The 92329-nt window shown below is 40.9% G+C and carries 57 protein-coding genes and 1 tRNA gene; 28 read left to right on the top strand and 30 right to left on the bottom strand.

From position 1 onward, the window contains the following. The first annotated feature begins 179 nt into the window (after positions 1 to 179). Positions 180 to 953 carry a hypothetical protein gene (locus tag RM553_RS13175; protein WP_311535407.1) on the top strand — a complete coding sequence of 258 codons (774 nt, stop codon included), beginning with the start codon at positions 180 to 182 and terminating at the stop codon, positions 951 to 953. 144 nt (positions 954 to 1097) lie between these two features. Here the strand turns inward: RM553_RS13175 and RM553_RS13170 are convergent, their stop codons facing one another. The 4 genes from RM553_RS13170 to RM553_RS13155 all read right to left on the bottom strand — a co-directional run bounded on the left by RM553_RS13170 (position 1098) and on the right by RM553_RS13155 (position 8652). Continuing rightward, the gene (locus RM553_RS13170; protein ID WP_311535406.1) at positions 1098 to 4172 is read right to left on the bottom strand and encodes a LamG-like jellyroll fold domain-containing protein; all 3075 of its coding nucleotides are present in this window, start codon (positions 4170 to 4172) and stop codon (positions 1098 to 1100) included. Next, entirely contained in the window at positions 4172 to 6916 is a 2745-nt protein-coding gene (locus tag RM553_RS13165) for a DUF8740 domain-containing protein (protein ID WP_311535405.1), read from the bottom strand. The genes RM553_RS13170 and RM553_RS13165 overlap by 1 nt, the downstream gene beginning before the upstream one ends. Position 6917: 1 nt before the next feature. Then, complete coding sequence (locus RM553_RS13160; RefSeq protein ID WP_311535404.1) at positions 6918 to 7454, bottom strand: T9SS type A sorting domain-containing protein; 537 nt, start codon at positions 7452 to 7454, stop codon at positions 6918 to 6920. A gap of 688 nt (positions 7455 to 8142) precedes the next feature. Then, a complete protein-coding gene (locus tag RM553_RS13155) occupies positions 8143 to 8652 on the bottom strand; it encodes a hypothetical protein (protein ID WP_311535403.1) in 510 nt (169 codons plus the stop codon). 361 nt (positions 8653 to 9013) lie between these two features. Between RM553_RS13155 and RM553_RS13150 the strand changes: the two genes are divergently transcribed. From RM553_RS13150 to RM553_RS13140, 3 genes are all read left to right on the top strand, one after another. Next, positions 9014 to 10033 (top strand): LLM class flavin-dependent oxidoreductase, encoded by a 1020-nt coding sequence (locus RM553_RS13150; RefSeq protein ID WP_311535402.1) that lies wholly within the window; start codon positions 9014 to 9016, stop codon positions 10031 to 10033. Positions 10034 to 10042: 9 nt separating this feature from the next. Continuing rightward, complete coding sequence (locus RM553_RS13145; protein ID WP_311535401.1) at positions 10043 to 11425, top strand: MATE family efflux transporter; 1383 nt, start codon at positions 10043 to 10045, stop codon at positions 11423 to 11425. 124 nt (positions 11426 to 11549) lie between these two features. Continuing rightward, positions 11550 to 12443, top strand: coding sequence for a YihY/virulence factor BrkB family protein (locus RM553_RS13140; RefSeq protein ID WP_311535400.1), 894 nt, complete (start codon positions 11550 to 11552; stop codon positions 12441 to 12443). 8 nt (positions 12444 to 12451) lie between these two features. On the opposite strand, the gene RM553_RS13135 is transcribed toward RM553_RS13140, so the two are convergent. From RM553_RS13135 to RM553_RS13110, 6 genes are all read right to left on the bottom strand, one after another. Then, positions 12452 to 13636, bottom strand: a complete 1185-nt coding sequence (locus RM553_RS13135; protein WP_311535399.1) for a DUF4126 domain-containing protein — start codon at positions 13634 to 13636, stop codon at positions 12452 to 12454. Between the two features lie 156 nt (positions 13637 to 13792). Beyond that, positions 13793 to 14581 carry a PhzF family phenazine biosynthesis protein gene (locus RM553_RS13130; protein ID WP_311535398.1) on the bottom strand — a complete coding sequence of 263 codons (789 nt, stop codon included), beginning with the start codon at positions 14579 to 14581 and terminating at the stop codon, positions 13793 to 13795. A gap of 70 nt (positions 14582 to 14651) precedes the next feature. Beyond that, entirely contained in the window at positions 14652 to 15542 is an 891-nt protein-coding gene (locus RM553_RS13125) for a sterol desaturase family protein (protein ID WP_311535397.1), read from the bottom strand. Positions 15543 to 15552: 10 nt separating this feature from the next. Further along, complete coding sequence (locus tag RM553_RS13120) at positions 15553 to 18681, bottom strand: efflux RND transporter permease subunit (protein WP_311535396.1); 3129 nt, start codon at positions 18679 to 18681, stop codon at positions 15553 to 15555. 5 nt (positions 18682 to 18686) lie between these two features. Then, positions 18687 to 19895: an efflux RND transporter periplasmic adaptor subunit gene (locus RM553_RS13115; RefSeq protein WP_311535395.1), complete on the bottom strand. Its 1209-nt coding sequence runs from the start codon at positions 19893 to 19895 to the stop codon at positions 18687 to 18689. A gap of 17 nt (positions 19896 to 19912) precedes the next feature. Beyond that, a complete protein-coding gene (locus tag RM553_RS13110) occupies positions 19913 to 21211 on the bottom strand; it encodes an efflux transporter outer membrane subunit (protein WP_311535394.1) in 1299 nt (432 codons plus the stop codon). A 481-nt stretch (positions 21212 to 21692) separates the two neighbouring features. On the opposite strand from RM553_RS13110, the gene RM553_RS13105 reads away from it, so the two are divergent. After that, positions 21693 to 23228 carry a GH3 auxin-responsive promoter family protein gene (locus RM553_RS13105; protein WP_311535393.1) on the top strand — a complete coding sequence of 512 codons (1536 nt, stop codon included), beginning with the start codon at positions 21693 to 21695 and terminating at the stop codon, positions 23226 to 23228. Here the strand turns inward: RM553_RS13105 and RM553_RS13100 are convergent. From RM553_RS13100 to RM553_RS13085, 4 genes are all read right to left on the bottom strand, one after another. Next, the gene (locus RM553_RS13100) at positions 23215 to 23964 is read right to left on the bottom strand and encodes a DsbA family protein (RefSeq protein WP_311535392.1); all 750 of its coding nucleotides are present in this window, start codon (positions 23962 to 23964) and stop codon (positions 23215 to 23217) included. The two genes, RM553_RS13105 and RM553_RS13100, sit on opposite strands and share 14 nt — an antisense overlap. Positions 23965 to 24062: 98 nt before the next feature. Next, a complete protein-coding gene (locus RM553_RS13095) occupies positions 24063 to 24992 on the bottom strand; it encodes a manganese catalase family protein (RefSeq protein ID WP_311535391.1) in 930 nt (309 codons plus the stop codon). Positions 24993 to 25435: 443 nt separating this feature from the next. Next, complete coding sequence (locus tag RM553_RS13090) at positions 25436 to 25666, bottom strand: hypothetical protein (RefSeq protein ID WP_311535390.1); 231 nt, start codon at positions 25664 to 25666, stop codon at positions 25436 to 25438. Between the two features lie 316 nt (positions 25667 to 25982). Then, positions 25983 to 28853 carry a M16 family metallopeptidase gene (locus tag RM553_RS13085; RefSeq protein WP_311535389.1) on the bottom strand — a complete coding sequence of 957 codons (2871 nt, stop codon included), beginning with the start codon at positions 28851 to 28853 and terminating at the stop codon, positions 25983 to 25985. Between the two features lie 285 nt (positions 28854 to 29138). Here RM553_RS13085 and RM553_RS13080 point away from each other — a divergent pair, with 285 nt between their 5' ends. From RM553_RS13080 to RM553_RS13065, 4 genes are all read left to right on the top strand, one after another. Next, complete coding sequence (locus RM553_RS13080) at positions 29139 to 31625, top strand: glycogen/starch/alpha-glucan phosphorylase (protein WP_311535388.1); 2487 nt, start codon at positions 29139 to 29141, stop codon at positions 31623 to 31625. Between the two features lie 165 nt (positions 31626 to 31790). Then, a complete protein-coding gene (locus RM553_RS13075) occupies positions 31791 to 33071 on the top strand; it encodes an NAD(P)/FAD-dependent oxidoreductase (protein WP_311535387.1) in 1281 nt (426 codons plus the stop codon). Positions 33072 to 33188: 117 nt separating this feature from the next. Further along, a complete protein-coding gene (locus tag RM553_RS13070) occupies positions 33189 to 35819 on the top strand; it encodes a PAS domain S-box protein (RefSeq protein ID WP_311535386.1) in 2631 nt (876 codons plus the stop codon). Between the two features lie 413 nt (positions 35820 to 36232). Further along, complete coding sequence (locus RM553_RS13065) at positions 36233 to 37399, top strand: sensor histidine kinase (RefSeq protein ID WP_311535385.1); 1167 nt, start codon at positions 36233 to 36235, stop codon at positions 37397 to 37399. A 271-nt stretch (positions 37400 to 37670) separates the two neighbouring features. On the opposite strand, the gene RM553_RS13060 is transcribed toward RM553_RS13065, so the two are convergent. Further along, the gene (locus tag RM553_RS13060; RefSeq protein WP_311535384.1) at positions 37671 to 38282 is read right to left on the bottom strand and encodes a hypothetical protein; all 612 of its coding nucleotides are present in this window, start codon (positions 38280 to 38282) and stop codon (positions 37671 to 37673) included. A gap of 78 nt (positions 38283 to 38360) precedes the next feature. Continuing rightward, positions 38361 to 39122 (bottom strand): LytR/AlgR family response regulator transcription factor, encoded by a 762-nt coding sequence (locus tag RM553_RS13055; RefSeq protein WP_311535383.1) that lies wholly within the window; start codon positions 39120 to 39122, stop codon positions 38361 to 38363. A gap of 441 nt (positions 39123 to 39563) precedes the next feature. Between RM553_RS13055 and RM553_RS13050 the strand changes: the two genes are divergently transcribed. From RM553_RS13050 to RM553_RS13035, 4 genes are read left to right on the top strand one after another with little or no spacing between them, the layout of a single operon-like run. Next, the gene (locus RM553_RS13050; RefSeq protein WP_311535382.1) at positions 39564 to 42770 is read left to right on the top strand and encodes a SusC/RagA family TonB-linked outer membrane protein; all 3207 of its coding nucleotides are present in this window, start codon (positions 39564 to 39566) and stop codon (positions 42768 to 42770) included. 15 nt (positions 42771 to 42785) lie between these two features. Beyond that, the gene (locus tag RM553_RS13045; RefSeq protein ID WP_311535381.1) at positions 42786 to 44237 is read left to right on the top strand and encodes a SusD/RagB family nutrient-binding outer membrane lipoprotein; all 1452 of its coding nucleotides are present in this window, start codon (positions 42786 to 42788) and stop codon (positions 44235 to 44237) included. A 25-nt stretch (positions 44238 to 44262) separates the two neighbouring features. Next, a complete protein-coding gene (locus tag RM553_RS13040; RefSeq protein ID WP_311535380.1) occupies positions 44263 to 44985 on the top strand; it encodes a BT_2262 family domain-containing protein in 723 nt (240 codons plus the stop codon). 19 nt (positions 44986 to 45004) lie between these two features. Next, entirely contained in the window at positions 45005 to 45520 is a 516-nt protein-coding gene (locus RM553_RS13035; protein ID WP_311535379.1) for a lipid-binding protein, read from the top strand. A gap of 363 nt (positions 45521 to 45883) precedes the next feature. Here the strand turns inward: RM553_RS13035 and RM553_RS13030 are convergent, their stop codons facing one another. The 4 genes from RM553_RS13030 to RM553_RS13015 all read right to left on the bottom strand — a co-directional run bounded on the left by RM553_RS13030 (position 45884) and on the right by RM553_RS13015 (position 53394). Next, a complete protein-coding gene (locus RM553_RS13030; RefSeq protein ID WP_311535378.1) occupies positions 45884 to 47674 on the bottom strand; it encodes a vWA domain-containing protein in 1791 nt (596 codons plus the stop codon). 281 nt (positions 47675 to 47955) lie between these two features. Then, entirely contained in the window at positions 47956 to 49914 is a 1959-nt protein-coding gene (locus tag RM553_RS13025) for a glycoside hydrolase (RefSeq protein WP_311535377.1), read from the bottom strand. After that, positions 49907 to 50896, bottom strand: coding sequence for a glycosyl hydrolase (locus tag RM553_RS13020; RefSeq protein ID WP_311535376.1), 990 nt, complete (start codon positions 50894 to 50896; stop codon positions 49907 to 49909). The genes RM553_RS13025 and RM553_RS13020 overlap by 8 nt, the downstream gene beginning before the upstream one ends. 5 nt (positions 50897 to 50901) lie before the next feature. Further along, positions 50902 to 53394, bottom strand: coding sequence for a glycoside hydrolase family 9 protein (locus RM553_RS13015; RefSeq protein ID WP_311535375.1), 2493 nt, complete (start codon positions 53392 to 53394; stop codon positions 50902 to 50904). Between the two features lie 489 nt (positions 53395 to 53883). Here RM553_RS13015 and RM553_RS13010 point away from each other — a divergent pair, with 489 nt between their 5' ends. The 3 genes from RM553_RS13010 to RM553_RS13000 all read left to right on the top strand — a co-directional run bounded on the left by RM553_RS13010 (position 53884) and on the right by RM553_RS13000 (position 60029). Then, positions 53884 to 57021: a SusC/RagA family TonB-linked outer membrane protein gene (locus RM553_RS13010; RefSeq protein WP_311535374.1), complete on the top strand. Its 3138-nt coding sequence runs from the start codon at positions 53884 to 53886 to the stop codon at positions 57019 to 57021. A 12-nt stretch (positions 57022 to 57033) separates the two neighbouring features. After that, on the top strand, positions 57034 to 58578 hold the full coding sequence (locus RM553_RS13005) for a RagB/SusD family nutrient uptake outer membrane protein (protein WP_311535373.1): 1545 nt from the start codon (positions 57034 to 57036) through the stop codon (positions 58576 to 58578). A gap of 89 nt (positions 58579 to 58667) precedes the next feature. Continuing rightward, positions 58668 to 60029, top strand: a complete 1362-nt coding sequence (locus RM553_RS13000) for an AGE family epimerase/isomerase (RefSeq protein WP_311535372.1) — start codon at positions 58668 to 58670, stop codon at positions 60027 to 60029. A gap of 70 nt (positions 60030 to 60099) precedes the next feature. On the opposite strand, the gene RM553_RS12995 is transcribed toward RM553_RS13000, so the two are convergent. From RM553_RS12995 to RM553_RS12965, 7 genes are all read right to left on the bottom strand, one after another. Further along, on the bottom strand, positions 60100 to 61308 hold the full coding sequence (locus RM553_RS12995; RefSeq protein WP_311535371.1) for a glycoside hydrolase family 27 protein: 1209 nt from the start codon (positions 61306 to 61308) through the stop codon (positions 60100 to 60102). 97 nt (positions 61309 to 61405) lie between these two features. Beyond that, on the bottom strand, positions 61406 to 63760 hold the full coding sequence (locus RM553_RS12990) for a fasciclin domain-containing protein (protein ID WP_311535370.1): 2355 nt from the start codon (positions 63758 to 63760) through the stop codon (positions 61406 to 61408). A 112-nt stretch (positions 63761 to 63872) separates the two neighbouring features. Then, on the bottom strand, positions 63873 to 64952 hold the full coding sequence (locus tag RM553_RS12985; RefSeq protein WP_311535369.1) for an IPT/TIG domain-containing protein: 1080 nt from the start codon (positions 64950 to 64952) through the stop codon (positions 63873 to 63875). Positions 64953 to 64972: 20 nt separating this feature from the next. Continuing rightward, positions 64973 to 66511, bottom strand: a complete 1539-nt coding sequence (locus tag RM553_RS12980) for a RagB/SusD family nutrient uptake outer membrane protein (RefSeq protein ID WP_311535368.1) — start codon at positions 66509 to 66511, stop codon at positions 64973 to 64975. 11 nt (positions 66512 to 66522) lie between these two features. Beyond that, complete coding sequence (locus RM553_RS12975; RefSeq protein ID WP_311535367.1) at positions 66523 to 69642, bottom strand: SusC/RagA family TonB-linked outer membrane protein; 3120 nt, start codon at positions 69640 to 69642, stop codon at positions 66523 to 66525. A gap of 348 nt (positions 69643 to 69990) precedes the next feature. After that, complete coding sequence (locus RM553_RS12970) at positions 69991 to 71073, bottom strand: glycoside hydrolase family 5 protein (RefSeq protein ID WP_311535366.1); 1083 nt, start codon at positions 71071 to 71073, stop codon at positions 69991 to 69993. Between the two features lie 27 nt (positions 71074 to 71100). Further along, on the bottom strand, positions 71101 to 71973 hold the full coding sequence (locus RM553_RS12965; RefSeq protein ID WP_311535365.1) for an AraC family transcriptional regulator: 873 nt from the start codon (positions 71971 to 71973) through the stop codon (positions 71101 to 71103). Positions 71974 to 72173: 200 nt separating this feature from the next. On the opposite strand from RM553_RS12965, the gene RM553_RS12960 reads away from it, so the two are divergent. The 6 genes from RM553_RS12960 to bglX all read left to right on the top strand — a co-directional run bounded on the left by RM553_RS12960 (position 72174) and on the right by bglX (position 81363). After that, on the top strand, positions 72174 to 73301 hold the full coding sequence (locus tag RM553_RS12960) for a glycoside hydrolase family 26 protein (RefSeq protein WP_311535364.1): 1128 nt from the start codon (positions 72174 to 72176) through the stop codon (positions 73299 to 73301). A 30-nt stretch (positions 73302 to 73331) separates the two neighbouring features. Next, a complete protein-coding gene (locus RM553_RS12955; protein WP_311535363.1) occupies positions 73332 to 75173 on the top strand; it encodes a sodium:solute symporter family protein in 1842 nt (613 codons plus the stop codon). Between the two features lie 5 nt (positions 75174 to 75178). Then, positions 75179 to 76369, top strand: a complete 1191-nt coding sequence (locus RM553_RS12950; RefSeq protein ID WP_311535362.1) for a glycoside hydrolase family 130 protein — start codon at positions 75179 to 75181, stop codon at positions 76367 to 76369. Continuing rightward, entirely contained in the window at positions 76369 to 77556 is a 1188-nt protein-coding gene (locus RM553_RS12945) for an AGE family epimerase/isomerase (RefSeq protein ID WP_311535361.1), read from the top strand. The genes RM553_RS12950 and RM553_RS12945 overlap by 1 nt, the downstream gene beginning before the upstream one ends. A 5-nt stretch (positions 77557 to 77561) precedes the next feature. Next, positions 77562 to 78854: a glycoside hydrolase family 26 protein gene (locus tag RM553_RS12940; RefSeq protein ID WP_311535360.1), complete on the top strand. Its 1293-nt coding sequence runs from the start codon at positions 77562 to 77564 to the stop codon at positions 78852 to 78854. Between the two features lie 196 nt (positions 78855 to 79050). Further along, positions 79051 to 81363 carry a beta-glucosidase BglX gene (gene bglX / locus RM553_RS12935; RefSeq protein ID WP_311535359.1) on the top strand — a complete coding sequence of 771 codons (2313 nt, stop codon included), beginning with the start codon at positions 79051 to 79053 and terminating at the stop codon, positions 81361 to 81363. Positions 81364 to 81549: 186 nt separating this feature from the next. Here the strand turns inward: bglX and RM553_RS12930 are convergent, their stop codons facing one another. Further along, entirely contained in the window at positions 81550 to 82929 is a 1380-nt protein-coding gene (locus RM553_RS12930; RefSeq protein ID WP_311535358.1) for a sialate O-acetylesterase, read from the bottom strand. Next, the gene (locus tag RM553_RS12925) at positions 82929 to 84005 is read right to left on the bottom strand and encodes an SGNH/GDSL hydrolase family protein (protein WP_311535357.1); all 1077 of its coding nucleotides are present in this window, start codon (positions 84003 to 84005) and stop codon (positions 82929 to 82931) included. The genes RM553_RS12930 and RM553_RS12925 overlap by 1 nt, the downstream gene beginning before the upstream one ends. Before the next feature lie 402 nt (positions 84006 to 84407). Here RM553_RS12925 and RM553_RS12920 point away from each other — a divergent pair, with 402 nt between their 5' ends. From RM553_RS12920 to RM553_RS12905, 4 genes are all read left to right on the top strand, one after another. Further along, positions 84408 to 86387: a retaining alpha-galactosidase gene (locus RM553_RS12920; RefSeq protein ID WP_311535356.1), complete on the top strand. Its 1980-nt coding sequence runs from the start codon at positions 84408 to 84410 to the stop codon at positions 86385 to 86387. 285 nt (positions 86388 to 86672) lie between these two features. Further along, positions 86673 to 87032 (top strand): response regulator, encoded by a 360-nt coding sequence (locus RM553_RS12915; protein ID WP_311535355.1) that lies wholly within the window; start codon positions 86673 to 86675, stop codon positions 87030 to 87032. Continuing rightward, positions 87032 to 88087, top strand: a complete 1056-nt coding sequence (locus tag RM553_RS12910) for a HEAT repeat domain-containing protein (RefSeq protein ID WP_311535408.1) — start codon at positions 87032 to 87034, stop codon at positions 88085 to 88087. Before RM553_RS12915 ends, RM553_RS12910 begins: the two co-directional genes overlap by 1 nt. Before the next feature lie 148 nt (positions 88088 to 88235). Further along, positions 88236 to 89522 (top strand): glycosyltransferase family 2 protein, encoded by a 1287-nt coding sequence (locus tag RM553_RS12905; RefSeq protein ID WP_311535354.1) that lies wholly within the window; start codon positions 88236 to 88238, stop codon positions 89520 to 89522. Here the strand turns inward: RM553_RS12905 and RM553_RS12900 are convergent. Next, on the bottom strand, positions 89519 to 90766 hold the full coding sequence (locus RM553_RS12900; protein ID WP_311535353.1) for a YaiO family outer membrane beta-barrel protein: 1248 nt from the start codon (positions 90764 to 90766) through the stop codon (positions 89519 to 89521). The genes RM553_RS12905 and RM553_RS12900 overlap by 4 nt on opposite strands. Before the next feature lie 138 nt (positions 90767 to 90904). Between RM553_RS12900 and RM553_RS12895 the strand changes: the two genes are divergently transcribed. Both RM553_RS12895 and RM553_RS12890 read left to right on the top strand, forming a co-directional pair. Then, the gene (locus RM553_RS12895; RefSeq protein ID WP_311535352.1) at positions 90905 to 91744 is read left to right on the top strand and encodes an aldo/keto reductase; all 840 of its coding nucleotides are present in this window, start codon (positions 90905 to 90907) and stop codon (positions 91742 to 91744) included. A 180-nt stretch (positions 91745 to 91924) separates the two neighbouring features. Then, positions 91925 to 91998, top strand: a tRNA-Pro gene (locus RM553_RS12890). Positions 91999 to 92329: the final 331 nt, after the last annotated feature.

The raw sequence follows: 92329 nt of genomic DNA, 5'->3' as shown, positions 1-92329 counted from the left end.
ACATAAAACTCACCCAGAACATGTCCCGCTAATTGAAGTGTCTAATCTACTAGACTAACACTTTAATTATTATAATTATGCAATTAGAACTAAAAATCCCATTATTATACACTTTAGTACGATACAGAAAAAGACATGAGAGTAATTGGCGGACAAGTGTAGTAGCTTATTTCTCCTCAATGTTAAGAGATTATGTATGGATCCCTATTTATGCACTTGTTGTGTTGGAAGGACTCGATTTATTCCATATTTCAGGATTTATATTTCATTTGCTTATTTTCTCAATAGCTTATGAGGTGGGATATATATACACGGATAATATTTCCATTAAGAAAGAAGACAAGAAAATATGTAAAGTAATATATAAGAATCCTGTACCTGAGAACCACGTTTATTTTGCAATATTTCTTAGGGTCGCGGTTGTTTATGTATTGCTCGCATTTATGAAACCCTGGTTGAATATGGAAATTGTATGGATGTACACATCGGTTTTCCTTATTTACTTCATTTATGGAAATCTTCAGGAAAAATACAGGGTACCTTTATTCCTGATACTTCGTTTTCTAAAGGGCTTTATTCCTTCTGCCTTTTTGATACTTGCTATGGATAGGGTGCCTTTTATGCTGGTGACACTATTACTATTTTCTACGGCATGTTTCTTTAGTATAGAATATGCCAGTAGAAAACTAGACCTTACTTACATTAATATACAGTTAATGAAGTATGTGTGGCTTCGTTACCTCATAATCTTCTTTTTTCTGGCTCCTTATATTCTTCTGGATCACATTCCCCTAAGAGATTTTAGTCTGGTTTTCACGATATATGTAGGTATACATTTAACAATGATCATTTTATCTTTGTTGCGAAAGTTTGTGGGGGAGCAAATATCTCTTCAAGGTATTTTACAAATATTTTCAGCAAATTCCTCCATTATTAATGAAAATGACGAATAAGGTTTAAAGGAATTGAATTACAACTAATTTTTACAAGTTCTTTTGAAATACCTGGTAAGTTAGTTATCAAAAACCTTAACCAGCCTAATAAAAAGCCGTCTGAAAATTACATTTTCGGACGGCTTTTTTAGAATTAAAAATGCTTTACATTTCTTTTACTTCCACTTTTACCTGCTGCTCCTGGATACTTTCAACATTTGAAATTCTCCAGCGGTTCACCCCCCCGTGGGCATTCTCATCTGCATGGTATAAATAATAGACTTCACCAATTTTTACAACATTGGCAGAAAGAGCATTTCCTGCAGAACCATAGGGAGTACTTTCGTTAGCAACATCGGTACCTTTAACTCCAAAAAGCTTAAGCATCAGCCCATCGTCCCTGTATATATACCACATGTTAACGGTGGAATTTTTCCATAATTCCCCATGGTAACCGGCAAATATTAAATCATCTATCACTATAGCAGGACCGCCCGGGTAATGTACTCCATTACCTATATCGTACCTTCCATCTGTTGGGAAAGGTCCTGTGTAATCCTCGGGAGTACTTGGCATGGCTCTCCATAGCCATTTATCTGTTCCAGGTTTAAGGCCTCCAAGGTGATAACCGGTGGTTCCCAGTCCTGGATGGTGATTTTCATAAGACACTAAAATATTATTTTCAGAAAGGTCCGGGATTGGAGGAGTGTTCTGAAAAATTCCATAACGGTGATAAGGTTGAAGTTTATCCTGGTTTTTTAGCTGTGCTATTGTCTTTAGACTTCCCCACTGAGGATTGTTATTAGCATCAAAGCCAGTAAGCGGAGCTTCTGCCCAGGTGACGGTACGGGCATTTTCCTCTCCAGACAGGGTATATTTTCTCATGGAACCATCGGCTTTTAAAAACCAATCTAAAACCCATGGGTTGCCTCCTTTTGGAAATTTAATTCCGGTGTTTCTTAAGCCGTAATTTGGGTCCAGCTCAAAGATCACAAAAGGATCATCGGCCTTAGATGGATTAATTTGTGCATAGGTTCTGCCGTTGGGAAGCGTATAAACGAATCTAAGTTTATAGTACCAGTTATCAAACCCATCAGTATGGTATCTCCAGTTTCTTACTGTTTTCCAGGAGCCATTATCTCCTCCAAGCTTTTTACTGTAATCCACCTCAAATTCCATGTAATCTGCAAAAACCCTTGTTGGGTCATTTGGATCTACAGTAGCTGAACGTACCTCGCCCTGGTATTCGATCTTATCAAGTAATTTATCTGCAGCACTGAAATGCAGTACCCGCCTGTTATAGGTGTCACCCACCCAATAACTGCCATCAGCTTCGTAGGTGATGAAGGTTTTAGCGCCTCTCAGGAATTTTCCATCATCCCGGTGATCAGAAAAATAAAATTTGTTATCAAGAACGGTGGGGTTGGTGGCATAACCTCCTTTTTGTCCAAAAGAATTTAGAAAAGAACCATCTGTGACGGAAAATCTTTTTATTGTTTGTGTCATTCCATCTACTATGGCAATAACTTTTCCGGAATGATCTGCACCCAGAGCATGAACTTTATTGTTGCCTTCAAGCTTTACGCCAGTTGAGGTTATACTACCATCACCGTTAATCCTGAATTTTTCAACTTTATTGCCATCGTATTTTAACCAAAGGTCTCCATTTCCGTGAGAATCAATAGCAGTTAAAGATGGCTTTTCGATGGTTATGGTTCTAAGAAGACTTCCGGTAGTTTTATGGTATACCCTTAGTTCATTCAGATTAATGTAAGAAACAAAAAGAAAATCCCCGTCACGCTGTACGGCCATTCCCGAGATAAATTTATCATATTTTACTTCATCAGTCATAACAGCAATGGCAGAAGTATAAGTGTCGCCTCCTGCAGCCGTGGTGTAAGGCCTTCCATTGCTGAAATTATGGAAAGAATCATCTGCCGGATTTATACCAATTATAAAGCTCACCTTATCCCTTCCCCAGTCGTCGTATCCGCCGTAGTAAACAGTCTTACCATCGGTAGTGGAATATTCTGTTTCCTGGCCATTTCCAAAAACTCCTTCTTTCAGTATTTTAATAGGGATTCTAACGTTAGGATTGTTTAAATCTACTTTCCACTGTGCCGCTTTTCCTTCATTAAAACCGGCGGCTAAATAAGCATAACCGTTTACTATGGACATGCTTCGCAGCTGCTCATAAGAGGTTTGTACTCCTTCTCCTGTAAGATATGGAGAGTTATTTCCTATTGGTCCTTCCCACTCGGCAATCAGATTGTTAGAGAGTAATTTAATATAATAACTGCCGGAGTTTACAGTGTTTCCTGCATCATCTTTATTGTCCCAGTTTAGTGGATAGGTACCTGCCTGTTGGAATTTATTATTCCATAATGTTCGAACTAATGTTCCATCTTCGGCATAGACTCCGGCCGAAGTGGTGGTAGCCCTGCTCAGTACATAAGAGTTCTTTTCAAGAGTACTTAAGGACTGTGGCAGGTAATTACAAATTTCGGGAACATCATTGTTTCTTACAGGATCATCATTCCCTGAGGCCAATGCTGCGCCTAACATGCCATTACCAGTTTTGCCAGATAAGTCTATAACTTCTTTACCCGTGGCATTAAAATCATAATAGGCAATAAGCCCCTGAGAGTTTGTGCTTATTTCCTGCTTATAATTATCGGCTATTTCCTCAAAGCTCCTTGCTTTATTCCAAATCCTTAATTCATCCAGGCATCCTCCAAAGAAACCGGCATTTCCACGACCTAAAGCCTGGATGGAATAGTTTCCGGTCCAGTAAGAAGTAGTGATTTTATCTTCTATACCGTTTATGTATAATCTTATTGACCTGCCTTTTCTAACAAAAGCAAAATGATTCCACTCTCCGGGATTTACGGTTGTATTTGCATAAATTACTCTTCCTGCAGAGCCTTCATTCGGTACATATATTCTAACCTTTTTCCAGTCAAAATTTATATCAGGGCCTTTCCCAATTTGCCCTAATACTGCATCATCATTGGTTATTTCTCCTTCCAGTTTTGCCCAAAATTCGATAGTAAAATCTGCGGTAAGGGTAATATCCGGAATATCAATCCAGTCGTTTACACCATCAAACTGCACCCCTCCCAGGTTTACATCACAATTATTAACAGCACCTTGCGGTGGATCTAATGTGTAATGAAAATTTTGAGCAAAAAATGAGCTACAGAAACAGATCGAGATTAATAAACAAATAGCTTTTCTCATTACAATACAATATAAGAATTTGTTCCTGTTTTTCTTAAAATTCCTCCTGTATATGCCTGGTTATTTCCAATACTGGCATTTCCTGCCGAGGTGCCATTTAAAGTGACGCCGGAATTTGCCTTAATTTTGAGAATAGTACCATGAACTTCCAGGTTAATGGTCTCTCCTACATTCATTTCATTAAAATTTGAAGTAATAGTCAATGTAGAAGAACCGGTACAGGCAATAGTATTGTTGATATCGGCAGAGGCAATATTCCTTGAAGAAGAAAATGTTATTATAGCAGGTTTTTTGATGTAAGTCTCAGCAATCTCTTCTAAAATTCCTTCTTTTATACTATCAACCTGGGTTTGAGTATACAATTTTGGAACATCTTTGAGGCTTGAATATTTCCCGTCAAAATCATCTGTTACATCGCGGTCCCAATTAGTAAAAGGAATGGTGTTCCCGTTGGAGATGGTTAGTTGATCCTCATTTAGTTGTAAAGTCTGGTTGGTTCCACCTGATTCTCCGTTATCTGCCAGTAATTTGTCTATTTCAGTTTTCGTATAAACCGATGGAGCGTCTATAAGGCTGGAGTAATATCCATCAAAATCATCAGTAGCATCGGTATCCCAGTTTTCAAAAGCAATTTTGTTTCCTCCTGAAATGGAAAGTTCATTATCAGTCAGGTTCAATGACTGCACCGTGCCACTTCCCCCGGCATTCACCATAAGACTGTCGACTTCTTCTGAAGTATAAAGATTTGGCAAATTCAGCAGGTCATTAAAATCACCGGAAAAATCATCACTGGCGTCAGTGTCCCAATTTTCAAAGGCAATTTTGTTTCCTCCTGAAATGGAAAGTTCATTATCAGTCAGGTTCAATGACTGCACCGTACCGCTTCCCCCGGCATTCACCATCAGGCTGTCGACTTCTTCTGAAGTATAAAGATTTGGCAGGTTTATAAGATCATTAAAATCTCCGCTGAAAAGGTCGGGTTTATTCTGAAGGTCGGCATAATTTCCCGAAAAATCATCGGTAGCATCGGTATCCCAGTTTTCAAAGGTAATTTTGTTTCCTCCTGAAATGGAAAGTTCATTATCGGTTAAATTCAATGATTGCACCGTGCCGCTTCCCCCGGCATTTACCATCAGGCTGTCGACTTCTTCGGAAGTATAAAGATTTGGCAAATTCAGAAGGTCATTGAAATCTCCGCTGAAAAGGTCTGGCTTATTTTGAAGATCATCGTAACTACCAGAAAATAAATCTGGTTTATTCTGAAGGTCGTTATAATTACCTGAAAAGTCATCACTGGCGTCAGTGTCCCATTTTTCAAAGGCAATTTTATTTGCTCCTGAAATGGAAAGTTCATTATCAGTCAGGTTCAATGACTGCACCGTACCGCTTCCCCCGGCATTCACCATAAGACTGTCAACTTCTTCAGAAGTATAAAGATTTGGCAAATTCAGAAGGTCATTAAAATCACCGGAAAAATCATCACTGGCGTCAGTGTCCCAATTTTCGAAGGCAATGCTGTTTCCTCCCGAAATGGAAAGTTCATTATCGGTTAAGTTCAGTGACTGCACCGTACGGCTTCCCCCGGCATTCACCATAAGACTGTCAACTTCTTCTGAAGTATAAAGATTTGGCAAATTCAGGAGGTCATTAAAATCTCCGCTGAAAAGGTCTGGCTTATTATGAAGGTCGGCATAATTTCCAGAAAAATCATCAGTAGCATCGGTATCCCAATTTTCAAAGGCAATTTTATTTCCTCCTGAAATGGAAAGTTCATTATCGGTTAAGTTCAATGACTGCACCGTACCGCTTCCCCCGGCATTCACCATCAGGCTGTCGACTTCTTCTGAAGTATAAAGATTTGGCAGATTTATAAGATCATTGAAATCACCGGAAAAATCATCACTGGCGTCAGTGTCCCAATTTTCAAAGGCAATTTTGTTTCCTCCTGAAATGGAAAGTTCATTATCAGTCAGGTTCAATGACTGCACCGTACCGCTTCCCCCGGCATTCACCATCAGGCTGTCGACTTCTTCTGAAGTATAAAGATTTGGCAGATTCAGAAGGTCATTAAAATCACCGGAAAAATCATCGGTAGCATCGGTATCCCAGTTTTCAAAAATCACCTGATTCCCTTCGGAAATCGACAGCAGGTTTTCCTTAAGACTAAGGGATTGTGATACTCCTCCCGTGCCAAGGTTTAGTACAAGGCTGTCAATTTGGTCTGCGGTATAGACCATAGGGGCATCTTTTAAGCTATAATAATTTCCATCAAAATCATCAGAAGCATCTGTATCCCATCCCTCAAAAACCTCTGACTCGAGAATGTTTTCACTAATCCTGTCTGCGGTTTTGGCATGCAGTGCATAGGGCACGCTTAACATTTCACTTACTCCAATGGCAGAAAAATTACTTCCTCCCCGTAGATCTACCTGGCTTTCCACGAAATAGGGACCGTGGCTCCAGTCAATTTCATCAAAGCTTCCAGATAAACTGCTTCCGGTTCCTACCTGCAGGGAAACCAATCCATTCATATTAGTATGCGGATTATGTGTTTCTGCATAAACAATGGCTCCGGAGGGGGATTTCTTGTGGATTATGAGCTTAAGGCTTATATTGCTATTTGCAATCAGGGCATTGTTGTTATCGCGAACAACTGCCTGGTAGCTCATTTTTTCAGGAGTTTGGGCAATGGCGTCTATGCCTGCAGCCAGCAGGATGGCAAAGAAAAGAATCCTTTTCATCATATTACTTTTTAATAATTTTGAATGATTTAACAGGTAAATTGTGATTGTAAATTTTAAGAATGTAGACGCTGGATTGTAGATTTTTCGGATGGATTTTAGTAGATAGATTACTTAATGAACCTTGCAGTAGAAGTCTTCCCTGCAGGTCGAATAACTGATAGCTATAAACAGATTCTTCTAAAGATGAGAGGTCAACAGTAAAGAATTCTGTAACAGGATTAGGATAGACCGTTATTTTAAGTTTGGATAGAGAGGGATTTTCTTTTTCATTCTCATTTTCTTCTTCAACCACGGAAGGTATTGGTTTAGAATTTTCTGAAAAAGCCTGTTGGACTCCTTCTTGTAAAGAAATATTCGAATTTTCCTGGGATAAATAAAATACCTGGCCTACGCTGAAGGATATAGAACCTTCATTTTCGGTGCTGTCTCCTCCGGCAGTGGTGAAAGCATTTAGAGAAATTTTATCGTGTGGAATGGAATTTTGCGAATAACCTTTAAATGAAATAAGGAACAACAAAAGTATGAGAATATTTTTCATAAGTATTGGGGACTACTTATATAATTTGGTTTTTTATTTTTTGTTAATGAAATGCAAACATGCAGATAAAAATCCGACCAACAAAGCGAAAAATCCGATTAACGGTAAACAAATGAGGATTTTAACTTTTAAGTAGGAATAGTATTACTCTTATAGAATGGCTTAAAAAGCCTCCGTTTTTTGGCATGGGGAGAATGGCTGGCCCTGAAAATTAGAAGTACAAAAGCATAATACCGGAGCTCGAAAATCAATATTGAACATCTTTGTTTATTGCTCAGGAATAATTAGAGAAATAGCGTCTTAAGAATATTGGGGAAAAAGAAGGGTGCAATGCTGTAGATTGAATCAATTAAGCTTTTTTGCTTTAAAAGTGCTGGTTAAAATAGTATAGGTATTTATGCCTGTTTAAAGGTGGGAAATTTCTTCTGGTGGGAGATTAAACCGCAAATTTTCTCTGTAACTTGTATTTTTTAAATAATCATATTTGAATTAAACTGGTATTCAACTTTTGTAGTCTTAAGCCTACAAAAGGCTTGCTTTCAAAGTTTTAATAAGTTTTTATAAAGATTTTTCGAATTAAATGTGATCATTTTAATCAGATATTGTAGCGACCGTCCCACTAAATACAAATATTAAAAAAGCCCCGAAGTAACCGGGGCTTAGATTTTGTATTTCTCCTAATTTGTAATTATCTCCACTTAAAGCTTTTCAGGCCAGGTTTAAAAAAATAATTTAGTTCCTCCTGTTTCTCCCGTATATCATTTAAAATAAACATTCCTAACCTTTCACCCTTAAACTCCAGGATGAAGTCTCCTGGAAAATCTTCATGAAAAATTTTATTTGATTCCAAAATTGCCTCCTCTAATTCCTGAGAGGAATCCTGTAAGTTCGTTTTTTGTGCCAAGACTACTTTAACCATTTCATGTATTGGCATATCTTCCTGAACCATATCATAAATGCTGTCCTCCTCATTATGCTTGTCATTTAAAGGATTAGAAATGAGGCGCTTCCATTTACCCAGGAATTCACTTATTTCACTATACCCAACTTTCCTAAAGGAGAACATCTTTGGTTTATCCGAAGCATTTTCGCTTTCTTTAGTAACCTTGGTTAAACCGTTGCCGTTTTCATTCTTTTTAGAATGAACTACATATAAATCCTGATAGGAATTACTTACATCCTGGGTACTTGCTGCCATAATAGGTTAAGTTTGGTAAACCAAATATAGCAAAATAATCGATATAGTGCATTATTTATAGGTAAAAGGCATGTTAAAGTAGAAGGTTTTGAGTGACTTACGTATATTGAAAACTTTGATTTTTACCAATGTGATAATTTTAAGCTGCCCAAACCGCAACTTTTCATAAATGAAGGAATAAAAGTCGAATAATTTTATTTTTAGAATTATGATGTTTTCCCCGCCTGGCTGGTTAAGTGGAATTTTGTAAGAATTGTAGGAGAGTCTGTCGTTCGGGTTCTTTCTTTAGGATCTACTAATTTGAAATTTTTTAACTTGGTTTACGACATACTTTACTCATTGTCTAAAAATCCAGAACAAAATGTCTTTAAAAAATAAAATCCCATTTTCCATATTAGAACTTGCAGGAGTTGTGGAAGGTGCAACTCCTGCTGATACCTTTAGAAATTCACTGGACCTTGCTCAAAAAGCTGAAAGCTTTGGGTATAATCGGTTTTGGCTGGCCGAGCATCATAATATGAAAAGTATTGCCAGTTCTGCCACCTCTGTTCTTATTGGGCATATTGCCGGGGGAACAAATAGAATTCGTGTGGGTTCCGGTGGTATCATGTTGCCCAATCATTCGCCGCTTATTGTGGCGGAGCAATTTGGTACTTTAGGTTCTCTTTATCCCGGGCGTATAGATCTTGGCCTCGGGAGGGCACCGGGAACAGACCAGGTAACGGCTCATGCTATCCGCTCAGACAGGATGCAGGCGGTACATAAATTTCCTGAAGAGATTGCAAGGATTCAACAGTTTTTCTCCAAAGATAATTCCTCTGCTCAGGTAAGGGCTACTGTGGCTGAGGGAGTGGAAATGCCCGTTTATATCCTGGGTTCAAGCACAGATAGTGCTTACCTGGCAGCAAAAAAAGGCCTGCCCTATTCTTTTGCAAGTCATTTTGCACCAACACATCTTTTTGAAGCTCTTGAGATTTATTATAATAATTTCGAACCTTCCACATACCTTGAGAAACCTTATACTATTGCTTGCATAAATGTAATTGCCGCAGATACAGATGAGGAGGCAGAAATACTTTCAACTTCTCTCATCAGGATGATCTTTGGGGTGATGACCGGCAATATAGATTATATCCAGAAACCCACACTAATGACTCCACAACTTAAAGAATTATCTGAAAATCCTGCTTTTGAACGAATGCTGAAGTACGCTTTTGTGGGAAGCAAAGAAACTGTGCGAAATAAAACTATCGATTTTCTTGAAAAAACTGGAGCAAATGAATTGATGGTCGCTTCCCATATTTATGATCATGAGGACAGGGTGAAATCCTACAGGATTTTTTCTGAAATTATGCGGGAGCTAAAACGGGAAACTGCTTAAATTAGTAGTATGAATAAAAATAAAAGGAAAGGCAGTTTTACAGAAGGTAAAATATTCCAGTCACTGCTTCGCCTTGCCCTTCCAATTATTTTTGCAAATATACTTCAAACGGCTTATCAGCTAATTGATACTTTTTGGTTGGGGAGGCTGGGAGCGAATGCTGTGGCAGCAGTAAGCCTTAGCTTTCCCATCTTATTCCTGGTGCTTTCTTTGGGAGGAGGTTTAACTCTTGCCGGTACTGTAATTGTTTCCCAGTACAAAGGTGCTGAAAATCAACGTCAGGTAAATTACAGCTCTTCCCAAACCGTATTTGTTATTTTCTTTATTTCGTTATTTCTTGCCGCATTGGGGTATTTCGCCGCACCGCCACTTATGCGACTTGTGGGGGCAGGTCCGGAAATCCTTCCGGAATCCATCAGTTATTTCCAGGTAACTTCATGGGGATTTATCTTTTTGTTCATGTTTTTTGTATTCCAGTCTTTAATGCGGGGCATTGGCAATGTCTTGCTTCCTATGTACATTGTTCTGGCTACCGTACTTTTAAACCTGGTTTTGGATCCTCTCTTTATCTTCGGCTATGGCACAATTCCCGGTTACGGAGTGGCAGGTGCCGCAGTGGCCAGTGTGATTACACAAGGGCTTTCTTCAGCAGCAGGGCTTTTTGTTTTATTTCGCGGAAATAAAGGCATCCAGATTAACTGGGCAGATATGAAACCCGATCTTGCCTGGACCAAAAGGATGTTCAGGCTTGGTATTCCTGCCAGTCTGGACCAATCTACTCGTGCTGCGGGAATGACTATTATGGTGATGTTGGTAACGAGTTTTGGAAGCGATGTAGTTGCTGCTTATGGGATTGGCTCCAGGATTTTAAGCCTGGTAATCGTACCCGCCCTTGGTTTCGCCATGGCAACCACAACTTTGGTGGGGCAAAATATTGGGGCTTCTAAAATAAAGCGGGCAGAGAAAATTGGAAATCTTAGTAATAAAATTGCCTTTTTTGGACTTACGGCCATAGGGCTGTTACTATTTGTTTTTGCTGAACCCTTAACAGCTTTCTTTGTTCCCGATGATCCCAGGGTAATCCGGGATGGGGCGTTGTTCATTAAAATAATGGCACCAAGCTTTGGGCTTCTGGGGGTACAGCAGGTATTAAACGGCGTCTTTAACGGGGCGGGGTTTACCAAAGCTTCTTTGCTTATTTCAGTATTTAATCTCTGGATTGTAAGATTTCCGGCAGCTTATATTTTTTCCCATAATACCGATTTAGGATTTAGAGGGATATGGTGGTCTTTTCCAGTCTCCAATCTAATGGCAGCGGCAGTGGCTTTTATTTATTATAAAATGGGCTACTGGAAAGTAAGGACCATAAGAAGAAGGCACTTTAATTCCTGAAAATTAATTTTCTCTTTTGCCCTGGATCTAAAACCGGCAGTTTAACAATGATTTAGCAGAAGCTCCTGCGGCTTTTTTCTATTTTATAATTAAGCTTTTGGTAAATTCAAAAGAACCGGGAAATATGAAGAAAAGAATACATAACCCTTTTAAGATTCCATTGTCAGGCTGGAAAACCATTCTGCTTCATGTAAAGGATGAAATTAGTAATGATAGTGTGGATATTGTCTCTGCGGGAGTTACTTTTTATGCCTTTCTGGCTATTTTCCCAGCGCTTACAGCCCTTATCAGTATTTACGGACTTACCACAGATCCTCAACAGATTGAAGCCCAATTGTCCCAAATATCTGCAATGATGCCACAGGAAGCATTTCATCTTCTTCAAAAACGGATAGAAAATTTTATAGCCAAATCACCAAACAGTCTTGGCTGGGGCACTGCTATAGGTATTCTTTTCAGCATCTGGAGTGCAAATAAGGGTACTAAATCTTTGTTTAAGGGAATAGATATAGCCTACGATACTGTAGATGACCATGGTTTTTTTAAGCAACTACTGTTGGCTACCACATTTACGCTGGGAGGCACCATACTCATTATACTATGCATGACCTTAATTATAGGTTTTCCTGCCTACATTCAAAATATTGGTTTGCCGGAAAGGATAGAACATCTAATTAGCTGGTTGCGCTGGCCGGTTCTTGCTCTTATTGTGGCGTTTTTCCTTTGCCTTATTTATCAGTTTGCGCCGGCAAGAAAACGGCCAAGGATGAAATGGGTGGCAATAGGCGCCGTGCTTGCAACAATATTGTGGTTAATTGCATCCTGGGGCTTTTCATTCTACGTTCGCAATTATGGTAGTTATGGCGAAGTTTATGGCTCAGTCTCGGCTGTGGTTATCCTGTTGCTCTGGCTTTTTATAACTAATTTTATTGTACTACTGGGGGCTGAATTAAATTCTGAAATTATGGACTATGTACAAAAAGATCCAAATGCGGAAGCTCCTTATAAAAGAAGATAATGGCAATTTCAATTTTTCACCTGCGCCAGGAACTTCTTTTTCCAGAGGTAGTAACGCATTAAGATGTATGCCGGTGCTGCCAGGAAACCCAAAGCTATTCCAAATAAAAAGAAGAGGAATGTGATGAATTTTATAAATAGTTTGGTGAAAAAAGAACTGCTACGCGAAATATATCTTCGATATGGGGAAAACAGGTAAATGTTGGCCAGCACAGCACTTATAACAAAACCAAGAACAGGAATAAATCCGAGTAAAAATGAAAGTCCGGTAATTTTATAAAATTTCTTATTCTGCATTTTTAGATATTCCTGCACGCCGGGAGAATTAAAGGCTGCCGCACCGCATATTTCACATTGCTGCTGAATTTTATTGCTTTTCAGTTTATTGCCACAATCGGGACATCTTTTATGAGAGAGCAAATCAAGGCGATGCTCATACCTATCTTTAACCAGCGCTTCTTTTCTTTGTCCCAGCACCCCTATTTTATGAATTTCTGAAAGCTCCTGTTTACAGTTGGAACACTGCGTTGCAAAAGGTAAATTCCTTTCGCCACAAGTGGTACATTCCACCTTTTGCTTTTCCAGTTTTTTATGATATCGTTTCTTAAGGATCAGGATAATTCCTATAGCAGCTGCGTATAAAACTACCATTACAATCCCCGTCCAGATGAGCAGAAAGAAACCAAAAAGTACCAGGCTGTCTTCCACCCAACTGCTTATTTTTCCTATAAAGAGATTATCATCTTCATCTATATCTTCAAGAAAATCAATAAAATTTTTCCGCAGGCGCGCCAGCCAGTGTACTGCAAGTGCTCCTATAGCTAATAAAATCCAAAGCGGGTCTATAGCGGCCCATTGTACTTCTTTTAAAATCTCGGCAGAAGCTTCATCTATCATGCTTAGGTTTATAAGAAGAAAGGAAAGAGGCTTCAGGTATGTTTCGGCTCCTTTTATCAGGTTTCTTATTTCAGTACTTTTATCGCCAATAATCTCCAGTATACTTAAGCCTCCAAGCACAATCAAAACCCAGTCTTTAGACAAAAATGCATCCTCAGGAAGTGGAGCTACATCACCCATCCCGGGGAAATATTCGGGATAGGAGAGAAGAAGGGCGGTAAGAAAAGCCGGTAAAAAGGTTCTAAGGGAAAATAATGGGATAGAACCCAGGATGGCTATTATTTGTGCTACAGACATTTCAGGAAATCTTTAGACCAAGATAAGAATAGTTTGTGAGCGAATAAATTTCTCTCGGGGATGCTTTCCGGAATTTGTGGCTAATGAGCAATCCGTGCGAAATTTTTAGCTGAAAAAACTTCAGGCAGGATTGGAGGAAATATCTTTCCTCATGAATTAATCAATAAAAAAGCTGCCTTTTAAATACGTTCTGGCCTTTCCCGAAATTAAAACATGTTCACCCATATCTTCACAAAAAAGTTCACCGCCACGAGGTGAAATTTGCTTTGCAATCAATTCGGTTTTTTCCAGTTTCCTGCTCCAGTAGGGTATAAGCGAGCAGTGTGCCGAGCCGGTTACCGGATCTTCAAAAACCGAAGCTCCCGGGGTAAAGAACCTGGAAACAAAATCGCAATCCCTGCCTTTGGAAGTAAAAATCACGCCGCCGGTTCCCAATTCCAGCTGATCAAAAAAGAACCTGTTAATTTCAATATTCTTAATGTCTTCTTCGGAAGGATAAACAAGAACAAAGTCCCTTGCTTTTAAGATTTCCATTGGCTGAAGATCCAGGGATTTTTTTAGCAGATCAGGGATTTCTACGGCTACAGGCCTGCGGCTGGGAAAATTGAGGCTGTATTTCCCGTTATTGGTTTTTACCTTCAATTCTCCACTTTGGGTATGGAAAATTATTTCCTCTTCAGGGTAATCCAGAATTGTTTTAAGGGCATGTGCGGTAGCAAGGGTGGCATGCCCGCAGAGGTCAATTTCATATTCCGGAGTGAACCATCGCAGCTGTACCCCTTCAGCAGTAATAATAAAAAAGGCAGTTTCAGCAACAGCGTTTTCTTTGGCAATTTCCAGGAGCAGGTCGTTTGGCAGCCATTCTTTAAGCGGTACCACACAGGCCGGATTTCCGCAGAAAATTTTATCTGTAAATGCATCGATCTGGTAAACCGGTAATTCCATAATTACTTTAATTTTTGTAAAGATAAAGAACTGAAAAATCAAAAATCCACAAGAATAAATGAAGGTTATCTCAGGGTTCTAAATTGCCTTTTGCACCTTTATATTGCCTGTCCGGAACCTTGCCATCAGGTAACAGCCATGGGCGGGGTTTTTTAAACGGCATCAGTAAAAGATTTTTAATGTTTTGTTCCCCGGGATCCCTGTAAGAGGGTACTCCAATGTTAATTTCGTCCTGCGGAATATTGAGCCGCAAACTTTGATGAATCCGATCCCAAATGTTGAAAATGATAGAATAGTTGCTGTTGGTTTCCCGGTGAACTATGGAATGGTGTACGCCGTGCATTCTGGGGGTTACAATAATCCTACTGATCAATTTTTCTATTTTATAAGGAATTCTCCAGTTGGAATGGTGAAATAGTGTAGCCGTTTCAAAGATGACTTCATACGTAAGCACCAGCCAGTAAGGTGGCCCTATAAGCAGGATCATAAATCCACGAAAGAAAATGGAAAGTAAGATTTCTCCAAAATGAAACCTCAGGGCAGTGGTAACATCAAGATCCAGATCTATATGATGTACATTGTGGAACCTCCACAGGAAATTGATCTTGTGGTTTAACAGGTGCCAGAGATAATTGCCATAATCTAGCAACACGAAGCCAAGGACAAAAACCAGCCAGCTGGGAAGTTGCACCCATTGAAAAACCCCAAAATTATTATCTTCAGCAAAAAGTGCCAGGTACACGAGTGCAGGAATAAGGCTTAGGCGCAATGCCATAACAGCAGTAAAAGCAATACTAAGGTTTCTTTTAATCCGTTTCCAACGGCTACTCTTAAGTTTTCTTAGGCGACGGTAAGATTCAGCTAAAAACAAAAGGACAGCAGAAACCGCTAAAACCGGCCCGCCATATTTATCCAGAATTTCAAAATAGAAATACTCCTTTACAAATTCCACTGTTTCCATTTGCTTCAAATTATCCTTCTGCCGGCCGTGGGTTTCGCTCCACTGTTCTGCCTTTCGTAATTAGCAGGCTAATATCTTCTAAAATCAGGTAAAGGCAGGGGACAAGTACCAGGATAATAGAGGTGGCGAAAATAATCCCAAAGCCAAGGGAAATAGCCATTGGGATTAAATAAAAAGCCTGGCTGGAGGTTTCCATGATTATAGGGGTAAGTCCGCCAAAGGTAGTAAGTGTTGTAAGCATAATTGGACGGAAACGCCTCAGGCCGGCTTCATGAATGGCTTCATAAATACTTAATTTGTCCCTTTGCCGGTTCGCATAATCTATCATAATTAATGAATCGTTTACCACCACGCCAGATAATGCTATAACGCCCATCAGGCTAACCAGGGATAGATCGTAACCTAGAATTATATGTCCAATCACGGCGCCAACCACTCCAAAAGGAATAGCGGTCATCACAATTATAGGCTGGGTATAGCTGCTAAAAGCAATGGCAAGCAGGGCATAAATTAGCAACATGGCCATGGAGAATCCGCTCCAGAGAGAGTCTGTAGATTCCCGCATATCTGCCTGGCTTCCTTCAAAGCTCCAGGTAAGTCCTGGAAAATCTGCACGCAGCTGTGGCAGTTCTTCTTGTTGCATGGAGGCCAAAACACGGCTCACGGCATTGGCAGGCTCCACATCCATTCCTACATTAACAACCCTGCTGCCATCCCGCCTGTTAATAGAGGTGAATGCTTCCCGTTGTTCAATCCTTACCACATCCAGTAAAGGAACTTCAACACCATCTGGTGTTCTCACAATAAAATCCTCGAGATTTTGAATATCCCGCCGCTCTTCCAGGGGCAGTTTTACCCTTACCTCAATCTCATTGGTTCCTCTTAACTGCCGCATAGCCAGGGCACCAAAAAAGACATTTCTTACCTGGCGGCCCACTTCGTTAGAAGTCAGGCCAAGGTTTCGGCCAGAGGGAAGCAGCTTAAAGTCATACTGGAGTTTTCCTTTGTTGAAATTGTCACTTATATCCCTTGTGTTCTCAAAAGCTTCCATTCTTTCCATAAAAGCGGTACTTGCCTTTTCCAGAACATCGATGTTTGTATGGCTTAAGTCTACGCTTATATCCTGCCTTGCGCCGCCAGGACCCCTTTCAGCTTCAAAAGTAATCTGGTCTACCCCTTCTATATCCCCAATATTGTCACGCCATAAGGCAATAAGTTCCCGGGCGCTCATATCCCTTTCGTCCGGAGGGAGCATAACAATTTCCACATCAATAAAATTCTGCCCCCGCACATTGGTTTTTATACCTTCGGCAACTTCATAGAGATTATGTTCATCAAACATCTTTTGGGTGGAACGGGTAATATCCTCCGCAACCTTGGCGGCCTGGAATGGAGTGGTGCCTACCGGAAGCCGTACCCCTGCTTCAATTTCATCTGCAGCCACCTCTGGCATCATTATCATGCCCATATGGTCACTGTAGCCGTAGCCGCCAACTATAAGGAGCAAGGTTACCGCAGCACTTAATGTGATATAGCGGTATTTTAAACAAAGGTCCAGCAGCGGCCGGTAGTATTTATTAATAATACGGTCAAAGCCTTTGGCAAATGATTGCTGCCAGTTTTCAAGTTTCACGATCCAGCCTTTTCGCTTTTTTTCTGAAAGGTGTGCCAGGTGGGAAGGCAGGATAAAAAGTGCTTCCAAAAGTGAAACTGCCAGGATTACAATTACCACAGCAGGTAAAGGCCACCAAAACTTTCCGGTTTCCCCAGGCATAAACAATAGGGGTACAAAAGCGATAATGGTGGTAATAACGCTAAAGGCAACCGGTTTGGAAACATCCCTGGTCCCTTTTATGGCGGCGTCAATAAAGCCCATTCCCTGCTGCCGGTATTCGTGGATGTTCTCTCCCACAACAATGGCATCATCTACCACAATTCCCAGCACAACCAAAAACCCGAACATAGAGATCATATTGATGCTTAATCCAAAAAGCGGTAGAAAGATAATGCCTCCAATAAAAGAAATGGCCATTCCCATCATCACCCAAAACGCCAGCCGGTATTCCAGGAAAAGCGTAAGGATTATCAAAACAATGACTATAGCCATGATCCCATTTTCGGTAAGAAGGGAAAGTCGCTCCCGGTAATCTTCTGCCCGGTTGCTGTCAATGCGATATTGTACGCCGGGCGGCAATTGAAAATCTTCGAGAACCTCCTGGACTGTTTCTGCAATTTCCAGGGGAGACTGGTCCCCAATTCTAAAGATTTCCATATCTACGGAAGGGGTTTGGTTGAATTGCCCGTGGAAACCGGTTTCTTCAAAACCATCGTTAATACTGGCAATATCGGCGAGGCTTACTTTTGCCCCGGAAGAGGAGGAAACTATAGTGATATTTCCAAATTCTTCAGCCCATTGTTTTCTCTCCTGCATTCTAAGCAAAATTTCCCCCGACTGTGTTTCTACCGCCCCCGCGGGAACATCTTCGCTGGACTGGGCAATAATATCTGCCACCTGCCCCAGGGTTAAATTGTACTTTCTCAGATTATTCCGTGGGATTTCCACATGGGTTACATATTCCGGTACATTTCCTATTTCTACCTGGGTGATATTTGGGTTGCTCAGCAGGCGGTTCCGCAGCCGTTCAGCCAGTTGGCGGAGGGTCCAGATATCCACATCACCGTAAAGGCCAATTTCCATCACATCCCTTTGCCTGGATTGTAAGCTTACCTCCGGTTGTTCAATATCATCGGGGAAAGTCCTGATGCGGGTCACCGCCTGGTCTATGTCCTGGAAAGCCTTCATACGGTCTGTTCCCGCCACTAGTTCTATAGAAACATTTCCCGACCCTTCATTGGCAGTAGAAACAATTTCCTTGATTCCCTGGATGCCGCGCACCGCTTCTTCCACCGGCAGTAAAATTCCCTGTTCCACTTCAGCCGGGGCGGCTCCCGGATAAACCACATTCACATTTACAAAATCCAGCTGAAATTGAGGAAATACCTCTTTCTGAATTTTGAACATGGTCCATATCCCACCGCCTATCAAAATGATCATTAGTAAATTTGCGGCAATGGAATTCCTGGCCATATAGCCTATGGCGCCCTCTTTTCGTACTTTTTTGTCTTTTGATTTTTCCATGGCATTTATTCTTCCGTTCCTTCCATCTCTTCATTCCCTGCCGCAGTAGAATCTGCCGCCCTTCTGAGGTCCAAGCCTTCAGCTACTGTGCTTAAATTGGTGGTCACCACCAGCTCACCTTCCTCTAGTCCCTTACTGATATAGGCGTAATCAGCATCAGAAAGTAAAATTTCCACCTTCCGTATTACAAGCTTTCCTTTTTTCATAACCCAAACCGTCTGATTGCTGCGCACCAAATCACGATTAATACGCGCCACATCTTCTATTTCCTCCCCAATCATCTGCGCTTCCACAAAAGAGCCTATCATAAGTTCCGGCTTATCCTGCAGGCTGTCTGCCTGTGCCAAAGGATCTGGCACTTTAACCAGAATTCGTGCTAATCTTGTTTCGGCATCAAGCGCTCCCACCTGCTTATCTAAATATCCTGTGCGGAAAGCCTCTGCAGGCCAGGCAGTGGAGTTTATAATTTTTACCATAGAGCCTTTATCTTCTTCAGACCCTGGAAAATTAAGCCACTGGAGTTTTCCCACCGGCACGGTGAGATTGACCCAGTAGGAATTCGTGCCTACCAGCCGGCCAAGATTGTCCCCGGGAGCCACCTGTGAGCCTAAAGTCACATTCTGGCTAAGCACATGTGCATTAAAAGGGGCTTTTATAGTAGTACGCGCAAGGTTTAACCTGGCTTGTTCCACAGCTGCCTCGGCAGCCTTTATATTTCCTTTTACAGCATTAAGCTGAGGTTGCCGCAGCACAAGTGAACGTTCTTCCCGGGATAGCGTGTCGCCTCCAATTAACTGTAGGTCCTGCCGGGCTACTTGTTGGCGGCCCATTTCCATATCCAGGTTGGTCTGGGTCTGGAGCAGGTCACTTTTTCGCATTTCCAGGGTGTTCCGGTAATCTGAAGGATCTATTTGTAAAAGTATTTCTCCTTTTTTAACAAAACCACCTGGAGTAAAAGACTCATCCCGCCTTACAATTTGTCCTCCCACCAGCGGGCTCAGCATTACATCTTCCACCGGGCTTACAGTTCCCGTGGCAACAATCATTGGGCGGTAATCTCCTTTTTCTACCTTTACCACATCTACAAGCATGGCAGATTGCCTGGTGGCTCCTTCAGATTTTGCAGTAGGTTCTGTACTGAAAATTATAAAAGTCACTGCTGCACCCGCCAGGAGGATGGCCGCACAAATGATCACAATTTTTTTGGTACTCATAAATTTTTCTTTTTCAGTTATGGTGCTGCAGGTGATTCGGTTTCAAAACCTCCGGCCAGGGAACGATAAAGTGAAATTCTTATCTCCAGCAGGATTTGCCTTGCCTCAAGAATATCCCTCTGTAATTGCTGCTCCTGGTCCAGGGCAAGCAATACGTCCAGGTATTCTGTTATTCCATTAAGGAATTCCAGCCTTAATTGCCTGTTGGTTTTTTCAGCCAGCTCCAATCGGCTTTGCAGCACTTCCAGCTGCTCCTTTTGCTTTATTTCCCTTACGAGCGCATCTTCCACCTCTCTAAAAGCGGTGAGGACGGTTTGCCCATACAGGTATAACTGGCGCTGTTTTAAGGCTTCGGTACGGCTTACTTCAGCTCTTAAACGCCCTGCGTAGAGGAGCGGGGCCACAATATTTCCAGCCAGGGTATATGCCCAGTCCTGGAAGAGGTTGTTGTAATTATTGGAACGCATCTGCCCCTGGAGGTTTAGTGACAGCCGCGGAAATTTACTCCTTATGGCTTGTGCCATATCCCTGTCTGCGGCCAGGACCAGGTTGTAAGCCTGCAACACATCCGGGCGACGGCGAATTAATTCCAGAGGTAGGCCTGTTTCGGGAAGTGGAGGTAATTCCGGAAGGCTGTCCTGCGGAAATGCCGGTTCATTTTGCGGGGGTGTGCCTAATAATACAGAAAGTTCATTTTCAAAAAGCGCCACCTGGGTTTCATACTGTATTTTCTGATTCCGGGTACTCTCCAAAAGTTGTTGCTGCCTGAGGATATCAACCGCCCGTATCTGCCCGCCTACAAACCTTGCCCTTATAAGCCGCATAATATCTTCGTTGGTTTCAATTTGCTGGTTAGCCAGTTCCAGTTGAGCCCTTGCCGTAAGAAGCTGATACCAGGTGGTGCTGATTTCTGCTGAAAGGGTCATGGCAGCGGTCTGGTAGTCGTAAAAGGTAGCCTGGGCACGAAATTCTTCAGCCTCTATTCCAGACTGGATCCTGCCCCATAAATCTACCTCGTAGGAAGCCGAAAGCCCCAGTTGCAGATTTTCTCCCCCGGCAAAATCGGGTTGCGGGCGGCTAATCGCGCTACGGGCAGTAGCATCAATAGCTGGCCAAAGATAAGAAGATTCCCTTCGCACTACCGCCAGCGCTGCCTGAAAGGCTTCCCAGTTTCCTGCCAAAGCCAGGTTTTCGTCCAGCCCTTGCTTTACTAAGGCATTCAATCCGGGGTCTTCAAAAGAAAGCCACCATTTATCCGGAATAATTTCTGCCCCGCTATAGGAAAACTCTTCAGGCTCTTCTATGGGGGCTTCCACATTTTGAAGTTTTGGCGCACAGGAAAATATTCCGCAAAATGTAAGGCAGAATAGCGGCAGCCATAAGGATGGCCGGACTCTTTTTGAAATTTCTATACTTGTAATAATCGTTTTCTTAGTTTTTGGAAATCCTGATTTTCCCCTTCAGGAATTTTGGAATGTTTTCCTGTAAATTATTGTTATCGAGTTGCTTTTAGGAGCGATTTTTCTAAAGTTACATTTTTTTTGGATGTGGGCAACCGCTTTAAGATTTGTTAAAGGAGTGAAAGGAGAATGCTTGTTCAGAAGTGATTAATTTTTGTTGGTGGTGAGGAGTTGGTGGCTTTACGTACCTTTGCACAAAAATTCAAAAGTAAACCGCCGGGAATTGCCAATAAAGAAGTTAAACTCCATAATAAAATTGAGCAGATTGGTTATCTTCATTTTAAAGATGGGGACTTCGGGATTTTTTAGATGATAATTCTGAATAATAAAATAATACATGGAGCTATTTAACAGGCTGGGCAATCAATACCTGAAGAGGAGGTTATCTGATGTAGATAAAATGAAAGAAAATCCTTTAAGGACACAGGCGAAAGTTCTTGAGGATTTATTGGAAAAGGGCAAAAGAACTGCATATGGCCAGAAATATGGTTTTTCCGGTATTTCCAATCCATCCGATTTTAAGGAAAAGGTCCCGGTGGTAAACTATAACGATCTTACTTCTTATATTGAACGTGCGATGCAGGGTGAAAAAAATGTGCTCTGGCCCGGCCGAATGGAAAATTTTGCCAAATCTTCGGGTACTACAGATAGCAGGAGTAAACTTATTCCTGTTTCTGAGGAAGGGTTAAAAAATTGCCATTATCTGGGTGGCAGGGATATGCTGGCAATTTACCTGAGAAATAACCCTCATTCCAAATTAATCAGCGGGAAAAACATTTCTATAGGAGGAAGCCAGGAAGGCAGCCCGGGAATAGGGGAAAAACATTATTATACGGGAAATATTTCAGCTATTGTTATGAAGAACCTGCCATTTTGGGCGCAGCTTGGAAGGACTCCTGGCCTTAAAGTTGCGCTAATGAATGACTGGGAGAAAAAACTGCAGGCAATCACCGAGATTACATCCAGGCAAAAAATTACCAGCCTTGCCGGTTCGCCTATGTGGATATTGCTGTTGCTTCAGCATATACAAAAGGAGCAAAAATTTAAAGATGTAAGGGAAGTATGGCCGCACCTGGAAGTGTTTTTTCATGGTTCGGTTTCCTTTGCGCCCTATAAGCCGCTTTTTGAAGAACTGGATGGTTCTGGCTCGCTACGTTATCAGGAAATATATAATGCCACGGAAGGATTTTTTGGAATCCAGGATTTGACCGATGATACTTCTATGTTGCTTATGTTAAACTATGGAGTGTTTTATGAATTTATCCCTGAAGAGAACTTTTCTGACGAATTTCCTGAGACAGTAGCTCTAAGTGAGGTGAAAACCGGAAGGAAATACTCTTTGGTAATTTCCACAAATTCCGGTTTATGGAGGTATAAAATTGGGGACAGCATAAAATTTACTTCCCTGGACCCGTTTCGGTTTAAGATAATGGGAAGAACAAAGCACTGCCTGAATGTGTTTGGAGAAGATCTTTTTTCGGAACAGGGAGAAGCAGCCATCGCCAAAACCTGCAAAAGAACAGGAGCATTGATGAACAATTTTACAGTGGCGCCCTTTTTCTATAGCCAGGGAGAGAAAGGTTATCACGAATGGGTGGTGGAATTCAGGAAATCTCCTGACCGCCTTGAGGAATTTGCAGGAATCCTTGATGAAGAGTTGTGTGCGCTTAATGACGATTACCGCCAGAAAAGAAAAGCAGATACCGCTATAGATAAGCCCGTGGTGCGGGAAGTTCCTGAAGGAACATTTTATCAATGGCTTAAGAGCAAGGAGAAACTAGGGGGGCAGCACAAAATTCCTACAATGTCCAATAACAGGCAATTTGTGGAAGAAATCCTTAATTCTTTAAAGCCGTGTCTTAAGAAGAGCTAACAGCTAAATTCTGGACCTCCTTCAATTCCCGCCTGGTTAAATTTTCCCAGCTTTGGATATAATCTTCTTTATTTATGTTTTCATTAATTTCCAGATCGGGGTCCAGGGCTTTAAAAGCATCCAGCAATACATCAAACGGGCGGAAACCAGTAATTTGTACCGTGCGCTTACCATAGCTAATAAGAAGGGTAGGGAAACGGGTTATTCCCTTTATTTTTAAAGTCTCCAGGTCTTTTCGGAAAAGATCGGCAGCTTCATTGGAATGCATGGCTTTATTGAATAATTGGAGGTCCAGTATGTTTTTTTCCTGAAGCTTTCCTGCCGTATCAAAAATCACCTCTTTTTCACCAATATTCTGTTTGTTGATCATCACAGCTTCCCTGAGTTCCCTGAGCATTGCTTCTCCCGCCACAGCACTCTGCATTCCGGCTGCCTTTACAGCCATACAGGCGAGATAAGAAGTGTCTACAGGATTATGAAGCCACACCGTTTCATCTATATGCTGTCCGGTAGTGTGTTTGGCTTCCATCCAGAGCGGGCCCATCTGGGCTGGCCTGGAAATATTGTTCATAGGATCTTCAAAATGCTGCCAGTCATGCAATAACCCTCCCATTACGTAGCGGTAATGGAGACGGCCTTTAAGCAAATATCTTAATTTTCTTAGTTGAGGTTCCATTCCCCAGCTCCAGCAGCACAAGGGATCTGTATAATATTCAATGTAAAATTTGTCCGCCATAGAATTCTTAAAAAGGCCGCTTAGAGAATTTTATTCCAGAAGCAGAATTTACTATTTCTGGAATAAATAGATATTTCCCTTAAAGCGGCCAAACTAAATTAATATTTGCTCCATTGGGTAACGCCGTCTGGCATTGCAGCTTTTACCTCCTGGCTTTTTTTCTTGCTGAGCTCTTTGTTCTTTTTATCTACTTCTTCAAGGCTTCTGGAAGAAGTAGATTCGTGATTTTCTGTCATTCCTTTTGATTCCCTCACATGTGCAATAGGATCAGAAATATATTCCCAGGTTTCTCCCAGTTTTGGGCTTTTACCTTCATTCCATGGCCCGCGGATATCTTCACCGTTGGACAGGTTAAAATATTTGTTACTGTACCGTGGGTCGCTTTGCAGCACTCCCGGAGGGAAATTTGGCTCTATAGTTTCCAGCGCCGCCTGGAACATTTGGAAATGGGCAACCTCTCTGGTCATTAAAAACCTAAGAGTGTCTTTTACATGAGGGTCTGTAGTATGCTGCAGCAAATATTCGTAAACTATTTTTGCCCTTGATTCCGCGGCTATGTTGGAACGAAGATCTACCGTAAGGTCGCCATTGGCATTAATATAATTCCCGCTGAAGGGGTTTCCCTGGCTATCTACCGGTGCTACTCCGCCGCCGGTAAGGTTAAAGAACTGCGGGTTCATCATCGCCTGGTGAATATATTCTTCTTTGGAAGCCTGGCCTTTCATTAAGGACATGATCTCAGATTCCTCGGCGGCATTTTTAAGATCGCCGTTCACGCCTTTCAGCAACATCTGTATAGTTGCTCCCACGATTTCAAGATGGCTAAATTCTTCCGTGGCGATGTCCATAAGCATATCATACTTATCTGGGTGTACTTTCTTGGCAGAAAATGCCTGGGTAAAATATTGCAGGGCTGCGGCAAGTTCTCCATTTGCATCCCCAAATTGTTCCAGGAGCATACTGGCAAATCCGGGATCGGGCTTTGATACTCTGGCATTGTACTGTAATTCCTTTACATGATAAAACATAATTCTTCTGGTTTTAGTTTGAGAATTCCTTAAAGTTGAAGAAGAAAGGACAGTAGCCCCTGGGGAGAATCTACCTCTGTGTCTTTAAAATTAGAACATAAAGTGGGGCCAAAAAGTTAAATAACTTCTAAAGAAATGTTATTTAATTCCTTAGCCGTTTAAAAAAAAGGGAGAAAAATCATTGTACCGGGCTTAATCCTTTTGCGACAACCCCGTAGAAATAAAGAGAGAAAAAAGCAGATTGTTACTCTAAAAGTAGTGTGTAAATTGAAGAATATGAAGGTATGGAGACAAAGGCTAAACCTGCTGCTGCAGTGGCAAAAGCATCTTTTCAGTGAAAGCAAAGAGAAGTATTTCCTGATTTAATTTTCTAAAAGCGGATAAAAATCACCCCAAAGCACAGTTGTACTTTGGGGTGATTCGGAAAGTACAAAATTAGATACTTAAATTTCCTTTTTTTGCAGTAGCTCCTGCACAATCATACGATTGGCATAAGTCGTTTTCGTAATCTTCTCCCATGCTTCCAGACCAACAGCAGTGGCCAAACTTATTTCCTCCTGAATTTTCAGGATATTATGCATCTTCAGAGTCATTTGCTGCATTGGGGTAGAAAGGGAACGGAACATTTTTGTTGCGGCAATATGTTCCCTACGTAAATTTTCAGTTATTACCATATTGTGGGGCATTTTGTTGAAATCAGGAAGGCAAATGTAAAATCTTTCTCTATACCTTCACTATTCAATTTTCACTTTTTATTAACAGATTGTTAATACTCCAAAAGCATGCCGAAAAATGCATAATCTGAAGGGGTAGAAATAAAATCTCATAAAAACACGGATAATACATTCAAACAGTGGTTTAAAAGTTTAAGTAGATAGCGTGATTGCGTAGAAGCGGGGAAGCATTGAGATTTTTCCTGAAATGTGCCGATAAAAAAAGAGGCTGCCGGAATGTCCCTGCAGCCTCTTTAAGACAAATAATGAAAAGAACTTATGGTTTAACGGCAGAAAGCTTTACTTCTTCTCCTTCTTTGTTTAGAAGTTTCACTTCATCAAATCCCATTTCTTTAAATTGCTGAAACTGAGTGGCAGCATCTCCTACAACGAGATAAGCCATTTTTGACTCATCTAAATACTTGTTGGCAAGTTCTTTATGCTGTTCCAGGGTCATATCTCCAATTATTTTTTCTTCATTTTCAATGTATTTTGGATCCAGGTCATAAGCGCTCATTTCCTGAAGCATTCCAAGTAAAGATCCCTGGGTTTCAAAACGGCGGGCGTTAGATTTTATCAGCGCGTTCTTTGTAAATTCAAGATCGTCTTTGCTGATGCCGTCTTTATATTTGGCAATTTCGTCCCTGAAAATTTCTACAGATTCTCCGGTAGTATTTGTTCTAACACTTGAAGAGGCTGTAAAAGTCCCGGGAATTTTTGTTCCGCTAAAGCCAGATCTTGCTCCGTAAGTGTATCCTTTCTCTTCCCTTAAAATCAAATTCACGTTTCCTGAAAAAGAACCTCCTAATTTATAGTTCATCACCTCGGCAGGGAAGAAATCCTCATCTGTACGTGGAATGGCAATATACCCAATATTGATAACCGATTGTTTGGCATTGGGAACATCTACAAAATATAAAGAAGCTTTATCGCGCTCATTTTTAATTTCAAATTCAGGAATGTTTACCTCTTTAGCTTCCCAGTTTTCTTCCAAACCTTCTACGGCAGCTAAGGCTTCAGATTTGCTAACATCTCCCACCACATGAAAACGGCTAACGCTGGGAGAAAAGTTTTCATTATAGAAGTTCTTAAGATCTTCCATGGTAATGGATTCAACAGATTCCACTGTTCCTAAAGTTGGATAGGCAAGAGGGTGATCTTCTCCATAAAGAATTTTATTATACACGCGGTCTGCAATGACGTTTGGATTAGCGTCAGATCTTTTGATGTTGTTGATGGTGCTGGTTTTGATTCTGGCCAGTTCCTCTTCATCCCACCTTGGCTCCAGTAAAATTTCCTGGATAAGGTTCATGGTTTCCTGGAAATTACGTTTTAACGTATTACCACGAATCACTATAGACTCATCTGTAGTGTACATATAGATGTTTGCGCCCAGCAGGTCTATTTCCTCTTCCAGTTCTTCCGGCGTTTTACTGGCAGTACCTTCCATCATGATATCAGTCATTAAATTGGCAACGCCGTTTTTATCAAGATCATCCAGAAGATGCCCGCCGTCTATAACCAGGCTAAAATTTACCAAAGGCAGTTCATGCTGCTCAATTCCATAGACTTCCATCTGGTTGTCCAGATCCACTGTCCAGGATTCCGGAACATTTAGTGTTGGGGTTTCTCCCATTTCAGGCGGTACTGAACGATCAAATTCTGAAGGTGTTTTCTGGATTTCCTGTTCTGTTTCAGCTATTTCGGTTTCCACGTTTTCAGTGATTTCTTCTTCAACAACCTGTGCTTTTTCAGAATTTTCAGCAATAAGATCCATTTCTCCTTTAGGTACAAAACTGGTAAGTACAAAAGGCTTGTCTTTAATGTACTTATTGTAAACCCTCATCACATCTTCTTTAGTGACAGATTTGATGTTTTCGATATCTTCTTCAATAAAACCGGGATCACCGGCAAAAACATCATATTGGGCCAATTGAAAAGATTTGCCAAGCACGCTGCTTATTCCGTTGTAAAAATCGGTTTCCAGCCCGGCTTTAATGCGTTCAATATCACGTTCAGTAGCTCCTTCTTTTTCAAATAGGTCAAAAGCTTCTTCAATACCCGCTTCCACACTATCTAAATCTACCCCGGCATTAGCAGTAACCGAAATTCGGAATTTACCGGCAATCTGGTCTGCACTGTTATACGCATAAGGTTGGGAAGCCAGTTCTCTCTTCTTCACAAGAATTTTATAGAGCGGCGCTTTTTTACCGTCAGATAAAACCTGACCTAAAAAATCGAGAGCGTAGGCATCTTTGTTATACTGCTCTACCGCCGGCCACACCATATTTAACTGCGGCGCTGTGGCAAAATTATCTTCATGATAAAGGCGTTTGGTTTCATCAAGGGAAACTGTTTGTGTTTCCAATGGCTCCACTTCCTGGCGTTTTTTAATTTCCCCGAAGTATTTTTTCACCATTTCCTTTGTTTTGGACCTGTCGAAATCTCCCGCAATAACCAGAGTGGCGTTGTTTGGGCCGTAGAACTTATCATAAAATTCTTTAACATCTTCTACGGTGGCATTCTGAAGGTCTTCCAGCTCACCAATAACCTGCCAGCTGTATGGGTGCCCGTCAGGATAAAGGTTTTTGTCAATCACCCAGTTGGTATGGCCGTAAGGATTATTGTCCACACGCTGCCGCTTTTCGTTTTGCACCACTTCCTGCTGATTGGCAAAAGCAGACTCTGTAACGGTGTTGATTAAATATCCCATACGGTCAGATTCCAGCCACATCACGGTTTCGAGGGCATTTTTTGGAACAACTTCATAATAAACCGTTCCGTCCTGCCAGGTACCCCCGTTTAAAGTACCGCCGGCATCCTGAATTTTCTTAAAGAACTGGTCTTGCGGAACATTTTCAGATTCCTGGAACAGCATATGCTCAAAAAGGTGCGCGAATCCGGTGCGGCCTTTTTTCTCACGGTTAGATCCCACGCCATACTGAATAGCCACAGAAACAATAGGATCTGATTTGTCCTGATGGAGAACAACATTAAGCCCGTTATCGAGCTCATACTTTTCGTAATCGATTGATAAACCTGCATCTGCGTTATCATTTTTGTCTTCCTCTTTATCATTACAGGAAACAAAACCAACTAGAAGCAATGACAGCATGAATACCATCGGTTTAAATTTGATGTTTGTCATTGAAAATTTTTTAAGTTAAAAGATTGCTAAATATAAAGAATTGAATATTAAAAATATGTCGTCCCGCTGCTGAAATTGTTACAAACCTTCTTTATTTAGTCCAAAAAATTTGAAAATCATCTTTTAAATAATTCCTGAAAAACGAACAATAATTTGCAGATATTCTAATTTTAGAAGGGAAAAGAGAGGCGTGATATTAGGAAAACTACCGTCTAAAGACTTTTAATTCAGTATTATATAAAAAATGACTATTTTTTAATTTAAATTGACATAAAAACAACCGCCATGCAGCAGAATGAAACCATCAGGAATTACCTTTCTTCAAAAGAAGCTCAAGAGCACCTGGGCTTAACCAAAGAGGAAATAAAATCTTCTTTTCTGGAGAATCTTTTTTACCGGATTGGCCGAATTCCTCCTCTTGCCAGCAATCTGGACCTTTATTCTGCGCTTGCGCTGGCCATTCGGGACAGGGCATTTAAACAATTTGTAAAATCTACTACCGAGATTGCCCGGAAAAATGCCAAATCTGTCGCTTATTTTTCCGCAGAATATCTGCCCGGCCCACACCTGGGAATGAACCTTCTTAACCTGGGTATTACTACTGAAACGCGGCAGGCTTTGGAAGAACTGGATATAAAACTGGAAGACCTGCTGGAGGAAGAAGTGGAACCGGGCCTGGGAAATGGTGGCCTTGGAAGGCTTGCTTCCTGTTATCTGGATGCTATGGCTACCCAGGGAATTCCATCTGTAGGCTACGGGATAAGATATGAATACGGGATTTTTAAACAGGAAATAAAAGACGGCTGGCAATCTGAAGCGACAGATAAATGGCTTCATTTTGGAAATCCCTGGGAAGTGGTAAGACCGGAGATTGCTTACGAGGTAAAATTTGGTGGGAAAACAGAACATGGGCAGGATTTTAATAAAGAGCTTCACGTAGAATGGATCCCGGATATGAAACTTAAAGGTACTGCTTACGATACGCCTGTTCTTGGCTATAAAGGCAATGGCATTATCATGCGCTTATGGAGAAGTGAAGCCATAGAATCCTTTGATTTTTCAGCTTATAACGGGGGCGATTATTACCGGGCTGTGGAGAAGAAAATAAGGTCTGAAAATCTTACAAAAGTACTTTATCCCAATGATGAAAATCTCTCCGGAAAAGAACTCAGGTTAAAGCAGCAATATTTTTTTGTATCCTGTTCGCTACAGGATATTCTTCACCTGCACATGCTGCAGAACCGAAGTTTGGAAACGCTGCATGAAAAATTCACCATTCAGCTTAATGACACCCACCCTTCCATTTCAGTAGCAGAACTTATGCGTTTGCTGGTAGACCGCCACGATATGGAATGGGAGAGGGCCTGGGATGTTACGCGGAAAACCTTTGCTTACACTAATCACACACTTTTACCCGAGGCTTTGGAAACCTGGCCGGTAAGCCTGTTAGGGCATATTTTGCCACGCCACCTGGAAATAATCTATGAAATTAACAGCAGGTTTTTACATGAGTTAAGAGATTCCAATTTTAGTGGGGAGCAAATAGCCAGTATGTCCCTTATAGACGAGCGCGGAGAACCTTCGGTGCGTATGGCGCATCTTGCCACTGTGGGTAGTTATAAAGTCAACGGCGTTTCGGCACTGCATTCCATGTTGTTAAAAAACCAGGTGCTAAGTGATTTTGCCAGTTTGTGGCCTGAAAAATTCAGCAATGTTACTAATGGCATTTCTTACCGGCGTTTCCTGGCGGTAAGCAATCCCGGGCTTTCTAATCTTATTACCGAAAAAATTGGCGATGGCTGGTACACCCGTCTGGATGACTTAAAGAAACTGGAAAATTTCGTGGAAGATGAAGAATTTCAGCAGAAATGGACAGAAGTAAAACTGGAAAATAAGAAGGTGCTGGCGTGTTATATTCAGGAGCAAACAGGTATTTCTGTAGCTCCGGAAATGCTTTTTGACGTGCATGTAAAAAGAATACATGAATATAAACGACAACATCTAAAAGTGCTGCATATTCTTAGCCTCTACCTCAGGATCAAAAGCGGAAACGGGAACGAAATTGCACCTTGCGCATTTATTTTCGGCGGCAAAGCAGCGCCAGGTTATTTTATGGCCAAGCGTATTATTCGCTTAATCACTGCGGTGGGCGAGCGGGTGAACAATGACCCAGAAGTAAATTCTAAAATTAAGGTGGTATTCCTGCCAAACTTCAGTGTAAAACAGGCTCAAAAAGTTTATCCCGCGGCCGATCTTTCCGAACAGGTTTCCCTTGCCGGCAAGGAAGCCTCGGGTACGGGGAACATGAAATTTGCCTTAAACGGTGCATTAACGGTGGGAACCCTGGATGGGGCCAATGTGGAAATTTGCGAGGAAGTAGGGGAGGAGAATTTCTTCCTTTTTGGACTTACCACGGCAGAAGTGGAGGCAGTTAAGGCAGAGGGCTACAGGCCTTATAAGCTATATGAAGAAAATGCACGGTTACGGGAAGTACTGGATTTTTTGGTTTCCGAAGAACTTTCCGGGGGAGATACCGAACTTTTCCGGCCTATTTATGAAAATCTGCTGCAACAGGATCCTTATTTGCTGCTTAAAGATTATGAATCTTACATTAACTGCCAGGATCATATACATGAGGTTTGGCGCAATAAAAAGGAATGGACCAAAAAGTCTATTCTTAATGTGGCCAATATGGGAAAATTTTCTGCAGACAGGTCTATACGGGATTATTGTGAGGAAATATGGAAAGTAGAGCCGGTGCGGGTTTCGTGATTTTTCTGCTGAATTTTCTGGAAGAAACAATTTAATGTTCTAAAAATCTCTTCTGTGGAATATAAAAACGAAGTAGGTGAGCTGAAAAATTTAAACTCTCTTAACTTTTGTAGAAGAGGGAAAAAGGGCAGAGAAACTTAATTTAGGCCAGCTGAAGCAAAAGTTATGGAAAAGAAGGATTACAAGATAAATATTGTTGGTGACGGGCTAAGCGGCCTCACCGCTGCCAGGGTGTTGGAATCCCATGGTTACCGGCCGAAGGTTTATGAAGCCCTGGACTGCGTGGGTGGAAGGCTTAAAACCGATATTATTGAAGGTTACCAGCTGGACCGGGGTTTTCAGGTATTATTAAGTGCATATCCAAAACTTAAGGAATATGCCAGGATGGAAGACCTGGATTTGCAGCAGTTAAAACCCGGGGCAGTGATTTTTTCAGAAGGGAAAAGTCAGCGTATTGGAGATCCTTTCCGGGATCCTTCAGCCTTGTTACCTACTGTTTTCTCCAGTATTGGGAATCTTGCCGATAAATGGAAAATTATTAAACTTAATCTGGAGCTCAGGAAAAAATCCCCGGAAGAAATATTTAGTGGCAGGGAAACTACCACACTACAATACTTAAATGAAAAGGGCTTTTCAGAAAAAATGATCAACAGTTTTTTCAGGCCTTTCTTTGGTGGGATTTTCCTGGAAAATGAACTGCGTACATCCAGCTATATGTTTGAATTTATCTATAAAATGTTCGGAGAAGGCAGGGCGGTGATCCCGAAAAGCGGTATAGAGGCTTTGCCCGCACAAATGGCCAAGGGATTGGTTAATACCACTTTTTATTTTAATACCCCGGTAAAGCAGGTAAGCAATGAGGGTTTAATTTTAAGTAATAATAAAAGGCTAGCCTCACATTTTACAATTATCGCTACTGAAGCTGAGGAATTAATAAAAAACCTGCGTGGGCAGCAGGTAAAGTGGAAATCCTGTTATAACTTCTATTTTACCACGAAACAGAAGAAAATAGAAGATGCGGTTATTGGATTGATTGCAGATGAAGAGGCGCTTATCAACAATATTTTTTACCCCACTTCCATAGCTACGGCAAGTTCCGGAAGCCAGCAACTTTTATCTGTAACGGTTATAAAAGAAACCGCTTTGCCTGTTGAAGAATTAAAGCAGAAGATTATTGATGAACTCCGAAAGCATTGCGGGATTGAGGTAGAAAAATTCTTAAAATACTATCATATAAAAAAAGCCCTCCCCGATCTTTCCCAGGCGCATTATGAAATAGACCCTACAGAAACCAAACTGAGTACACAGATTTTCCTGGCGGGAGATCAGCTGCTTAATGCTTCTCAAAATGCAGCCATACTTTCAGGAGAACGTGCAGCCCTGGGAGTAATCCAGACCCTGGAAAGCGGCGCGATTACTTCTGAAATAACCAGTGAATACAGCTAATCCTTAAAAATTAGGAACGCTTTTTCTAATGCCGGGAGAGTAGCTTCTGTTTTAGAGAAAAAAAAATGTATTTTTAGCACCTGATTCAAATTTGAAAAACCTTCCAGGAATAACTTCATGAAAGAAAATTTTAACCGCGCCGGCAATCCTGTAACAACTGCTGAAAAAAATCTTGCCCAGGCTATTGCCAATACCATTAAAGAACCGGTGATGGTGGTAGATGAAGCCGGAAATATTGTTAGTGCCAATGCAGGTTTTTATTCCATATTTCAGATTGATGTTAAGAAAAATAAGTTCTTATATTTAAGTGATTTCAAAGTTTTTGAAGAACTGGAAGAGCGACTTCAGAATTTATCTTCAGAAGAAAAAATAACCGATACTGAATTTTCTTTCGACCTGGAGGGCTGGGGCTCTAAAACTTTTCTTATTAACGCAGCTGCTTTAAGTAATGGAGGGCAGGCTGCAAATTTAATTTTAATATCCTTTAACCCCGTTCTGTCCCTGGAGGAAAAAAACATTGAGACAAAAGACGGGCTGGATAATTTTCAGAAGATATTTTCACAGGCTCCTGCGATAATTTGTGTGTTACGTGGCCCGGAACATAGATTTTACCTGGCCAATGAATACTATTTAAAATTAGTGGGAAACCGGAATATAATTGGAAAAACAATCAAAGAAGCCCTGCCCGAAATTGAAAGTCAGGGGTTTTTTGAGATGCTGGACAATGTCTATACTTCCGGAAAAACATTTATCGGGAATGAATTACCGGTAAAATTAGATGTTGGGGGAAAGAAATTCAAACATTCTTTCCTGGATTTTGTATATCAGCCATTGCTAAATGATGAAGATGAGGTGACCGGTATTTTTGTACATGCCGTAGATGTTACCGAGAAAGTGCTGGCCAGGAGAAAACTGGAACAAACCGAAAGTGAGTTAAGAAGGGTAATAGATACGGTGCCGGCCATTATCTGGATTACCCAGCCGAATGGTGAAAATAGTTATCTAAACAAAAAATGGTATGAATATACCGGACAGACAGAAGCTGAAAGCAGTGATTTTGGATGGCTAAAGGCTGTACATCCCGAAGAGCGTTTAAAAGTTAAGGAGGCATTTGAAAAAGCCAATGCCAGGCAGGAAGATTATACCCAGGGTTTCCGGCTGCGTGACCGGGAAGGGGAATATCGCTGGGTGCTGGACAGTGGCAGCCCCAAATACACTCCCGAAGGGGAATATGAAGGGATGATTGGAACGCTTGTAGATGTAGATGACGAAAAAGTGAAAGAACAGCTGTTACGGGAAAAGGAACATCGCATCAGGTCTATTATCGAGGAGGCCACCGTGGCCACCGCACTTTATACCGGCAGGGAGATGAAAATAGATATAGCTAATGATGCCATGATCGAGTTGTGGGGCAAAGATCATTCTGTAATCGGGACTACTCTGCGGGAAGCTTTGCCGGAGCTGGAAGGCCAGCCTTTTCATGACTTGCTGCAGGTGGTGTACACTACCGGGGATACATACTGGGGTAAGGAGGATCCTGTGGACCTGGTGATTGATAATAAATTGCAGACCGGCTACTTCAATTTTACTTATAAGGCCTTGCGGGACGAGAAAGGTGAGATTTATGGCATTTTGAACATGGCTGTAGATGTTACTGAAATGGTGAAATCCAAAGAGCTCCTAAAGGAAAGTGAATCCCGTTTCCGGCAACTGGCAGATTTAATGCCGGAAAAAGTCGCGAATACCGATGCTGAGGGCAATTTTACCTACTTTAATCAGGGGTGGCTGGAATATATAGGCCTTAGCAGTAAAGAACTCATAGCTAAAGGCTGGGCTAATTTTATACATCCGGAGGAGAAGGAAACATACAACAAGAACTGGCAGCTTTCCCTGCGTACAGGGACAGATTTTGAAATGGAATTCCGCTACCTGAACAAAAAGAACAAATATAAATGGCACCTTAGCCGGGCAGAGGCTATTACTGATGAAAATGGTAATATTAAGATGTGGATCTGTACGGCAACCGAAATTCAGAAAATTAAAGCAGAAGAAAAACGTAAGGAAGATTTCCTGAAAATGGTAAGCCATGAACTAAAAACTCCGCTTACCTCCATGAAAGGTTACGTGCAGTTGTTGCTTAACCTTTTAAAAAGTGAAGAACAGGTAGACCTGGCAGCCGTGCCTTTTCAAACTTACCTGGAACGGGTAGATCATCAAATGGGCAGGTTAACCAGGCTGATTTCTGAAATGCTGGACCTCTCCAGAATCGAAAAAAATAAACTGGAGCTTAGGAAAGAAAAATTCTTGCTTAATAAGCTGGTGGCCGAAACTGTACAGGATCTGGAATACACCAATTCCGGACATAGTATCAAGGTTACAGAGGAATATGAATGTGAGGTTTATGGGGATAAAGACAGGATAGGGCAGGTGATTATTAATTTGGTGACCAATGCCATAAAATATTCCCCGGTAAGCCAAAATGTAGAGCTGAAAATAAAAAAGGCAAAGGGTGAAAAAGTTTCGGTAAGTGTAAGAGATTTCGGAATTGGAATAGGAAAAGAGAATCAGAAGAAAATTTTTAAACGTTTTTACAGGGTAGATGGCAATAACGAAGAAACCTACTCTGGTTTTGGAATTGGCTTATACCTTGCCAACGAGATCATCAGGAGGCATAAGGGTACTCTCGTTGTAAAAAGCGAAATGGGAAAGGGCTCAGAATTCACTTTTACATTATCTGTGGCCGGCTAATTCTAATCTCAGCATTTTCTTCTTAATAAAATTGCTGAAAATGCTTTCAACTTCTTCAGAAGATTACTCCATTATTGCCTGGGCAGGAGCAATAAATACGCTTTTTTGGAAGAATTAACCGGCGGAAGAATTTCCGAAGAAATCACTTCAGATATAAAAAACAGCAATTAAAATCATTTAACAGGTGGTTTAAATCATTTCGCCCGGCATCGCCTGTGTTTCATTTTATATTTGAAAGGAATAATGATAAAAAACATACACAGGATATAAAATCTTTGTTTTCATGTTAGACATTATTTGAATTAGCCAAAGAAAAACCAGCAAACGGCTGGTTTTTCATTTTTGTGATAACAGCTTTCTAACTTTTATACGGGGGTGCAGGCAAACTATTTGATATTCTAAAATGTTTCTGTATGGCTTCAAAAAAACAGGATTTTTCAGGAACCCATGGAATATTTAAATACCTCCGAAGAAATTTAGATGTGAAACTAACCGGCTATCTCGCCACCTTTTATTTTATTATTTACCTGGTAGGAATTTCCAAAACCCTTTATATAAGGTTTTTTGTTTATCAGCGAAAAGAAGATTTTAGCCTGCCCCAGCTTTTTACTTTCTGGTTTCTTGACTGGCTCTTCGTGGTCGCTTTTATGACCGTGATAGCTGTAATAACCAAACGAATGAAGGAACGCGGGATGAGGTGGAAGAAGCTGTTGTTTTTAAACCTCATTTTTGCCCTGCTCATGGCAGTTTTCGCGCAGTTACTGTTCGATTTTGCAAAATCTTTTGTCTCTGCAGGCAGCCTTTCAAGGTTTGATCCACATCGAAGCCTGGTCAACTTTATCGCCTTGCTGGATGTTAACCTGCTTGTTTACTGTAGCCTCGTTTTTACCATTTACATCTATTATTACATCAAAGAAATTAAGAAGAAGGAAGCGGAAAAGCTAAAACTGCAATCGCAGTTATCTGATGCCAGGATAAGAATGTTGACCGGCCAGTTGCAACCGCATTTCTTATTCAATTCCATAAATGCCGTTGTGGGATTGATAGACATAGATAAACGAAAGGCACAGGATTGCCTGGTGGATCTGAGCGATTTTTTTAGGGATGTGCTTTCCAATAGTCAGCAGAATTTGACTACCGTAGAGAAAGAACTAATAATCCTGGAAAAGTACCTGAGTGTGATGCAGGTGAGGTACGGCGGGCATTTATTAGTAAAAAAGGAGATTTCCCGAGAGGTCCTTGGCCTCCAGATGCCGGTGATGTTGCTGCAGCCATTGGTGGAAAATGCCATTAAACATGGATATTCAGGAAATACAAAATGCCTCCGGGTCTTGATAAAAATTGCAAAAGCCGGTAAGTATTTAATTATTGACCTGGAAAATGACGGACATCCAATTGCCAACGTAAACCAGGTATTTACCAGTGGCGTGGGGTTATCTAATCTGTTTAGCAGGCTTTCAAAATTGTATGGAAAGGATTTTAAGCTGAATATCACTAATCTTGAAAAAGAAAGTGGCGTGGGTATACATATAGAAATCCCGGTCAAATTTCTGAAGAAGAATAAGTCCGCTCAAATATGAGTCAGTCCTGATTAACGAATTCCGGCAAAGCTTCCTGATCGCTTCGCTGCGAGAAAAGAGACAAGGCTAATTTTATGTTTAACTGAAAGACATGATTTTCAAAAAAAAAGCCTTGGCAGAAGAAATATTTGACCGGTCCCGTATAAAGACAAGTGGCGCGGAATTATGGATGCGGATTTGTCGGCTTAACGAATTTGTTTGCTTTCAAAATTAATTTAGCTCTTTTCTATATAACCCGCCATTTGCGTTGTACGTATATTAGCAGAGGTTTTTACTCGGGGACCTTTATATATTGGGAACTAAGATTCGTCTCAATCCACTCATCTTCTGTGAAATCATAAACTTTATAATCGAAGGAGATTTCGAATTCAACTTTATTTATTCTGCTTATTTTGAAATTTCTGATATCATAATACTCAAACTGATTGAGAGGATCAGATTCAATTTCAACGTCATTATTTGTTAGTTTATAAATAAATGCAGTTTGAATATTATCATATCCCATATTCGATATAGCGAAGTTATCGTTTCCTTGAAAAATTGAATCTATCTGTTGAGTTGGAAACCGAATGTCTAAAAATTGAGTGAAATTTTGCTGATTTTTAGTAGGCCTTGCCACCGCAAAATTATATATCAATTCATTATCATATTTAAAATTATGTTCATTTCCATTAAATGATATATAGGTTGATTTGATCTCTTGTAAATAATCAGTTGTTTTTGAACCATCATTATTTAAATCGATAGGAAGACTGCTTGAAATTGATTTTATTCTATAATATCCTTTAAAATCATTTATTTCAACTTTGTCATCATCACTATTACAGGAAATACCAGTAATTAATAAGATAATAAGACTTAGTTTTGATAATATTTTTTTCATATTTTAATTTTCTGTTAGTCTTTTTTTAAAAATTGCTGCTAACTCTTTTTACCACGCAAAATCCGGAAGATATTAGATCTAAATTCCCAGTCTGTCCAGAAATTCTTTTTTGTGGGATTTGCTCACTCGTATAAGTTTATTGTCTTTCATCCTTACGTCAATTTCAGAATAATCTGAATGTACAATTTCATGAATAAATTCAATATTGATAATAGTAGAGCGATGGATGCGGCAGAATTTTGCCGGGTCCAGGACTTCAATTAAATTGCTGAGGGACTGGCGCATCACATATTTATTTTCTTCAGTAAAAATCTCTGCATAATAGCCTGCAGCGCATACGTATTTAATGTCCTCTACTTTTATAAGAATAGTTTTATTGCCCAGTTTGATCGGAAGCTTTTTCAGGCGGCTGGGTTCACTTTTAATGTTTTTCAGTTCAAGGAAATTCTCCAGGTCTTGCCCAAATTGTTTTTCGAGTTGCCGGGGTTTTAGCCTTTTAATCCTATCCAGGCTTTGGTGAAACCGGTCTTCTTTAAATGGCTTCAGTAGAAAATCTGCGGCATTGTTGTCAAAAGCTTTTACGGCATAAGCTTCATAGGCGGTAACAAAGATTATAAGGGGCAGTTTCTGGCCTTTTAATTCAGAAATAACATCAAAGCCGCTCATGTCTTTAAGGTCCACATCAAGAAAAAGGAGGTCTGGCTGATATTTTTCAATTTTCACTATGGTTTCTTCTCCGTTGCGGCATTCCTGGATTTCAGCTATCTCTTCCCGTTCTTTGAGCAATTTGGAAATCCTTTTACGGGCATAGGTCTCGTCGTCTACAATTAGCGCTTTCATAATGATTGTTTTTGATTGATGAATGATGATGATTTAACAAGGGATGATATATAATTGACGATGGAAAATTATAAATGTTACTATTATTCCTTGTTTTTTAATTAAAAAATGAACGATTAGTAGAAACAGAACGCTAAAATTGTTGTTTTAGTGTAACACAAAGAAAATCAAAAAATTCAGACTTTCTTCAGGGTTTCCTAAAGCGCAGGCTTTTATGCATCAATATTGCTGACTTTTCTTATACGGAAAAAATGGGAATTTCAGTACCTCTCCCGGGCCATTCATACTTCAATTTTGGCCATTCAACATTTTCCAAAATATTTTGGAAGCAGGAAAAGAACATTCTAATGCAAATAACGGGCAGCTTAATTCATTAGCCGATGTTGCTAGAGCTCTCCAACTTACTTTTAACCGCGTTAACTCAAATTTTAATCATTTAATATGAAAAGCAAATTACACTTTCTTTATCTCGTGGTGTTCCTGCTGCCGGCTTTTTCTCTTTTTGCCCAGGAGAAAACGGTTACAGGAACTGTTACAGATGAGCAGGATTTACCACTTCCGGGGGTAAATGTTCTGCTGAAGAACACTTCTACCGGAGTGCAGACAGATTTTGATGGGATTTACTCCATTTCAGCCGCGCCAGGCGACATCCTGGTATTTTCATTCCTGGGCCTGGAAACCAAAGAAGTTACTGTTGGAACCCAGGATGTTATTGATGTTTCGCTCGCTTCAGATGCTTCTGAACTGGATGAGGTAATTGTGACCGCTTTTGGAGGCACAAAACAGAGAAGGGCAACAACCTACGCAACAGCCACAATAGATGACGAGGAGCTGAATGAAACAGCCCCAACAAGCATTTTTGAATCCCTTTCAGGAAAAATTGCCGGCGCCAACATTACCACTCCGGCACAGCCAGGAGCTTCTTCAAAAGTAATCATAAGGGGATTTACCTCTATAACAGGATCCAACTCCCCATTGTATATTATTGACGGGACTCCTATTAATGCCGATCCTACAGGCTCTACCGGGGAGACCACAGCCATCGGCTCTTCTATAGACCGTACTTTTGATGCCGGGAACGGGATTAGTGATATTGATCCTAATATTATTGAAAAAATCACGGTGTTAAAGGGTGCCGCAGCAACAGCCCTTTACGGAAACCGGGCGGCCAACGGTGCAATATTGATCACCACTAAAAAAGGTAAGCAGAATGATAAAATCAGCATCGATTTTTCTTCAGCTGTAGATTACCTCGAGGTATCACGCGTTCCGCATTTTCAGAACGGCTGGGGCCAGGGCTGGGCAGGAGCCAGTTATTCCAGCCTTCCAGATGGCAGCCAGGGGGCAAGTAACGAAAATGGTTCCTGGGGAGCAGCTTTTAACGGCGCAGTTCGCCCCTGGGGCCAGATTGTAGATAATTCGCAGTTGATTAAACCCTACAGTCCCTTAGAAGACAATGTGAGGGAATTTTATGATATTGGCCAGTCTTTTTCAAATTCCATTCGCTTAAGTGGTGGAAATGAATTCTCCACCTTCGCCCTTACTGTTTCAGATTTAACCGTGGACGGGGTAATTCCAACTGAAGCCGATAAACTTAACCGAAGGGCCATCAACTTTAACGGGGGCATGACCGGGAAAGGGCTTTCTGTAAAACTTAGTGCCAATTATGTGAAAAAAGATCAAAATGTGGTCAATACCGGGCAGGGAGACAATGCCGGCCAGGGGAGTACGTTTATGCAGGAAATTATCCAGGTGCCAAGGGATATTAGCCTTCTGGACCTGGAGGACTATGTAAACAATCCATTTAATAGTCCGGGCAACTTTTATACCCCCTATGCCCAAAACCCTTATTTTGTCCTAAATGAAAATGCCACCACGGTAAATGAGGACCGGCTTTTTGGGAATATTAACCTGAAGTATGATTTTGATGATTTTCTATATGCGGTATGGCAAATTGGCGGGGACATCCGTAATGAACGGGTCTCAAGTTATGGGGCTATTGTAGATTACCCTGAAGGTTCTCCGCAGGATTTACTTAATGCTACGGAAGTTGTGGGAGGAGTAAGTGAACTTAAAAGAACCCGCAAAGAGTACGATACTTACTTCAACGCCGTTTATGACCGTTATCTTACAGAAGATCTTAACCTGGGCGTTGTTGCCGGGATAAATTATAACGAACGGCAGAGCAACTATCTTAATGTGGCAGTTACCGGGCTGGATATTCCAAATTACTACGAACTGGGGAACAGTGCGAACAGGCCAGAAGTTTCCCAGGCAGATCTAAAAAGAAGGTCTTATGGTTTGTACGGGCAGGTGGAACTGGCTTTTCTGGACAGGTATTTCTTAAACCTTACTGCCAGGAATGACTGGTCTTCTACCTTGCCGGTAGAAAATAATTCCTTTTTCTATCCTTCGGCTTCCTTAAGTGCGGTACTTCTGGATAATAACCTGCATTACTTTAAACTAAGAGGTGCATGGTCCCGGGTGGGTAATGATACCGATCCTTATTTAACTGAATCTACTCTTATCCAGGGAGTGTCAGATGCCTATTTTGGGGAGATACAATTTCCTATAGGAGGGGTGAACAGCTACGAACTTGCCTCGCAATTGGGAAATTCTGAACTAAAACCTGAAATAACCGAAGAGGTGGAAGTGGGTTTTGAATCCAGCTTTTTTGACAACAGGATTAATCTTGATGTGGCGCTTTATGATAAGCAGACCTCAGACCTCATTGTAAACCTGCCTATAGATCCTTCTACCGGGTTCTCCTTCTTTGCCGGTAATTTTGCCGATGTGCAAAACCGCGGAATTGAAGCCGTTCTTGGGTTTACTCCTGTAAGAACCAGCGACCTTACCTGGGATTTCACATATACCTTTACCAAGAATGAGAATGAAGTAACCAGGTTACTGGGAGGTTTGGATAAACTTACTTTGACTAATGCCTATGGTGTGAATTTTTACGCGGTTGAAGGACAGCCTTTGGGGGTGTTCTATGCCGCCGTGCCGGCAAGGACGGAAGAGGGGGAGTATATCGTAAATCCCGATACCGGCTTTTATGAGATGACAGATGATGAACAACCCGTGGGTACTTCCCAGAGAGATTTTATTATGGGGCTGTCCAGCAGGATCACCTATAAAAACTTCAGCCTTTCCGGAAGCCTGGATTGGAAAGAAGGAGGTAAAATGTATTCCTACACCGCGAGGTTGTTAGGGTTTACAGGAAATTCCCTGGCCACGACCTTCAATGAAAGAAAGCCTTTTATCATCCCCAATTCCGTAGTAGAAACAGAAGGAGGGGAGTATGTGGAAAATACAACTCCTGTGGCTTACGACCAGATCACCAATTTTTACAATGCGAGCCAGAACGGTGCAATTGAGAGCACCCATGTAATCGATAAAACTTTTATAAGGATAAGGGATGTTTCCTTAACCTATACCGTAGACAGCGGCCTTGTGCAGAAGCTGGGATTGCGTAATGCATCCGTAAGCGCATACGGGAAGAATATATTTATGTGGACCCCCGCAGAAAATCCTTATGTAGATCCTGAAGTGAGCACTTATGGTTCAGGTTTGCTAAGTGAATTTGGGGAGTTTTCTGCAAACCCTGCACAAAGGTCTTACGGGGTAAAATTAAATATCGGACTATAATTAATAATGAAAGAAATGAAAAGTAGATTAATAATTTTTGCGGCCGTGTTAAGTTTAATATGCGGCGCAACAAGCTGTGAAGATCAGCTGGATATAAACAGGGACCCCGATAGTTTATCCCAGGGAGGAGTTGCTATGGCTACAGAATTTCCGGCGGCTATTGTCGGGATCGTTGGAGCTCAGGGTTCTTATGGAGCACTTGTAGGCGGCTTTTGGTCTCAGTACTGGACGCAGAGCAACGCTTCTAATCAATATAAATCCCTTGATGATTATTCTGTACTGGGGACTTCAGACTATTCTAACAATTTCTGGTTTGCCATGTTTGATGCCCTGGGAGATGCCAGAAATGTGAAAAGAATAGCTTTGGAACAGGAAAACTGGAACTATTATTTGGCTGCAACTACTTTAGAAGTGTATGCTTCCCAGTTAATGGTAGATTTCTTTGGTGCTATTCCTTATGAGGAAGCCAATAATGCTACTATTCTACAGCCCCATTTTAACTCAGGCGAAGAAGTTTACGATCTTTTAATTGAAGATCTAAATACAGCCCTTAGCTACGATCTTGAGGAATCCCGGGGTAGCGCGCCTGCTGCAGATGACCTTCTTTTTGGTGGAGATATGGACAATTGGGTGGCATTTGCAAATACGCTGAAGCTGAAGATTTTCTTAAGGCAACAAAATGCCCGTCCACAGGTGGCGCAAAGCGGGATAAATGAATTGCTGAATTCCGGAGTGGAGTTTCTTGATACAGATGCCGCGATGACTCAGTTTGAAGATGCGCCAAACAAAGGTAATCCTTTGTATGAAACCAATGAACGCCAGTTAAACAGTACAACAAACCTAAGGGCAAGTACAACAATGTTTTCTTTTCTTGATTCCAATGGAGACCCAAGGTTAAGCGAGTATTATGAGCCGGGAAATCCTTTAAACCAGGGTGACTTCAATAGTACTGTTGCACCTAATTCTATCGCGATTGTAGACCTGAGCCCTACCACGCCCGTTTATCTTATGAGCAGGGAGGAAAGCCTTTTTTTACAGGCAGAAGCTCAGCTTAAATATGGTTCAGAAGAAATTGCGGAAGAGAAATATGATGCGGGAGTTATTGAAGCTTTCAGCAAATATGGCATAGACGGATCTCCATTTGTAGAAGACGGCGGGGCGTATGCTTATCCAAACGGCAGCGAGCAGGAAAATCTTGAAGCAATTATTACCCAGCGATGGGTGGCGGGCTTCCCCGGCAATGGATTTGAAGCGTTTTTTGCTATAAATCGTACCGGGATTCCTGAAGTTTCAGACGTTTCTCAGGATGATGAAAATTATATTCCCGGCCAGCTCGCTTATCCTGTAAATGGTACTACAGGAGGAGATTTCCCTAAACGTTTGCCATTTCCAAGCAACGTGAGGGCTAGAAACAGCAATGCTCCGGATATTGTGGATATTACTGTTCCCGTATGGTGGGCAGAATAATTTAAAGATTTTAAAAATGGATAATATGAAAAAAATATTTTTGATACTAAATATTCTGGCCCTTGGCATGTGTGCATCTTGTGATACCGAAGATACTGCAGGAGTTTCCAGGATAACTAATTTTGCAGTTTTTAACCTGGAGGGCGACCAGGAAATACTGCTTGAAAAAGGAGAAGAATATGTGGAACCTGGTGCTACCGCAGAAGAGGCGGGAGAACCGGTGGAAGTAAGCGCTTCCTCTTCAGGGGTTTTTCGCGGGGGAGAACTGGATACCGATGTCGCCGATATCTATAACGTGTTTTATACTGCTGTAAACCAGGACGGCTACGAAGCCTCTGCCACCAGGACGGTGGTGGTGGCTGATAATGGTGATCTTGTAGAAGATATTAGCGGACTTTACCGCTCTACGGTGGTGCGGGACGGCACGGCAGATCCGCAGTATGCCAATATGGAGTATGTGCTTATCTGGGAAAAATCAGACGGGACTTTTGAAATTTCCGATGGAATAGGAGGCTATTATATGTTCGGAAGAAATTATGGAGTGACCTATGCTGCCAGGGGTGCCACAGTGACTGTAAACGGGCTCAACGATTACAGTTTTGGCCCTGCCTTTAGTGTGGGCGCGTTTGGCGGAAGCGCTGAAATTACTGAAATGACCGTAGATCCCGATGCCGGCACTATAGATTTTACCACCGTATGGGATGCCGGATACAGTTTCGCGGTGCATTTGGAGCAGGTTGAATTATAATTTTAATATTCAGAAAAAGATGAAAAGAACAAATAACATAAAATTCCTTTTATTACTATTTATTGGAATAGCTTTAGTATCCTGTGATGCAGGAGGAGATCCCGATCCCGGGGAGACAGAAGTAGTGGAACTTGCAGGAGACTGGTATGTGCAACTCCTTATTGACGGGGAAGATGTTCACAACCTTGGGTATAACCTGATCTCCACCTATAATACGGCTGAAGATAATGGGGAAGAAATGTGGGTAGATGATCATGAGTTATGGCCCATGAAGGTAAGTACTCCCGTAAATGTGCAGGAACTTACTTTTTCCGGCAGCAGTTTAAACAATCTCTATTCTTATGAAGATGATGGAGAAGTGATTTCTCCTGAAGTGGATATTACCAACGGAAAGGTTTTAATAGGTGCTGCCACTACCACAGGTGGAAATATTACCGACAGTATTCATATGAACCTGCAATTTGCAGATAATCCCGGCACTATCTACACCCTTGCTGGATATCGCAGAACAGGTTTTCTTGAAGATGAACATTAATCATTTTTTACTTGTTTTGATTAATTTTATTAATGCTGAAGAAGGCTGTCTGCAAAGGCAGCCTTTTCTAATAAAGGCAAGAAAACCTTATTCCCATGAACAATTTAGTTCTTCTTGAAATTTATTATTTTTTACATTGTTGTCCGGTAAAGCATTTACAAAACCTGTAAAAGTCCCATGAAGATAACAGTTTGAAGCTGTTGTTGCCTTTAGGGCTTGCTTTGATATTCTTTCAATTTACATTATTTCCAGAACAGGATAACTATAAAATTATGATGATCATCAGTTAGTTACGATCAAATATTTATTCTTGTTTCTTGCAGCGAAGCGGTCTTTGATCTTTAACCGGCCACTACTGATTTTTTATCCCTCACTTAATTTCACCTGACTGGAGGAATTTTCCTGAGTCTTTACAAGCCTTATAAACTCTGCCCGGTAGCCGTCTTTATCTTTTCCACGCCCTTCTTCTGCCAGTTCTTTTACCAAAGCTGTACTCTTGCCGTTCGTATATTCAGATTCCCTGAGGTTCATTCCGAAGAGTGCCAGCGCAGAAATAAAATTTAGATCTTCAGAAGGATCGCCTTCATCTTTGGTATAAACCACCTTTTCAAGCAATTTACTCTTGCTGCCATCGGGATCCTTATACCTGAATTTTATGGTAAGCAGTTCATCACTATTATTTCCGGTAGGAACTTGTCTGGTGTATTTATATCCGTCAATTTCCTTTAAAAATTCACTATTCACGCCAGGCGCAATAACTTCATATAAAGCAGTAACCGAATGGCCGCTTCCCAGCTCCCCGGCATCTTTTTTATCGTCGTTAAAATCTTCGTCGTTCAGGAGCCGGTTTTCATAACCAATCAACCTGTACGCCTGTACATTATCGGGATTAAATTCTACCTGGATTTTTACATCCTTGGCAATGGTATAAATCGTTCCTCCAAATTCGGTTCCCAGAACCCGCTGCGCTTCCTGCATGGAATCTATATAGGCATGGTTTCCGTTTCCCGTCTGGGCGAGGGTTTCCAGTTTAGAATCTTTATAATTCCCCATTCCAAAACCAAGGGCTGTTAAAAACACACCTGATTCCCGTTGTTCTTCAATAAGGTCTTTCATGGCGCTGTCACTGCTCTGGCCTACATTAAAGTCCCCGTCCGTAGCCAGGATCACCCGGTTATTTCCACCTTTAATAAAGTTTTCTGTGGCGGTTTTATAGGCCAGTTTTATGCCTTCACCACCCGCGGTAGATCCACCGGCATTAAGATTGTTAAGAGCTTCTTCTATTTTAATTTTTTGATCCCCCGGGGTAGGTTCTAATACAAGGCCTGCAGCCCCGGCGTAAACTACAATGGAAATTTTATCTTCTTTCCGCAACTGGTTGGTTAGTAATTTAAAAGCAGGTTTCAAAAGTGGCAATTTGTTAGGAGCTCCCATAGACCCTGAAACGTCTATAAGAAAAACCAAATTGGAAGGCGGTACATCGTCCAATGGAATCACCTTCCCCTGAAGGCCAATTTTCACCAGTTTCGTATCCTTGTTCCATGGAGTCTGGACCAATTCTGTGTTAATAGCAAAAGGATGTTTTCCTGTAGGCCGGGAATAATCATAGTCGAAATAATTGATCATTTCCTCAATTTTTACAGCATCCTTGGGAATTTCAATCCCGTTATTGATCATTCTTCTAATGTTACTATAGCCGGCTTTATCCACATCTATGGAGAAGGTTGAAAGGGGAGAGGCTTTTACAAGTTTAAAGTTGTTTTCTTCTATTTCCTTATAAGATTCATTCGCGGTTACAGGTGTGGCATTAAAATTACCTACACCTCTAATTCGAATACCAGGGCTGTATCCGGTTACAACCACTTCGGCAAGCCCGGCATTGTCCGCTTTTAAGCTAACATTTATCGTCTTTTGATCTTTTACGCGGACTTCTTCAGTCTTCATGCCAACAAAACTAAATACGAGAATATCCCCTTCTTCCGCTTCAATAGTATAATTCCCGTCAAAATCGGTCTGGGTTCCTGTTTTGGTATTTTTAATCATCACATTTACCCCGGGCAAACCCTGCTGATCCTTATCGGTCACCTTTCCGGTAATGGTTCGGGCGTTAATGTTCAGGCTAAGCAATAGCGCTAAAAAGCAAAATAATCTCATAAGTATTGTTTTAGAATGAAAAATCAGTAGTAGGGAAACCGATAAGTTGTTTGAATATACTGAAAATTTGTCAATTTCAGCCTTAACAGCAACTTGGGGAAATTTTATAATGCTATTCCTAAGAGAAAATAGAAGAAAACCGGATAACATTAAGAAAAACAAACAGAGGACCCAATTTGAGTCCCCTGTTTTATCTATTTATTCAGGCTCCGCTTCCGCTAAAATTATTTTATCAGCTTCAAAAAGCTCTGCGGAATCCAGCTACGGCAACAATTTAAAAATTACTTTGTCATCAAAGAGGTAAATCCTGCTCCCTGAAGTTTAAAATTGGCAGTGCCATTAGTTACTTTAACAGAACCTGTTTTCTTATAGGAATTCTCTTTATCTGTAAGGTAAATATCAAGGCTGCTAATTCCTTCCGGTAAGCCGGTAAGTTCCACGTTTCTTGTAGCCCCCTTATTTACCATATGTATCGCGTAGCTTCCTTTAGATTTATCTCCAAAGGCAGCTGCGGTCACCGCTTCTTTATTTTTGGTGACAGGGATGGCAAAAAGTCCTTTTGGAGTGTTTCCCAGTTGCTTTAAATTGAAGAAACGCTGTGTAGGATAAAGCTCATCCTCATCATTTCCAAATATCCCGCCACCGGAAAGGGGAGAATAATCGGCAGTAAGTTGCCATTGAAGAATGGTAAGAGGAGTGGCAATATTCAGGATTCTTAGATACACCTCAATCTCGTCCAGAGCATACGTGGGTTCTTCAAAAATTTGAGGATAACGCCATGCGCCGGCATCTATGCTTCCTTCGCCAACAAAAAGGGGCGCGTTTACCCTATTGGCAATATCTGCCCATTTCATAAGGTTTTCCCTGGTCCAGCCTCTCCAGGAATGGAAGCTTACGCCTCCAATATAAGGCAGGGCTTCAGGATCTGTGGAAGCCAGGGTAGTGAAATCCCACCCATTGGCATCTGCCGTATCTCCTAATAAAAATTTGGTTTGAAGGCCTGCGGCCCTTAATTTTTGCCCCATCTCTTTTATTAGCTGGTCATGTTCTTCAGGAGTTTGTCTTACATCAATACCAAGATCAGATTCATTAAAGGAGAACATTTTTGCTTCCACTCCATATTCCTCTTTAAGAAACTGGATGTAGGCGGTTAAGGATTCATAAATTTTATCTCTCTTGGAAAGGTCCAGGGAATTTCCCATAGTCCCGTCTGGATGTTTTCCTTTAAAGGGCTCCCCAATTATTGCCCATTTTGGAGGGAACCAGGCAGCGAGAATTACCGGAATGCCCATTTTATCAAGGCGCTGCGCCATTTCCATAGCGGCTTTTACCTTTGGGTGAAGGTTACCTTTCCTGGCTTCTTCCAAAGGATCAACATTTTCATCCTGTTGCCATTCCCTCCATGGTAATTCTACCCGGGACCAGGAAACCCTGAGATTTTCAAGGCTGTAATCTATTACCTGCGGATCGGTTTCAGGGTTTTGCAATCTGAAATTACCACCAATCCCGGCGAATTTATCACCTTCCTGTTCAGGAAAAATTTTTAGTTTTAATGGAGAGGTATCTATATCTCCTGTTGCTTTAATAGTAAAAGTATTCTGGTAAGTTTTTCCTCCTTCTATCTGTCCTGTAGCCAGGGCAATGTGCAGCATTATTTCCGGGTTAAGGGAATCTTTGGTGATAATGGAAACCCCGGTTGGCTGCTCAAAGTTAATTTCAAGCTGCCGGGTAGGGGAGTTTATTACAATGCCTTTGGCCGGAGCCTTATAATTTGCTTCAGAGGTGCTCCTGGTAATATCTTTTAAACCTATAGACTCTGGATTCATTAGGCCAAATTGTGTCTCACTTCCAAATTGTTCTGGTAAGGAGATGCTTAAATATGCCCCGTTTAAAACCGTGTCGTGAGGAGAAGTAAAAGAGATTTTTACTTCTGCCATACCTTCTCCCGTGGATTCAATAGATTTGGTCCATTTAAGATCCCTCATTTCATAAGAGAATATTTTCTTTTCGCCTTCACGGTGAAAATCTATTTTCTGGCCTTCCTTGCGGGTTCGCCAGGTCCTGTTTTGTTGATTTTCTATTGCCAGGCTGGTATTGAATTCCATAAGCTGGTTATCCACACGTATTCCTGTCATATTTCCCCAGGTGGTAAATTCAGCCTGGGCATATTGCCGGCCGGGGAAAAACATGCAGGCGAGAAGGCCTGCAATTGCTATAAAGTTCTGAACTTTTTTATTCATGGATTTCAATTTCATTTCGGGTTAGGATTTTTGGGTAATTATAAATTTCCTTTACTCTTTCAGGCGTATTCGCAGTTTCCAGCCAATTGGACCACACCATAAACCAGGACCATTTTGGCTGTGCCTCCAGAATGGCTGGTTTTGGCAATTCTCCTACTTCTCCAAGGGCAACAGGTTTTCCATCTGCCAGCTGGAGTAATTCTTCATAGTCCTTTTGTTCATAGTCAGAATGGTATACATCGGTCGCCAGGATATCAACATAGTCTCTTCCTGGATAAAAATCTTTGTAGCTATAGGCTTCATCCTGCGGGATGTCCCTCGGGCCATTGGCATTCCAAACCCAGATGAGGTTATTTAGTTTGTGATGATTAACAAGTCTTTCATATAACTGCTTCCAAAGTTTTTGATAGCCATCGGGGCCTTTTTTATTTCCCCACCAAAACCACACTCCGTTCATTTCATGGTAAGGTCTCCATAATACAGGGATATTTGCTTGCTGTAATTGTTTAAGAGGTTCAGCAATAACATCTACCTGCTCCAGCCATCTCTTGTGTAGTGCAGTTCCCGGGGTGACCAGCTCCTGCCATTCTGTATCAGATAACGTATTTTGCACGCTTTCTTTCCAGCCATAAGGCGCGTCGTCTGTGGGCCTTCCCACGTGCCACATAAGGGTTACAATAGCACCCTCCTTATGTTTTTGTTTAGCGGCTTCCACAATTCGGTCACCGGGATTTTCCTTTCGGTTCCAGTAAAAATCGGTGCCCCAGACCGCGGGGTACTGGCCCGCAATTTCTTCAGCTTTGTTATAATATTTGGCAGGTTCCTCATTGTAACTATGCTGCCCGGCGAGAATACTGTCACCAATATTCGCGATATACATATATAATTCCCTGGCCTCTGCAGTGGCATTTTTATTCACCAGGCTTTGCGAAAAACCTGAGGTAGTAGCAAGGGAACAAACTATTAAAAGTATCTTTTTCATTAGAATTAATTTGTTGTTTTATTTAGAAGCTCATCAGCTGCAAGGATAAGGAACAGGTAATCTGTAGTTCCTCCACCTAAAACATATTCGGTTTGTTGCCATAAAAACGGCCATTCCAGGAGTTCGGGAAAATCAGGGCGTATTAATGCCGTACCGGAACCTATCCCGCCGGGAATAAAATAAAATTCCCCGCGGTTCATGCCGTATGCCTGGGTAAGGGAACGCGAACCAACACCAGAGGCAAAGGAAGAAGTATTTACCCCGGGATGTACCCCAAGTACAAAATTCATAGCATTTAACATATATTTCTTCGGAAAGATTTCCGGAAAGCTGGTATGCAAATAATATTGTTTCACACCAAAATCCTGGATGCCCCAGCCGGCACCCCAGATATTAGGTTCATAGGGCATTCCATAAGGAGTCTTTTCTCCTTGTTTCTCTACCGTCCTGAAATATCCTTTTACCGCGGTGCGCACTTCATTTTTAAATTTCTGGTTGCTAATAAGCGGCATGGCAGGGCCAACCACCCATCCGGTACGATCAATATTTTTGGAGATAAGGGCGGTATTAGCAGTCAGGAAATCGGCATACTTTTGCTCTTTTGTGGTGCGCAGCAATTCTACTGCGAGCATCACCTTCTGGAGCTGGTTCTCTGGTTGGGTAGTACTCCATATTTCTTCAGCAATGTTTAAACTTTTATCTGCCAGTTCTGGATTATAATCTTTAAGAACACGGGCAACAGCAGCAAGGGCTGCCGCGGTATTTAATTCCCGGCCAGGATTAACTTCAGTAAAAACCCATCGATCATCTGGAGCGCCTTCAAGCCCTACAGGGATAGTTTCATCCTGCGGCTTATTTGAAAAAATTTCGTTGTCGCTATGGTTTACGGGATCACCCAGCAGCACATACTGTCTTTTAGTGGGAACAATAATTCCGCGGTAAAACCTGTCCATAGACTCATATCCTCCCACGATAGATAAAGTTCCATGCTCTATCTGCTGAAGTACATCGGGTTTGCCATCTGGCCTCATAATTTCCACAACCCGAGTATCCTCGTCTATGCTGGTATTGTCATAATCTACCCTGAAGATTTCATAAACATGCGCCAGTCCCTGAATGGTTGAAGCCTGGGATTCTACCCTAAGGTCATAATCCCCGGCATCATGCCAGCCCCCAATATTGATCCCGGGTACATGCTCTCCCGGTTCATATTTAGTAAGGGTTTTGGTCCCCTGCAGGTATCCGTCAAAGTGGTTGCTATCTATAGGAGCCATGCGTGCATCGTCCATATGGCACAGGCCATGCCATACCTTATAGCGGTCATTCACGCGCATGTGGCACATTTGTACGGGAAGAAAATATTCCAGCGTAGGTTGCCATACATCCCTTTTAAAAACATCTTTATTAATCTGAAAAGGTTCTGTGGTATAATCGCCATATTTCACCACGTACATTCCCGGGTCTTTTACTACGGAAAAATCTAATTGGTAGTAGCGGTAGCGGAGAAAATCCCCCCATTGCTGTGGTTTTTCTGATATTACTTCGGAAAAGCCACCTTCCGGCTTCACTTTTAATAATTTCGCTTCCTGTAATTTATTATCGTTTTTATCGGTTTCAATAACCGCGATCTTTTCCTGTTCCGGGTGATACCCCACCTGAGAAACCTGGACCACAGGATCGTAAGTGAAATTTTCTACCACATTTGGCGTAACCAGCCATTCTATAGCGCCTTTAGTTGCCCCGGCAGGTACGAGAGACCGCACCACAAACCAGCCATTACTGTGGCGGGCACGGCCATCTATTAATTTAAGCTCATTATCACCAACATTTTTAATGCTTAAGGTTTGTTTTGGATCTTCAGGTACAACCACCAGTTCCTTACCCGTAGCCATCGGTTTCAGCTGAAATTCGCCATCTTCATCATAAAACCCGGGGCCGTTGGCCTGCCGGTTAAAGATGCCAAAATCCTCGTCCATGTAATAAGATTTTCCGAAGAGAATACCCGGGAACAATTCCATATTCATTCCTACTTTGCCAACCCATTCTTCGGGCAAAGGCTCATCCAGGTCTACTATAATCCGGAAAGATTTCCCTTCCGGCTTTACTTTTAAGGTGTACGAAAAATCCAGATCGGGATAAACAATTGGATTAAAACCTGTACGGTCTTTGGAAGGATCTGGATAGCTCATCCTAACGCTGATGGTATTCTCTTCACGATTTACCATTCTTTCCCCGACTTTGGGAACCGGCTGCCATTGACCCGGCGTAGGTTCCAGCCTTAGGTCGCCATTAGTCGCCACACGTAAACCATTCTGGATAATCCCAACTCCGCCCTGGTGGCTTTCGGGATAAAAATCGTGTGCCAACATTACATTTGCTCCTCTTCTTTCCAGGTATTCCTGGTTATTAATGGTAAAAACTTCTGAGGAATCGGTAGTTTGCTGAGCATAAATATTTGCTGTGCAAAGCAATAGTAAAGTACGAAACAGTATCTTCATTTCAAGAAAAATTTAATGAATAAAACTAGGGGAATGATTGAAGTTATAATTAATACTTTTTTATCATTTACGGATATGATTTTTTCAATAGTTCATAAATTGGATTCTTTATTTGAAAGAGATCTTGTTTTTTGGAAGGAGGTGGTTATTTATTGATTTATAAATTTAGATCTGTTTTTTTTTGGGAATTATGTATGGTGGATATAATATTATTAGGAATTGATAAAATAATATTAAAAACAGCTTAGCAGTATATTTTAATTTGCAACCTTAGAAGCAGGGCTGTTATATATTCGGTTAAGTAATAAATATTATTCCTTAAGTATATTTTTTTCCATATCAAGGGGCGTAAAATTATCTCCATGAAATTAACTTGTTATAGATTACTACTATAAAAGCTAAAAATTTTAGCGGTCTAACCACCATGTTTTTTGCTTCTAAGACACCTTGTATAAAAAAATTTGAATCATGTAATTTTAAATAATGAATATGAATAAACTAAAAATTGTTTTAAGGTTACTGTTTTTTCTTGTAGTAAATGTTGCTTTTGCGCAAACGAAAACGGTTTCTGGAACTGTTACCGATACTTCTGGGGTTCCATTACCCAGTGTCAATGTTGTTGTTGAAGGAACTTCAAAGGGTGTAATTACCGATTTTGATGGGTATTATACCATAGAGAACATTACTCCTCAAAACCGGTTGGTTTTTAGCTATATCGGGATGCAAGATCAGGTGGTGCAAGTGGGGGGCAAAGAAACTATAGATGTTGTATTGCAAAATTCTGCCAGCGGGCTAGATGAAGTTGTTCTGGTAGCTTACGGTAGTACCACACGTAGGGATTTAACAGGAGCTATCGGTACTGTGTCGAGTGAAGAGATAGAAAAGTTTCCGGCAACATCGGTTAACGAAGCGCTGCAGGGTAAGACTGCCGGTGTGCAAATTACTTCAAATTCAGGCAGCCCAGGCTCATCGGTTTCTGTAAATATAAGGGGTATAGGCTCTTTTGGTAATAATGAACCTCTTTATGTGGTTGATGGTTTCCCGACTCAGGACATTTCTTTTCTTAACCCTAACGATATCGAAAGTATATCTATTTTAAAAGATGCTTCGGCAGCGGCCATATATGGTGTAAGAGCCAATGCAGGGGTAGTTATTATTAAAACTAAAAGAGGAGTTCGGGATAAAGTAACTGTCACCATAGATTCTTGGGTTGGGATACAGTCTGAACCAGACGAAATTGATATGCTTAATGTAGACCAGTGGTCTGATTTTGCATTGGAATTGGGTGAAAGCCAAAATCAACAGGTGTTGGAAGAATGGCGAAATCCTGAAAGTTTAACTGATATTAATTGGCAGGATTATGCTTTTGATACCGGCTTTAGACAAGGACATACTGTTAGTGTTCGTGGTGGTGGTGAAAGGGCCCGAACTTCTTTAAGTGTAGGGATGATTGATGAAGATGGTATTGCGATAGCTTCTTCATATAAAAGGTATAATATTAATCTTAATGCAGATTTTGATATTCTTGAAAATCTTTCTGCCAGGGCAGATGTAAAATATGCATATTCTGAAACTTACCAGAACCTTGCCCCAGGTTATTACGGAATGGTGCAGCTTTTTACAAATGTACCTTACCTCGACGACAGGACCGGCACTAACTTACCCTACGATGGCAATGGTAATTACGGCGCATTCACAGATACAGGTTTGTTGGGAACCACCAGCAACGTGTTAGGAAGTGCGCTACAGAATGATACAGATAATGGTACCAATAATCTTTTAGGGAATCTTGCCTTAGAATACGATTTTCTTGAAGGCTTTAAAGCTACCGGTAAATTTGGTTTCCAGTCACAAAACTATGCGGGTTGGAATTTCTTGCCCAGCTACAACAGGGGTAGTGCCAATTCAGACAATAATCCTTCTGCCACATACTCTATAGATCAGAACACTTTTAATGAATATTTGGCTGAAGTTTTATTGGAATATAAAAAAACTTTTGGAGACCACCGGATTGAGGCTTTGTTTGGAGCTTCTGCCCAAAAAAACAAGTTTAAAAATATTTATGTAGAATCCAGAGGGTTTTTAAGTAACGACCTTAGAGACCTTGCTGCTGCAGATGAGGTTACTGGTAGATCCGGTACATGGGGAACTGAAACTTTTGCCAGTACGTTTGCCAGAGTAAATTATACTTTTAAAGATCGTTACAATCTTACTGCTACAGTTAGAAGGGATGGTGTAGGTAATAAATTTAATGAAGATAATCTTTACGGAACTTTCCCATCTGTAGCTGCCGGATGGAATATTGACGAAGAACCATTTATGGAAGATTCAGGATTCGATTTGCTAAAACTCAGGGGAAGCTGGGGTAAAACCGGTAATAGCCAGGGTATAGAGCCGTTCCAGTTTTTAACCACCTATACAAGCGGTGCTTCCACAAACAATTCCGGCTATGTGTTTGGTGGTCAGCCCGTGGCAGGTTTGGCGCCAGAAACTTTGGCAAATCCTGAACTTACCTGGGAATCCCAGGTACAAACTAACATTGGTTTGGATATCGAGTTGTTTGATGAAAGCATTTATTTTACTGCTGATTATTTTCGTAAATCTGCTGAAGATTTTCTTATACCGGAAACTATCCCTTCGCAAAATGGGTTTACTTCAAGAGCAGTTAATGCAGGTAATGTAGTAAACCGTGGTCTGGAATTACTTCTGGGCTACAGGAACAATGAAGGCAATTTTCGGTGGGATTTATCAGCTAACTTTACCACCATCCATAATGAAATTACCGAGTTAACCAATACACAGGATTTTCTTACGTTCGACACTAATTTTGTGCCTAATTTTGTAGATAGCTGGTTAGGCTTTACCCGTTCTTACGTGGGTGGTAACGTAGGCACTTTTTATGGTTATAGAACCAATGGAATATTCCAGACGCAGTCTGAAATAAATGCGCTAAATGAACAGGCACCAGATGGTACTTACCAGGAATCTACCGGTACTATGCCAATTGCACCTGGAGATAGAAGGTTTGTGGACTTAAATGGCGATAACGAAATTACAGCAGCAGATAGGGAAGTAATAGGAAGCCCTTTTCCCGACTTTTATGGAGGTGTAAATTTTAACGGAACTTATAAAAACTGGGAGCTTGGTATTGCGCTTTATGGTACCTATGGTAACGATATACTTAATTTTGTTAAAGTAGAACTTGAAACTGCTGGTGGTTATGGCCTTAATAATGCTTATACTAATGTAAGTGAAGAATACTATAACAACAGGTGGACTCCTGAAAATCCTTCTAATACTTATGCACGGGCAGTAATCGCAGATGTCAATCAGAACAACCGCGTGTCCGATTATTTTGTTGAAGACGGATCTTTCTTACGATTGAGGAATATTCAGTTGGCTTACAATTTTACCCAAGATGTCATAAAGCCTGTGGGTCTTACAAATGCCAAGGTATATATAAGCGGGCAAAACCTTGTTACCCTTACCAGCTATAGTGGTATGGATCCTGAAGTAGGTATAGCTAATGATATAGACGGGCTTGGTGGCGTACAGTCACGAGGTATAGACTTTGGTGCTTATCCTACAACACCAACCTTTACATTGGGAGTTAATTTACAATTTTAAAACATTTTAGATATGAACAAGATAAAATCAAAAGGAAAGAAAATTATGGCGGCCTTCCTGCTCCTTTATGGAGTAGCCGGTTGTTCCGACGATTATTTAGTAGATGAGAGGTACGATGGCCTTACCGATGAAATCGTGTTTAACGATCCTGAAACTGCTTCAGCAGTAGTAACCAGTATTTATGATACGTTTCATGGTGGCCCAGTTGAGTATCTTACAAAAGCTATTTTTTATCCGGCGAATTTTTTATCACAGGATTTTAAGAATATTGGATCCGATGCATTTTTTCAAACCTTTCAAGTACCGGTAACTTTTCAGCCTTTAAATGCGATGTGGACGCAAAACTATATGGGTATTGGAAGGGCTAATAATGCTATCTATAACATAAATAATATGATAGACCAGGGAAATATAGAGGCAGATTATGGTCATCGTCTTGTTTCCGAATCCATGGCTTTACGTGGTATTTTATATTCTATGATGTCCTCTAATTTTGGGGGTGTACCTCTTGTGTTACAACCTGCAGAATTAATAGAAAACCCACAAGCCCCCCGAAATAGCCAGGAAGAAGTTTTTAGACAGGTAATTGAAGATATGCAATATGCTGTGCAATATCTGCCCTGGGATTATCCTGGAGACGAAATTGGAAGAATCACCAAAGGTGCCGCATATGCCTACATGGGGAATGCGTATATGTGGCTTGGGGAATATCAGAATGCCATAGATGCATATACTCAATTAGAAGGGCATTATGTGCTTGAGGAAGAATTCTTAAGAATTCACGCCAACGATAACCAGAACGGGCCAGAATCTATTTTTGAAGTACAACTGTATGATGATGCTGGAGATCTTGGGTGGGGCCGGGATGATAATGTAACTTTTATACAATCTTTTAATATGCCTAATGAAATTGGGAATGGAGGGGGATATGCTGTTCCCACAGAACAATTATATCAATCTTTTGAAGAAGGAGATGAAAGGAAGTTGCCAACAGTTATAGGCCCTGGCGATGTGCATCCGGATCCTGAAATCAATATTGAAGATTATCCTGTTGTGCAGGAAAATTTTGGAGGAATAAACACTCTTGGTACTGAAGAAAACCCCTGGAAAGGTATTGATGGGCTTCCTGGGAGGGAAGGTTATTATGCCGTAAAACTTTGGAGAAATCCAATAGTTGATGGATGGTCAGGCCCGGATATTTTTGGTGGACAAAACCTTATCTTCCTGCGCTATGGCCAAGTTCTGTTAAGCCTTGCTGAGGCTTACCACAAGGTGGGAGATGATGGAACAGCTATGGACTATTTAATGAGGATAAGGAACAGGGCCGGGCTCACTCAAGTACCGGATGGTAATTTAATGGATGCTATTCTCGAAGAATATCGTCATGAGTTAGTTGGAGAATTTTCTTTGTGGTGGTTGCTTAGGCGGTCTGGAGAACAAAGGGAATATATCCAGGAGCATTTTGATATTACTATACCCGAAGGAAAAGACCTTATGCCAATCCCTCAGGAGCAAATTGATGTTAATGCAAATTTAGTACAAAATCCTGGTTACTAGTTGACTTTGTTCTTATTTTCAAACTCCGGCAACGTTATTCGCCGGGGTTTTTTGTTGTCAGAATCTTTATTCTTAAAAATATTCATTTTATGCAAGTTAAAACTTTTTCTTTTTTTTTAATTTTTACCAGTCTCCTTTGTTCTGGGCAAAAACGTCCTCAGGATTTTGCAGTTCTGGCTAAAGACTTCAGGGCATCCGCGAAAGAACAGTTGCTGGATAAATGGTACCCTCTTGCCCTGGACAAGGAAGATGGTGGTTATTATAGTGATATCACCTACAATTTTAACCTGGGGGAGAAGCATGATAAAATGGTCGTCACCCAGGCAAGGCATGTATGGACAAATGCCGTGGCTGCTGAACTTTTTGAAGAAGAAGGGGAGAAATACCTGGAGTATGCCGCCCATGGTTTCGAATTTTTACGGGATGTGATGTGGGATGCTGAAAATGGCGGTTTTCATCAGCTGGTAAGCAAGGAGGGGGAACCCATTCCTCAGCAAGGGCAGGAGAAAACCGCTTATGGAAATTCGTTCGCGATCTATGGACTTGCCAGCTATTACGGTGCTTCCGGGAACGAAGAAGCTCTGGAGTTGGCTAAGAAGGCTTTTTACTGGCTGGAAGAACATAGCCATGATCCTGAAAATGGTGGCTATTTTCAAACCCTAGAACTGGATGGGACACCAATAATGCGTACGAATGCCACCTCTTCAACTTCAGATATCGGGTATAAAGATCAAAACAGTTCTATTCATCTCCTGGAGGCATTTACCGCGCTTTACGAGGTTTGGCCTGACGAACTTTTAGCGGAAAGGCTTAAAGAATTATTGTTTATTATAAGAGATACTATTACTTCACAAAAAGGTTATATGCGACTTTTCTTTGAAGCGGACTGGACGCCGGTTAGTTTTCAGCAGGAATCAAAAGAAGTAATTGAAGAACATTATTACCTGGACCATGTTTCTTTTGGCCATGATGTGGAAACCGCTTATCTTATGCTTGAAGCGTCACATGCGCTGGGAATTGAGAATGACAGCCTTACTCTTATTAAAGGAAAAAAGATGGTGGACCATGCCCTTAAAACCGGGTGGGATGAAAATGTTGGTGGTTTTTATGACGGAGGTTATTATTTTAACAATGCTGATGAAATTACTATTGTTAATGCCGATAAAAACTGGTGGTCCCAGGCAGAAGGTCTTAACAGTCTTCTTTTAATGTCACGTTATTTTCCTGAAGATGAAATGGACTACTACGGGCATTTTAAAGAGCTTTGGAATTATACTGAAGCTTATATTATGGACCCAAAATATGGTGGTTGGTATGAGTGGGGACTAGATGAAACCCCAACTGCAGAGCATGACAGCAAAGGACACATCTGGAAAGCAGCTTATCATAACTTTAGGGCGCTTACCAACTGTATGCATCAGTTGGAGCTGTTGCAGAAAGCTATTGAATGAGCCAGGTGCTTAAAAAAAAAACAGGGCTGAATTTTGTAAAATTCAGCCCTGTTTTTTTTAATGGAAGAAATTATTTTTTAGGAGAAAGCCTTAGTGTTAACACATCGTGAGACGGAACTTTAGCTTTTAGTGTTCTATTGGTATTTTGCAATTTTTGATCTTTCCATACATTTTCCATTTCAAAAGTGGTATTGCTGAAATCGACGGAATAGTCAAAATCCGGGTCTTCAATTTGATGTTCTTTCCAGTTGAACTCCACATCTCTTGCTTCATCAGCCCGGTTGAGGAAAGTCACAGCCCATTCGCCATTGGAAAGGGGTTTGAACCAGGTTTCCAGCCCGTCTTCAGAATTGTATTTAAAGGCCTGTACTCCTAAGGAATCCTGATTGATGGCAATCATCTTTTCATTTGTAAGTATGGCTATAGTTTCTTCGCTCATATCGCTAAGATCATTACCGGCAATAAGAGGTGCTGCCAACATGCTCCACATGGTGAAATGCGCACGGTCCTCACTTTGGGACATTCCGTTGCCAACTTCCATCATATCGGGGTCATTCCAATGTCCCGGCCCGGCATACTTCCTAAGCCCCTCCTGCATATCCAGGATTCGTAAAACTCCCCAGGAAGACCAGTCTCCATGATCTTCTTCACAATCCCAGCAGGGATAGATGTCTCCTGTGGTCCTCCACATGTGGCCGATATCCTGCGCCCATTCCCATGGCTGGTTATCTCCCCATTCACAGATCGCGAACAGGACAGGACGACCGGCTTCATAAAGGGCATTTCTCATAGTGGTATAAGAAGCTTCAGCATTTTGTGTGCCGGTGTTGCACCAGTCATATTTGAGGTAATCCACACCCCATTTGGCATAGGTTATGGCATCCTGATATTCGTGCCCACGGCTGCCTGGTTCCCCGCCACAGGTTTCGGTTCCGGCATCGGAATATATCCCGAATTTCAGGCCTTTGGAATGGACATAATCCACCAGGGCTTTCATTCCGGAGGGGAATTTTTCCTTATCCTCATGAATAAAACCATTTTCATCACGCTGCCCGTGCCAACAGTCGTCAATTACAATATATTCATAACCGGCATCCTTCATCCCGCTTTCCACCATGGCATCGGCGGCGTCCCTTATTACCTGCTCATTAATGTTGCAGGCAAACTTGTTCCAGGAATTCCAGCCCATGGGTGGAGTTTCTGCCAGATTATCAAATTTTTGTGCTAAACCTGTAAGGCTTAATGCCAGGCAGAGCAGGAGGGAGATCTTAATTTTCATTTGTTTATTTTTTAATTATCGATTTCACATTACATATAAAAAATATTCCCTGTAAAACAGGATTTACAGGGAATATTTCATTAAGTCTAACTCTTTTTTACTGATTAAAACCTATGTTATCAACATATATAGTATAAGAATCGCTAACATTATTTTTGATCCTTATTTCACCTAAAGAAGTATCAGTAAAGCTGTATAATGGAATGCTATAATCTGTCCATTCTCCTTCCATTACCTGAACTTCTACTCCTGCATCACATCCACAAAGGGATATAAGGAGGGTTTTAGTTCCGGAACCGGGTGCACCGTAAGCAGAGAAGTTAAAGGTAGAATATCCCGAAAGATCCGGTACAGGGTCTGCACCACCTATTTGCAAGGCTCCATAAGAATCGGCATCATATTCCAGCTTCACAGCTGTGGTACCATCCTGAACCTGTTCTGTACTGGCCCAGGTGTAGGTGCCTCCCCAGCCATCCCAGGTGTCGTTAAATCCTGATTCTGTACCCTCGTCATAATAAATAGGTAAATCAAAAGTTGGGGCGGCAGGAGCCTGTAAGTCGAATCCTATATCATCAACATAAATGGTGCTGGCCGCTTCGTCATTGTTTTTAAACCTTATAGCACCTAATGAGGTATCAGTAAAATTACTTATTGGAATAGAGTAAGTAGTCCATTCTCCTTCTTCTACCTGAATTTCCACTCCTGCATCACAATCACACAAAGATACCAACACATTTGTTGTACCTGAGCCTGGTGCGCCATAAGCAGAGAAATGGAAGGTGCTGTATGAAGAAAGATCTGGAGTTGGGCTAGGGCCACCAATCTGGATAGCACCATAAGATCCTGCTTCGTATTCTAGTTTGATAGAGTTGCTACCGTTAGATACGTTTTCGGTATTATCATAGGTGTACGTGCCACCCCATCCGTCCCAGGTATCCTGGAAGCCAGATTCCACGGCATCGTAATATACAGGCAATGCAAACTCAGGAGCGCCTGTAGCTGGTACAGGATAGCCGAGTGCAGAAGCATCTTCAGATGAAACCAAAACATTGCTAATCTGGTGGATCACTCCATTCATTGCACCAATGTTTGTGGTTTGTAAATTCGCATTGGGAGCATATTCGTAGGAAGGTACAAGCCTACCTTCACTGGTTTCCACAGTTACCTCGTCTCCCTGAACAGTAGATAGTGGACCATCGGTTAGCGCACTGCTCATTACTGTACCGGCATGTAAATGATACTCCAGTACACTTTTTAGCAATTCGATTTCTTCCGCAGTATCAAAATCGTCCAGGCTTTCAAAGTTCTCAATAGTGGAGAAAAATGTGTTGAAAGCTTCATTAGTTGGAACAAAAACGCTTAGCTCTTCTGTCTCCAAAGAACTTGTTAGGCCAGCTTTATCTGCGGCTGCAAGAAAAGAAGTATAGCCTCTGTCCTGAAGCCTGTCTTTAAGATTTAAAGTTTCATCAAGGATGCTCTGGAAAACATCATTTGGCAGTAACACTTTATCTATACCATGAATTACTCCGTTTGTCCCCTGGACATCGGCCACTGTTACATTTGAAGTGGAGTAGCTTGCATCTGAAATTACGCCATCTGCATCTATAGAAAAAGTTTCTCCAAGCATTGGAGTTTGTTCTGTATTGGCAAGGGTTTCAGCAACTAAATTTTCACCTCCAATCACGTGGTATTGTAAAATATCCGCCAGTACATCTGTAGGAATATCACTAAGGCTGGACCATCCAAAGGCTCCGTTTAATTGCATCATTAAATTTTCGAATGCTGCATTTGTAGGAGCAAATACTGTTAGAGGATAATTAGGATTTTCAGTATCAGTAACTTCCATAACAGAAAGTGCATCGGTAAGGCCAGCCATTTCTACAGCTTCAGTAAAAGTAGAAAACTGAGGATTTGCTTCAGCATGATCTAAAATAGCGGGAGGCATAATTATTCCATCAACCACATGTAACACTCCGTTAGTAGAACCTACATCTGACGAGTTAGAAACAAGTGAAACCTCCTGGTTTAAAGTAATCTCATTGCTGGTATCAACATACAGGCTAAGGTTGGTTTCCTCTGGCCCGGTGGCCATTGTGGATAAATAACCTGTAGAGAGGGTAGAGGCAAAATCGGCAGTGGTAGTATTAATTACATGATTAAGTAATACATTTTGCCGTTCTTCTTCAGAAAGCGAAGAAAGATCTACGCCTTCAAATGCTGCATTTGTAGGAGCAAAAACCGTATAGGTACTGGTCTCCCTTAAAGTGGAATCAAGATCTGCCGCTACAAGCGCCTGGTATAAAACAGAAAGGTCCGGAGTTTCTGAGAGGATTTCACTCAGGTTCCTGGGATCTTCTCCAAGTTGCGGATAGAGTTCATCATCATCGTCGCAGGAGTAAAGGCTCGCCACTATTGCGAACAATAATAGATATTGTAGTTTTATTATTTTCATTTTCTAATGTTGTTTTTGAATTTTAAAGGCTCCCGGGAATCTGTTGCCTGACACTCCAGATTCCCTGGTTCCTTCTTTATTCATTTAGTTGAATTCTACTTACGCATTTTGACTATAGGAATCCAAAGTCATCCACGTAGAAGATATATTGTGGTTTTCCTGTACCTGATGCTTCCTGGAAGTCTATCCTGGTTATAGTACCAGGAGCTCCTCCATTTGGATAAAAATCTGATAATGGAATTACATACTTGGTCCATTGGTTTGGTACAAGTTCAACTCCTACTGTTGCGGCAAAATCATTTAATGCAACATTTACCATATCTCCCGGGTCACCGGTTCCGTAAATGGAAACAGTTATAGCATCGTACTCGGTAAATGAAATTGGAGTTGTAGGGTTAAAAGTTAATCCAGACCAACCTTCTCTTACGCTTTGAATGGAATATTGTCCAAGAGCAGGATTTGTAACCTGAAGATCATAAGTACCTCCCCATTGGCTCATTGTCCAGTTTTCGTTTAGAGAATCTATATAAATTGAATAACTAAACCCATAAGAATCAGATTGTGCTACAGCACCTCTGGCAGTCTCAACATAAATATAAGCCTGTTCTACACCGTCTGGTACAGCAACAGTTACTTCTGTTTCTGAAACTGATAGAATTTCAGCAGGTCTTTCTACAAGATTTCCTGCTTCTTCAGTTCCTGATACAAACGTTACAGAAGATGTTTCTGTAAAATCCCCTCCTGTAAGAGTCACAGTTTTTATTCCATCTTCAGTAGTAGATTCTGTGAAATCATCAATGGTAAGGAGAGAGAAATCATAAGATGTTTCCCCTGCAAGGTTTACCAGTCTTAGTTTGTTTTCCTGGCCCACATAAGGAGCTCCTTCCGGAATAGTAACAAAGGTCAAGTTATCTGTAGTAAGGGCGGGATTAAATCCTGCCTGCATTCCGTTAATGTAAATTGCTGTAAGTGTAGCAAAGTTTTGACCTCTTACAATATAGGTGTTTTCAAGTACCCCTTGTGTAACAGGAGTGTCCTCTTCCACTTCACTAACGCTTTCTATTACAGGTGGCTCATTTCCTCCTTCAATTTCGTCTACATCAAACTCGCTTTCGCAGGAAACTGTTGAAAAAACCAATGCAAGTAACAGGAGCGGGTAAAATCCTTTTTTGTTAAAAAATATATTTTTCATAATTCAGATTATTAAATTAATTACTCCTGATTTTCGCTTTGATTAAAGTCGTAAGGAACAGGTTCATCCAACAACGCCGGGTTGTTCTGGATCTCGTTTGTAGGATAAGGAAATAAAAGGTCATCCATAGTAGGAGCAAACTTTTCTGAAGTCACTACGGCAGGAGTAACACTTTCATCATAGGTACCTTTTTCCTGGTCTGCAAGAAAATCTATAGCAAAGTCAGGTCCCTGTCTTACCACGTCGTACCAGAATTCTCCTTCCAGAGCTAATTCAATTCTTCTCTCATGGAAAACATCCTCAAAAGTATAAGAATTCAATGGATCCAACTCTGCTCTTTCACGAACCATGTTAAGAGCCTGTAGCCCTTCGTTAACCGGGCCTCCACCTTTAATGGCAGCTTCGGCTTTAATTAGAAGCACTTCTGCATATCGCATGATGTAGGTGTTATTTGGATAGCTCTGCTGAGCCCCACCAACATTACCAACTACATATTTTCTAATTCCTACTCCTGTTCCCTGGAAGTTAGTACTTTCCGGAACAGTATATCCACCGTTTAGGTTTGGGTAATATGCCCCTGGTTCCATAATAGTGGCATAGTACCGGCGGTCTCCTTCTTCATAAGCTTCCTGCAGGCTTATTGAGGGTCCTAATGCGGACCATCCATCTGCGAAACCAGTAATTCCTGAAGATCCATAGAAAGACTGAAGAGCATTTCCTTCAGAATAAGTACCAGAATCAGTCCATTGCAAGGCAAATACAGATTCTACATTATTATCATTTTCAAGAAGGAAAAGATCATTATAATCTTCCATAAGGCTAAAGGCGCCAGAATTTATAACTTCATTGGATAATTGATAAGCCATATCCCAGTTTTCTTCGTATAGATACACTTTTGCAAGCATAGCTTTAGCAGAGTTGCTGGAAACACGTCCTACTTCATAATTTGGGTTAGAAGTCCTGTCGTAAAGATTTTCAACAGCAAACTCAAGATCCATTTTAATAAACTGGTAAATGTCTTCTACCCGGTTACGTGGAACCTGTGGGTCCAATACATATTGGGTGTTATCTTCAATAATTGGAACTGACCCAAAAATACGTACAAGATAGAAATAGGCAGTAGCCCTGATCATTCTTGCTTCTGCAACAGAGTTATTGGTAACATCTTCAGATACGTCTCCACTTACATTTGCGGGTAAGGTATTTATTACTGAGTTTGCCTGGGCAATAACAGCATAAAGACTTTCCCATGCCTGAGTAAGGGTACCATGGGCACCGGTAATGGCATAAGTTCCAAACTCTGAGTTTCGGGCATCCCATGTACGGGCATTCCCGGAACTAAGTTCCCCAATTCCCCAGGATACATTGCTCACAAAGTTAAACCATGGCCGGGAATAAAGGTGGTTTGCAGCAGCAGCAACTTCAGCATTAGTAGAATAAAATTCATCCACGTTATAAGAATCTTCCGGCGGTCTATCCAGAAAATCCTCACTGCAAGAAGCGAAGCAAAATACAGCCGCAACCACAACTAAAATCTTAGATTTAAAATAATTCTTCATCATATTTTTTTTTATAATTCGACATTCAGTCCTAATGTAAAAGTCCTTGGAGATGGGTATCGTCCATTATCTACTCCCATCAACAGGGTGTTTTGATTAAAAGTACCTACTTCAGGATCATATCCATCGTAGTTTGTAAGGGTATAAAGGTTTTGAACACTTCCATAGACTTTAAGATTATTAAGATGTAATCTTTCGCTCACATCAGATGGAAGGGTGTATCCCAGGGTTAAGTTCTGAACCCTCAAATAGGAGCCATCGTCAATATACCTGTCTGAGATACGAATGTTTGGGTTTGCCTCACTACCTCTTACCAATCTTGGTTGTTGCCCATCAGTGTTATTAATATTATAGTAATCCAATACTACCGGAAACTGATTAACATAATAGCTACTTCCCGCGGTTAATGTACGGTTAACACCATTAAAGATGTCGTTTCCATAAGATCCTTGCAAGAATACGCTCAGGTCAAAGTTTTTATAAGAGAAATTGTTCTGAAAACCAAAGGTGAAATCAGGGTGTGGATTACCAATTACGGTACGGTCATCAGTATCTACCACGCCATCTCCATTAACATCTTTATATTTGATATCTCCTAACCAGGTAGTTCCAAATAAAGCGTCATCAACCGGCCTTCCAAACTGGATAGGGGCATTCTCCAAATCTGCAGTAGTTCTAAAAAGACCTTCTACCTGATATCCATAGAACATCCCCACAGGCTCACCTACCTGGGTTAAAGTAACGTTTTGATTAGAGTCACTTATATAAAGAGCCTGATTAATTACAAGATCTCCTAACAGTTTTGTCACTTCATTTTTATAATGAGAGAAGGTTAGGGTAGAACTCCAGTTAAAATCTGAATTTCCAATAGTGCTATAATTAAGCGTTACATCAATACCTTTATTTACCATTTCTCCTAAATTTATGTACGGTGCCTGTATAGCTCCCGGAGAAGCTCCACCAGTAATAAAGTCTGTACTGGCAAATTGGAAAAGGAAATCTTTAGAAACTTTATTATAGACTTCTATGGTTGTATTTAAACGTGAATTGAATGAGGCAAAATCTATACCAAGGTTAGTCTGAGTTGAAGATTCCCATGTAAGTTCTTCATTTCTGAAATTGGCATATTCAAAACCTGTTCCCAATCCTGTGGAAATAGGAGTTAGCCTTACCCCGTATGCGAAGTTTGGAATATTTTGGTTACCAACTTCTCCATAACCTCCATAGATCTTAATGTTTTGAAGGGTTTCGAAATCTTCCATAAAAGATTCATTAGAAATTCTCCATGATGCTGAAACAGAAGGGAAATAACCCCATTTGTTACCTTCAGCAAATTTAGAAGATCCATCTGCCCTAAGAGAGGCTGTTACATTGTACCTGTTGCTATATGAGTAAATGGCCCTACCAAAATAGGATTCCAAAGCAGAACTTCCAATGTACTGGTCTACAAGATCATCAGCATTCCCCTGTCCCAGTACGGGTAGGCTGTTGCTAACAAATCTTCCATCCTGGGCAGTAACACCCTGATAGCTGGATTCCTGAACTTCCTGACCTAAAAGTACGGTAAGATCATGGTCTTCGTTAAACGTATTAGTGTAAGTCAACAAGTTTTTCATGATCCAAAAATCGCTGTTCTCTCTTGTGGCTAAGTATTGGTTTTGGCCACTTTCAAGATTACCATAGGAGTAGGTAGGCTGGAACCTGTCTCTTAAGGTATTTCCAAAATCTCCACCAAGCTCTGTTCTGAATGAGAAATTATATGGTAAATCAAATTCCAGGAAAATATTTCCAAGAACGCGGTTTCTTTCCACGGTATTTTGAATGCTTAAGGCTTCGGCAATAGGGTTTCTGGTCCCGTAAGCAATCTCTTCAGCGGTAACTGGCCCTGCAAAAGAACCATCTGGATTATAAACCGCGGTTGCCGGGTTATTAAGTAAAGACAAAGAGATAATACCATTACTGGCATTGTTCAAAGTAATTTGGTCATTTGTTCTACTGGCAGTAATATTAATACCGGTTTTAATCCAGTCTTTAATATTTGCATTTATGTTTGCTCTCACAGTTAACCTGTCAAAAGCAGATCCAATAACAGTACCTTCCTGGTCTGTGTAAGAAGAAGAAATAAAATAATTAATATCTTCCTGGGCCCCTGAGAAGGAGATCTGGTGATTTTGCTGAAGCGCATCATCAAAAATCTCTGCCTGCCAGTCTGTTCCCGGTCCTAAAAGGCTTGGATTAAGAAACTCCATTTGAGGATCAAGTTCATAAATTGCAGCAACATTGTTCTGGTGGGTTGCATACTGCTGAAGGTTCATCACATCCAGTTTATTGGTAGGACGCTGCACCGCTATATAGCCACTATAGGATAATTTACCTTTTCCTATTTTACCTTTTTTGGTAGTGATCAGTACAACCCCGTTAGATCCCCTGGAACCATAAATAGCGGTTGCAGATGCATCTTTTAGAACGTTTACAGATTCAATATCATTTGGGTTTAAAGCAGCAAGAGGGCTTAAGCCTTCTGATCCAGCTTCTCCTGAAACCGGTACACCATCAATAATGTAAAGAGGTTCACTTGAACCAGTAATGGAGTTTACCCCACGAATCCTTACAGATACTGCCGAACCAGGCTGACCTGAGTTTTTAGTAACGGCTACACCTGCTGCACGCCCCTGCATTAACTGATCCACACTTACCTGTGGAACATTTTCAAATTCCTCTGCGCTAATTCTGGAAACAGAACCGCTTATGTCTTCCTGAAGCTGGGTACCATACCCTATTACCACTACTTCTTCAAGACTTTGGGAATCTTCATCTAGCGTAACGCTTATTTCTTCTCCTGCAGAAACGTTAATTTCCTGAGTAAGAAAACCAACGAAACTAAAGACAAGAGTGCCGGTGTCGCCTACAACGATTTCGAATTCACCATCAAAATTAGTGGTTGTTCCGTTGTTAGTTCCCTGTTGAATAACATTCACCCCAAGCAGAGGAACTCCCTGGGAATCCGTCACAACACCTGTTACGGCATCTTGTGCCGCGACTAATTGCGTAATTAAACAAAAAGCTGCGAAGAATAGCATTTTGCTTCTCCGGTTTAGCCAGCTTTTACTTCTTGGTAATTTAATGTACATAAGAATAAAATTGTTTGAATTGTTTAAACAATTATGAGTTTAGGATTTTTCCTCCTCATAGATAAGAACATTGGTAAAATACTGTCCCTTTTTTTTATAATTCCAAAATTAGGAGTAAAGTTAAGCCTTGGTTAATATTATTTTATCATTTAGTTGTGATATTTTTTCTATTGGCTATTATCAGTATCAGGTATTTAAACCGAAAAAAATGCAATTCGACCATTTTCTTATGTAACTTACCAATAAGATATACGTAGATAAGACGCTGGTGGTTTTAAGAAATTACAAATATAACGTTAAATAAACTGATATTTTTGTGTGTTTCTTTTATATGGAATGCTTTTATTGTTATTCTTGTTGTTTTAGGCGCTCTTTAACAAGTTTGCCTGACTCCGTTAGTATTTCCTGTTTCTTTAAATCTTCCGGGCTTGTTCCCGGCAGCAAGGCTGCAGACTTTTCGTCTTTATCTGCTATAGACCAGTTGCACCAGGAAAGATTGTTTTCTTTGGCAAAATCCCACCAGATTACAGATTCTTCTTTATCTACTATTTCATCTCCGTTAGCTTTAGTAGTGCCAAATTCGGTGATAAAAATCGGTAATTCCTTATTAATTGCCTCTTGGGCGAGTGCTCTCAAATCGGCCTTATGGGTGGCGGCGTAATAGTGCAGGGTATAGGCAATATTCTCGAAATTTAAAGGATCGTTAGCAGCGAGGTCTACACGTTGGGACCATCTGGGGGTTCCGCAAATAATAACATTGTCTGGGTCTTTTGCTCTTATTGCAGTTATTACGGCAGTGTGATAAGGTTTTAAAACTTCGCTCCAGGATACCTCCATTGGTTCATTAAAGGTTTCATACAAAAGATTGGGAGTGTTTCCATATCGTTCAGCCAGTTCAGTAAAAAATTGAACCGAAGCCTCCTGGTGTTCATGCGCATGGTGATCATGCCAGTCTACAATAACATAAATTCCCATATCTATTGCAGCATCAATAACATCATAAACTTTTTGTTTTTCCTCTTCCGGGTTTTCAAGATAGCCACCATTTTCAATGCCCATTGCAGCTCTAATTACATTTATGTTCCAGTCTTCTGTGAGGTTTTTAATGGTTTCCTGGTTATAAAACTCCGGCTCCCACTGGCTCCAGAAGAGAGACATGCCTCTTAGCTGAATTTCATTGTTGTTTTTATCCAGCAGTTTATTTCCTTCTATATGTAACTGGCCATGTTGAGAAACAAAATTTTCATTACTAACAGGCTCTTCTTCTTCTTCTTCTTCTTCTTCTTCTTCAGTTGGAAAGTTTTCTTCTTCTGTTATTTGTTCTTCCTCTCCTGATTCTGGGGTAACGGGATTGTTTTCCTGTGCCACCGAGCAGCTTATCATAAAGAGGAAGTGGAATAGTAACAGTGAAATCTGGTATCTTGTTTTCATGATTCTGATAAAATAGTATTAGTTGTATTACAGCACTCTTTTAATTCCGCTAAATTCTTCCCTGTACTGGCTTGGGGTGCAGTTCTTTGTTTTTTTAAAGACGCGGTTAAAATTTGCAATATTATTAAAGCCGCACTTAAAAGCAATTTCTGCAATACTCAGGTCTTTCTCAATTAGCCATCTTGCGGCATATCCAATCCTGGTATCATTTACATACTCTATAAAAGTCTTGCCAGTTCTCTTTTTTATGAACCTGTTAAAGGAAACCGGGCTCATATTAATAAGAGTGGCCATTTCATTAAGACTTATCTTGTTCTGGTAATTCTCCTGCACATATTCGTAAATGGTTTTGATCTTGTCACTATTTTCAAAGTCCTTGTTCTGGGATACGTATGTAGATAAAAGACGTTGCTTCCTGGAGTTGGCAAGATCGTGAAGTACAGAGATAAGCTCAAGAAAGTAGTCTATACTGTCAATTTTTGAAAGCCTGAGGATCTTCGGTTTTATTTCTTCGGAAATTTTTCCTGAAAAAAGAATGCCGTGGGCAGATCTGTCGAACATATCCTTAATAGGTTTCATAATCCTTCTGCTTAACAACTTATTGTCAAACAGGTCATTATGAAAGTGGATGGTTACCTCGTGTATTTCTTTATTTTTACAATTATGAAGCTCCCATCCATGCTGAAGGTTTGGCCCAACCAATACCAGCTCAATATTTTCAATTTCTTCCATACTGTCTCCCACAATCCTTCTAACCCCTTTTCCGTTCGCAATAAAATTCAATTCGTATTCAGGATGAAAATGGATAGGAAAGTCAAAATCATCTTTTACGCGGTCAAAAACCAGAAAACTGTCTTCGGGAGAAAGCTGGGTGATCTCCCGGTGAATATCTTTATACATTCTAGAAAATGTTATATAATTTCATTATTAAATGACAATATCATATTAATAAAGTAATTTGAAGTGTCTTATTTTTGGAATTCTTTAAGAAATTTTGTGTTAAAACTACTTTTCATAAAAAAGCTTTGGATAAATATACTATAAGCTTTTAGTAATATGAAAACATTTTATCAATTATCTTCATATTTTGACCAATGCGTATGAAAAATATTGTCAAATTCTTTACAATTGTTACTCTGCTGGCTTTAGTCCAGGCTTGTGGTTCATCTAAAAAAATTGACTATGCCGCTATAAAAGTGGCAGATAGCGATGCCAGCCTCCCTGCTAAAAAACTGTATCATCTTGTAAAAGAAATACAAAACAAAGGTATCGCATTCGGTCACCAGGATGCCACGGCTTATGGAATAGGCTGGAAGCATTCAGCTGAATATCCCAAACTAAAAAGTGATATTGAAGAAATTACCGGAAAATACCCCGCTGTCCAGGGCTTTGATCTCGGCCATATTGAGCTGGGGAATACTTACAATTTAGATACCGTGGCTTTTTCATTAATGAAAGACCATATCCAAAAGATGAGCCGGAAAGGAGCTATTTTTACTTTTAGCTGGCACCTTGATAATCCTGTAACTAATGGTGGTTCCTGGGATAATACTTCTGCGGTATCATCTATATTAGAAGGAGGAGAGCAACGGGAGAAATTTGAGCAATGGGTTAAGCGTTTGTCAGCGTTTTTTAATTCTCTTGAAGATGAAAATGGAGATCCTATCGCGGTGGTGTTCCGCCCATGGCATGAAATGAATGGTTCCTGGTTTTGGTGGGGCAAAGGCAACTGCACCCCGCAGGAATACCAGCAGCTATGGAAGGAGACAATCACCCTACTTCAGGAAAACGGGGTGCATAATCTTTTATATGCCTATTCGCCCAATATTGTTTCAGGAATGGAAGAATATAATACTTATTATCCCGGGGATGAATATGTGGATATCCTGGGGGTAGATATTTATAACCATGGGGGGAATGAAGCCTTTCTGAAAAATCTAAAATCAAATCTTGCAGTGGTAAAGGAAAAAGCAGCACAGGCTGATAAACCTTATGCGTTAACAGAAACCGGTAACAATAATTTTGGTGAAGATGAAAACTGGTGGACAGAATATTTGTACCCCGGAATAAAAGACAGTGGGATTGCCTGGGTTCTCTTATGGAGAAATGCACGGCCATCTCATTATTTCGCTACCTACAAAGGTGAAATTTCTGAAGAGGATTTCAGAGAATTTGAAGGCTACGATGAAATACTGTTTTTAGATGAAGTGGAAAAAATCTCCGAATAATTAATCCCCTATTTAAAAAGATAACCCCGAATGTTACAAGGCTTAGATATTGCGATAATTTTACTCTACCTGGTTGGAACAATTGTAATAGGACTTGCGCTTAGAAAAAAAGCCCAGAAAAGTAAGGACGATTATTTAATGGGTGGTAAAAACCTGCCCTGGTACATGCTGGGCTTATCCAATGCGTCTGGAATGTTTGATATTTCCGGGACTATGTGGCTGGTAACTTTAACCTTTGTATACGGATTTAAAAGTATCTGGATACCCTGGCTCTGGCCGGTGTTTAACCAGGTGTTCCTTATGGTTTATCTTTCTGCCTGGCTACGGCGGTCCAATGTTACCACTGGTGCAGAATGGATCCTGTTTCGTTTTAGCAGCGGCAGGGGAGGAAGATGGTCTCATACTATTATTGTAATTTTTGCAATTTTAAGTTGTCTTGGCTTCCTGGCTTATGGCTTTATTGGGCTTGGGAAATTTGTTGAAATTTTTATCCCCTGGGAGATTGTTTCCCAGTACATCCCATTTAATGTCCCTCCTGCATATATTCCTCATTTCTACGGAATAATTTTTACTTTATTCGCCGTTTTTTATTCGGTTTTAGGGGGTATGTCCGGGATTGTATGGACAGATTTGTTGCAATACACAATTATGACCGTGTCGTCAATTGCAATTGCCGTAATCGCATATCTTGCTTTAGGTGAAAATACACTGAATGTGCCCGATGGCTGGATGAACCCCTTTTTTAACTGGGAACTCAATATGGATTGGAGCGGCATCATTGATGAAGTGAATACCAAAATAATTTCTGACGGTTACTCTCTTTTTGGGATCTTCTTTATGCTTATGGTGTTTAAAGGAATATTGGCCAGTATTGCCGGTCCTGCACCAAATTACGATATGCAGAAGATTTTATCTACAAAATCGCCACTGGAAGCAGCTAAAATGAGCGGTTTTGCGATTTTTGCCCTGATGCCAACAAGATACCTTATGGTTGGTGGTTTTTCTATCCTGGCTATTCTCTTTTACGATCAGCTGGATTTAACTACCGCGGGCGTACTGGATTTTGAGAAAGTGTTGCCGGCTTCCATAGAACAATTTGTGCCGGTAGGGCTTCTTGGCCTGCTGCTGGCAGGTTTGCTGGCAGCATTCATGTCTACCTTTGCAGGAACACTTAATGCCGCACAGGCGTATTTGGTGAATGATATATATTTAAAGTACAGAAACCCAAATGCTTCTTCTTCAAAAATTAAAATGATGAATTATGGCAGTGGGATTACTGTTGTAATTATAAGTATTATCCTGGGCTTCTTTGTGCAGGATGTAAATTCCATTTTACAATGGATTGTTTCTGCGCTTTATGGAAGCTACGTGGTATCTAACGTGCTTAAATGGCACTGGTGGAGGTTTAATGGAGAAGGCTACTTCTGGGGAATGCTTTCGGGAATTATTCCTGCGCTAATATTTCCAATTTTTACCGATACTTTAGATCTTTATTACTTTCCTGTTATCCTTTTAATCTCTATTGTTGGAAGTATAGTGGGAACATATTCAGCGCCACCAACAGATGAGCGCACACTTATGGATTTTTACAGTAAAACCAGGCCGTGGGGCTTCTGGAAGCCTATTTATGAAAAATTAAAACAGGAAGATCCTACTTTCGAAAAAAATAAGTCTTTCTCCAGAGACATGTTTAATGTACTGGTGGGCACCATAGCCCAGACGCTACTAGTGGTGATTCCTTTTTACATCATTTTACGCGAAAATGTTCCACTTATCATTTCCTGTGTAATTCTGGTGATTACCATCATAATTCTCAAGAAAAACTGGTGGGATAAAATTAAAACCGAACCAAACATTACAAGAAAAAACTAACAAGGATGGATTTAAAAGAACAAAAGGAGATATCCAAAATACCAGGCTACGATAGCCTCATGAAAAATCATAAGGAACTAATTGAAAAGAAAAACCAGCCGGAAAATTTTTCTAACGGTATATATGAAAGGTATGAGAACCCTGTGGTTACCGCAAAACATGCCCCGCTGGAATGGAGATATGATTTTAATGCTGAAACCAATCCGCTGGGACTGGAAAGAATTGGGATAAACGCTGCCTTTAATCCCGGTGCTATGAAGTGGAATGACAATTATGTACTGGCCGTTAGGGTAGAAGGGAACGACCGTAAATCATTCTTTGCGATTGCCGAAAGCCCAAACGGAGTAGATAATTTTCAATTTTGGGAAAAACCTGTAGTGCTTCCTCAAACAGAAGAACCAGATACCAACGTGTACGATATGCGCCTTACCAGGCATGAAGATGGCTGGATATATGGTGTTTTTTGTACAGAAAGAAAAGATAAAAGCAGGCCTGAGGATACTACTGCTGCAGTGGCCAACGCCGGCATAGCCCGTACCAAAGATTTAGTGAACTGGGAGCGACTTCCAGATTTAATTTCCAATTCGGGACAGCAGAGAAATGTGGTATTGCACCCTGAATTTGTTGATGGGAAATACGCGCTTTACACCAGGCCGCAGGATGGGTTTATTGAAGTTGGAAAAGGTGGTGGTATAGGCCTTGGCTATGTAAAAGACCTGCAGAATCCTGTGCTGGAAGACGAAAAAATCATCAATCATAAGGCCTATCATACTATCTATGAGATGAAAAACGGACTTGGCCCCGCTCCAATTAAAACTGAAGATGGCTGGTTGCACCTTGCCCACGGGGTAAGGAATACCGCAGGCGGACTGCGTTATACCCTGTATCTTTTTATGACAGACCTTCAGGATATTTCTAAAGTTATTTATCAGCCTGCAGGTTATTTTATGGCGCCTAATTACCAGGAAACCGTTGGGGATGTACCAAACGTTCTTTTTGGAAACGGCTGGATTGCAGATGAAGATGGTAAAGTTTTTATTTATTATGCATCATCCGATACCCGGTCTCACGTTGCGGTTTCTTCCGTTCAAAAACTGGTGGATTATGTAAAGAATACTCCGCAGGATGAATTCACTTCCGCGGCTTCAGTTCAGAATATCATTAAACAGGTTAATAAAAATCAGGAATTAAAGTAATGCAGGTAAGCTCCCGCGAAATATTAAAAAAGGAATTATCAGAAGAGCTGGATAACATTCAGGCATTTTGGCAAAAATTCAGTATAGATGAAGAATATGGTGGTTTTGTTGGAAAACGGGACCACTATAATAAGCTGGTGCCAAATGCTCCTAAAGGAATTATTCTTAATACCCGGCTGCTATGGACTTTCTCGGCTATTGGCAATTTCAAAAATGATAAAAGCACGCTTGAATATGCGGAAAGGGCTTATAATTACCTAAAAGATTTTTTTCAGGATAAAAAAAATGGAGGAGTTTTCTGGGAGCTGGACCATCTTGGAAACCCGTTAAACACCAGGAAACAGATATATGCGCAGGCGTTTGCCGTCTATGCCCTTTCAGAATATTATAAACTTTCGGGAAATGAGGAGGCTAAAAAATGGGCATTATCGCTCTTCGGGCTTATAGAAAACCATGGCAGGGATCCTAAAAATAATGGCTACCTTGAAGCTTTTAAGGCAGATTGGTCTCCAATTGAAGATGTACGTTTAAGTGAAAAGGAGGACAATTCAGCAAAAACAATGAATACGCATTTGCATATTCTTGAAGCTTACACCAGCCTTTTTGAGATTACTTCCAGTAAAAGGGTGGAAGAGGCGCTGGAAAACCTGGTGCTTTTATTTATGAATAAATTCCTGAATGATAATCAGGATCACTTTCATCTCTTTTTTAATGAAGAATGGAATAGCACGAATAATATTATTTCCTACGGGCATGATATTGAAGCGGTTTGGCTGATTATTGAAGCTGTTAAACCCTTAGACAATCCCAAACTTCTTAAAAGAGCCGGCGAAATTGCAGTGAATGTGGCTAAGGTTTTTCTTAAAGAAGCTTATGTGAAAGGCGGTGGGGTATATAATGAGATAAATGTAGATTCAGGAGCGCTGGATAAAGACCGGCATTGGTGGCCGCAAATGGAAGCTATGGTAGGGCTTGAATTTGCAAACCGGCTTGAACAGGATTCCCAGTTTGAAGAAGCTATTTATGATATCTGGGATTATAGCAAAAACTACCTTATAGATCACGAAAATGGGGAATGGCATTTTAGGGTAGATGATGATCATGTGCCTTATCCCGAAGAAGATAAAGTAAGTATGTGGAAAGCCCCTTACCACAACTCAAGGGCTTGTATGATGTTTTTAAAATAATAATTATGAAGAAGTTAAGCTATTTGTTATTAATGGCCGCAGTGGTTTTTTCCACAGGCTGTAGTTCTGATGATATTGAAAATCCAGATCCTGTAGAGCAAACACCAGATCCTGAGCCAGAGCAGCCGGAAGAACCAGAAGAGCCGGAAGAGCCGGAAGAAGAAACTCCGGAAACCTATGCCTTTGCTCCCGGGGAAACCAGGGGCTATATGGTAGATGCTTCAGCTACTGAAGAAACCGTTGCTTTGTTCTACAATTTAAAAGCAATTTCTGATACGCAGTTTATCGTGGGGCAGCAGGATGCTTTTAACGCCTTTTATGGAAACAATGATGGTTTTTCAGATTTTAAAAAATTAACCAGCAGTGACCCGGGCATGTTGGGTTCAGATTTTATGTTTATTACAGATGATAACAATAGCGGCGAAACTTCCAACTGGTTTTACCAGCAGGAGCAAACCATTATTGCAGATGTAAAGGAAGCCTATAGTAAAGGAATGGTGAATGCTTTTACCTGGCACCTCAGGGAACCTTATGAAGGGGAAACTTTTTATACTGATGAGATGACGGAATTCCAGAAAAACAATGCTTTTAGAAGTATTCTTCCGGGCGGTGCAAATCATGATTATTACAAAGGAAAGCTGGATAAAATTGCTGAAGTGGCAAATAATCTTACCGGGGACGATGGGAATCTTATCCCGATAATTTTTCGTCCTTTCCAGGAATTTGAGAAAGATTTCTTCTGGTGGGGAGCTGCATGGAGTACACCGGAAGAGTTCAAAAGCATGTGGCGTTTTACCGTAGATTATTTAAGAGACGAGAAAGGCGTGCATAATATTTTATATGCCTTTGCGCCAGATAATAGTTACACCACAACATCTGGTTATCTGGAAAGATATCCCGGGGATGAATATGTGGATATTTTAGGAATGGATAACTATGGAGATATTTCTCCTCAGGACGGTTCCAGGATAGCAATAGCAAATCAAAAATTACAGGTAGTTTCAGATTTGGCTAAAGAAAGGTTTAAAGTGGCTGCGCTTACAGAAACGGGCTATTTTGTTACCCCCGGGGAAACTGCACTTGCGCCAGATTTTTATTCTGAAAATATTTACAATCTGCTAACAAACAATAATATAAATATTGGCTTTATGATGTTTTGGCAGAATTATTCAGATTCCTATGCTGTTCCGGTACCAGGAATGGAGGGAGAGGATGATTTTATGGATTTTATAGCCAATGATGAAATTCTTCTTGCAGATGATTTACCAGATATGTATGAATTGCCTTCAGGGAACTAGTCGTCTTGAAAGTCAAAATGATGTTTAAAGCTCCCAGGTTTCCTGCCAACTCAGGTTTGGTAAAGTAAAGCAAAACGGCAATTAGTGCAGGTTTAAATTTTTCTGAAAGATGGAATAACTTCAGAAAGCTTAAGTGACTATTTGCGGGCAGGAATCTAAAATAGAAATAGTATAACAATTCAAAACAAAAAGCAGCATGAAAAAAATAATTGCTTTTCCCCTTCTAATTCTTTGTACAGTGGGTATGCTTGGTTTTAGTAATTATAATAGAAGAACAGAATTTCCAATGGAAACTTTAACTTTTGAACAGGATACCATATCCAAAAAAATAGACTCCCTTTTAAATATTATGACGCTGGAAGAAAAGGTAGGCCAGATGAACCAGTACAATGGGTTCTGGGAAGTTACCGGTCCACCTCCTGAAAATGGAAGCGCAGAGGAAAAATATCAGGATCTCAGGAATGGCCTGGTAGGTTCCATGTTAACCGTGCGCGGAGTAAAACAGGTAAGGGCAGTACAGGAAATTGTGGTTAATGAAACCCGTCTTGGTATCCCTCTTATAATAGGTTTTGATGTTATACATGGGTATAAAACTTTAAGCCCTATTCCTTTAGCCGAAGCAGCCAGCTGGGATTTGGAAGCCATAAGAAAATCTTCTGAAGTTGCCGCGGCAGAGGCTGCTGCATCTGGCATTAACTGGACTTTTGCGCCAATGGTAGATATTTCCCGCGACCCTCGCTGGGGCAGGGTTATGGAAGGAGCCGGGGAAGATCCTTACCTGGGCAGTAAAATCGCCGCCGCCAGGGTAAAAGGTTTCCAGGGAGAAGATCTTTCCAATCCTCTTACCATTGCCGCAACTGCAAAACATTTTGCAGGTTATGGTTTTGCTGAAGGAGGAAGGGAATATAACAAAGCAGATATTGGCACCGTGACTCTTCACAATGTTGTTTTGCCTCCTTTTAAAGCTGCAGAAGAAGCCGGGGTAAAGACTTTTATGAATGGTTTTAATGTGCTTAACGGAGTTCCTGTAACAGGCAGTGAACATCTTCTAAGAGATATCCTGAAACAGGACTGGGGCTTTGAGGGCTTCGTAATTTCAGATTATGCCTCTATAGAAGAGATGACCATGCATGGATATACAGAAAACAGGAAGATGGCAGCCAAAAAAGCTGTTGAAGCCGGGGTAGATATGGATATGGAGGCCTATGCCTATGTAAATGAACTTGTTTCCCTGGTAAAAGAAGGCAAGCTTGATGAAGCGCTTATTGATGATGCGGTAAGAAGAATTTTAAGGGTAAAGTTTGAACTGGGCCTTTTTGATGATCCTTATAAATATCTTGACGAAGAAAGGGAGAAAGAGGTTGTTGGTAATCCGGCTCATCATGAAGCAGTTCTGGATATGGCCAAAAAATCTATCGTTCTTTTGAAGAATGAAAACAATTTACTGCCGCTTAAAAAGCAAGGGCAGAAAATTGCTGTAATCGGCGCACTCGCAAACGATAAAAACAGCCCTCTTGGAAGCTGGAGAATTGCTTCCGATGATAATACAGCGGTTTCTGTACTTGAAGGAATGCAAAAGTATGAAGGCAATGAGCTGGTTTTTGAAAAAGGGGCAGATTTGGTAAACGGAAGGGTTACCTTTATTAACGAACTTAATTTCAATACTACAGATAAAAGTGGATTTGATGCGGCAGTAGAAGCTGCCAGGGATGCAGATGTTGTGGTAATGGTGGCCGGAGAACATGGCTTCCAGAGCGGGGAAGGAAGAAGCCGTACCAACCTGGACCTGCCGGGAGTACAACAGGAATTGCTGGAAAAAGTTTACGAAGCCAATAAAAATCTTGTACTGGTGCTTAACAATGGCCGACCTTTGGCCATAGACTGGGCTGCAGAAAATGTTCCTGCAATCGTGGAAGCATGGCATTTAGGGACTGAAACCGGTAATGCAGTGGCTCAGGTACTCTATGGGGATTATAACCCCAGCGGGAAATTACCAATGTCTTTCCCAAGAAGTGTTGGGCAGGTACCGGTTTATTATAATCATCAAAATACCGGAAGGCCCGATGAGGCTGCAGATGACATGGTTTTCTGGTCCCACTATACCGATGAAGAAAATACACCTCTTTACCCATTTGGCTATGGGCTTAGTTATACAAGTTTTGAATATAGCAACCTGGAGCTTGACAAGAAAGAAGCCAGCGTTAATGGGGAGATAAATGTGAGTGTTGAGGTTACCAACACTGGAAAATACGATGGTAAGGAAGTAGTTCAACTTTATATTAGGGATTTATACGCCAGCGTGATACGTCCGGTAAAAGAACTTAAAGGTTTTGAGCTGGTGGAAATTCCTGTGGGAGCTACCAAAACAGTACAATTCACCTTAACCCCCAAAGAACTTGGATTTTACAATGCCAACGGGGAATACGTGGTGGAGCCTGGAGATTTTAAAGTATTTGTTGGGGGCAGTTCCAATGAAGGTTTGCAGGGCTCTTTCCGTTTAACCAAATAGAAATTAAGCCTTAGTTATATTGCATGAAAAAACCCGGTTCATCTGAGCCGGGTTTTTCTTTTTCTAATTGTTCTACGGGAAAAGGATAACTAATCAGCGTTATCTATTATTTATGAAATGATCCTTTCACGGAATTATAAGAAATCTTCTTGCTTATAATTATGTGAATTTCCCCTTCCGGGAAAACTATAGCTCTGTAACAAAACTGGAAGCAGGTAAGCCCGAAGCATTAAATACGTTGGAAGTACTGGTGTTTCCCCAACTGTACCTGATTAATTTTGGCTCCTTAACTTTTGCCGATTTCAAAATAAGCATGTTGTTTTTTATGCTAAGCTTTGCCGGATAGAATTCCCCGTTTGCCCCGGCCATTTCAAACTGGCTATCTTTGTTCTGTTCATCTATATGAAGCCCTTCAGCATGTGAAAACTGAATTTTAACTTTGCGGCCATCCACTTCTGCTTTTTCAAATTGTGGGGCGTAAGCATTTTTAATATCCTTACTATAAACCTCTTTCAGTACAAGGTTTGCAAAGCGCAAGCCGGGATCAAGTTTATTCTTTGGATGTATATTTTCAATATTGCCAACATCACTGGTCATGATCATGCCGGTATTTGGCAATTCCAGCACCTGCCTTTGGGCATTTCTTATTTTTACCCCGGCATAATTATCGCCATAGTTAAAAGGGGCAATTTGCGCATAATAAAAGGGAAATTCTTCATCCCACTGCTTTCGCCAGCTTTGTATCAAGGTAGAGAAAGTTTCCTTGTAATAATCGGCATTATCGGTATTAGATTCTCCCTGGTACCACAGCACTCCTTTAATTTTAAGGCCGGCAAGCGGGGCAATCATAGAATTGTAAATGAGCCCGGGATCTTTTGGACCCCATTCCACTTCGGGAAGCATAGCGGCCGCTTTAGTAAGTCGCTCATTAGTAGTTATTGCTTCAGAAGGGATCCATGCTTCAGCAGGAGTTCCGCCCCAGCTGGAATTAATAAGGCCAACCGGCACATCAAGTTCCTCCTGAATTTTTTTTCCGAAGAAATAAGCGATCGCGCTGAAGTTTTTCATGGTTTCAGGAGTGCTCTCCACCCACTTTCCATCCAGATCCTGTTGCATATTTTCAGCCGTACGGTGCGCCACGGTAAAAAACCTGATATTATCATTTTTAGCACCCGCAATTGCTTCTTCAGCATTGGTGATACCTGCACCGGCACTCCACTCCATGTTAGACTGGCCGGAGACCAGCCACACTTCACCAAGTAACACATTTTTAAGCTTTACCTGGTTATAACCCGTGATCGTGATTTCCTGCACTCCCTTAGCTCCCGGTGTCTTCAGGATGATTTCCCACCGGGCTTTATTATTGGCCTTTGTGGTATATTCCTCTTTATCCCAGGTGGTGCTAATGCGTACTTCTTCCCCTGGTTTTGCCCAACCCCATATTTTTACGTTGGCGTTGCGTTGGAGTACCATGTTATCTGAAAAAATTTTGGGCAGGCTTATATTTGCAAAACCTGGTAAGCTAATAATTAATGCCAGGAGCAATACAATTTTTGATTTCATCATCAAGTGGTTTTTAAAATTTCTCTGAAAAATGGAATAAGTTGCTGCGCCATTTTTTCATGGTCTTCAACATCGGGGTGGGAATCACAGCCATGCGGGGTCATGGGTTCAAATTCAAAGACTTTTATTTCCTTCTGCGGAAAATGTTCTTTTACTTCTTTAAGCGATTCCATCAAGAGGTTATTGTTTTCGCTACTTACCATCGGGCTGCTTAAAAGGGCAACTTTCACCCCAGGATAGCGATTGTAGATCATCTCTACAAACTGTATGTAATTCTCCACAAACTTGTCTTTGCTAAAATCACTACGCTCTTTTTCTCCATCCCCCAGGCTAAGGTCGTTTGTGCCAAGCGCAATACTTACAATTTCAGGAGCATCTGTTGGAGGAGCAGTTTTAGTACTGTCGGCATTTAATTTCAGGTTCCCGTAAACATCTCCCATTACCGGTTGATCTTCATCGTTCCAGTTGCGGTACATTCCCATTCCCGAGACACAGTTGAGCTCAAAATTAGCATCCAGTGTTCTGGCAACCCTGGGGCCATAAGCAAGATAAGCGTTGTGCTGGAAATACCAATCTTCAGTACCACAGGGATATTCTTCAGTATCGGCTCCCATCCCACAGGTAATGGAATTTCCTATAAATTCGATCTTTGGTTTGTCTTCAGAATCTATTTTTTGAATTGCCCCGGCTTTTATTCCGCTGAAGATCAAATCTCCGGTAGAGGCTTCAGTGGCTTTGTAAATAGTAAGGGAATTAAATTTTGAACTATCCGGAAGGGCAATTTTTACCAGGCTGTCACTACGAAAACGGCCTATATATTCCCCATTGAGTTCCAGGGCAGCAAAGGCAGGTTCATTTGCAGCAGATAAGTAGATGGTCGCGCTATCTCCTTTTACCTGCGTTTCTACCGATACGGCAGAATTATACAGGGCTACGGCAGTATCATTAACCTGTTCATACCTTCCGGAGTAAACAAAATTTTCGTCCCCGGCATTAAAAAGTAATTGTTGCTTTTCTTCATTTTCCTGCTGGCATGCCACGCACAGCAAAACCCAAAAAGGGATTAGTCTTTTGAACATAAAATATAGTTTAGTTTCCTACGAAATTAAGGCTTTACTTTAAAAATAGTTTAGATTATCTTATCAATATTTAGTAGGATTATGGCATACCGGCGGCTGGTTTTATTCTGAAAGAAATTCCTCTAAAAATTTAAAATATGAAGTTATTTTTCCCGGTTTCCTTTTTTCTGCTGAAGGCGAATTTTAAAGAAGCCTGCCAATAAAACTGAAGTTTGTGAATTACAAACATGATACCGATATTGCCTGTTTAATTATCCCGTCCGGATTAAAAACAGGCGATTGATTTTTGTTTAACTTACCTGGCCAAACCTTAGAGGGGCTTATAGTTAAAAAAGGCCAGATATGGCAGATTAATAAAATAGATGCTAACCCACACATAAAAGCGGTATCAACTCAACAAATATGAAGAAACTCCAACACCTTAGCCTTTTATTATTTTTATATACAAGTATTAGCCTGGCCCAGAATTCTAAATTTGTTATCCAGTCTCCAGATGGGGAGATTAATCTGGAAGTAAATGTGGGAGAGCAAATTACCTGGTCTGTCAGCAAAAACAATCAGCAGGTTATTATGCCCTCTGTTGTTTCTTTAGCCCTTGAGAATGGAGAAATATTAGGGAGAAAACCTAAAGTTGTAAATACAGAAGAGGAAGAGGTAAGCAACAGTATAGATGCTATAAATTATAAGAAAGATGTAGTTAAAGACCATTATAACCAGTTAAAGCTGAATTTTGAGGATGATTTTGCACTCATTTTAAGGGCTTATGATTCCGGCGTGGCATACAGGTTCTTTACCAGCAAAAATGGAGAGGTTACGGTGACTTCAGAAGAAGCAAATTTTAATTTCTCCGGAGATTATATGAGCTACTTTCCTTATGCCAATGACCCCGCACACGATGTCTATCAGATTTCATTCGAAAACCTATATGAGCATATCCCCTTATCTGAAATAAAAAAAGATACCGTGGGTTTTGCGCCGGTACTTGTGGAATTGCCTGGCGGAATTAAAGCAGCCATTACAGAGGCAGACCTCGAAAGCTATCCGGGAATGTTTTTGAAGGCTGGAGAAAGCAAAAATTCGTTAAAAGGAGATTTTGCACCTTATCCTTTGGAAGAAGTTCAGGGCGGGCACAATGGTTTGCAGTCTTACGTAACAAAACGTGCGGAGTATCTTGCCAAAACCAGTGGCACCCGAAACTTCCCATGGAGAATAGTGATTATTAGTGAAGAGGATAAGGAATTGCTTAATAATGATATGGTTTATAAACTGGCTTCTCCTTCACGAATTAAAGATGTTTCGTGGATAAAGCCGGGGAAAGTTGCCTGGGACTGGTGGAACGACTGGAATATTTCCGGGGTGGATTTTCCTGCGGGGATCAATACCCAAACCTACAAGTACTATATAGATTTTGCTGCAGATAATGGTATAGAAAATATTTTGTTGGATGAAGGCTGGGCGCCCAAAGGGGAAATTCTGAATACTATTCCTGAAATTGACCTTGAAGAGATTATAAGCTATGCCGGGAGCAAAGGAGTGGGAGTTTGGTTATGGTCCGGTTACCTGCCCCTTGCACAGCAAATGGATAAAGCGCTGGAAGTGTATTCGCAAATGGGCGTAAAGGGGCTCAAGGTTGATTTTATGAACAGGGATGACCAGGCGATGGTGGATTTTTATTATGAACTTTCAGAAAAAGCGGCCCGGCATAAACTAATGCTCGATTTTCATGGGGCTTACAAACCCACCGGCTTACAAAGAACTTACCCCAATGTGGTAAATTTTGAAGGTGTCCGGGGGTTGGAAAACGTGAAATGGTCTAATACCGATTTTCCTTTATACGATACCAGGATACCTTTTATCAGGATGCTGGCCGGGCCTATGGATTATACGCCGGGCGCGATGAAGAATGCTAACAAAGCCAATTTTCGCGCGGTTAATTCCGCTCCCATGAGCCAGGGCACCCGTGTGCACCAGCTTGCTCTTTACGTGCTTTATGAAGCACCTTTTAATATGCTGGCAGATAATCCCACAAATTATATGGATGAGCCGGAAAGCACTGCCTTTATAGCTTCTGTACCTACTGTTTTTGATGAAACCATTGCTCTTGATGGGAAAGTTGGGGAATTTGCAGCCATTGCCAGAAGAAAAGGCAATACCTGGTATGTTGGTGCGATAACCAATTGGGATTCGCGAAAGATAAACCTTGATCTTTCGTTTTTACCGGAAGGTGAATTTGAAGCCATTATTTTTAAAGATGGGGTTAATGCCGCAAGGGAAGGGACAGATTATAAGCGCGAGGTAAAGCATATTTCTGCTGATGATCAATTGGAAATCCGTATGGCCCCGGGCGGCGGCTGGGCTGCAAAAATCTATCCTGTAAAATAAGCTGTGACTTTTCTCTAATCAGACTATATTTCCGGAAAAGGGGCTCTTCAACTGGTTGCGGTTTTTCTGCAAAAAGGATTTGAAATAGGCTGTTTTCCAGCTTCTTTATGTAGGATAAATACTTCATGAATAGCTATTTTATTCAGCTTCATGTCCTAAGCTTGATTTTTTTCATAAGAAAAGGACTACTTGTGTTATTTTTGTGTATGTTTAGATCGGGAATAGCTACAAAGCCTTCCTGTTTATTAATGTTGGTAATAGCACTTTATCCCCAAATTAAAAGTCTTGAGAACCAGGCATGCTTTAGTGATACAAGAAGATAAAATTATCCTTAAGATACTGGAGCGTCTCGCTAATTCCAGATCTTACTCCTGTAAGGCAATTACTTCTCTTAATGATCTTGACATCGAGGATCAGAACACAAACTTCGATGTAATTATATCTGATATACTTTTTGATGGCATTGCTCCTTTGGAATTTGTTTCCCAGGTGCAGGAAGTAATTTTGCACAAAAACCTGGTGATAGTTTCTAATATGGGGCAGGAAAAAATCAAAAAAGACACCATGGCCTTAAAAGGCATCGCCGGATTTTTTGAAATTCCTTTCGATTTGGACGAGGTAGAGCAATTAATAGCAGGATATTGATGGAATTTGTGGATATTATTATACCTGTTCTTAAAATTGGCCTGACAATACTAGGCGTTTTGTGGCTGAGCACTTTTATTAGTATGGGTTACAGGAAAAACAGGATCCGGAAACTTAAAGTTATTGAAGAAACTTTTGCAGATGTGGTGAGCAATTATCTTTATCCTAACCCTGCAAGTCCTTTGGAGTTATTAGATATCCAACGCATTTTGAGGAATATTGGGATTCGGGAATCCAAGAAAGGAAACGTACAATATTTAATAAACCTAATGATAAGGACACAGCGTTCCATTCTTGGAAATAATCATACCAAATTAAAAACGCTCTATAGCCAGATTCCTCCTTACCGCGCCTCTATCTCAAAGCTTAAAAAGTTTGGCTGGTACAGCAAAGCACTTGGGATAAGGGAAATTTATGAAATGAACCAGCAACAGTACATTCAGGAAATTATCCCGCTGAGGAACCATAAAAATCTTTATGTACGCCGGGAGGCGCAAATTGCCCTGATAGTTTTTCTTGGATGGGACAGTTTACGATTCATACCTTATTTAAAAAAGGGCTTAACCTTATGGCAGCAGATAAAGATTGTAGAAAAGTTATACGATCTTTATAAAGAGCCCCAGGTAGGCAAACTCAGGCCTCTGTACAGCACAAAAAAGATTTTTGCCAAACAGCTTATCATGAGAATAATCAGGAAATATTCTTTGGAAAGCGAGGTGGATTATATTCTTGCTCACCTGCATGACACCAATTATGAGGTGCGGGAGGCGGCTATTTACTGCCTGGATAGTTTTAAAGTGATAAAAAAGGAAAAAGTTGAGGTAATAAAATCGCTCTTCCAAAAAATCCCTTCTGCCAGTCAGCAAGGTCAGTTATTAAATTACATTTCGAACAATTCAGCAGTAGATGTTGAATTTTATATGAGCCTCCTTAGAAGTTCCAGCGATGATATTAAATTGCGATCGGCTGAAATCCTTTGGAATAGCGGCTATAAGGAGCAGGTACAGGAATTCTATTTAGAGCAGTATTCAAATCCGGAGGTATATGCCGGATAGCGATTTTTCATGGGGGAATTTTATCTTTTGGGCCGTAAATTTTTTTTTCTTTTTTTACGGCTTATGCCTGATGAGTATTTATTTTACGGGCTTATTACTTGCAAATCGTGCCGTTAAAAGAACGAAGAAGCGCTCTGTCTTTCTAAATGTGAATGATATTGTTAGCGCAACGGACATTCCTTCAGTTACTTTAATAGCTCCGGCTTTTAATGAAGGCAAGACTATTGTAGAGAATGTAAGGTCCCTGCTTTCCATTCAGTATCCATATTATAATTTTATCCTTGTAAACGATGCCAGTAAAGATGACTCCCTGGAAAAATTAATTAAGGAGTTTGAACTTGAACCACATGATGCCACTTTTATTACTCAACCTATTCCCACGGCATCTGTGAATTATATCTACAAAAGCCGCAATAAAAAATATACAAGGCTCACAGTAATCGATAAAAACAATGGAGGAAAGGCAGATGCATTAAATGTGGGGATAAATTTTGCCAACAGTGAACTGGTGATATGCACAGATGTTGATTGTATTATTGAACAGGATGCTTTGCTGAAGATGGTCAGGCCTTTTCTTGAAGAAGATAACAGGGAGATTGTCGCCTGTGGTGCAGGTGTGGGAATAGCCAATGATTCAATAGTTAAAAATGGTGTGATAAAGGAGTTAAGGCTACCTGTTAACCTTGTACCAATGGTACAGGTTGTGGAATACATAAGGGCTTTTCTTTTAGGAAGAATGGGTTGGGGTGAAATAAATGGGCTAATGCTCGTATCTGGTGCCTTTGGGATGTACCCATTAAAAAGATTGTTAGAGGTAGGAGGATTTGACGCAAAGATGGTAGGAGAAGATATGGAACTTTGTATCAGGTTAAGAACTCATATGGAAAACCTTAAACTGCCCTATAAACTGGTCTATTTGCCAGAAACCCTTTGCTGGACGGAAGCTCCTCCAACCTATCAGGTGCTAATAAACCAGAGAGACAGATGGTCCCGTGGATTGTGGGAAATTATAAGTATATACAAGTATCTTTTCCTTAATCCCAGGTTCCGGCATATGGGAATGTTGTATTTTCCTTACTGGCTTATTTTTGAGTTTGGGGCCCCACTGGTAGAATTTTTTGGTGTTATAGCGATTATGGTCTTCGCTTTTATGGGACTAATTAAATGGTCCAGTGCTATTCTTATTTATGCTTTTATTTATCTCCTGGGCTGTCTTTTTTCAACAGCAGCGGTTTTTATGTATGTAAAAAGTTTTGATCATTATACCAAACCGAAACAGGTGGTGGAACTACTTTTAGCTGCTTATCTCGAGCCTTTTTTATATCACCCGGTGCTGGTGTACGGGCAGATGAAAGGCTACTATAAGAAACTCTTTAAAATAAAATCCGGATGGGGAGTAATGACCAGGAAAGGATTTAAAATTTCAGAAGATTAAAAACGGTACCTGTAACTGGCAAATCCCACCAATTGGTTTCCTTTAGCTTGCGCATTTATATCCTCGAATAGATATCCTCCGCCAAGCTGGAAGATGTGATGAATGCCTATGGATTTATTGATACCCAGGTTAAAATAATAGGCTTCCAGCCCCGGGTTTTCCTGAACCTGGGTGAAAATAGCCCTTTCATCCGGAGAGATCCCGCTGCCCAGCCTTGCGAATAAATAATTGTCGGCATTCCTCATATAATAGCGTACATTAAACTGGTAGTTCTGGACTAGTTTATTCATTCGCTCTGGCCCCAAAAAAATCCTGATATTCAGATAAAAGCTTCCCTGGTAAGCAGTAAGTCCAAGAATTCCGGTAAGGTAATTTGTGTCGTTAAAAGCAAGAAGCCTGCCGCCCACTTCACCTTCAAAAATTTTGGCAAAGTTGTAAAACAGAGAGGCACTTGCCCGGAAGTCGGGAAATAAAGTGCCATCAGAAAACCCAATATTTGTAAAAGCATACATCCTGTCATTAAACACAGGGTAGGCCTCCAGTTCATAAAGTGTCCCCTGGTCATAAGCCCTGTCTGTATAATTTACACGTCCAATTACAGCCGTGCGGTTAAAGTTATGCTGAAATTCGCCACTTACGGTGTGCCAGGGTTTATCTCTTGAATAATCTTTACTGAAGTTGATAAACTGATAATTAATCCCAATTTCATTTGAAACGGTTCTGTTTAGTATGGTTTGCAGAACATAGCGGTTTGCACCTGAAATTCCAGAAGCTTCTATAGTTTTTAAGGCGATCTCCCGGGCTTCTTTTCTCCTGTTCATTTTTAGCAGCAGTTTTGCCTGCTGTATCTTTAGGGAAGTATCCCCAGGATAAAGACTATCCAGCCGCGAGAGGTATTGAAAAGCTTTTTGATTATCCTGAAACCTTCCAATTCTTTGCAAGGCCAAAGGTTTGGTATCTATATATTCCGGTGCCTCCTTTAATAAATACTCGAGGTTTTTATCTGCTTCAGCATAATTATTCAGCGCCCAATAATTGCGAATTTCAAGGATGCGGATATCATGATACTCCGGAGCAAGATCTAAACCACGGCGGGTGAGATCCAGGGAACTCTGGTATTGCCCATTTTTGTATGCATCGAGGGCTTTCAGGTAGAGAGAATCAGTATTGGTTTCTGTAATATGCTGTGAATATCCGGCAAGGGAAGTCACAGCCAGAAGTATTCCGTAGAAGAAATTTTTCATATTTGGGGCATATAAAAATCAGAATCAAAAATATACTAATAAATGGAAACCGAAAGTTTTTAGGAGATAAGTTTGAAACGGTGAAAGTTTTCCTTTTTGTTTTTTTCAGGCTATATTTAGGCAACAAAAAATGTTTTGATGAAGATAACAGATATAAATGGCAGCGTTACTTTAGCCAATGGGGTAAAAATGCCTTATTTGGGCCTGGGAGTTTATAAAGCCAAAGAAGGAAATGAGCTGGAGAATGCAATCCAGTCAGCCCTTGAAACCGGCTACAGGCATTTTGATACCGCCAGCATGTATAAAAATGAAGAAGGCGTTGGTGCGGCTATAAAAAAATCGGGTATTCCCCGGGAAGAAGTTTTTTTAACCACAAAGGTCTGGAACAGTGACCAGGGTTATGAGCCTACATTAAAAGCTTTTGAAACATCTTTGAAGAAACTGGATTCAGATTATGTGGATCTTTATCTTATACACTGGCCTGTGCCGGTTAAATATATTGAGGCCTGGAAGGCGATGGAAAAATTGTACAAAGAAGGCAGGATAAAAGCGATAGGAGTTTGTAACTGTATGCCCCACCACCTGGAAAGTCTTGAAAAAGAAGGTGAAATTAGGCCCATGGTGCTTCAAAATGAATTTCATCCACGACTGGTACAACAGGAGCTTTTGGATTATTGCCGGGACAAAAATATACAGTATGAAGCCTGGTCTCCTCTAATGCGCGGGAGAATTGTGGATAACAATCAATTAAAGGAGATTGCTCAGAAGCACGAAAAATCAGTAGCGCAGGTTGTGATACGCTGGGATTTGCAAAAAGGAGTGGTTACTATTCCTAAAAGTGTGCACAAAGAGCGAATTAGAGAAAATGCAGCGGTTTTTGACTTTGAACTCTCCGCGCAGGAGATGCAACTTATTGATAGCCTGGATAAAGAAGAAAGAACAGGAGCCCATCCTGATACCTTTATGGAACAGTTATAACTTTTCGCAGAAACAATAATGTAAATTCCATTTTGAAAATAAGAAATAAGCCCTTTAATTTGCACTTTCAAAACCGGAATGTGGTTTTCGGCAAAATCAGGCTAAACTGCACCACCAGATGTGGTAGGGAGATGTTGGGAAACCACAAGGAAGCAGTATATTACTGCTTTAAACTTTAATCGGGATGTGGCGCAGTCTGGTAGCGTATACGTCTGGGGGGCGTAGGGTCGCAGGTTCAAATCCTGTCATCCCGACAATTTTGGTATCAATTGATACTAAAAAGTAGCTAATCTTATGAAAATCAGCTATTTTTATTTTTTTTTGATTTCATAAGATTAGCTTTAATATCAAAGCATAGGTTGCCTATTCGGTTACCTGTTTTGCTACCAGAATATTCACTACTTTGGTAATTCAATAGAATTGACTTTCGCAACGATTTGACTTTCCTAAACGAATCGATTATTGACCTAAGCGAGAGGCCATGCAGACTTCAAAGACATTTAGTATTCATTTTTGGCTAAGTAAAGCCAAGGGAAAAGACAATATAGAACCCATTTATGCCCGTATTACAGTAGATGGAAAAGT

This window comes from Autumnicola tepida (assembly GCF_031846485.1).
GTDB lineage: Bacteria > Bacteroidota > Bacteroidia > Flavobacteriales > Flavobacteriaceae > Autumnicola > Autumnicola tepida.
This window is presented reverse-complemented; position numbering and strand designations above follow the sequence as displayed.

Excerpts from the sequence above, each read along its gene's own strand:
- RM553_RS13040 (WP_311535380.1), top strand. The coding sequence starts at position 44,263 with ATGAAAAAAATATTTTTGATACTAAATATTCTGGCCCTTGGCATGTGT.
- RM553_RS12970 (WP_311535366.1), bottom strand. The coding sequence starts at position 71,073 with ATGAAAACAAGATACCAGATTTCACTGTTACTATTCCACTTCCTCTTT.
- RM553_RS13095 (WP_311535391.1), bottom strand. The coding sequence starts at position 24,992 with ATGTTTTATCATGTAAAGGAATTACAGTACAATGCCAGAGTATCAAAG.
- RM553_RS13125 (WP_311535397.1), bottom strand. The coding sequence starts at position 15,542 with ATGGAAACAGTGGAATTTGTAAAGGAGTATTTCTATTTTGAAATTCTG.
- RM553_RS13100 (WP_311535392.1), bottom strand. The coding sequence starts at position 23,964 with ATGGCGGACAAATTTTACATTGAATATTATACAGATCCCTTGTGCTGC.
- RM553_RS13150 (WP_311535402.1), top strand. The coding sequence starts at position 9,014 with ATGTCTTTAAAAAATAAAATCCCATTTTCCATATTAGAACTTGCAGGA.
- RM553_RS12985 (WP_311535369.1), bottom strand. The coding sequence starts at position 64,952 with ATGAAAAATATATTTTTTAACAAAAAAGGATTTTACCCGCTCCTGTTA.
- RM553_RS13105 (WP_311535393.1), top strand. The coding sequence starts at position 21,693 with ATGGAGCTATTTAACAGGCTGGGCAATCAATACCTGAAGAGGAGGTTA.
- RM553_RS13050 (WP_311535382.1), top strand. The coding sequence starts at position 39,564 with ATGAAAAGCAAATTACACTTTCTTTATCTCGTGGTGTTCCTGCTGCCG.
- RM553_RS13145 (WP_311535401.1), top strand. The coding sequence starts at position 10,043 with ATGAATAAAAATAAAAGGAAAGGCAGTTTTACAGAAGGTAAAATATTC.
- RM553_RS13025 (WP_311535377.1), bottom strand. The coding sequence starts at position 49,914 with ATGAATAAAAAAGTTCAGAACTTTATAGCAATTGCAGGCCTTCTCGCC.
- RM553_RS12930 (WP_311535358.1), bottom strand. The coding sequence starts at position 82,929 with ATGATGAAATCAAAAATTGTATTGCTCCTGGCATTAATTATTAGCTTA.
- RM553_RS12955 (WP_311535363.1), top strand. The coding sequence starts at position 73,332 with ATGTTACAAGGCTTAGATATTGCGATAATTTTACTCTACCTGGTTGGA.
- RM553_RS12995 (WP_311535371.1), bottom strand. The coding sequence starts at position 61,308 with ATGAAAATTAAGATCTCCCTCCTGCTCTGCCTGGCATTAAGCCTTACA.
- RM553_RS13020 (WP_311535376.1), bottom strand. The coding sequence starts at position 50,896 with ATGAAAAAGATACTTTTAATAGTTTGTTCCCTTGCTACTACCTCAGGT.
- RM553_RS13075 (WP_311535387.1), top strand. The coding sequence starts at position 31,791 with ATGGAAAAGAAGGATTACAAGATAAATATTGTTGGTGACGGGCTAAGC.
- RM553_RS12980 (WP_311535368.1), bottom strand. The coding sequence starts at position 66,511 with ATGAAGAATTATTTTAAATCTAAGATTTTAGTTGTGGTTGCGGCTGTA.
- RM553_RS13170 (WP_311535406.1), bottom strand. The coding sequence starts at position 4,172 with ATGAGAAAAGCTATTTGTTTATTAATCTCGATCTGTTTCTGTAGCTCA.
- RM553_RS13175 (WP_311535407.1), top strand. The coding sequence starts at position 180 with ATGTTAAGAGATTATGTATGGATCCCTATTTATGCACTTGTTGTGTTG.
- RM553_RS13120 (WP_311535396.1), bottom strand. The coding sequence starts at position 18,681 with ATGGAAAAATCAAAAGACAAAAAAGTACGAAAAGAGGGCGCCATAGGC.
- RM553_RS13045 (WP_311535381.1), top strand. The coding sequence starts at position 42,786 with ATGAAAAGTAGATTAATAATTTTTGCGGCCGTGTTAAGTTTAATATGC.
- RM553_RS13130 (WP_311535398.1), bottom strand. The coding sequence starts at position 14,581 with ATGGAATTACCGGTTTACCAGATCGATGCATTTACAGATAAAATTTTC.
- RM553_RS13005 (WP_311535373.1), top strand. The coding sequence starts at position 57,034 with ATGAACAAGATAAAATCAAAAGGAAAGAAAATTATGGCGGCCTTCCTG.
- RM553_RS13135 (WP_311535399.1), bottom strand. The coding sequence starts at position 13,636 with ATGTCTGTAGCACAAATAATAGCCATCCTGGGTTCTATCCCATTATTT.
- RM553_RS13090 (WP_311535390.1), bottom strand. The coding sequence starts at position 25,666 with ATGGTAATAACTGAAAATTTACGTAGGGAACATATTGCCGCAACAAAA.
- RM553_RS12965 (WP_311535365.1), bottom strand. The coding sequence starts at position 71,973 with ATGTATAAAGATATTCACCGGGAGATCACCCAGCTTTCTCCCGAAGAC.
- RM553_RS12920 (WP_311535356.1), top strand. The coding sequence starts at position 84,408 with ATGAAGAAACTCCAACACCTTAGCCTTTTATTATTTTTATATACAAGT.
- RM553_RS13000 (WP_311535372.1), top strand. The coding sequence starts at position 58,668 with ATGCAAGTTAAAACTTTTTCTTTTTTTTTAATTTTTACCAGTCTCCTT.
- RM553_RS12990 (WP_311535370.1), bottom strand. The coding sequence starts at position 63,760 with ATGAAAATAATAAAACTACAATATCTATTATTGTTCGCAATAGTGGCG.
- RM553_RS13070 (WP_311535386.1), top strand. The coding sequence starts at position 33,189 with ATGAAAGAAAATTTTAACCGCGCCGGCAATCCTGTAACAACTGCTGAA.
- RM553_RS13010 (WP_311535374.1), top strand. The coding sequence starts at position 53,884 with ATGAATAAACTAAAAATTGTTTTAAGGTTACTGTTTTTTCTTGTAGTA.
- RM553_RS13030 (WP_311535378.1), bottom strand. The coding sequence starts at position 47,674 with ATGAGATTATTTTGCTTTTTAGCGCTATTGCTTAGCCTGAACATTAAC.
- RM553_RS12940 (WP_311535360.1), top strand. The coding sequence starts at position 77,562 with ATGAAGAAGTTAAGCTATTTGTTATTAATGGCCGCAGTGGTTTTTTCC.
- RM553_RS12945 (WP_311535361.1), top strand. The coding sequence starts at position 76,369 with ATGCAGGTAAGCTCCCGCGAAATATTAAAAAAGGAATTATCAGAAGAG.
- RM553_RS12925 (WP_311535357.1), bottom strand. The coding sequence starts at position 84,005 with ATGTTCAAAAGACTAATCCCTTTTTGGGTTTTGCTGTGCGTGGCATGC.
- RM553_RS13140 (WP_311535400.1), top strand. The coding sequence starts at position 11,550 with ATGAAGAAAAGAATACATAACCCTTTTAAGATTCCATTGTCAGGCTGG.
- RM553_RS12910 (WP_311535408.1), top strand. The coding sequence starts at position 87,032 with ATGGAATTTGTGGATATTATTATACCTGTTCTTAAAATTGGCCTGACA.
- RM553_RS13055 (WP_311535383.1), bottom strand. The coding sequence starts at position 39,122 with ATGAAAGCGCTAATTGTAGACGACGAGACCTATGCCCGTAAAAGGATT.
- RM553_RS12895 (WP_311535352.1), top strand. The coding sequence starts at position 90,905 with ATGAAGATAACAGATATAAATGGCAGCGTTACTTTAGCCAATGGGGTA.
- RM553_RS13065 (WP_311535385.1), top strand. The coding sequence starts at position 36,233 with ATGGCTTCAAAAAAACAGGATTTTTCAGGAACCCATGGAATATTTAAA.
- RM553_RS12900 (WP_311535353.1), bottom strand. The coding sequence starts at position 90,766 with ATGAAAAATTTCTTCTACGGAATACTTCTGGCTGTGACTTCCCTTGCC.
- RM553_RS12960 (WP_311535364.1), top strand. The coding sequence starts at position 72,174 with ATGAAAAATATTGTCAAATTCTTTACAATTGTTACTCTGCTGGCTTTA.
- RM553_RS13085 (WP_311535389.1), bottom strand. The coding sequence starts at position 28,853 with ATGACAAACATCAAATTTAAACCGATGGTATTCATGCTGTCATTGCTT.
- RM553_RS13155 (WP_311535403.1), bottom strand. The coding sequence starts at position 8,652 with ATGGCAGCAAGTACCCAGGATGTAAGTAATTCCTATCAGGATTTATAT.
- RM553_RS12950 (WP_311535362.1), top strand. The coding sequence starts at position 75,179 with ATGGATTTAAAAGAACAAAAGGAGATATCCAAAATACCAGGCTACGAT.
- RM553_RS13035 (WP_311535379.1), top strand. The coding sequence starts at position 45,005 with ATGAAAAGAACAAATAACATAAAATTCCTTTTATTACTATTTATTGGA.
- RM553_RS13165 (WP_311535405.1), bottom strand. The coding sequence starts at position 6,916 with ATGATGAAAAGGATTCTTTTCTTTGCCATCCTGCTGGCTGCAGGCATA.
- RM553_RS13080 (WP_311535388.1), top strand. The coding sequence starts at position 29,139 with ATGCAGCAGAATGAAACCATCAGGAATTACCTTTCTTCAAAAGAAGCT.
- RM553_RS12975 (WP_311535367.1), bottom strand. The coding sequence starts at position 69,642 with ATGTACATTAAATTACCAAGAAGTAAAAGCTGGCTAAACCGGAGAAGC.
- RM553_RS13115 (WP_311535395.1), bottom strand. The coding sequence starts at position 19,895 with ATGAGTACCAAAAAAATTGTGATCATTTGTGCGGCCATCCTCCTGGCG.
- RM553_RS13015 (WP_311535375.1), bottom strand. The coding sequence starts at position 53,394 with ATGAAGATACTGTTTCGTACTTTACTATTGCTTTGCACAGCAAATATT.
- RM553_RS13160 (WP_311535404.1), bottom strand. The coding sequence starts at position 7,454 with ATGAAAAATATTCTCATACTTTTGTTGTTCCTTATTTCATTTAAAGGT.
- RM553_RS13060 (WP_311535384.1), bottom strand. The coding sequence starts at position 38,282 with ATGAAAAAAATATTATCAAAACTAAGTCTTATTATCTTATTAATTACT.
- bglX (WP_311535359.1), top strand. The coding sequence starts at position 79,051 with ATGAAAAAAATAATTGCTTTTCCCCTTCTAATTCTTTGTACAGTGGGT.